Below are 115,343 nucleotides of genomic sequence, written 5' to 3' on the forward strand. Positions count from 1 at the left end.
CGCTACTTTTGAAATCCTTCGGTGGCTACGGCAAAGATGTTCTAGCAATCCGCTTCGATCAACTGCCAACTTCCGGTGTCGGTCTCGACTTTCCAGATATCTGGCATCGCTTCATCGTTCAGCTCCGCCGCCACGAGACTGGCCAGCGGATCTGGGATCACAAACGCGACGACTTGATTGCGGCTTTTTCGCAATACCCGGTTGATCACTTTCATCACGCGTGTGGCCGCGGCGTCGATCGATTCGCCACCGGGCGGGCACACCATTTCCGGATTTTCGGCACCGCTGCGATACAAACGTGGCTGGTTACGACGAATCTCGTCGATCAGCTTTCCGTGCCACAACCCATGGTCCACGTTCCGAAAGCCTTCGATCATCTTGGGCCGCAGATCGCGTCCCTCGACGAGCACAGCCGCGGTTTCACGGGCTGACCCGCACGGGGCATGATAAACCGCGTCGAGGCGAATCCCGGCGAGTTCTTCGGCGAGGTTCTGCACCTGCTCTCTTCCACGCTCACACAAAGGCATGTCGAGCGACCCCTTCATGCGTCCCTGTTCATCGAACGAGGTCGCGCCAGGACGAATCAATATCACGCGAGACCTCGCGGCAGCTCTCAATGAGATCATCGTGCACCCCCATTCGCGGACATCATCGCCTCGGTGAGATCCGAAACGGCGGCGGTGTAGTCGTCGCTCGAGATAATCGCCGAACCGACGACAAATAGGTCACAACCGGCTTCGCGGGCTAGGCCAATGGTGGACGTGTTGATCCCGCCGTCGATTTCGAGCAACAGCTCGGGGCGACGTGAGCGCAATTCCCGGATCCGATCGATTGCGACCGGATTGAACGATTGGCCGCCAAAACCGGCTTCGACGCTCATCACCAGAACCATGTCGACACAGTCCAAACAGACATCGAGATCGCTCAAAGGCGTTCCCGGATTGATCGCAACGCCGACCCCGACGCCGAGATCACTGATTTTGCCGGCCACATCGACCGGATCTTTGACCGCTTCGACGTGGAACGTCAGCAGGTCGGCGCCCGCATCCACCATCGGTTTGGCGTACGCCAACGGATCGCTGATCATGAGATGCACGTCCAGCGGCATGTCCGTGTGTCGCCGCAGCCCTTCAACGATCGGCATGCCGAAAGTGAGATTGGGAACGAAGTGACCGTCCATCACGTCGAGATGCAAGATCTCGGTGCCGGCCTCGCGAAGTCGATCGACTTCAGCCATCAAATTGCCGAAATCGCAATTCAGCACGCTAGGCAGAATTGCCGGTCCGGCATCACGAATCGAATCGAGCTGGGCTCGGTTCATAAGGTCCATTCCAACGAGGATCGAAACCACTGAAACAGCGGGGAAAAACCACAACGGAACGCTTTTCAAGAACCGTGGTCCTTGGTGGGGAACGCGCCGCCTGACGTTTCCTGGTCAGTGTCTTGAGAGTCTTCGGGCACCGCCCTCAGATTCTGAACACCCGTCAACTGATTCGACCGGTACTCACTCTCACCCGACCCCGGCCCATTTGCCAGAGTCGAGATCAAGATTGGGTAGTGATGGCTGGGTTGTCAATCACTTGATTTTTGGCGGAGCGACGACAAATTCGATCTCGATTTGGATCTCGCCGTAATTTCATGACTAACGGAAAAGTGAAAACGCCGATTCGGTAAAAAAAGACGCCCCTAAAATTCTTACATCTTTCGCAGTCCGGATACGTTGGCCGGTGCCCTGGTCGCGCTTCGACGGAATCCTCCCAAGTGGTAACGGGTATGCCGATTACAAGATTCGTTGGGACATTCACCCTTGGGAGATAACGCTTGACAGGGTATACCTACGAGGAAACAACCTCACACAACTGATCGGCGGTGGATTCTCCCGCCGATTCCAATCGGATTTTCTATCCCCATGCCCGATAATTGGAACATTCTCGCCAGCCTGCTGGGTACACCACGTCCCCCAGAGCCGGCAGAAGTTAAGCAGGACGACCCCCAAGTGGAGTCCGAACCCGCGGAAAAAGAAGTCGCTGCTGAAACGACGCCCGACGCCGCCGAAACCGCCAGCCCCGAACAGTCTGAAGCGAGCGACTCCAGTCGCTCCAGCTTGCGATCGGCCCACTCCGCTCCTTCGAGCGAATCGGACTCAAGCGAACCTGACTCTAGCGAATCGGATCTCGATGTTCTCGAAGCATTGACGGCTGTCCAACCGCCGCCGAAGTTGCCTGGATTCGGTATCCCTGACGATGAACCGTCGGTTACTCCGGCAAAAGCAGAAACGGCCAGTTTCGCCTCCGCTGAAGCTGAAATCAAACAACGTGAATCGCAATTGAGTGCGGGGCGAAGCTCCCGCTCGAGCAGCGAGACTCGCCAACACACCGCTTCGGGAGATACCCGCAGCACCGAACGGAGTTCCGGCCGGCCACCACGACGCTCCGGTTTCGCTGACGGGCTCGGAGTCGTTTCCGCTGAGGATGACGATGATCTCTTGGACGAACCGTTCGGCTTCGTTGACGAAGATGACGACGCGGAAGCTGAAGACGACTCACCATCGGCGACGACCAGCAGCCCCGCTTCCCGCGGTGAACGGTCGACCGGTCGTGGCGACGATAAATCCAAAGCCGACTCGCCATCACGCGGCAACCGCGACGACTCGCCTCGTGAAGCACAGCCCCCGCGTGGCCGCGGTCGACGTGGCCAACGTCAACGGATGAGCGAAGACGATCTGGCCGGAATGTCTGTCGGTGAAAGCACCAGCTCAGGCCCGTCTCGCGAACAAGACACAGCCCCCGCCGACAACGACTCGCGATCTCGGTCACGTGGGCGATCCCGTCGTGGCGGTGGACGCGATGAAGAAAATACATCGGAAGAACGCGGACGGGGCGGTCGCGGACGATCACGAGATCGAGACGACGATTTCGGCGTGACGGTTGTCGCCAAGGAATCCTCAGAGACTCCCGAGCGAGACTCCGACACCACTGAGTCACCCCGCCGCTCACGACGAGGACGTGGCCGTGGCCGCGGTGATTCTCGTCGCGGTGAACGCGAAAGCTCCACCCAACCGGCTGCTCGGACCCGTGAACCGGTTCTCGACGACGAGGACGACAGCGATGTCGGGTTCGCCGCTGACCTGTTCGACGACTTGGATTCGGTTGACACGTCCGACGATTTCGGCGTGGAATCGGGTGCCGCTCGATCCTCCTCTCGCGGCGACAGCGATGACGAAGACGGCCCTCGCGCCGGACGACGGTCGCGACGCGGCGGTCGACGTCGCGGACGACGCGGTGCCGGCTCAGCTGAAAGCGGTGACACCGAAACAGCCGCGCGGGCCTCGAAGCCATCCGACGAATTACCACGCTCGGCGTTCGACGATGACCTCGAAGACGATGACGAAATCGAAACGATCCGTCGCGGTCAGACCGCAGCCGAATCGAGCGATCGAGGTCGCAAAGACGACGATAGCGGACAGGACCGACCACGACGTGGCGGCCGAGGCCGTGGACGTGACCGCGATTCCCGAGACCGGGATTCGCGAGACCGCGACTCACGCTCGGACGTATCGGCAGCAGGCCAAGACTTCCCGACTTGGCACACCATCGTCAACGCCATGGTCGATAAAAACCTCAGCGGTCGACGCGGTGGCGGAGGCGGCGGCCCTCGAGGTGGAGGCAGCAGCGGCGGCGGACGTGGAAACACGTCAAACGGTTCACGAGGCCGACGTCGATAAACCATCGGCCTCTTTCCAAAACAATCCAGTAACGATCCATCATCAATTAGCAAGGAACTCTACGACGTGTTTAAGAATTTTTGTCCTCAAGCCCTCGGTATCAACGGCCGCCAAAGCGAACTCATTGAATTGGCACTGACCTATGCCTTCCGTGGCATGGATATCGACATGCACGACATGCTGCGTCGCTCGCAACGGTCATCGTTCGAAGAAGCTTCGAAGTACCTCAAGGCTGCAGACATTCGCATCGGTACGTTTACCCTGGCGCTTAACCTCGACGCAGACGACGATGCGTTCGCCGCGAGCGTCGCAACATTGCATCCGCTCAGCGAAATCGCACAGCAACTCGAAGTGGACCGCGCCCTGATTCGCGTTCCTGCCGCCACGGATCGTCTTCCGTTTAACGAATTCTTCGACGTGCAACGCAGCCGGATCAGCCAAATCGCTGACGTCCTCGGCGCTCGCGACATCAAACTCGGCGTTGGCTTCCGGGCTGGCAAAGAGCACATCGAAGGCAAGCAGTTCCCGTTCATCTCGAAGGTCGAAACCTTCCGCGCACTCGTCGATGCGATTCCGAGCGTCGGATACCTCATCGACACCTGGGACTGGATCGTCGGCGAAGGAGCCATGGATCAATTCAGCGAAATCCCAGGCGAGAAGATTGTCGCCGTTCGCTTGGGCTCGATCCCTGAAGACGTCGAACCGAGTGCGGCAACCACCCACGATCGAATCCTGCCGGAACTGCACGGACCGCTCGATCACGTCAAGGTCGTCAAGCACCTCAACGAAGGCAACTTCGCTGGCCCGATCAGCCCGACGGCTTCGACGCTGCAGTACAAGGGACAAACTCGCGAGTTCCTCGTGCAAAAAGCACAAGAAGCAATCGACGCGATCTGCAAAGAAGCCGGCATGACCGTCGCTCCGTTGCCGATGGACTTGATCGAAGACATCCCTTACGAACCGACCCCGATGATCTAAGTGGCAAACAAAGCTCGCGTACCACTCCGACTTATACTTGGAGTTCCCGCGGCTTGGAAAGCCACAAAGTCTTTCAGTTGTTCGAGTACAGAGCGAAACTCATCATGGGTTTCGCTCACCCGACACCTGAAAGCAGACCAAGCATTTGAACGGTTGGAGCCCTGGCCCCAACTCACTCGGATGAGCGAGCGGAGTTTTTTTGATGCCTGCGTCTTATCCGCTCGGACATGCCCCTACTAGCTGCACTGTTTTGAGATTCATTCGATGAGCGAAGCGGAACCTGATCTTCTGACCCAACTCGGCGGAACCGAGGGACTGCGGCGAGTCGTCGACGAAATGTACGTTCGCGTACTCGCCGACAAAGACCTGAGCCATTTCTTCGAGGGTGTCGAAATGGACAAACTCGTTCGGATGCAGACCGAGTTCATGGCCTCGATCACGTCGGGTGACATCAACTACACGGGTGCCGACCTTACACGCGTCCACCAAGGACGAGGCATCACCAGGCAGCACTTCTCGCAGTTCGTCGGTCATTTCACCGCGGCATTGCAATCGCACGACGTCACCCCGCATGCCATCGACCAAGTGCTCGGAACACTCGCCATGTACAGCGATAAAATCACAGGCACCACCAACGTCGACGGCTGATCGCAGAAACGTACAAACCTGCGACTTGGATCTTGCCGGGTGGTTGATCAATCGCCTCGATCACTGCATAGCCTGACAGCACTCGCTTGCAATACCGACGTGCTCGCAGATTGCGAGTGCGTTGGCGAACCTAGAGATAGGGTTGCCAGAACCGGAGGGCCCGCGCCCAATCGCAAAAAAACTAGCGGTACGGCGTGGACGGACGTGTCTCACTCGACGCATTCATGCTGACAAAGCATGAGCTTGAGCAACAAGCCAATTCTTAACCAAACGTTTCGCTAGCATTCAGCTTTGCGGCGAACGTTGCGTTCGCTGATTGAGGGGCACAGCCCCGTCAATTCGCCCGGCCCTGTCTTGCCGAGCCCTGTCTTGCCGAGCCCTGTCTTGCCGAGCCCTGTCTTGCCGAACTCTGTCCTGCCGTGCCCATCGGGTTGGTTCAGACGTTACAACATAAACACAGGGCCGACGGCCCAGCCGGGTAGCATTGGTCGACGAGCAGCCCGACAACTCGCGAAACCTCACGACGCGTCAACGTGGGACCGGACCAGAGGCCACACTAGTCCACTCGCTCCTTGACAAACCTGGATGCTGTTCGCGTGGCGACGTACCATCGACGCATCCCCCGCTTAGGCACGTCGTTTGCGGATGCATGAGTCTCCTATCTCCCACCGAACCGCTGCAGATTAGCCATGACTTACTCGCCTGTCACCTCTCGTCCGCGGCAAACTGCGGCGGACACCTCGACAACCGCATCCTTTGGTGCCTCCCGACGTAAGAACGCAACCCAGGTCGAATCCCATGAATTCACCGCAGACGTCATTGAAGGGCTTTCACAAACTCCCAAGCGATTGCATTGCAAACACCTGTACGATCGTCGCGGGTCGCAACTGTTTGATCAAATTTGCGAACTGAGTGAGTATTACCCGACCCGCACCGAACTAGCGATCATGAATCGGAATGTGGACGCGATCGCGGACCAAATTGGTTCCAACGCGACACTCGTGGAACTCGGCAGCGGTAGCAGCCAAAAAACTCGCATCCTCCTAGACCATCTTCGCGAGCCAGCCGCTTATCTTCCCGTTGATATCTCGCGGGGACATCTGCTGGAAACGGCGACCAGACTTCGGGTCGAACATCCCGGTCTCGACATTCATCCGCTCGTCGCGGATTTCACCCAACCGATTCAAATCCCTCCCTCGGTACGCGGTGAAAAAGTCTGCGTGTACTTTCCCGGATCGACGATCGGCAACCTTGAATCACAAGACGCGCTGAAACTCTTTCGAAACATCCACGATTTGGTTGGCCCTAAGGGAGGTTTGTTGATCGGTTTCGATTTACAGAAAGACACTGATGTCCTTCACGCTGCCTACAATGACTCGCAAGGCATTACCGCAGCCTTCAACTTGAACCTGCTGCATCGGATCAATCGCGAGGCCTGTGGCGAATTCAATGTTAGCCAATTCGAACACCTCGCCGTTTACGACCAAACACATGGACGCATTGAGATCTCGATTGTCAGCACATGCGATCAAACGACTCATGTCGCCGGACACAAATTCCACTTTATAAAAGGCGAACGAATTCACACCGAATACTCGCACAAGTATACGATTGAGGGTTTCCGTGACATGGCCGCCGCGACCGACTTCACCGCCCGCGAAGTATGGACGGATGAACGGGAATGGTTTGCAGTGATGTACCTGGAATCAAACGATGGCAACTGAGACGCAAACAGCAGAACAAACATCGCAACGGCTAACCGATGCGACCACGAAGGCAAGCAGCGAATCGATAAAGGATCGTTATCGCCGCGTTCGCGAACTGAGCATGCGGATCGCAGCGCCGCTTTCAGCCGAAGACTGCGCCATCCAATCCATGCCCGACGCCAGCCCGACGCGGTGGCATCTGGCGCACACGACTTGGTTCTTTGAAACGTTTTTATTAAAAGAACGCCCAGGGTTTGCCCCCTTCAACCCGAGCTTCGAACGTCTCTTCAACTCGTACTACAACTCCGTCGGTCAGCCATTCCCTCGCAACCGGCGTGGCCAAATTTCACGCCCCGGGCTCAACGAAACGATCGACTACCGCCGGCATGTGGACGATGCCGTAACGGAACTCCTGAGCGAAAGCGAATTGTCCCCATCGCAGTTGTCGGTGCTCGAACTCGGCCTCAACCACGAACAGCAACACCAGGAATTGATGTTCACCGACGTCAAACACGCCCTGGCGTCTAACCCGTTGCACCCGATCTACGCTGAAGACCCGTTCGACTCCACAACCGCACCAAAAGCGTCGCCGCTACGATGGCGGTCCTCTGATGAAACCATCGTCGAAGTCGGACACGACGGTAATGGATTCGCGTACGACAACGAAGGCCCACGGCACCGCGAACTCATTCACCCACATCAAATGGCGTCGCGATGCGTGACCAATCGCGAATACTTGGAATTCATTCACGATGGCGGTTACCGACAACCCGAATACTGGTTGTCGCTGGGTTGGGACGCAGTCAATCAGCACGGTTGGGAGGCCCCGCTGCACTGGATTTCGCAAAACGGCGATTGGCACCAATTCACACTTTCCGGCGTGCGCCCGCTCGTTTTGGACGAACCCGTTTGCCATGTGAGTTACTTCGAAGCCGACGCGTTTGCGCGGTGGAGTGGCAAGCGGTTGCCCACCGAATTCGAATGGGAACACGCCGCGTCCGGTGACACAACAGGCGAAATTTTCTGTGATAAACTGTTGCAGTCGGGCGGCGTTGTTCATCCGCGTGTCACCGGCGACAGCGATTTTCTCGGGAACGTTTGGGAATGGACAGCGAGCCAGTACCTACCCTATCCCGGATATCGTCCAGTCGGCGGCGCCCTCGGTGAATACAACGGAAAGTTCATGTGTAACCAATTCGTGCTCCGGGGCGGGTCCTGCGCGACATCGTCGGACCACATTCGATTGAGCTACCGTAACTTCTTCCCACCCGACGCTCGCTGGCAATTTGCCGGGATCCGTTTGGCTCAGTGATCAAGAGGTGGCGACTCTTTGGTGCAGTCCTAAACGCTTCCACCACGCACATGCCCCTGTTGCTGAGAGCCCGTCATTGTGAAACGAATGAAGTGGATCGTTGGGTCGGCATTGATCGTCGCCTTGTTGTGCGCCAGTTCCGCTTGGATGATTCAATCACGAATCGCCAGTGCCGCGTCAGATCACGAACCATTTGTCTTCCGTTCATTCGCGGTCGCCGACGATGAGCTGGTCGTCCATCCCGCAGACTATTCTTCGCGGTCAAACGAATATCGATTGCATGTCGATCCGTCAAATAAAGACGGCAGCGGCGAGGCGGACTATCGAATGCAGCGCGGCGTCGAGGTGATTTGGTCAGTTCGACTGCCGATGACTCTGGTAGACGTCACGATCACCGACCAAGGTGAAATCATCGGCTATTCCTACAGCAATGGCTTCGAAGGGATGGGGCCAGAGGAAGGCGATGGGGATTTCCGTGTCGTGATTCTCAACGCCGACGGAACGCCCCGCCTCAACGAAAGCACCGTTCGGCGGGGAAGCCGTTTCCTGCACGAGGCCCCGAATCCGAAATGCCTGGCGATGATCGTTGACCAAGACAATGACCGTGTGATCTTTCGCGTCGAAGACCCAGACGTCAATCGTCGCGCAGAGAAATGGTGGATCTATCGCATTTCGAGTGGTGAAAAGCTGCAAGAAGTGTCACCGCGCGAGAAGATGCTGGATTCCGAACACACTCGTTTTCTCATTTCCGCCAAACCAATTGCAGGCACGCCGCTGATACTGCTGCACTGGTGGCGACATGAATATCCCGCACCAAAAACGGAAGACGACTCAATCTCGGGCGCCAAGTTTACAGTCGTCGACGAGGACGCTGAAGTCGTGTGGCAGATCGAGTATCCGCGCGACTACGAAGGTGGCGGGGACGAGACGCTCGCAGACCGCCTTCGTGATCTCATCTTCGAAAACAGTGCCATTCTCGAATCGAAAGACGCGAGGCAGTTCGAACTATTCGTCGCCGCCGATCAACAGGCGGTCACCTATGAAACGCAGCTGAAAGCGGGACGCTGGGAAGTGTCACGCAAGAACAGGCGCCCCATGACGCTAGCGGAAGCATTCCCACGCAACCGTAATGTCGCCAACCCCATGCCGGCCCCTGCGTTCATCATGCAGCCGCTGGAACGTCTCGATCCGATTGAGTTGCAAACGAACGAATCGGCCCCCGCTATTTCACGGGTATTCGACTTTACGGTCGACGAGCAGAATCGAATCGGATGGATGCGCGAAGATGAAAACGGACAAAGCGTTTTCGTACTTGTCGACGAACACGGGAAAAATCACCTCGAAATTCCAGTGGCCACTGAACCTACCACGGCACCGGACCGAGAATTCACTTGGTCATCATGCGTTTGGATCAGCGGAGAACGGTTCGTTGTCACGCGATCGGAATACGGCAGCGAAAGCAAATCGGAGGCGTGGTGGGTGGATATCGCCGACCGCAAAGCGGCCCCAATCGAAGCATTTGATTGTTCCTTTGTGGAACAATTGCGTGCGTTCTCTGACCGCGGTTTCGTCATCCTGGAAAGAACACACTATTCAAGCACGATCACGGATGCACTGGTCGGTTTTGATGCCGACGGAAAACGATCATGGCAAGTCGAATCACATACCGGACAGGATGAGCGAGCCCTTTTCAGCCCGGACGGGATCGCAGTCACCACGAATGACGAAGTCATCGTAATCGACAACGTGCGTCACCAATTACAGTGGTTTGATCGCCAGGGAAAATACCTTCGGCAGGTCAACCTCGATGACGCTTGGGGACGTGAAGCGAACTACCCGACCGATGTGCTTGCATTCGCCGATGGTCGGATTCTGGTACACGACTTTGGCGGCACGCCACCGTACGTCGTTATGGACAACGACGGATCGGTTATCAGCGACCTTCATCCGAAATTCGCCGACGACCGCAAAATCAACGATTATGACGTTGTCATTGCACCCAACCAAGACATTTGGATGAGCGACCACACAGCGATCTACCGCCTCGACAAAACGGGTTTCGTTGACCGTGTTCTCGGGCCGAACCCGCAAGACAATCCACTTACCGAGCTATCCGGCAGCACAGTTGATCGCGACGGACGAATCCATGTGGTGGATGGACGTACCGCAAGCACTCACGTATTTGACGCGAGCGGACGGTTCCTGCAAACACGCGTCGTCCCGAGCGAGTACTACCATGGCGAAATCCATTTCCCGTGCATCAGCGTCAACGATGAAAACGAGTCGGCACTGTGCGTTGAGACAGGGCGGGCGGCTACTGCGCTGATCAGGTTTGACGAAGACGGTCGACCGCTCAATCCTGTGAAACTGCCACGTCACAGTCGACAGGTGCGGTACCAGCCGGGCACGAACAATCAGGTCGAAATGCTGTTTGACGAAGTACAGATCATTGGTAGCGACCATCAGGTTCGACGAATAATCCGACGTCGCCCTGACGGCCGTTGGTTTGATTATCTCGACGAACTTGCGATCGCGAGCGATGGATCCTTCGCGGTTCTGTGCGAGGGCATCGTGTCCATTTACGACCCCGACGGAGAACCGCTGGGGATGGTCCCTTTGCCAACGGCGGTCCGCGGCTACATCACGATCGCACTGAGCACGACTCATGTGGCCGCGATCGGTGACGGGTGTTTCGTCGTTCTTGACCGCCAAGCAAAAACGATTCAACGAGGCGAATTGGATGCACACATCAAGGACGCACAGTGTCATTTCCTACGCGACGGCAGCGAGATTTTAGTGGTTCCACGTCACGGGAAGTCCTTGCCCCGATACCGAATCTCAAAGTAAGTGCGAACCTAGGTCAGTGAGATCCCGTCTCAGGAAAGACTGCTGAGATGAATACTCGACAATTTTCGATCCACCGATCTCATTGACTTCCCCCGTTCACTTGATCGATAGCTAACGACACAAATTGACTCTTTCATGGACACGACTCATCAAATGCTCGACGTCACCGGACCGGCAACGGCTACGTTGCCTGTAGGTGATTCGATGAGCCCGATCACCGTGATCGGAACGGAGTCGATTCGTGAATCGTTTGGGCCGCAAACATACCAACAAGCAATTAACAGCCGACTCGCACCCGGCGTCTCACGCGTCGTACTTAACCCTGACGCACACGTCGGCTACGGTGCGCCGGTGGGCTGCGTGATGGTTTCCCCGTCGCATGTTTACCCGGGACCGGTCGGCGTTGATATCAAGTGTTCGATGAGTCTGCTGCAAACCGATTTGCCCGCTGCGGCGATCGAGGACCATTCGGTTCGCAAGCAGGTGATCAAAGCGATTGCCAAACGTGTTCCGACGGGCGCCGGACGCGGACAACGCCATGCCCCCAAATCTCGCAGCGTCGATGGAGCACTCGGGTTTCGCGTCGCGACCGAAGGAGCATCCAAGACGGTATTGAAAAAACTCGGGATCCCGAAAACATGGGCTGATCGCTGTGAAGACGCTTATCACACGGCAGCCGATGGTACCTCCGACACGCTCGCCGCGCGCTTGGAGTGGATGGGTCGAGACCGCGACAAGCTTGACCGCATCGAGAGCAAGTACCGACAACTCGGCAGTTATGGGGGCGGCAATCACTTTGGTGAAGCCGAGGTGGTGCAGGTATCACAGGATCCGCACGCCCGCAAGATTGCCGAACAGATTGGACTGCGTCATAACCATGTTGCTTTCCTGTCGCACTGTGGCTCGCGTGGGTTCGGTCACGATCTCGCCATGGGGCAATTTCGCGCGATGAAGTCGAGCTTTCAAAAATCCGGCCTCGCGTTTCCCGCGGGCGACCCACAATTGGTTTACGCGGAAGTCGATTCCCCGGCAGGGCAACTATACCTCTGCGACATGGCAATGGGAGCGAACTTTGCCACCGTCAATCACATGCTGATCAATGCGTTGATCTTGGAGTCGTTCCGTGATGTGTTCCCCGGCATTCGCGGCGAACTGATCTACTTCATCAGCCACAACATCGTCCGGCATGAACCGATCGACGGGCAAATGCAATGGGTCCATCGTAAAGGAGCGACGCGAGCGTTGCCGGCGGGACACCCGCAATTGACCGGCACCGAGTTCGAACACACCGGGCATCCGATTCTCTTGCCCGGCAATCCGCGTGACGGGTCGAGCGTGATGGTCGCACGACCGGGGGCGGAATTATCTGCCTTCAGCGTGAACCATGGTGCCGGTCGCCAGATGAGCCGTACCAAAGCGAAGAAGAACTTATCACAAACAAACGTCGACCGAGATTTGCTCGACCACGACATCGTCAGCAATTGTCGGGTCTACCCGAGAGACGAAGCCCCTGACGCGTACAAAGACTTCCAAGAGGTACTCGACAGCGTGATCGGGGCTGACTTGGCGATGGAAGTCGCACGACTCAAGGCCAAGTTTGTGCTCAAAGACGGTGCCCCGGCAGACGACTGACGCGACTGCAACTGGGCACCGATTGATGATAACGATCGTGGATCGCCCGCGGGGCATGCCTGGGAAACGAACCAAATCGGTTCCGTCGGGTATGCCCGCGAATCTTAGACCAGGCGTCGGTTACGACTGTCCTTTATAAGCCCGGTCGACGTATTTGGTGTCGACGCTGCCACCGAGGAACGCTTCGTCTTTGAGGATCCACTGGTGAAAAGGAACCGTGGTCGCAATGCCTTCCACCTGAAGTTCCTTCAATGCCCGCAACATCGTCGCGATCGCCATTTCACGCGTGGGGCGATGGACGATCAATTTGCCGATCATCGAATCGTAGTACGGTGGAACGGTGTACCCGGTCGTTGCGTGGGAATCGAATCGCACCCCCAATCCGCCCGGAGCGAACATCGAATGAATTTTACCCGGGCAGGGCTGGAAGTTCTTGGTCGGGTCTTCCGCGTTGATGCGGCACTCGATCGCCACACCGCTGCACGTCAAGTCCGACTGAGCAAACGACAGCGGCAAGCCAGACGCGACACGGATTTGCTCTTGGATCAAATCGACGCCGGTGACCATTTCTGATACCGGGTGTTCGACTTGGATCCGCGCGTTGACTTCGATGAAGTAGAAGTTGTAGTCCTTGTCGACGATAAACTCGACCGTTCCCGCACCGGAGTAATCGGCGCCGCGAATCATGCGAACGGCGGCATCGCAGATCGCTTCGCGGCGATCCTGCGGCAGGTCGGGGCTCGGAGCCTCTTCGACGAGCTTTTGGTGACGACGTTGGACGCTGCAGTCACGCTCGAAAAGGTGACACACATTGCCGTGAGTATCGGCGATCACCTGGACTTCGATGTGACGTGGCTGCTGGACAAATTTTTCCAGGTACACGCCGCCGTTACCGAACGCCGCGATGGCTTCGTTACGGGCCGCTTCGAGTTGGCTGACCAAGACCTCTTCAGACTCGGCGACTCGCATGCCTTTCCCGCCACCACCCGCGGTGGCTTTGATCAGGACAGGGAATCCGATTTCATGAGCGACTTCGGCGGCTCGAGCGAAATCCGAGATCAACCCGTCACTGCCGGGCACGACAGGGACGTCTTGCGCGACAGCCATCGAGCGGGCGGTGTTCTTGTCGCCCAGCTTCTCCATGGCGGTCGGCGAAGGGCCGATGAATTCAAAACCGCTGCTGCGGCACATCTCGTTGAACTGGGCATTCTCGGCGAGGAACCCGTAGCCGGGATGGATCGCGTCGACGCCAGCGACTTCAGCCGCGGCGATGATCTGGTCAATTTTCAGGTAGCTGTCCGAGCTACGAGTGGTGCCCACGCACAGGGCGCGGTCGGCCAGTTTGACGTGCATCGAATCCGCGTCGGCTTGGCTATACACAGCCACCGACTCGATACCCATCTCACGACAGGCTCGAACGATACGCAGGGCGATTTCGCCTCGGTTGGCGATCAGGATACGTTGAAACATCGTTTAGCCACCGGTTTGGATGCGGAAGAGCGGCTTACCAAAGTCGACGGCCTCTTGATCGCTGGCGAGCACCTCGACGACTTTACCACTGCATTCGGCGGGAATTTCGTTGAACACCTTCATGGCTTCGACGATGCAGACCACGGTGTCTTCGCTTACCGAATCGCCGACTTTGACAAACGCCGGTGCTTCCGGGTTCGCTCGGGCGTAGAAGGTGCCGACCATGGGCGAGTTGATGGTGATCGTTCCGGCGGGCGGGGCCGCGGGACCAGCGGCGGCCGGGGCGGGTGCCGCAGCCGCGGGAGCGGGGGCCGGTGCGGCAGCCGGTGGCGCGTACGCGGGCGGTGCCGCGGCAGGCACCTGGGAACTGCCACGGGTCAATCGGATGCGGTCATCGGATTGCTGCAAATCCACTTCGCTGAGTTCATGTTGCTCCATCAACTCAACGATTTGGCGAATGCGATCGATGTCAAAAACGTCGCCCGAGCGCGAGGCCTGCGAGGATTTCGAGCGATCGCTCTTGGAAGTGGAGCCGCTTTTGGGCGAATCAGCAGTCATGCGAAAGGCCTGATTTACAAACGAGATTATGGGGGGCGGGGATAAGTGACGCGTTGTTTTACATCACGAGAGGGCAATCATCGAGACCCTTGGGCAGGTCGCTGAGCACCTCGCATCCGGTGTCGGTGACGAGAAGGTCGTCCTCGATACGGATTCCGAATTCGTTTTCGAAATAAACCCCCGGCTCGACAGTCAAAACCATGCCGGTGCGGAGCGTTTCGGTCGAGGACGGTCCCATCCGCGGATCCTCGTGAATTTGTAGTCCAAATCCGTGCCCGAGGCCGTGATTGAAGGCATCGCCGAGCCCCGCTTTGGCGAGCACAGCCCGGGCTGCCGCGTCGACCGTCACCGCCTCGACACCATCGCGGATTGCCGCAATTGCCGCCAACTGGGCCTCCAAAACCGCTTCATAAGCGGCTGCAAAGCGATCCGATGTGGCGGATTTGGAACCGGGCCGGTGCAGCGTTCGGGTCAAATCGCTGCAATACCCATCCACCTTCGCCCCCCAGTCCATTAGCAGCGTTCGGCAATCGCCCAACGGGACATTTCCGGGGTGATAGTGGGGCAAGGCTCCATTGGGTTCGGCACCGATGATCGGGTGAAACGAAACCCCCTCGGCACCGAGACTGCGCATTTCGGCTTCGAGTTCGTAGTGGATATCGGCTTCTGTTTTTTTCGCAGAAAAGTTTGCCGTCACGCTTTTGAAAGCTTGCTGAGCGATCGAAATCGAACGACGAATGGTGGCGACCTCGTCGGCGTCTTTAATCGCTCGCAACCGCTCAACACGAGCAGAGGTCTCAACCCAGGTCACGTCGGACAGCTTGCTTTGCAGATCTCGGTACATCGTCATGTGCACGTGATCGGCTTCGAGTCCGATCCGTCGCACGCCGGATAAACCGGAAACGACTTCCGCCAGCAGTTCACCCATTTTCTGACTCGGTGGCCGAATGACAGCCGGCAGGGCTGGGCACTCTTGGGCGAGTTGAATCTTGTAGCGTCCGTCTGAGAGGAGGGTCGCGGAGGCATCCGGACGGACCAGCAACCAGGTGCTGTCGCCGGTAAATCCGCTGAGGTAGCGGACGTTGACTTCGTCGGAAATCAGCAGGGCGTCGACTTCGAGATCGGCGATCGAAGCGGCGAGGCGGGCGATTCGGTTTTGTTGGTTGATACCGGTCATGGATTTCAGTTCTCGTTGGCGGAGGTAACACGCAGACGTGCGAGACGCCTACCAGGCAGACAAGCTAGCAACAAATTGCAAATTGCTCATCGGGCCATACCAACGGAAAAACGAAAAAAACGCCACGGACGCGAGCGGGCAAGCGTCAGTGGCGTTTTTGAGCGAGGCGAGGATGTCGTTGGTATTTAAACCAACTCTTTCTTTGCACCGACGAGAGTTCGCAAACGTTCGGCGAGCAAGTGCGCGTCGAATGGTTTCTTGAACGTTTCGTTGATGCTGCTTCGATCGAAGCTCATCGGTTGGCCGTCATCGGGCAGCAACGCGATCAGGACGATGTCGGTGAAGTCGATGTTCTTCCGCAGATTTTGGCAAATCTGAACCGCTTCGATCTTACCGATCGAAAAGTCCACGATGATGCAGTCCGGGTTGAAGCTCTCGGCTTGAATCCCGGCTTCAAAACCGCTGGCTGCGACTGCAACCTTAAACGATTTTTCAGGGGGAAGTTCTCGCTTCAAGTTTTCGATCAACACCTGATCCTGGGCGACGATCAGGCATTTCGCCATCGCTTCGTCTTCCAGGTCGCCCAGCGGCATGCCGTGCTCTTTCAGGAATTTGATCAGATATTCTCGCGGAATCCGCCGATCTTGCGATCCGGGAATCCGGTAGCCTTTTAAACGCCCCGAGTCAAACCATTTGCTAACAGTTCTCGGAGCAACTTTACAGATCTTTGCGACCTGACCAGTTGTGAAGACCTTCATTCTAGGTTCTCCAAACGCCTCGTTGATTCATCCCTTGAGAAAATGGTGCGTCGGTAACCATTTCCTCGATGGCCCTTGGTCGTTCGTCGAATCGTGTCGGCTGAAATCTTTCATGTTGCGGTGGGTCGCAACGGATTCGACGAAACGATTTTCTAAACGCTGGGTCTGGGCCAGCCGGCTCGCATCCTGCTGAACGCTTTGCCGAAGTGGGATCCTCGCGGTTGATAAATGTAAATATTAGGTGGATCATCCACGCGGGTACGTGAATGTTCGGGGGAAAAAATCAGATGCCGCGTGTCACGTCGTCGCAAAACAATGTCTCGTTTGAGAGTGGGTTTCACCGGCGTCTGTCTCAAGCTCTGGCTCGGCACAAACGTTGGCGAATCATCTACTCTCAATGAAACGGTCTTGTACGATCGCTCATCGACCGTGCTCTTGTTGTCACCGCCGACACGAATTCCCCGAGACTGCGTCTCATCGAACAAGTGGCGGTGGCGATGCACCCGAGCACGTTTCCCAGAATTCCCCCCTGGGTGTCCGTCGACCTTCACCAACCGCTTCGGTACTCTAGCTGCCGTGCAAGTGATGCCTCGGATCGAAATCGCGAGGCACCTCCGCCGGTTTAGAAACCGAAGCAAAAGGGAAAGTGTCCTTCCAAGGCTTAGTGTCGAGAAAAACCGGGGTAACTCTTTAATGTGATTCAGCACGAATAACCACTATCAGCCAATCGAGCCGCCAATCACCGTCAATCGCGAGTCAAGATCAATCGAAACGGACCAAAAAAAATTTTCCGGTACCGTTACGACGATCCCAAACGTGCTTGGGTTCCCCCCGCAAGATTCCTACAACCGTCTTAATTCCTATTTTTTTCACGAAAAGGTTGGATTGCATGAGCCAATCTGATTCCCTGGGCTCCACCCATTTCGATGATGCCGGCAACGCCCACATGGTCGACATCACGGCCAAACCGATTACCGCTCGCGCGGCCACAGCATCGTCAGCGATTCGGATGAATACGACGGCGGCCCAAGCGGTGCGAACGGGCAACAGCTGTAAGGGAGATGTCCTTTCGGTCGCGAGGCTCGCCGCGATCGGGGCGACCAAATGGACCTCGACCCTCATCCCGCTCTGCCACGCCATCCCGATCGAGGGGGTCCATGTCGAGTTTGAGTGGCTCTCACCCAGCGAATCGGCCGCAAACGACCCTGCCGATGGCCACTCAGAAACGCTACGATGCTCCGCGACAGTTCGGACGACGTACAAAACCGGCGTGGAAATGGAAGCGATGACGGCGGCCTCCGTGGCAGCCCTGACGGTCTATGACATGCTCAAAAGCGTCGACCGCTCGATGGTGATCGTCGAAACTAGGCTGGATTCGAAAGAAGGCGGGCGGTCTGGCGTATTTTCCCGACTTTAACCGGCATTCGGTTGCCCCAGACGGCGGGAATTCGGTTTTCAAAAATAGCCGACAGTTTGCCCCCGCAGTCACGAAGTCACCAACCTGCAAGCCTGCTCAAAAGGAGTCGGCTGACATTCAATGATTAATCGCTTTCCTTCCACGGTCAAACGTTTGATGGACCCACTGACTACTGCTTCCGAGTGCTCGTCCGAGGCTGCCCTGGCGGAGTCGACTTCGTCGCCATCAGCCGAGATCGGCCGCAGGGACGAACAAGCGGCTCCGACCGCGGTCCCGTGCCCGAACCGGGCCGCCGAAGCGATGAGACAGGTTTATGGACCGATTGTCGAACATTTGGTGGCTGTCGACGCCCGGCTACACCTCGAGTTGCAATCGCAATACGAAGCACTCGTGCCGGTACTGCGTCACGGCACCCAACTCGGGGGCAAACGACTGCGGCCCGCCCTGTTGCTCTTGTCAGGATTGGCGACCTCCGCAGACCTCACCAAAGCAACTGATTCGCCCCATCATAACGATGCAATCAACGACAACGACGCGGCCCGCAAAAACGAACTGATCAGCGACGACCATATCGTCATGGCCACGGTGGTCGAGATGGTCCACACGGCGACCCTGGTGCACGACGACGTGCTCGACAAAGCTGACACCCGCCGTCACGTGCCGACGATCAACGCCCGTTGGAACGACGACACCAGCATCCTGCTGGGCGATTACCTGTTCGCTCAAAGTTTCTGTCTCGCCGCGACGCTACCCTCGACGCTCGCCTGTCGCTGGGTCGGACAGGCGGCCCAACGAGTTTGTGAAGGTGAACTTCGCCAGATCCTCGGTCGCGACTGGCTCGACATCGACGAGGAAACCTATCTTGAGATCATTCGCGGCAAGACGGCCGAATTGACGAGTGTCTCCTGTCGACTCGGCGCCCAACTCAGCGGTGGCGACGAATCGTTGGTTGCCGCATTGGGAAACTACGGCAACGACCTCGGCATTGCGTTTCAGATCGCGGACGATTACCTCGATTTATGGGGCGACGGCGAGCAAGTCGGCAAGACGCTCGGCACCGATCTGGCCCAGGGCAAAATCACCCTGCCACTGATCCGCTTGCTCCGTCACGAGAACACCAACATCGCTTCGCAGGCGATCGACGCGTTAAGGGCAGAACCCGCCGAGCGGATGCGGCGGATTGGGCCGTTATTGAGGAAAAGCGACGCGGGCGAATACACTCGCGACATCGCCGATCAGTACCGACGCAGTGCCATCGCCGCGATCGACTCATTGGCACCTTCGCCGGCGCTCGAATCGCTCATCCGGATCGCGGACTTTTCAGTTGACCGCCGGTTCTAGTTCCGAGCCATTTCCCCCTTCCCATCTCACTCGCATCCCTCACGTCTCCATGCTCCGTTTCGGCGCCGTCTCCTATCTCAACACGAAACCGCTGGTCGAAACGCTCGACGAGCGGTTGATGAATTGGGGCACCCTGCGATTGGACCTGCCGTCACGGCTCGCCTCGGATCTTGCAAACGGCGAGTTGGACGTGGCGTTGATCCCGAGCGTTGAGTACTTTCGCAATCAAGCCGATTACGAGATCGTGTCCAACGCAGCAATCGCCTGCCGTGGGCCGGTGTGGAGTGTCCGCTTACTCAGCCGGGTGCCGATACCCGAAATCCAAACGGTTGCTCTTGATGAAGGCAGCCGGACCAGCGCCGCGATGGCCCAAGTCCTCCTGTCGGAGATGCATTCGCTACGTCCAAAGACGGTCCCGTTTCCGATCGGTTCGGAGGCTGCCGACCTGGACGCCGACGCGGTGTTGATGATCGGCGATCGAGCGATGCACCCGCCGCACGGAACCTACCAAGAAATTTGGGACCTGGGCGACCGCTGGTGCCGCTGGACCGAATTGCCGTTTGTGTTCGCGATGTGGGTCGCCCGTCGCGAAGTCACCGAAGACCCTAAGCAACTCGAACGAATCAACGAAACGCTCAACGCGAGTCGAGACGACGGCGTGCAGCGTTTTGAATCGATCGCGATCCGCGAAGCCGCCTCGCAAGGTCTCACCAATGAGGACCTGCACCGTTACTTTGCCGAAAACCTGCATTTCTACATGGGTCCCGGCGAACGGTCCGGATTGGCTCTGTTTCGCAAGAAAGCCGAAGCGATCGGATTGGTTCCGCCGCTGTCGGTTGCCCCCGGCCCCAACGCCTGATGACTTTTGATTTTTCCTTTCGTGCCAGAACATCCTGACGCATCATGAACGCTCCTGTTGCCAATTCCTCCTCTGCTTCCGTTCGCTCCATTCTCGACAGCGTCGTAGATGGTCAACGCTTGAGTGACGCCGACGCGATCACGCTGCTGCAATCTCACGACCTCGCCGCCATCGGTGCGGCAGCGGAAACGGTCTCGCGGCAAAAGCACCCAGAGCCGTATCGCACGTATAACATCGACCGGAACATCAACTACACCAACGTCTGCACCGCCGTGTGCGATTTCTGTGCGTTCTATCGTGGCCCCAAGAGCGACGAAGGCTACGTGCTGCCGCGTGAAGTGCTGCTGCAAAAGATTCAGGAAACCGTTGATCTCGGCGGCAACCAGATCTTGCTGCAAGGCGGACTGCACCCCAAGTACAAGCTTGATTGGTACGAAGACATGCTTCGTGAGATCAAAGCGAAATTCCCAGAGATCAACATCCACGGTTTCTCACCACCCGAACTACACCATTTCACCAAAATCAACCGGCTGCCGATTAAGGAAGTCCTCACGCGTTTGAAGGCCGCCGGTTTGGGAAGTATCCCCGGGGGCGGTGCTGAAATTTTGAATGACCGCGTGCGGAGTGAAATCACCCGCGGAAAAGTCATGACGGATGACTGGCTCGGCGTCATGCGTGCTTGGCATGAACTCGGCGGCGTCAGCTCCGCGACGATGATGTTCGGTCACGTCGAAACGCTTGCCGAACGCGTCGAACACTTGCGACGGCTGCGAGAAGTCCAAGACGAAACGGGCGGTTTCACCGCGTTCATCTGCTGGACGTTCCAACCCGACAATACCGAGATGAGCGATTTGCCAAAAATCGGTTCGTTCGAATACCTCAAAATGCTGGCGGTCGCGAGGCTGTATCTCGACAACATCCCGAATCTGCAAAGCAGTTGGGTGACGCAGGGCCTGAAGATCGGCCAGATGGCGTTGATGTTCGGCGCCAACGACATGGGCAGCCTAATGATCGAAGAAAACGTCGTCGCCGAAGCGGGCACGGTTCATTACCTCTCGCTGCAACAGATCCGCGAAGCGATCGAAGAACACGGCTTCGAAGCCCGACAACGCGACGTGTTCTATAACCTCGTCGACGAGAAACTCGAACAAAAGGCGATCACGGCCAACGCCAACGCAAGTGCCCGTGAACTCGTCCAAATGAGTGTCTGAGGATATCGAGAGAGCCGATTTCACGCAGCCGAGTCGCTCCGAGACTCGGTAATTCCATTGTGAATCGGGACGCGAACTTCATTCGCGAATTCTCGGTCTCGGAGAGACCGAGCTACATGTGGCGAACATGCGGCGAGGCGTTTACAACGAATCGTCGTGGCGGCCTTCGAACTTGCGGTTCCAACCACCGTTGACGTTAATGGTCTGCCCGGTGACGAACCCGGCGTTGGGACTCGCTAAGTACGCGACCGCTTCTGCGATATCTTCGGGGCGGCCCCATCGGTTCATCAACGCTTGCGTTTTTGCCCGCTCATTCCAATATGCACTCGTCGTTTCGCCCCACGCGGTTTGAATCCATCCTGGAGCGACCGTGTTGACGCGAACGTGTGGGGCAAGCGTTTGTGCCAGACTGTTAGCAAACGCCATCACGGCGGCCTTCACGGGACCAAACATCATCCCCGCGTCGCCTTCCATGCCCACCGGAGCTTGGTCCCAGCCGATAAATACCATCGACGGGGTGACATCACCCGGCTTTGCCTGATCCGCCATCACGGGTCCGATGATTCGCGACAACGCGATCGTGCCACAGACGTCCACATCGAGCAGCATTCGCAGCTTTTCATCAAACGACCACGATGCCGCCTCGCCGGTCAAAACATCGACGCCCGCGTTATTGACCCATGTCGAAATCACGCCGAGACGCTCGATCGCATCTTTCGCAAAACGATGCACCTCGTCCGGCCGACTCAAATCGGCGGCCATGATTTCGCAGCAAACACCGAGACGTTTGATCTGTTCAGCGGTCTCGACCGCACCGTCACGATTGCGTCGATAGTGTACCAACACCTGCGCCGAATTAGCGGAGTTCTGCCGAGAGGCATCCTCAGCCAACCGGATCGCGATCGCGCGACCGATCCCACTGCTGCCACCCGTTACCACAATGCCTGTCATCAAACTCACCGCTGCGTTCCAAGGTGCCAGACAATAAAATTTGGTTGCGAATCTGGCTACCGATCCACCACTCCAACCATGGGTCGCTCACGGTTTAGCCTAACCCGGTCACATAGCGTATTGCAATCGCGGGTCGTCGAGGCCGAGTCGTTTCATCTTCTTGTACAACGTCGTCCGGTTGATTTCCAACTCATCTGCCGTCGCGGCACGGTTCCAAGCATGTCGACGCAAGGAGTTGAGAATAATCTCGCGTTCAGGAGCTTCGAGGGCTTCTCGCAGGCTCTTTCCGCCGACGGAAGACGCCATTGAGGCTTCTTGTGAAACCGGCGACATCGAGGCGTGATTGGCTGCGGAAAAACTGAAGTCACGGTCGCCACTTTTGGTGACCCCGAGGACCTCTGGCGGCAAATCGTGAATGCCCAGAATGCGATCACTTCCCAGCAGCACGGCTCGTTCGACAACGTTCTCGAGTTGTCGCACGTTGCCCGGCCAATGATACGCTTGCAGCGCCGCCATCGCTTCGCGATCGAACGCTTCCACTTCACGTGTCGCAGCTTCCGCAGCTTCGCGGATGAAGTGGTCTGCCAACAACGGAATGTCGCCCGGGCGTTCTCGGAGCGACGGCAACACGATATTAACGACGTTGATTCGGTAATAGAGATCTTGACGAAACGTTCCGTCGGCCACTCCGCTGACGAGGTCTTGGTTGGTCGCCAAGATCACGCGGGTGTCGACTTTGCGAGTTTCGACTCCACCGAGCGGTTCGAACTCGAACTCTTGAAGCACACGGAGCAGTTTGACCTGCATCGCAGGTGTTGCGGTCCCGATCTCGTCGAGAAACAACGTCCCCCCATCGGCCAATTCAAATTTCCCAGTCCGATCGGTATTGGCACCCGTGTACGCACCCGCCACGTGCCCAAACAATTCGCTCTCAAGCAGCGTGTCGGGAAGTGCCCCGCAAGCGACTTCGACAAACGGGCCGCCGCGGCGAGAGCTGCGGTGATGAATCGCCCGAGCGATCATGCTTTTGCCGGTACCGTTTTCACCCGTGATCAGGATCGACGCCCGCGCGTCAGCCACGCTGTCAATGACGTCGAAGATTTTCATCATCCGGTAGTCGTGACTGAGAATGTTTTCCAACCCACTGCGTCGGTCCAGCTGCTTCCGCAGCGACTCGTTTTCCTGTTCGACTTTGTTGTGGTTGATCGCCCGATCGATCGCAAGCATCAACTCATCGTCAATGACGGGTTTGGTCAACAGATCAAACGCGCCAGCGCGAACCGCTTCGACGGCCGTATCGGGAGTCGCATAACCGGTCATCACCAACACGGCGGTACCCGAGTGGTGCTTGGCCGCATACCGAATCAGATCGAACCCGTCGTCTCCACCCAAACGCAGATCCGTGATGATCAGATCGAACGGACGTCCGGCGAGATACCGGCGAGCTTGCCCCAGATCGTTGGCAACCTCTGCCTCATATCCGACTTCGATCAGCCATTGGCCGAGAGAAGTGGCAAGATGGAAATCGTCGTCAACGAGTAAGATGCGGGGGGTGCTGGTCATGTGGTGTTTCCGAGGCGTCGGTGGCGTTTCGACTACCTAAATACTTAGGTCGAAAAACACGCTCGGTCAAAAATGTCACCACATGTTTCTAAAAATCAACGTCAGCACAATCGGCTGCGAATTCGCGCCGGCAACAACTCCACCATGCGACCGCGTGACGCGGGATCACTCCATTGCGACCACCCGATCGCGGCGGCAAAAACGATCGCGGCCCAAGGGGATGCCAGTAGCATCAGCGGCAAGAACGACAACATCACGGTTTGAGTACTCAGCGGATAGCCAAACACCACCATGGCGATCCATACACCGATCATCATGACAGCATGGGCGAGCAATGTCGCGACCACCGCACCGGTCAACCCGAAACGTGGCAGGAGAATCAGATTGAGCACGAGGTTTGCGATCAACCCCGCAAACATCGCCAATGCGACCGATCGTCCTTTCTCCGCTGTCAATAGATAACACTGCCCCACGATAACGAGCGTCGACCAAGTGCAAAAACAAAGTGCCAGAGGCATGAGCTTTAACCCGTCGCTGTATCGTCCCTGCAACAGGACATCGAACATCCACGGCCCGATCAAGATCGCAAACGCACCGCCAACGGTGAAGACCAATGAAACCGCCATGAGAGCGTCTCCGACCCGCAACCGCACGGCACTGAGTCGTTTGGCTTCCCAATCGGCGGAGAGATACGGCATCAAGACACCTGCGATCATCGTTCCCACGCTCAACAACATCATCGGAATGATCCGGCCGGAATGGTATTGCCCGACCGCAGCCTGGCCAACCGTCTCGCGGATCGCATCAACGGATCCCGACGCCAACGCTTCCGGGGGAAGCGGTAAATAGTGCAAAATCATATAGCGATCGGAAAGCTCAAAGAGATTTCCGATCAGATTCGTCATCCATAACGCCGCCGCATAAGGCGCCAAACGGCGAATCATTGAGCCGAGACTCATTTTCCCATCGGGCTCGGGCGACGTTTCCGCGTCAGCAGGATCGACGGCAATGCTCGTCGCTGCGGCCCAATTCCGAGTGAGCGACCACATGCCCGGCAGGGTCGCGACGAGACATGCGGCGGCAAATAGCCAAACCAAACCGGTAAAACCACCACCGCAGACGAGCCACGTGATACTCAAGACGGTGAAGCCGACTCCGTGGATCAGCTGCATCACGGAAACCACTCGGACTTGCCTTAGTGAGGCGTTCAGATCCGACGCAAAGTTATAGACATTCATGCCAACGACAGCGGCGGCTACCGCATAGATCAACGATGCCGATTGGCTTTGCAAAAAGATGACCCAACCGAACCAGTCGGGGAAGCAAACCATTGCCGCGACAAACACCCCGGTGCAGACAACGGTACCGATCGCGATCCGGCGGACAAAAGGTTGCAACTGCCCTTTCAAACGAAAGTGTTCGGTGAATTTCGGCAGCACACCGGGGATGCCGAGCAACATGACCGGCGTGATCAACGTGACAAAGCCGAATGCCATCGACCAACGACCGACATCCGTATCATCCATCAAGCGGCAGAATGCCACTCCACGAAAAAAGCCGATCCCACGACCGACGATCGTCATCGCAAGCATCACCAACATACCCACCGCGAGCGAATCGACGCGAAATTCGCGTTGCTGCGGCCTCGACTGGATCGTCGGTGCGACTTGTTGTGGTTGGGCGACGGATGACATAACTGGAACGTAGAATAAAGAGATAGCCGCAGATCGAAGACACATGTGCTCCCCTAATCTTGGGACGCGTTCGCCTCCAGACCGTCCCGATCGAGCCAAGGAGCCCCACACTCCTTTCGCTCCGCGTCCGCAAAATCGGGTTGTAACGATCATGCGGTTGATGAGCATCGCGTTTATTGTCGCAACCCCTCCCCCACCCCGGACTCACGCCCGTGGCGATCACATGTCATCGCATCGCGATTGGGGGACTTGAGTAGCGAAGCGACGGCATACGCAAGCCCCGGACGCCAGTCCGGGGAACTACGCCGTCCACCCACGTTCACGGTCGTAACACGACGACACATCGAGGCAATCTCACATATGTCATCGCTTCGCGACTTGGGTAATCATCGTCGAATCCGACCCGAATGCGCGTCCGAGGGCCTTCTTTTGTCAGCGTGTTGCGGCGGGGGCCTTGTTTGATCTCTGAATTGGCCTCGGAAGCAATGGTGTGACGGATTGCGGGGTAGGCTGGTATACTTATTGGCTGGCTTTTTCTGCCACTGCCCTTGTATTGAATGATTTCCCGAGCGTGCTGTCCCCGATTGCCCTATAGGTCGCTTGATGACAATTTCTAATGAGACCGCGTCTGACGGTGTCGTCGATGAAAGCTCATCTGCTGTCATGATCGACATGCGAACGAGCCGATTCGAAAGAGTCTCAAGTTTCTATCTGACGCTGGTCTTGTTCCTTGGCGTGATCGTTTCGGGACTCTTTCTGTTATGGACTCTCAATCGGTGGGCGTCGCAAGAGGAGATCAAACACTCGACTCCAACCCGGACGGCTTGGGTACAAGGAACCGACGAAGGATTGAACAACGAGTTTGACACTCCATCGCAAGATGAATATCAAGCGTTGCAGGAACCGACCCTGGATGCGACTTTGGTGGCCGTGACTGATGCCGCGACACAAACTGCGGCCACATTCGAAGGGGCCATGGGGCTCGGTGATTCAGATTCTCTGGGCAGAGGTGCGCGGCTGGGAGGACCTGATCCCAGCGACGAAAATCGGGTCGACGTCGTTCCCCGGTTCAACCGTTGGCAATTGAACTTCACCGCCACGGATCTGAAAGATTACGCCGCTCAACTTGATTTCTTCGGCATCGAACTCGGTGTGCTCGGAGGCGGCATCCAGGGTGTCGATATCGTCGACCAGCTGTCGACAAAGCCTCGCAACCGTCGAGTCGTCGACACGAGCAACGAAAAACGGTTGTATTTCATGTGGTCGACGCCGAGCCCGCTGATGGAACTCGAAGCCACTCTGATCGAGCAAGCAAACGTCGAATTGACCGATCGACATATGATCCAGTTGATTCCGGCACGGCTAGAACACGAGCTCGCCGAAGCGGAATTGGAGTTTGCCAACATGGCCGGCCACGAATCCGAAGGCGAGATCGCAAGGACCGTGTTCCAATGCGTTGCGACAGACGATGGCTACGAGTTCCGCATCGCTGACCAACGCTACCGCTGATCGTTGCTCCCGATGGCCGCGGAGGTCGCCTGTTGTGCCATCTGTCACGATCATGCGGGCGAACTGAATTTGTGGCGAGTTGCCCGCACCCCGATCCCGATATCTTACCGCAGGCGTCTTTTCTGATAGCGGGAGTGCGGAGCAATGTGGCGAAGTCTATTTTTAGCAATCGGGATCATGGTCATCGTTGTCGGTGTTGAGACGATGTTCATCGACTCGGCAAGTGTGTACGCGGCTGCGGAATCAACCGCGGTTAACTTTGTCGACCCCAGTGCGCCCCCCGCCCCGACAACGACCACGTGGCAACCGGGAGAGAAGTTCCCTTGGGCAATGCTCGCCATCGGAACCATCATCGTCCTCTACGCGATCACGCTGCCGAAGCGTTGGCACAAACACGGCGAAGGTTGAACCGCTTTGTGGCCCCGGGTGAGGCGGTAGGGTAGGCTGTATCGGCAGACCCGCTTCATTCCCACACAGCCCCGACGAGGCTGACGCAGGGCCAACGCCATGAACCCGCCGACTCGCGACGAACCGTCTACACACCGATCGCTGCTCGATCGTGCCCGAGACGGCAACGACGACGGGTGGCGGATGCTGGTACAGGTCTACGGTCCGGTTGTCTACGGATGGATCCGTCGCTGCGGCGTCCAGTCCGCGGACGCGGCAGACATCATGCAGGAGACATTCCTCTCGGCCTCCAAATCGCTCGCCCATTTCGATGCCGAACGTACCGGAGCGACGTTTCGCGGATGGCTGTGGACGATCGCCAAACACAAACTTCGCGACCGCCAGCGAGCCGAAGCACGGGAGCCCGCGCAGGGTAATGAATCGATCGAGAAGCTCGCGGCCGAGCAATGGCATCTCGACGACGCCGATCCCCCCAGTGAGATCGACGATGATCTCCAGTCGGTGCGAATCCGCATGCTCGAGTTGCTGCGGACTTCGATTCAACCGCGCACGTGGCAAATGTTCTGGCGGACGGCCGTCGATGGCTGTGACCCCGGCGACGTGGCCGACGAGATGAACGTCAGCCGGTGGACGGTTTACAAAGCACGGGCTCGGGTGCTGCAGCGGTTACGCGAGGAAATGTGTGGATTTGAGTGATCCCGAACTGTCCAATCTCACCGTTGTGTCATCGGACAACCAGATTTTCTCCACAGGAACCTGTCACCGATGATCGCGACGACCTCCCAATGCTTGAGCACGACCGAACTGAAAAAGCTGCTCGTGGGCGAACTCGATGCCGATGCGTTTGATTCAGCGAGCGAGCACGTCGATAGCTGCGCCCGCTGCCAGGCCTCGATCGAAGAACTCAGCGACGCGTCCGAGCCGCTCCGCGTCCAAAAACGTCCCGATCCGCTCGAAAACGAGTCCGCCTGCCAGTTCGCGATCCATCGATTGCTCGTCACGATGCCCACAGGTAACACGACGACGTCGCAGGGGAGCGAAACGTTGCCACTGCAACAACTCGGTCCCTACCACATTCTCGGCCATCTCGGCCGGGGCGGGATGGGAACCGTTTGTCTCGCCGAACATGTCCGGCTCAAACGCCGCTGCGCCATCAAACTCCTGCCGCCCGCTCGCGTTGCTCAACCCGGCTGGTTAGAACGCTTTGAACGTGAAATGGCTGCGGTCGCTTCGCTCGAACATCCCGGAATCGTTCGCGCCAACGACGCGGGAACGGAGGCGGGATGGCACTATCTCGTGATGGAGCATTTGGACGGACTCGATCTCGCCCGCGTCACGCGTGCAGTCGGCAAGCTGGCGGTTCCGGATGCTTGCGAAGTTATCCGGCAAGCGTCGCTGGCGCTCGCGCACGTCCACGGCTCGGGGCTCGTCCATCGCGACATCAAACCCTCCAACTTCATGCTGACACGCAGCGGCACGGTGAAGTTGCTGGATCTCGGCTTGGTCTTGGCCGGTGACGATCCGCTGTCATGTGACGACCGACTGACGACGGTGGGGCACCTGATGGGCACTTTGCCCGCGATGTCGCCGGAACAGTTAATGGACAGTCGGCGGGTCGACGCCTCTGCCGATATTTATTCACTCGGAGCCACGCTTTACCGGCTGATCAGCGGACGTTGGCCGTTCTCCAGCGATGGCGGGATCGCCACGCGGGTGCTGGCAATCACGAGTGAGTCACCGCCGCCACTGGCGACTGTTCAGCCTGATGTGGACAAACAACTGAGTGCCTTGGTCGATGCGATGATGAGTCGCCATCCCAAACACCGCCCCAGTGCAGACCGTGTGGCTGACGAAATCCAAGCGTGGACCAGCGAAGCAAACTTGACGGCGCTGATTCGCCGCGCCGAAGCGACCAAACCGGCAGTTGACGATGACGTACCAGTACCACGTTCGATCACGGCGATGTCTGCGAACGACAACATCCCACCACGCAGTCGCGGGAGCAAGTCGCTCGCCGGTGGCTTTCGGGCGTTCGGTTTAATAGCCGCAGGAATGCTGCTCGCGACGGTCGTGATTCAAATCCGTGCCGATCACGGCAACGTCGTCGTGACAACTGACGGAAAGGATACTCGAGTCGAAGTCACACCCGACGAGACAACTGAGCCGGACGTCGTCAGCACCAAACCATCGGTTGCGGAAGCTAATCCCGAACGATTGTATCTCGGCAAAAACTTTCAACACTGGATGGATGTCTTCCAGCGGGAACAACAAATCGAAGCGATCGGACAAGCGATGCGAGCGGTCGAGTTGCTTTCCCGAGGTGAACCGCAACGTGCCGACGCAGCCAGAGTGACCTTGCAATTGGGAAATGAGTACGGCACCCGGTATATTGACGAAACTCCCGACAACCGATCGGAAGGTTTCGGCGGATCCTCATCTAATCCGGAACGGTTCATGGGTTACCTCATGGAGGTCTTTCCGTTTTACCTCCCTGAACCTGGACTGGTTGAAATTGACCGTCAATTGGTGGAAGGGACCGACAAAGCGAAAATCGCCGCGATCATGTTGCTGGAGAAATACATGGATGGCGTCTATATCGGGACCTACTACGACGAGCGAAAGGAATCAGCGAACCAACACATTGCTGACTTAGCAAAAACTGACGTAGGTGCACAGCAGCTTCGCAGCCTCTTGGATCATCTCGGTACCGCTTTCGAATCACTGAAAAAGCAGGTCCGCGAGCGTGTCATTGTTGACGCGTCGTTACTTTCGTCAGTCGAAATTAATGCGATGTTGTCGCGAAAAGCAGCTTGGGACACCGCGATTGATTTGGTCGCCGCCTGCAAGAGCAACATCGATCCTCCAGCATGGATCGCGGAATACGTTGTGGACGAAGTGCGAACCGCAGTCGCGGAATACGAAGCGAGACCGGTCGCCCCAGAGACAGGCGAGGACATTGTCTCGCCACCTCAACACACATTCTCAACGATGGGCGGCATGGGCGGATACCCCGCACCGCCGGATTGGGCGATCGCCCCGGATGTCTTGGTGGCGGCATTGGAGATGCGTCGGGAAGGACGCCTCAATTTCCCCAATGAGTTCGTCGTCGACTTAATCACCCATCCGGGTTTCCGTTGGTATTTCGGATTGGAAGAGCAGATCGCGACTCTGGACTCATTGGTCGAAGACGATCCCAACGCACTCAACCTAGTTCTCGCGGCGGTCGATAAGCACCTCCGAAAACTGGACTCAATGCAGAGCGGTAGCGAGCGCAACTCGATCGGATACAGCTATCCAATGCTTGCCTTTACCGGGCGTTTGTACGCCGAACATGTCCTCGACATCGAAACAGCGATCCAACGGTTCGAGAAACTAGAATCCACGTTGAAGGCAACCGGGTACAGCAACTCCGGCGATCTGTTCCAACCATTTATTGAAATCTTGGAGCAGCGACTCAGCGAGACCGAAAAAAGCAGCGACAATTGATTGCTAGAGCATTCTAAAACTGAGATGAGATGAAGGGCGGTTCCTGTAAATCGAGGCGGCCCGGTGGAATCCGAACCTACGTCCTTTATTGAATGCTGACAAAGCACGAAGCAAGCGATGTGCATATGCGTCGAGTGGTACCCACCGCTCAATCCATCCCAAGGTCCTCGATGAACCGTGCGGAGGGAACGATCTCGGATGCGTCGACTCCGAGTGCGTCGACCAAAACCGGGCGTAATTCCGCCAGAACTTCCTCGGCGGTTTTAAGATTCAAGTGCTTGGTCGCGAATTCGGTTTGGGTCGCGTATCGAGCCAGTGCACCAAACGTAGATAGTTCAGCCGGTGGTACTTGCCGAAACCAGACCGTTGCCGAATGCAGAAACCACGTCCCCATGATCGCGAGCAACAGCGTCAAAGGCAATATTTCTGCATTCACGATCGACGCCGACCACACGGCGAAAAGGAACACCAACAACACTGCGACGACCAGTAGCTTCCTCAGCCACGGCGGACGACGCAGCCCGCGTGGCGTTGCGTCTTGACGGTCTCCGAGCCAACTCCAAAGCTGTCTTCGCTGCGATGGATTCAAGACATCAACAACACGAGTGCGGGTCCGAATGCGCAAACAGTCATCGGCGACGATCTCTCGGACACGTCGGCGGAGATTAAGAAACGACGCCAGAGAAGGGCAAACCGCGGTACGCGTTGCATCGATTCTTTTCTGGATTACCGAAACCAGATCGCCGACCGTGCGGACGCCTTCAGACTCGGTGTTGCAGATCGTAATGCCGAAGTGATCTTCGACATCCATCAAAATCTCAACCGCGTCGAGTCCCATGTTTACTCCGTCGATAGCGGATCACTTCGCCTACGAATGGTTGATTTGGTTGATCGCATCGCGAATAAACGCATTGACTTCGTCGGCGTGCGTCAACGAGATCACGTGGCCGCCACCTCGGACGACTGTGTCAGGTTGAGTGTACCGAATCGGCAGCGTCCGATCACGATCGCCGTGGACGTGAAAGACCGGGCAATCCAAAACAGGCGTGTCATGCCAATCGAGAATCCTCGCCAGCGACCATCGAAACACGTCTGGATCGGAACCACGAAATTGACGAACGAGCCCCCAAGAAAACGGAGCGATGCGGCGAACGGCATTTGACGCCAGCGGCGTGGCGAGCCACTGCATCATGCGGATCGGTAACAAGCGAACGAGCCGCTTCAGCGGGCGAGCGATCCGTCCGTACGTAGGCAGTTCATCCGGCGATGCGATACTGCCGATCAAGAGCACCGCGCGAGCATCCAGGTATTTCGCGACATGCAGCGACACGATCCCGCCAAACGACGCACCGCCCACGATGCAAGGGCCGTAATCACGCAGATCCTCCGCAACACGCTGGGCGTAGGAATCGAGGCTCTCATTCGTCTCCGGGCTTGGCCACGGTGGGACGATAAGTTGTGGAAAGGCAATCGCTTGCGGAACGAAGATGTTCGCGTCCGCCGCAAGGCCGGGGAAGAATATGAGCGGAAGCGTGTTTTCATCGGTCATCGATGCGGTGCATTCGATTTCATGAACGCCTCAACGCGGGAGCGAATTGCGGGTAGAAGGGAGTCGCCCCCTTCTACCCGCAAAACAGCGTTTCGCCTAACGGCTAGCGAAATGCGTTTCTTCGACAACAAACGGGTTGGTGCGAATCTTACCCGGTTCGTTCGCCTTCACGGTTTTCGACGTGTCCGACTTCAACCAGTTGTTCTCGACGACAGCACCTGTCTTGACGACGGTCTCATCCGAAGAATCGAAGGTTTCCGAGCGGCAGATGAACGGGTTGCCGACAGGACCTTGGTAGGTCCGTGAACGCATTGAGGAAGCTCCCGATTGACCGTGGTACCCGGCTGGCGCCGAAACTTGGGGAGGTGCCGCGAACGGGCTGATCCCGTAGGGGCGGAAGTGGCGTGTGCCGTAGTAGACCGGTGGGTTCAACGCAAAATAGGGCGGCGTGCCAACCCGCGAGCGATACTGAACGCCATAAGGTTGGTAGAATCCGTAGGCTTGGAACCCGTAGGCACCAAACCCTTGAGCGTGCACGCTACGGTTGTCCATTACTCCGGCGAAGCAAACCGCGGCGACAAGGGCGAGCAATCGCAACATGGTGAAAAATCTGCTTTCCCTCGCTGGCGGCGAGGCATTTTTCCATCCGGGTGTACGTATCGGCGTGTACCGATGTACGCACGAAAATCGGTGGAAGGGGTGGGTTTCAGTTCAAAAACAAGTCTGTGATCGCATGGTTCGACGACGCACCCCCGTGCAAACTCCACGTTAGTCTCGCGTTAAAAACCTTGCAACGAAAACAATTGGTAACTTGAGCAGTTCTTTTGACGAATCGAGCCGGAATTTGGCCGCACCGCGAGAAAACGTCATCTCACCGACAACCAGGCGGCTAAAGATCGCGTGCGTGATCCACTCGCTCGACGGTGGGGGGGCTGAGCGGGTCATGGCGGGACTCGCCTCACGGATGGCATCCCGGCGACACGACGTCGTGCTCATCACGCTCGATGACGGCACGTGTCAACGTCACCCGCTCAGCGACGCGGTGCGGTGGCAACCCTTGAATGTGCTCTCGACTGAAAATCGAAAAGTGTCGCTCGTAACACGGCTGCGAAGATTGCGAGAGGCGATCAGCAGCGGCGGTTTTGACGTCGTGCTGTCGTTTTGTGACTCCACCAATTTGCTCGTCATGTTGGCCACGCGAGCGATGCGACCGCGCGTGCCCATCGTGCTGAGCGAACGCAGCGACCCGGCCCATCAATCGCTCGGACGCGTTCGCGAATGGTTGCGGGATCGCATGTACCCGCAGGCTGACGCGGTAATCGGTTTGAGCGATGACGTTGCGGAGACGTTGAAATCACGAATGCCCATCAGCCCGATCGTCATTGCGTCAGCGGTCGAGTCGCCGCCCGAGAACTACGCCGCGTTGCGAGCTGCATCGCACCGGCCTCAATCGTCCGGCGAGAGTGAATCACCACAGCCGATTCGATTGATAGCGATCGGACGACTCGAACCGGAGAAAGGTCTTGAACGGTTGCTTGGTGCGCTCGCGGTGTTGGACGAGACCGGCGACGGAGCCGACTGGCGTTTGAAAATTCTCGGTGACGGAAGCCAGATGGCCTCGCTACAGAGTTTTGCTCGCGAGCGGGGAATTGAAGCGAGAATCGAATTTTGCGGCTGGGAACAATCAGTATGGCCACATTTGGCCGAATCCGACGTTTTCGTGTTGCCGAGTCATTACGAAGGCTTCCCATCAGCGATGCTCGAAGCCATGGCTGGCGGTCTTGCGGTGTTGGCGGTGGATGCCGGAGGCGGTGTCCGATCGGCAATCCGCCACGGTGAGAATGGGTGGCTGGTCGAAAACGCTGTCGAACCGCTGATCGATGGATTGCGGACGATCCTCTCGGATCCGCATTTACGTACCCGTTTGGCCGCATCGGCACCCGAGGTTTGTGACCGATTCGGCTGGGATGCGATGTTGGATGCGTATGAGCGGGTGCTGATCAACGTGCAAAAAACGATGCCCTCGGATCCCCCCGCATAGTCCAGGCGTCGACCTCAGGCCCGTCCCCCTGCTTAAGCCCATCCCCCTGCTTAAGATTGTGTGACACAATAAGGGCTGCCGCGTTTGCGCTGATGCCCACAAAGGAGTGATTTTCCATGAGCAATCCGAAACTGAATGTCGCCGACGAACTCGGCAATGAACAGTCCGGCATGAAGCCGGAACACAGCCCGGTGGGCGATTTGCAAAAGCCATCGGGCGTCGTTCATGACAAGAACGAAGTTCCGGTCGTCGTTCACAGCCGGGCGAGCGGCCCGATTGCGGAAATGACATTTCTGCAACGTGCGTTGCTGTTCGCCGAACTCGCGATGGTGTCCTACAACGATGAACGCGAAGCCACCGAAGCGGCGAAATTTGTCGGCTTCCCCGACGTCACGTTTTTTGATCATGATGGCTCGCAAGCCTATCGTTTTCGCAACGATCATGACTGCGTGATCGCGTGTCGCGGTACCGAGCCCAACGAGTGGAACGATATCCGCGCCGACGCCAATGCGGCTGCCGTCTTGGCGGAAACTGCAGGCAAGGTGCACCGTGGCTTCAAAACCGAAGTCGACGATTTGTGGCCGATGCTCGAAACCGCTCTGATCGGGAACGAGCAACCGACTTGGTTCTGCGGTCATTCACTCGGCGGCGCGATGGCGACGATTTGTGCGGGACGCTGCTTTCTGTCGCACATCAAAACGACACCGAGTGCTCTGTACACCTATGGCAGCCCACGAGTGGGTGACAAACGCTACATCAACTTTGTCAAACTCGAGCACTTCCGGTTCGTCAACAACAACGACATCGTCACGCGAGTCCCTCCCGCATGGATGGGATACCGGCACTGTGGTACCGAGGTATACATTGACCGCAACGGCAACCTCGGTCACTTGAACATGTTGATGAAACGACGTGACCGTTGGCGTGGATTTTTCAAGAGTTTGCGACGATTTCGAATCGACCATTTTTCCGATCATCCACTGCACCAATACATCGAGCCGATTCTCGAAGCGGCTCGCCAAGAGCAGGCTGAACTGGGGCGTGGCGAAAACGCCGTTGATGCTTCAGACTTAACCCGCTGAACCCGAATGACCCACCCTTCACGGATTCCGAATGAGTTCTCCTGAATCGTCCCCAACGCAATCGCAGGCTGCCGATGACTCGGTCGTGACCATCGAAGGCGTTGAACTGAAACTGGCTCATCCCTACGAGTCCCCCGGCGACTGGATCGGCCAAAGCGAGATTCTCAAACAGCTTCTCGCATGCTGGATCACGGTCGACGACATGGACCTGCCGCTGACACCGAGGCTCCTCGGGTCACCCGGCGTGGGGAAAACGCAGCTCGCGATTGCCGCGGCTAAACAGCAAAAATTGCCCCTGTACATCTACCAATGCACCGCCGACACGCGGCCCGAGGATTTGTTGATCACGCCCGTTCTCAGCCGGGGCGGCGAAATCTCCTACCACGCCTCGCCGTTGGTCAGCGCGATGATTCGCGGTGGGGTATGCGTGCTCGACGAAGGCAACCGGATGAACGAAAAATCCTGGGCCTCGCTCGCGCCGTTGCTGGATAACCGTCGATACGTCGAGTCGATTGTCGCCGGAATCACGATTCCCGCCTCGCGTCAATTCCGCGCCGCGGTGACGATGAACCAGGACGAATCGACGTTTGAGATCCCCGACTACATCCTCAGCCGGTTGCAACCGACGCTGCAGGTTGGGTTCCCGAACAAGCAAGACGAAATGGCGATTCTGCAGTACCACCTGCCTTTCGCCGAGCCAGAAATGCTCGCCTTGACCGTGGATTTCTTGCAGCATTCGCATGAATTGAAACTCGATTTCTCGCCCCGTGACGGCATCAACCTGTTGCGGTTTGCGATTAAGCGGATGGCACAGGATCCCGACCACCCGGTCTCGCACGACGATGCGTGGCAGGAAGCACTCGAAAAATGCTTGGGTGAAGACGCCGTCGATCTCGAGTTGCTGGCCGAACGCCGCAGTCGCACGCTCGGCGGCGATGCCGTCCCACTGGGCCTCGCCGATTTGTTCTTCGATCCCGACGATCCGTTGCATCCCGATCGCGATGACGACGACGACGATGACCTCGACGGAATCTGATCCTGCAGTCGATCCGAATCGCGACAAATCCGCCGCTGCCGCCTGAACGGCGGTTCGGAGGCGTTCTGGGAAATCCCAGCACCTACCGAATTTGGCTTCCCCCGGCTATCTTCATCCACCGACCGAACCGGCCGATGGCCGGACGGCTTTAGCCTTTCACCCCCTTCATTTACTCGTATTTTCCGCGAAATTCATGTCTGATCGCCAGTCATCATTACGTCTAGCTGTCGGGGGGGATCACGCCGGTTTCCCGCTCAAACAAATGGTCACCGAACGATATGCGGGACTGGTGGTCGAATTGATCGACTGCGGCACGCACGACGACAGTCCAAGCGATTACCCGGATTTCGCGGTCGAAGTGGCTGAAAAAATCAACGGCGGCCTGGCCGACCGAGGGCTCCTGATCTGCGGCAGCGGCGTCGGCGTCAGCGTCGCGGCGAATAAAATCGCGGGGATCCGCGCCGCCATTTGCCACGACACGTATTCGGCACACCAAGGTGTCGAGCACGACGACATGAACGTGCTATGCATCGGTGGTCGGATCATCGGCAGCGCACTGGCATTTGAAATTATTGACGCCTTTCTAGCGGCCCGCTACACACCCGAAGAACGTCACGCCCGTCGATTGCAGAAAATCCTGGCTCTCGAAGAAGACTGATTCTTCCCGCCCGTGGGTCACTGAACGACTCGGCGGTTGCGGGACTACTCGATTCCGACCCGCTGCCGTATAAAGTCATTCGTATCGATCGTTTCCTTGAACCTGAGTTCGACAACCATGACCCAAATTCTGGCCGCCCGTGCGGGTGAAATCACTCCTGAAATGGAATTCGTTGCCCAGCGTGAGTCACTCGCGCCGGAATTGATCCGCGATGAAGTCGCCGCTGGTCGGATGGTCATTCCGGCGAACAAAGTTCACGCCGCCGGTGCCCTCGAACCGATGGCCATTGGCATTGCGGCGAAGTGCAAGATCAATGCGAACATCGGCAACAGCGCCGTGACGAGCAACGTCGGTGAAGAACTCGACAAACTGCACACGGCCGTTCACTTCGGCGCCGACACGGTGATGGACCTGTCGACCGGCAAAGACATCGACAACATCCGTCGACAGATCATCGACAAAAGCCCCGTGCCGATCGGAACCGTGCCGATCTATCAAATGCTCGAAGAACTCGGTGGAAACATCGAAGACATGACGGCACAGCACTTCCTCGACATGGTTGAGCATCAAGCCAAACAGGGCGTTGACTACATGACGATCCACGTCGGCGTCAAACTCGAGCACTTGCACCTGACGGTCAACCGCGTGACCGGAATCGTCAGCCGCGGTGGATCGCTGATCGCCAAGTGGATGATGGCTCACAACAAACAAAACCCATTGCTCGAAGCGTTTGATGATCTTTGCGACATCATGCGTGAGTATGACGTGACGTGGTCGCTCGGCGATGGACTCCGGCCGGGCAGTATCGCGGACGCGTCCGATGCAGCCCAATTCGCCGAACTCGATGTGCTCGGCGACTGCACCCGCCGCGGCTGGGAAAAGGGAACACAGGTGATGGTCGAAGGACCTGGCCACATCCCATTGAACCAGATCCAAATGAACATCGAGCGTCAAATCGAAGTTTGCGACGGCGCCCCGTTCTACGTGCTCGGCCCACTCGTGACGGACATCGCACCGGGATACGACCACATCACAAGCTGCATCGGTGCTGCCAACGCGGGCATGCACGGTGCCGCGATGTTGTGCTACGTCACCCCCAAAGAGCACCTCGGATTACCGAACGAAGAAGACGTCAAGCAAGGTGTGATCGCCTACAAGATCGCCGCTCACGCGGCAGACGTTGCCCGCGGTCGCATCGGTGCCCAAGACCGCGACGACGCTCTCTCGCGAGCCCGTTTTGCGTTCGATTGGAAAGAACAATTCCGCTTGGCATTGGATCCCGAAACGGCGCAGCGTTACCACGATGAAACCCTGCCACAGGACACCTTCAAGAGCGCCCACTTCTGCAGCATGTGCGGACCGAAATACTGCTCGATGAAGATTACCGAAGACATTCGGCAAATGGCCAAAGACAAACAACTCGTTGAATTGCCGACTCCTTAGTCTGGCATCTCCGACGATTCTGAAAAATACAAATCAAGCGACCGCCAAATCTGCGGTCGCTTTTTTTGTTTGATCCGACTCCCCATTCCAGACATCCTCGGAAATTGCCGCGTCCCGATCCGACTCCAGCGATACTTGTGAACGGTAGAGAGCGACGATCCCCACCGGCACTCCCTCGCCCCAAAAAACACCATTCCTCACACGCAGTGAAGATAATGAGAAAAAACACCATATGCCTGATTGTCTGGATGCTCCTGCTCGCCACAGCGACAGCAGCACCCGCCGACGAACTCCTGGTTCTCGACAATGGTCAAATCCGAATCGGAATCGATCGCGAGAAAGGGGCGTCGATCACTTGGTTGAGCACACGGGCCTATCCAAAGAACATGGTCAACTTGGCCGATCCTGGTCGGTTGATTCAGCAATCCTACTACGCCGGAGTTCGCTTGGACCGAACCGCCGACGGCCAGCATTCATCGTGGAACCCCTGGTCATGGAATCCGATTCAGGGAGGCGGCGTCGGTTCATGGGCGGTTGCCACGACCTTTGAAAAAAGAGGCGAGGTTCTCTACAGCGAAACAATCCCCAAACTTTGGGACATGCCCAACGAAGCGGCCGCGGCTCGGATGCGACAATGGACCAGCCTTGAGCCTGACATGCCCAATGTCGTCTCGGTTCGATGCGAGTTTCAATCGATGCGTGACGAACACGATCGATGGGGGCCCGCCCGATTGAATCCACAAGAACTGCCTGCGTGCTATTTCACTCGTAACTTTGCCAACGTCAAAAGTTATCTCGGCGAAGGTCAATGGCGAACTGAACAACAACCTCCCGGACCGCCGTGGGGACGCGCCGAACCACCACTCGATGCGATGGCATGTCTCAACGATGCCAACGTGGGAATCGCGGTTTACAGCCCCGCCTCGGACGGGCATTGGAACTTCGGCCCCCACGGCAAAGCCATCAGTAATGACTCGTTTGCGGGGCCGTGCATGCATGTCGCTCCTCTCGGACGCTTGAAACTCGGACCCAAGACGACGTTCCGATATCGATACTGGTTGGTCTTGGGAGACGAATCACTCATTTCGAACTCGCTCGATGCACTCATCCAGAAGTATGCGGATGAAACGATCGAGCTTGAAAATTGAAAACGCGACACCGCCGCTGTGATGATCCACCCACCGAAGCATTTTTCTGGCCCCACTACGCAGCCAAATCCTCCGAAAATTGGTCGTCGGAAAAACGTTTGTTCGCCGAATCGTCACCGGTGATGCGGTCATGCCGCGTCCCGGCATTTGGACGCGACCCATCGAGCAGTTGCTGCAGACGCTCGAGAGTCATCGCCATTTGGTTCCATTCGCCAATGACTTCCATCGTTGGCAATTCACTCGCGTCGTGACGATCGAACCCGCGTTCGTTGACGCGCACGACACCCGACAAAACCGTCATATTTTGAACCGGGGCTTCGTCCCTTTCGTGTTGAGACTGAGCCGCCGGTGTGTTTCCCAGTCGTGAAACAGAACCTTCCTCGGTCGGCAATATCTGCTGCATCACCTCGTGAACAGCCCACAACGCGGCCTTGCGGCTCGAATCGGCTGCGACGACACGACGAAAAGTACCTGATTGAACGTAAAACTTGGCCATCAATTCATTCCTTGAGTGAGTAAGTTGCCGGGACAATCAAACTATCGGACACGCCTTGGACACCTTTGGTCACGAACGGCAAGATCGACCAGTGCACGACTGTGGCGAGTTACCGGGCATGGTAAACTTCCGTTCCCGATATCACAGCCGCATTTCCTTGCACGTGCGTCCTTCGTCTTCTCTTCCCAGTCTTCTCCATGCTCACTCATCACGGCGCATACGACGGTGTCACGGGCTCGTGCCACCAGCTTTCATGGAACAACGGCCGCTCGAGCCTCCTGGTCGACTGCGGCATCTTCCAAGGCAGCGACGCAAAGAAACACCCTAATCCGGAAATCGAATTTTCCTTGAAAGGGATCAGGAGTCTGTTATTGACCCACGTGCATATCGATCACGTCGGAAGGCTACCGTACCTCTTGGCAGCCGGCTTCGACCATCCGATCTACTGCAGCGAACCGACTGCCAAATTGCTTCCCCTGGTAATGGAAGATGCCCTCAAAATCGGATTCACGCGATCCAAACGTTTGATCTCCAAATTCAGCCACACGATCAAAAAACTACTGCGTCCGCTTCCTTATCACATTTGGCAAGACACCCCGGGCGGCCCCAAAGTACGACTGTTGCCCGCGGGCCATGTCCTCGGTTCAGCGATCTTTGAAGTGGAATTGCCCGACGGCAAACGCGTCGTTTTCAGCGGTGACATCGGGGCCGGAACCAACCCCTTGCTCAACCCGCCGGTTAGCCCCGAGAAGGCAGATCTGCTGGTGCTCGAGAGCACGTACGGTGACCGACTGCATCCGCCCAAAATTGACCGTCAAGCGGAATTGGAGAAGATCGTTCGCCACACGCTGGAGGACCGCGGCGTGACCATCATTCCCGCGTTTTCCCTCGGACGGACGCAAGCGTTGCTTTATGAACTCAACGGCATTTTCGAACGCGTCCAAAAGACCGAGTCGCACACGCTGATGAAACGAATCGATGTGATCGTTGATTCTCCTTTGGCGTCCCGATTCACAAGCCTCTACAAAGAGATGAAAGAATATTGGGGTGCGGAAGCGCAGTGCATCTTGCAAACCGATGATCAACCGCTGGTGTTTGAAAACCTCACGACCGTCGGCAGTCACACCGAACACAAAGAAACACTCAACCACGTCGATAAGCACGAACTACCCGCCATCGTGATCGCGGGGAGCGGTATGTGCACGGGCGGACGTGTGATGAACTATCTCAAACGGTTCATCGGCGACCCTCGTACCGACATCATTTTCCCCGGTTACCAAGCCGGCGGAACTCCGGGGCATTACATCTCGCGGGGAAGTGAATGGGTGCGGCTGGATGGGCGAAAGTTTGACATCAAAGCCAAGGTCCACAAGCTTTCCGGCTATTCCGCTCACGGGGATCAGGCCGACCTGATTCGCTTCGTCGAAGAAATGAAAACGCCCGTCGGCGAAATCCGTTTGGTTCACGGTGATTATGGCCCAAAACGAACGTTAGCGGCAGAGTTGACTCGCCGCGGTCATACTGTGATCTGAAGAAACTCACCTTTTCACTACGTTGATTGATCACGCAGATGGAATCTCACAAAACAGTCATCATCGGAGCTGGACTCGCCGGGCTCGCATGTGCCAATCAACTCACGCGTGCCGGCGAATCGTGCTTGGTTATAGAAGCGACCGATCGCGTTGGCGGACGCGTCCGAACCGATCACTCGGATGGATTTACGTTCGATCATGGATTCCAAGTCTTGCTGACGAGTTATCCCGCATGCCGTGAATTGCTCGACTATCCTGCGCTACGTTTGCAACCTTTCGAACCGGGCGCTCTGCTGAGGCAACAAGACCAGTTCTGTCTGCTGAGCGATCCATGGCGGCGGCCGCTCAAAGCCATCGCGACGGCAATTAACCCCGTCGGCAGCCTGAGTGATAAAGTTCGAATCGCCCGCTTGCGGAGGGTCAGCAGCCGCGGCACGTTAGCCGAACTCTACAAGAGACCGCAGGAGACGACGCTTCAAAGGCTGCGGCACGACGGATTCAGCGAAAAGATGATTGATGAATTTTTTCGTCCATTTTTGGGTGGAGTTTTCCTAGACGAAACACTCTCCACGTCGAGCCGAATGCTGGAGTTTGTGTTCCGCATGTTCGCCGCTGGCGACATCGCAATTCCCGCCGATGGGATGGCAGCCATCCCGCGACAGCTCGCCGATTCACTCCCCCGCGGCACGCTCAAACTGAAGTCGTCGGTCGTGCGAATCGAAGCATCTGAGTACACGGGACAAGGATCCCATCCGGTGCACCGCGTGGTACTCAACGACGAAACGATTGAGTGTCAACGGATTGTGGTGGCGACTCCGAGCGATGCGGCGGCTCGCCTGTTGGATCGACCGGAGATGGCGACAGAGTGGTCGGGAACGACCAACCTTTACTTTGCAGCGGAACGGTCACCCGACCCACGTCGCTTGCTGATGCTTCGCGGCGATGAAGACGGGCCGGTCCAATCGGCGGTCGTGCTCAGCGACATCGCCCCTACTTACGCTCCGGCAGGACAGTCACTGATTTCGGTTAGCGTCGACGCCGCGCACGAGCCACCCAACGCGACCGACGATGATGATCTAGAGAATCGTGTGCGCCCCCATCTGACGCGGTGGTTCGGTGACGTGGTTAAGACTTGGCGACTACTTCGAATCTATCGCGTTCCCTACGCCCTACCGGTGTCCACGATGGACGAGATCCTATCGGACGAACGCACCATCGCACCCGGCAAAAATGACAAAGCACCGTCGACGATCTTTGTGGCCGGCGACCACCGCGAGACACCTAGCATCCAAGGTGCGATGAATAGCGGCATTCGCGTCGCGCGGCGGATTTTATCCGGACCGCCGGTTCTATAATGTCCGGACTGGTCGCCCCGGCCAGCGGTTGCTCGCCGGGGTGATCGATTTGCTACGCGGCAATAGAATCAGACTTCTTGAGCCTGCAGCATCCACAGGTGCTTTTCCATCGGCGCAGCGATGCCAATGCACAGGTCTTCGGATACGGGGTCCAAATCCCCGAGTTTTTCGATCGACGCGCGAAGGGTTTCGATGGCGGTCTTGATCGCGTCCGCAACGTTTTTGATCGTTGTGGGAACGTCTTGAAACCCGGTCGGGTACGCAGCCAGATCACTGTCGCTCGAGACGGTTTCCGAGCGCCCGTCTGCGGCAACCCCGAGCGCCGCGATGCGTTCAGCAATCTCGTCGCTCGCGTCGCGCGTCGTTGCAATGATTTCGTCGAGCTGCAGGTGGATGCTGCGGAAGTTGGGCCCGACCACGTTCCAGTGAGCTTGTTTCATCAAAAGCGACAAATCGACGAAATTGACGAGGTTCTGCTGCAGCAAAGCAGTGACCTTTTCATTGGGTTCCGCGGAAAGGATTTCGCGTTTGAACATGGACTGACTCGTGGTAGACATGGAGTTTCCTTCATAAGAGTATCTGTTTCGATCGCCCGCCGTCGCCGATACCGGCTCGCTTACGACTGGGCAACCCAACTCACAGCAAACTTCATGCCGATGCAGCCAAACTCGTTACGCAAAGAAACGATGCTAGCTTCCCGTGTCACCGAGCAAGGCCGTGAATTCGAGCAACCGAGCCGACACTGAGGCGATCGCGATCACCAGGATTGGCAGACTGATCCAGCCCCACGCGGGCAGCCACAATTCCCATCGTTCTTTGCCACGAAGCGTCAACAGGGACAGGTGCCACGTCGAACCGAGCAACGCCAGGAGTGCGATCGCGCCCATGATGGACACAACAGCGAATGTTTCGAATACCTCCGGCAGAGGCGACGCAGCCAGGGCAGCTAAGATCACGCCAAAGTAGGCCACGCCCGGCGCCGCAAAGTAGGCCATCACACCACGTCGCACCCATTGCCCCGTTGAAGCCCCAATGAGAAAGCACAACGTGTATAGCCCCAGCAAGATCATGCCTTTGTAATCCAAGTAGGATGCCTCGAACCGCCAAAGTAACGAAATCAAAATCCAGGCAATCGAGATCGCAAACGCTAAACTCGCCGGGACCAACATCCGCGTCCACCAAACCATTGCCGGGGACACGCCACGATCGGCGAAGAAGTATCGCCGAGGCATCCGGTTGTCACCATGGAAGACACTCACCCCAAGAGTCATCTGCAACAACATAAAGACGGCGAAAGTGAGGAACCCATGCACGTCACCCAAACCATTCGTCATGGCGAGCATCACCATGGAGCCAATTGCCACCAGTACAACTGCATGCAGTAACCAACGGTTTTGCGCCGCGTGCTGCCAGACCATGGCGCGAAAGATCGATGGCCGTTCCGCCCCACACATCTTTAGCGCCACAGGCCGCGCGTCCGGCGCCAACGAGAGCAGCCGCCACGACTCATCACTCGGTGCGACCAAACGTCGTTTAGCCAATCCAAAAACAACACCAATCATTAGCACGTGGAAAAGCAACGGCACGGCGTAAACGACAGCCTGTTGCCAAAAAACACCCAGATCTCCCAACGATCCACCGCGGCTGGCTGTGGGGATGAACCGATCTGCATAAAGACTCACGGCGATTAGCCACACGATAGCGATCGGAAGGATCGCTATCGCTGAGGCGAGCGAGTTTCGAATCGAAAACGCGGTTAGAAAACCGCACGTGAGCACGACCACGTTGGAGTAGGTCAATAGGCAGAAACCAACAAAGCCCACCCATACCACGCTCGTTTGGTTGAGTCGCAACTCTAACTTCAAATCAAGAAAGACGTAACAAAAACAATAAATCGCCCCCACCCAAATGATCGACGTCAGGATCAACAACAGCCCAGCTATCATTTTCGAGATCACAATGAGCCACCATGGCGTCGGCAAGCGGCGAATCCAATCAAAGGTGCGTTCTTCATTCTCGGTACCGACCAACATCGGCGCCGCACCGAGCGTGACGAGCCCTGGTAAAAACCACAGCGCTCCAAATGCACCCTCCTTGCCACGCATGTCGACTCCCCACATCGAGTGATTGACGCTCAGGAGAACGGCCAAAACCAATGGCCCGATCAGCGCCGCCAGCATCAGGGATCGCAGCAATCGCAGGTCTTTCCACAGCAAATGCCACAGCGGGCGGACTGCCGCGATGGGAAACGATGGGGAGGCAATCATGGCGATACCCCCAATTCGTGATCACTGATGAAAGAGACCGCCTGGTCAGGCTTGCGGGGCGTGTTCCCGCAAACGGCGATAAAGATCTCCTCTAGCGACGGGACGACGTCTTCGACGTGTCGAACGCCGCCGTCGGCCCCAAAGTCGGTTCGCCAATCGTCGGGTAAATTGCTGACGACCCAGCGTCTTTGCCGACCGCTGATCGTCTCGCTCAGCACGTCTCCGCGTGGCGGTGGGCAATACACGTGCGCGTCATCCATCGTTGCCGTGACGATGCGCGTCTGATGCTTCAAAACATCAAGCGGTTGGACCAAACGCAGTTTCCCCGCATGAAGAATCGCAACGATGTCAGCAACGCGTTCCACCTCATTGATCTGATGACTGCTCAGCAAAACCGTGCGTCCAGCGGCGGCGCGGTCGACCATCGATTCGAGGAACTGCCGCCGCACCATGGGATCGAGCCCGCTAGTCGGCTCGTCCAGGATCAGCAATTCAGGGTCATGAGCAGTTGCCAACGCGAGTGCGACCTTGGCCCGCTGCCCCTTACTCAGCGCCGAAATTTTGGTGCCGATCGGGACTTGAAACGCATCGATCAATTCGTTGTATCGCTTCGGGAAGGCATCATCATAAAACGCGCTGGCAAACCAGCCGATTTCGGTTGCCGACATCCATTCATACAACGAGGGCGTGTCGGAAACATAACCGATCCGACGTCGGACGGTCTCTGATTGAGCGATACAGTCGTAGCCGAGTACTTGGGCGGTTCCCCGATCGGGACGCAAATAACCCGTCAAAATGCGGATCAATGTAGTTTTCCCCGCACCGTTTTCACCGAGCAACGCAAACACTGTCCCTTTCGGAACGGTCACGTCGATTCGGTCGAGAGCCTGGGTATCGCGATAGCGTTTCGACACGGCGCAAACTTGGATCACAGCTTGATCGCCGTCGACCTTCTCCGGTGCATCACATTGGCTCTCAGGCACATACGCGTTGTTTTCATTCATCAGATGGTTCTCCGCCGGAAGGACGTTGAGACGAGTTGGTATGTGCGGCATTGGGTTCCAGGTCGAGCAATGCCTGTTCAAAGATTTCTCGAAGCTGCCCGCTCGACATGCCACCTGAAAATGCGTCGGCAAGCGCCGCTCGAACGTTAGCAATCACTAACTCATTGCGCGCGTCGAGACATGCATCCAGGGCGTCACGACGGACGATCATTCCTCGACCGCGCAGCGGCTTGAGGATCTGCTGGGACTGCAACTCGCGATAAGCGCGAGCGATCGTGTTGGGATTCAAAGCGATGTCGCGAGAGAGCTGGCGCACGCTCGGCAGCATTTGACCGCCGGCGAGTGTGCCGTCGGCGATCGCGAATTTGACCTGACGAATGATTTGTTCGTAGATCGGAATCGCGCTATTTTGATCGATCGAGAAAAACATCCGCCGCCGTTTCGAAAAGAGGGCACGACACCGCAGGCGGTTCAAGGTGACGGTGCTTCAACGAGCAAAGCCGATCACCCGCCGTCGGCAACTCGGCTGCCCGCACGCCAGCACCCCGAACACAACCAGTGTGCTATCACGATAGCACACCAATCGGGTTCGTCAACAGATCACGGCCGAATTTTCATTCGGCTGGATTTCGTGGCGGGCAATTGGGGCGAGTTAAACCCGCAGCGGGCGATAGAGATCGAGGTCGGAGCGGCCGGCTAACTCGGCATAGATCCGAGCGATCTGCTGCCAACCGGCACGTAACTCTTCAGCCGCATCGGCATGATCCGCCGAGCTGATTCGATAGAAATACTCCGCCGGAGGATCAAATTCGAGACGACAGCATTCCGGCGGCAGATCAGCAATGATCACGCACTCACAACGCAGTTCATTCGACTCATCGTCGCCGATGGCTTCGCCACGAAGTTTCAATAGGAAATCCGGTGGGATGTCGCCATCATCCTCTTCATCCTCCGACGGTTCATCGTCTTCGAGCACCGCCGCGAGCTCGATCGAATCAACGAACGTATTCGCATGAACTCGTCCACGCAGCAGGTCAGTTTCAACGAGCGACTGCAATCCGCTCTCGATCCACTCCTGCATCGTGACCGGAAGGGCTGCGGGAACGTCTTCTCGCTGCGCCGCAATCGCTGAAAGAGCGAGGGGCGACAAACATCGGTCAGGCATCATCGGGATCGGATCGCTCCAACGTTCGTCGATGGATTGCTCACCGAGCCAATGTCGCGCAAACCAGTCGCCACTGAAGGTCGGTCCGATTCGATGCAACGACGTCGCCTGGCTCGAACGTGGCGCCCACGTATCTGCGCCGGCGAGTAGTTTCACGTCGTAGCCTAAGTAGCGACCATAGAGAGCAGTTTCGATTCCGACATGCGTTGTTCCGACAACGGCAATGGTGCCGGGCGGATCGAGCGTTGCAGGTAGAGAATCATCTTGTTGCATGTTCATGAGTTCTGGGGAAGAGGTTGCTGTTGTTTGCCGACTGAGAAGGGCGACATATCCATGAAGGTCGGTTTGTGTTCGATCAAATCCGCCATCGCGGTTGCGGTTGCGGGGGCGAGGTGGATACCGCTGCGATAATGCCCTGAGGCGACATATACGCGTTCGCTGTTGGGCTGGCGTCCGATGATTGGGAAACCGTCAAACGTCATCGGCCGCAAACCCGCCCAACGCTGAATCTCCGGTGCATCGGCAAGATCTTCGCACACGTGTCCGGCGAACTGCCGCAGTTGATCGATCATTTCAGACGTTGTGTGCTGCGCAAATCCCGCCTCTTCTTCGCAGGATCCGACGAGCACATGCCCGTCTCCACGAAAAACCAAATACCGGTTTCCGATATTGAGTACCGACGGGGCGTTAAACCGATCGCTGTGCAAGAGCAGGATTTGGCCACGGACGGGGATCAATGCGTTCTGCAAACGGACCGAAGGAGCGATGTAACCGGTCGCGGCACCGCCACATAAGATCACCCGATCGGCGAGAATGTCTTCGTGTTGCCAGTTGGAGTCGGTGCCGATGACGACCCGCTGGTCGGACTCATCAATCGCGGTCACCAATGTGTCGTAAACGAATCGCACACCATCACGAATGCACGCCGCGAGAAGTGCCTTGAGTACGCGTGAAGGTCGAACTTGATGTTCGTCAGGAACCCACCACGCGGCGAGATCGGGACGCGTCTTCATCCACGGGTTCTCGCTGATCCAGCGGGACAGGCGGGGCAACCGTTCGCCGACTTCCACCCGGGTGAGTGGCTCACACTCGATGTTGAGTTCTTTCCAGTACGTCGTCATGCCTCCCATCGCGGCGGCTTCTCCCACCGTTTCGGCGAGATAGTATCCACCGCACCGCATCAGCCCGACGTCGATACCGGTATCACGAGCAAGCTGCCCCGCCCACTGAGGCCAAATCTGATGGCTGTATCCACGCAGACGGTCGAGTGGATCGGTGGCGTGTTCGAAATTTGCCGGGGGCAGAATCCCGCTGGCCGTCCACGACGTGGGGCGATTGGTTTGCGGGCTATCGGTCGATGACGTATCGTCGCAGGCCGTCCCTCGACGTTCGATCACAGTGACCGAATGGCCGCGGCGAGCAAGCTCCCATGCGGTCGACAAACCGATGATACCTCCACCCACAATCGCGATCTCATGAGAGTCCTGGGGGGAGCGTTGGGGTGTGCCGATGCTGCTGGTTGGGTCGGGGGTCATGATCGTTCTGAGGTGTGGAATGGGGATTCCCTATTTGAATCCCATTTAGGTGAGTTGGATACCTCCCAGATCGTTCAGGAGGCGATGGCCTCTCGCACCGAGGTCTCGAAGTTCATCGACCAACCGTCTCAGATCGTCGGCGGTATCGACGTCGTGCCGGGGTTCGAGAACGGCGACGCGAAACCCCGCTTTCTTGGCCGCAGCGTGCGTTTGCTCGAACACCGAATCGGTACTCCAGGCGATACCATCAAACAAGCTCGCCAGAACCGACGGCGTGACCCTCGTTCCAGGGGTGCGGTGCAATAATCGTTTTCCCGGTCGCAGGCCGATCAGGTAATAACCGCCGTCGAAAGCGGGCCCGATCACCATCTCATGATGCTCCAACCGCAACCACGCCTCTTCAACATCGGACTGTGACAGTAGCGGGCAATCCGCGCCGATCAGCACACACGACTTATCCCAGGTGAGATTTTCTTGGACGCCCTTTTCGCTGTCACACTCTCCTGGTTCGAAAAGCTGCCCCGCGAACCAATTTTTCATACGGTCGCCGAGAGTTCCGGCACCCTGATCGCTTACCTGCCATTGGCCATATGCGCCGTCGGCGACAACGGCGATGAATTGCGCCAAGTGCTGCACCGGAGCCCCGACGATTTGGCGTTCGTCTCCGGCGACCGACATCTCGGTCAGCAGATGTCGAACGAATCGCTCGTGAACCTTTGCCGCCAGGTCCATTGGGCTAGCGTCTTCACCTGATTCAGGCGGCTGTTGATTGCTTTTTTCGCTCTGCCGAGGACGCATCGGTTGTGGCGGCAACGACCCCGCCAGCCGCGTCTTTACCTGACCGGCTTCCCAGTACTTCGCCATGATCCCGAGCACACGTTGATTCAGTTCAGGAGGCATCGATGTTGCAGATATCTGTAGAGGAGGCCACGAGCTACCCTCGCGGTGCAGGGCTGAGCTTACTCACATTGACCTCGCCCACGGTACGGTTGTTGCAACACTGTGCAATCGGGTGTGGTATCCTGCCAATTGCGGTGGAGCACCGAAACCCTGGTTGGGAGGGAATTTACGCGCGGGATCCCCCTCATTCGACTAGAAAGTTGCCTTCAAAACGATTAAAAAAACAGCTCCAGCCTAAATCAGTTTAGCTAGACTGCCTCTATCGGCGGCATCGCAAAATTTCCCGTTGGCTGCCGCAACATTTCTCCGGGCGGGATCACGGTCGGCCTCTCCATGACTTCGATTACTTCAGAACGCTTCGTCTCAATGGTTGCCAAGAGCAATCTGATCGACGAGAAAACGCAAGAGCGGTTTCTGAAGAAGGTCTATGACAAGTGCGGCGGCAAACTGCCGTCGAATCCGCGCAAGCTCGCCACCGCTTTCAAACGGGCCGGGTTACTGACGGATTGGCACATCGAAAAGATTTTCGCGGGTAAGTACCGCGGCTTCTTTTTGGGTAAATACAAACTGCTCGGCCACATCGGCACCGGCGGGATGAGCAGCGTTTATTTGGCCGAGCATGTCGGGCTGCACGACAAACGGGCCATCAAAGTGTTGCCCAAAAAACGAGTCCATGACGCCTCCTATCTGGCCCGCTTCATACTCGAAGCCCGGGCGATCGCGTCGCTCAACCACCCCAACATTGTGCTCGCTCACGATATCGATAACGACGGGGACACTCACTATATCGTGATGGAGTACGTCGACGGCATCGACCTGCAGATGCTCGTCCGCCGCGACGGCCCACTGGACTTTTCGACTGCGGCAGACCTGATTGCGCAAGCCGCCAGGGGCCTCGACCACGCCCACGAACACGGCGTCATTCACCGCGACGTCAAACCGGCGAACCTGTTGATCGATCAAAATGGACGGCTCCGATTGCTCGACATGGGGCTCGCACTGATGGCCTCGGAAGAAGAGCACTCGCTCACCGTTGCCAACAACGAGAACGTCTTGGGCACGGCAGATTACCTTGCCCCCGAGCAAGCACTCAACAGCCACAAGGTCGATCTTCGCGTCGACATCTACGGCCTCGGTTGCACGCTGTATTACCTCTTAACAGGCCGACCGCCATTTTCCGACGGCACGTTGGCTCAACGAATCATCAAACATCAAAACGAGATGCCCCGATCGATTCGCGAACTGCGTCCCGATTGTCCCGGCGAACTCGAGGGCATGTGCGTCAAGATGCTTCAAAAGGATCCGAAGTATCGCTACCAGACCGCCAAGGAAGTTGCTGAAGTCTTCGAACGATTCGCTCAACGGGTGCCCAAAGGTGAACCGGTGCGAGTCGGACTCGGCGACGCGCCGGAACCGATCGCGACGCTATCTTCACTGAGCTTTAACGACAGCAGTTCTGGTGGCACAACCGAGGAAGATGTGCAGCACGACACCGTCACCGGGAAGAACGACGAAACGCTCGCTAGCAGTCGTTCCAAATTGATCCGTGAACAAGAAGAACTCGCCAGCAGCAGCGGACGGTTGGTGAAAGTCCAATCGCTCGGCCTGCCCAACGAGTCGTCAACAGGTAGTTTGATCGACCTCGAAGTCGAATCCGGTTACCAAGACCCCCGTCAGCGCAGACGGGGGGACAACCAAGCGATTATCGACAGCGACACTCAACTGCGCCGGCCGTCAGCAAACCAACGGGAACCGATGGATCCGCTCCTGCTAGGAACGATTATCGCATCGCTGTTCGTCGCGGCCCTCGTGCTCGGATATTTCATCGCACGAGTGACCTCGTAGTTCCCGTCTATCGATTCCTTGTTACGGTTTCGATTTGCGTTTGTTCTTTTTGGGTTTGCCCGCGAACGTTCGCTTGGCTCCGTGAGGACCGCCTTTGGTGTTCTTGGCACGGAACCCGCCGGGTCGATTACCACCACCGCGTTGGAATCCACCACGTGATCCATCATCGCTGTCGGTATCACGAGCGACTTCGAGATTCAAGCGTTTGCCCGAGACCCAAGTCTTGCGGAGCTTTTGATAGATATCAGACGGCATGCCTTCAGGAAGATCGATCGTGCTGAAATCGTCACGGATGTTGATGGGACCGATGTATTGCCCTTCGATACCGGCCTCATTCGCAACAGCACCCACAATGTTGCCGGGCTTCACACCGTCTTGCCAGCCGACTTCGATGCGATAACGAACCATGCCTTCTCGTGGCGGGCCGAGTTGACGCTGTGGTTTACCACTACGCATGTGTGATCCGCCCCGGTCGCCGTCGCCGTAGTGATCTCCCCGATCGAAACGCCCTTCGCGTTCCGAGCGTGCGGTCGCCGGTCGGTCCTTCATCAGGAACGGACGTCCTCGCAGAGAGATCTCAGCCAAGGCGGCAGCGATCATGTCCAGAGGTTTGCCGGATTCTTCGGCGTAGCTGGCGATCAAGTCTTTGAACAGCGTTAGATCCTTTTCTGCGGCCGCTTCGGTGATCTGCTGCCCGAATCGCTTGACCCGCATCGCGTTAATTTCTTTCGCGGTCGGAATTCCAACGATTTCGATCGGCTGTTTCGTAGCACGTTCGATGTGCCGCAGTTTGGTGCGTTGAGCGTTCGTCAAAAAGATGATCGCTTCGCCATCGCGTCCGGCCCGGCCGGTGCGACCGACGCGGTGAATGTACGATTCGCTGTCGTGTGGCAAATCGAAGTTGAAGACGTGGCTGATGCGTGGCACATCGAGTCCACGGGCGGCGACATCGGTCGCGACGAGAATATCGAGTTTGCCATTCTTGAGTTGGCTGATCGTGCGTTCGCGAACCTTCTGCGGCATGTCACCGTTGAGGGCGACGGCCGACAAACCTTCACGCGTGAGACTCTCGGCGACGCTGATCGTCGCGTCCTTTGTTTTGGTGAAGACGATCACGCCGTCGGTTTCTTCGACTTCGAGCAAACGAACCAGAGCGTCAATTTTGTCACGCGGCGAAACGAAAATCGCTCGTTGACGGATCGAGTCCGCTGTCGCCGTTTTCTTTTTGATGGTGATCCGCGCCGGTGACTTCAGGTACTCATCGGCGATGTCACGGATCGGACCAGGCAAGGTCGCCGAGAACAGTGCGACTTGACGAGTCACTGGTGTTTTTTCAAGGACGAACTGAACATCTTCGAGGAAGCCCATGTTGAGCATCTCGTCGGCTTCGTCGAGCACCAAGCAATCGAGCTTGGCCAAATCCAGCGTCCCACGGTTGACGTGATCGATGACGCGGCCGGGCGTCCCCACGACGACTTGAACGCCGCGGCGGAGCTGCTTGAGTTGCGGTTCGTAATCCTGCCCGCCGTAGATCGCGGCAACAGCGAACCCGGGGATCGTCGCACCATAAGTCGAGAACGACCGGGCGACTTGGATCGCGAGTTCGCGAGTCGGCGCGAGCACCAAGACTTGCGGATGGTATTTGCTGGTATCAATCGTCGTCAGGATCGGCAACGCGAACGCGGCCGTTTTCCCGGTGCCCGTCTGCGATTGAGCCAAGACGTCTCGTCCCTCCAACATGTGAGGGATGATCTCGGCTTGGATGGCTGTCGGCGTGTCGTAGCCCGACTTCGCCACCGCGGCAAGAACTTCACTGCGAAGTGGGAAAGCGGCAAAGCCGGCATTCGCTTCGGTTTCGGTTTCCGGATCGATCACGCGTTCGGCTTCGGGTTCCGGCTTCGCTTTGGCTTTTACTTTGGCCGTGACCACTTTGGCTTCGCTGGTAGCGGGCTCGCTGGCAACCGGTTCGCTGGCGGCGGGTTCCGACACCGACGGTTCAACGGCAACAGGTTGACTGTCGACGATTGCTGCGGCGGCTTCTTCAGTTTCGGTCACGTTGGTTTCGGTTGTATCGACAACCGTTTCAACAGCCGAGGCCTCCGCGGTGATGACTTCCGCAGCCACCGCCTCGAGAACCGCAGGTTCTACGACCGCCGGCTCGACAACAACTGGGTCGGCCATAACTGGTTCGGAAACAAATGGTTCCTGGGCAACGGGCTCATTGACCGCCGATTCTTCGACCACCGACTCCGCTTCGACGGTTTCATTTGTGGGCTGGGTGGTGGTTGCGGCGTACTGGGCCGTTTCGTCGTCATTCAGGTCCGCGGTGGGGGCGGAGCAGACGACTTCGTTATCAAGAGCGGCTGGAGTGGCAAGGCATTCGACGATGGTGTCCTGCGTGTAGCAGGCCAATAAAGCATCGTGGGTGGCGGGTGCCACATGAACGGACGATTCTTCGAATTGATCGTGTTCAGCGATGAGGATTGGATCGTTCGATGGATTCTGTTCAGACAAAACGGGATTCTCAGAGTTTGGAAATTGGCTCGACATGGTAGCTTTTAATGCGCAGATCAACCCCAAAAACCGAGTCACGAAACCGGTCGGTTGAGGCGTAGTATGGGTTGGAAGGATGGCGTGGCGAACGAACGCACCGGATACAAGACCGATGCGACGCAACACAGATCGCGACGCTGCTTTCTCTTCCTGGGCAGCTGACTAGAAAATCAGGCCCGTTGGATGGTTCTTCCACTCGCAAACAGGGTTGCGAGACGAGAACGGTTCAAGACTTGTCGCGTTATAGAGCCCGTGAATCAAGGAATTTCCCGCGTGTCGCCGATGGCTCACCCACGGGGTAAGCTGACCGAGGCCAACAACATACGGAAGGTTCCGATCGAAGTTCTGTGGACCTTCGATGGCTCTTTCGTGGCGGGAGTCTAACCGAAAGGCTCAGTTTGCAACAGGAGAAATCTCGGAAGACTTCTGAGTTTGGACATGTCACGGCGGAAAACGGGCGAAGTATCGCCCCAAATTCATTATGGAAACGAGGTCCATTTCACCGCCGGTCACGCGATGTCGGGTCGACATCCACCCCTAATCAGAGCGTTAGGATTCGTCTGAGAACAATGCGTCCAGGCAGAGCTGGCTCCAAGTTTCGAGGCGATCGTAGCTCTCACGAAGTTCAGCAATCGTGAGAAATTCCCCTTCGGCGAGCTCAGGTTCGTTACTCGTCACATGGGGGTGCTCCAGTGTGAAGCGGTGAATCACGCCCAGATGCACCTGACCGACTTCATTGCTCGGGTCGTACAACAAGCCTTCGCGATCGTCGGTGTAGTCGCACAGAATCGTCACTTCTTCGTCGAGTTCACGCCGCATTCCGGTCACGTAGGGATCTTCGTCGCCATCGGCGTCCTCACGGCTGATGTGTCCACCGACGCCAATACTCCGCTTGGCATGCAATCTTGTTTCGCCCGAACCACCGCCCCGCGTGTAAGTGAACACACGCACCAAACCGTCCTCCGGATTCGTCCATTGCATGACGACATAAGGAATCAATTGCTTGAAGCTGGGGTCGGATTCCATCGCGGCACGGGGACGATACGAGAGCTGATCGCTCGCCAAAATTGGGACGAGAAAGCGGTCCACATCCACCTCGAACCCTTCCAGGTGTCCGATCGATGCAATTAGGTCAGCGGGCACGACCAGAACGTGTTCTTCAGGCATGGTTTGTCGTCGAGGGCTTGGCGGGTTCGGGTGAATCTTGCGAGGACGATTGGGCGGGTGACGTCTCGACCTCGTCCGCCGAGAGCGTACGGCGTGACGTGAGATACGTGTACCCGGCTAAAGCCCGCTCGTACGCGGCTACGGTATTGCCCGCCTGTTGGTGGTTGATCATGCCGCTGCCGACCGCGTGCTCGACCGCATCCTGAATCGCTTCGACCAACTCTCGGTCTTCGTATTGGACGTAACCCAGCACCTCGGAAACGGTGTCACCTTTGACGATCGAACGGATCTTGGTCGCGTCACCATCCACTTCGATGTGCACGGCGTGCGTGTCGCCGAACAAATTGTGAAGGTCTCCCAAAATCTCTTGATAGGCACCGACCATGAACACACCGAGTTGATATGGCTCGCCGGCGCGGAGTGGGTGCAACATCAACGTCTCGGTTCGTTGGCCGTCCCCGACGAACGAATCGATCTTCCCGTCGCTGTCGCAGGTGATGTCACCGAGAACCGCGTGCCGGGTCGGCCGTTCTTCGAGCCGATGAATCGGCATGATCGGAAACAACTGGTCGATCGCCCACGAGTCCGGCATGGACTGGAACAGCGAGAAGTTCGCAAAGTAGATATCCGACAACATGCAATCGAGCCCGGCCAAATCTTCGGGGATTTCTTCGAGTGCCATGGCGAAGTCGCGAGCCCGATGGCAGATCGCGAAATACAGAGTCTCCGCCGCCACCCGTTGTTCCAAAGGCAAGTAGCCACCGCTGAACAAGTTCATGCACAAATCCAAGGCGACTTGCGCGTCGTGAAACGTCTCGAGCATGTTTGCCGGAGACATGAGTTTGTACTGTTCCCAAAGGTCGTGAACCGGTTGCTCGAAATCGTCGGGCGGTCCCGCCGGCGCTTCATTGCGGAGCTGGCGACTGCGGACCTCTTCGCTGAGTCGTCCTGCACCGAGATCGTTGTCGTCACCAAAATCGCCGTCGTCGTCTGGCGCCGAGGCGAGATCTTCTTCCGCAGGCACGCGTGCCCAATCGGGAAGAATCGATTCCCCCTGAGAGGTCACTCCGAGCGTCTCCATGACCAGCACGCTGTGCTGCGCCGTGACCGCCCGGCCGCTTTCGGAAATCAACTGAGGATGCGGCACTTCGGCTTCATCACACACCGTCTGCACGTGATAGACGACGTCGTTAGCGTATTCCTGCATCGTGTAGTTCATGCTCGATTCGTTGTCGGACTGCGAACCGTCGTAGTCGACACCGAGGCCGCCGCCGACATCGAGATACCCCATCGCGGCGCCGCGTTTTTTTAGATCGGCGTAAATGCGTGCCGCTTCCAAAATCGCGGACTTCAATTGGCGGATGTTTCCGATTTGGCTACCGACGTGAAAGTGCAGCAACTGGAAACAATCGCCCATGTCGATCTCGATCAACCGATCGAGCTGCGCGAGCACTTCGGCCACGGTCAATCCGAACTTGCTGCGATACCCACCGCTGGCTTGCCAACGGCCGCTGCCTCGGGTCGCGAGTTTGACACGAATACCGAAGGTGGGTCGCACGCCGACTTCCTTGGCCACGCGAAGAATCAGATCGAGTTCGCTGACCTTCTCGACAACCGGCAAAACGGTTCGCCCGAGCCGCTGGGCATGCAGAGCCAAGCGGATGAACTCTTCGTCTTTGAAACCGTTGCAGATGATTGGAAGGCCGTTATTGCCCATCGCGACGGCGGCAACTAATTCTGGCTTGCTGCCCGCTTCAATCCCAAAACCGAGCTCCGAACCTTCACTGACGATCTGTTGCACCACCTCACGCTGCTGGTTCACCTTGATCGGGAACACACATCGATATCGGTTTTCGTAATTGTGGTCCGAAATCGCGGTGCGGAAACACTTGTCGATTCGCCGCAAGCGGTCGCGAAGTATGCCGTTGAAACGGAGCAGAATTGGAAGTTCCAGTCCCCGATCAATCAGCCGATCCACCAGCAATTTCAGATCGACCGAATGAGGTAAGTCCGGTTGCGGGGTGACGAGCACGGTTCCGTCCGGCGATATGGAAAAGTAACCGTCTCCCCAACGTTCGATGCCGTATTGGGATGCAGCGTCGTCGAGCGTCCAGTTTTTTTCCATCGCGCAGTGTTTTCTGTTGGTTTCCAATCCGGGGTGCCTCTCTTGCAGGTGGGGCGTGGACGAAATGCCTCATTGGCAAAAATTGCGCCGACCTCGGGCCAAACACAACGCGTCCATGTTTGCCTGAATGCGAGACTCTGTCGAGGACCAACGAAAAAACAAAAAAAGCCCGGTCTTCCCCCCGAAAGACCGAGCTTATTTTCGCGATGCGGCGATTGTTTTTCGCTCACGCCGCATTCTCACCGAACATCCCGGGCCCCCCGACCCATTTCGTCCACGATTCGCGTGCTTCACCGGCTCCCGAGCGAATCGTCAACGAATGAGATGTTCGTCGAATGGTCAGTGCATCACAGGATGCACAGTTTGTAGCTCATGTATGGAACAAGAGCGAAATTGTTGTCAGCGACCGCTGTGGGCGACGAACCGCCCACCGTGATGCTGATCGTGTCACCCGAATCCGCGGGTGTCGCGCCGGTTCCGTCTTGCTCGAGCCCGTCGAGGTAGAACGACGGTATATCGAGACGTTGAACCTGGTAATCACCTGCAATCAATCCGTCGAACTCATAGAACCCGTCTTCATCCGTCCTCGTGCGACGTCCTGCGGTTCCGAGGTCACCGCCGGTCAGCAGCAACTCGATTCCCTCGAGTCCGTTGTCCACACCATTCTGGAGGCCATCGTTGTTGAAGTCGCGGAAAATCGTTCCCGACAGTTCATTAATGGCTTGATCAATAGCGGTCGTTGCCGTCGCTGTATTCGATTTGTCGTTGGAAATTTCCTGGGTGGTCGTCGAGACGGTCACCGAGTTGACTTGGTCAGCCGTCGCACCGGCATTGATGGTGGCAATGATGGTGAATTGGAACGATGCCCCAGCTGCCATGGGGTCGTTATTGAGCGGCGTCACGGTCACGACACCGCTCGAGGCAGTGAGCGCCCCGTTGGGTCCGGTACCGCTGACGAAGGTGACTCCCGATGGAAGCGTGTCGACGACAGTGACCCCTTCGGCAGGTGACGGTCCGTCGTTGAAGACGGTGACCGTGTAGGTAAGCTCGCCGCCCGCCTGAGCGGTTGCCGCGCTAACCGTCTTGGTCAAGTAAACGTCCGCCTCAGGAACCACCGTCACATTCACACTCGCCGAGTTATTGTCGGTTTGTGTCTCGCCGGTATCGGTTACCAAACTCACATTGTTGGTCAACGTTCCAGACGAATCGTCATCGACTGCGGCAAGGATCGTCAGCGTCCGCGTCGATCCAGGAGCCAGGTCGAATGACGGGAACACAATAGTCCCGTTGGTGGTACTCGTCGGGGTCACGCTGCTGCCACCGGAGGTTGCCGACTGAAACGTCAATCCGGAAGGCAATACGTCCGTGACCACAATGCCCCGAGCCAACGAAGGGCTCAGCCCGTTGTCGCTCTCGGTGCCGTCGTCGTTCGTATCGTGGGAAACGACCAAGGTGTACGTCACCGTGTCGAGCGGACCGACGGTACCGGTTCCGTTGACGGATTTGCTGATCGTGATATCAAACTCGGGCGTCGTCGTGATCGTGACGCTATCCGAGTTATTGGTGGTATCGAGTTCCGTCACGCCTGGAACCGAGACTTGGGCGGTGTTCACGATATCGCCGGTGGCCGAATTGTCGACATCCGCGGTGACGGTGAAGGTGCGTGTTTCACCTACCGGGATCGATGCGTATTCGACCAGGATCTGACGGGTCGTGGTGTTGTAGAAGTTCGTGTTGCTGGCCCCCGCGGCAACGACGCTCACCCCGGTCAAGTTCGCAGGCAACGTGTCAGTAACGTCGACATTGACCGCATCGGAGATGCTATCGTCGTCGTGGGTGATGGTGAATGTGTAGATCACTTGATCCCTACCCGGCACTACCGTTGTCAGGTTCACGCTCTTGTCCAGAATCAAATCCACTCGTGGAGAAGGATCGATTTGGACGGTAGCGGTGTTGGCGGCGTGTCCCGTCGGTTCGGTATCGGTCGTCGCGATGACCACGTCGTTGTCGAGCGGATCAAACTGATCGCTCGCGATGGCCGCTTCGAAGGTGAATGTACGCGACTCGCCCGGTGCCAAGTTTGGCACATTAAAGACGATCGTTTGACCCGAGTTGGATGCGATCGTCGCACCGCTGGTCAGGGCATCAAAGCTACCTGTCACGAAGGACAATCCGGTGTCGAGCGTATCGGTGACCGTCACGCCCCGAGCTTCCGAAGTCCCCGAGTTCGTGGCAACGATTTGGTAAGTGACAAAACCGCCGGCGAACACATCAAACGGTGCTGACGTGTCAATGATGTCGTCGGAGTCATCGCCATCGGTGCGGTCGTCAGGCGTGCGAGTCTCGATGACTGTTTTTGCAACCGTGACGTCGACTTCACGAGCAACCGGGGTGTCATCCGTCGCGGTCACGTCGGGCGCGTTGTCGGCACCAACGGTGATCGAGTTGGACAACGGGGAATCGGCATCCAAGAACGCCGCATCCACTAAGACACGGAACGTGACCACTTCGACTTCAGACGCAGGCATGTTGCCAAACGTGATACGAAGTTTTCCGTCGTCGGCACCACCACTGACGAGTTCAACGAGACCGCTGCCCGTCGTGAACGTTCCTGAACTGGCGACGTAAGTCACGCCGGTTGGCAGGGTGTCCAATGCGACCACGTTGGCCGCCGCATCGGTGCTGACATTGGTCACCGTGATGGTGTACGTCAGTTCGTCACCGGCGATCACGGTGTCGGGTGAATCGATACCGTCGGTCTTGGTGATCGTCAGTTCCGCCAGAGGCACGTCGACGGTTTCAATCGCAATGTTGTTTTCGAGTGCTCCGTCGAGCGGATCGCCGACACCGCGGTCGGCCGCGTTGGAATCGGCATCAACTTCGACTTGGTATCCCGTCACGCTGATTTCGTTGACCGGATCGGCCGTCAGACTTGAATCGATCGTCGTGTTGACCGTGTACGTGACGCTCGCTCCCGAGGCGAGGTTCCCGACGGTAAAGGTGTGAACGGGACGGCCGCTTCCATTGGTGGTCGTGGTTGTCGTTACAGGGCTCGATCCGCTGTCGACCACGCTGACGAACGTTAGCCCTTCCGGAATCGTGTCGCTCACCGTGACGTCGGTCGCGTCGGTTCCACCAAGGTTTGTCACGGTGACGGTGAAGATGGCCGTGCCGCCGAGTGACAGGTCGCTCGTGCCACTGATCGTCTTGTCAATTCGCAAGTCGGTTGTCGGTAAGACGCCGAAGTCGACCGTTGTGTTTTCATTGCCGCCAGTCGGTTCTCCACCGATGGTAAGCGTGATCGCACCGCTGATGAATCCGACACCGGCAACAAAGACGCCGTCGTTATCGTCATCGGCATCGTCGTCGGTGTCACCGGCGGGTGTATCCACGTCACTTCCCTTGTATCCTTCGAGCGGTTGTCCGGTTCCGAACTCGCTTGAGGGAATCATGACGTAGTAGGTGCCAGGGCCGAGATCGTCACCGCTGGTCAGTGTCGTGAACGAATAGGATCCGATATTCGATCCGCCGAGCGGATTGACGGTCGTGGTCGCGATCGGAGTCTGCAGTCCGTCACTCGGATCGGTGTCATAGAGTTCGATCGCAATCGGGTTACCCGACGGAGCTTGGAAGAGCCCCTCACCGGGGTCCTGCAAGCCGTTGTTTTGTTCGGTTTGATCGCTGCCGCCACCGTTGTCAACGAAGACTTCACCACCGAGCGTGAGTGGCACCGTTGCAACGGAATTGGCCGTCACCTCGGTGCTCATCTGCGAATCCCAGATGGATAGGAAGAAGTCCAGGCCGGGGGCTCCGGCACCGCCGTTGGAATTCACGCCATCGACGAAAGCCTCGACTGCACCGACATTGGTGAAGTCCGCACCCGTACCACCCCCGACGGAGAAATCGTCAAAAGCAACAAAAACGAGCAGCGGCGTGCCCGATGCGATATTGTCGGGCAAGTCGATCGTTGTCGTCGAAAAATTGGTTGCATCGGTGTAAATCGTGACTACGAGACCACCAGTGACCACGGTGTCACTACGCAAAGCAACCTGCAATCCGCTCTTGTCGTCCCCACCGGTGAGATCGATACCGCCAAGCCCCGTGTGATCGAGTGCTAAACCGGCGCCGTCGGCATCCACACCGTCGTATTGCACCAACAATGTCGCCTCAACGTCGCCACCGTTTGAGAACACCAATTGATTGGACCCGGTCACCACCTCGAAGCTGCTCGAACCACTCGTCGCGTTGTCGATCGTGATTTCGACGTCGCGTTCGTCGCCGAGAATACCGCCACCTGAACTCATTGCTCCGGGGCTGCTCGTCGTCGTTGAACCAACGACGGTTTCAGTGATGGGTTGCGAAGGTTGGGCGGTCAAGAAATTATCAATCGTGACTGCCGTGACGCCGTCGTCATCGGTGATTTGAACGCTCACATCATCCGACAACACGACCCCCGTGAGCGGCGTGCCGCTGGAATCTTGCACACCACCGGTGCCGGCAATGAATTCAAGGACGTACATTCCGTCGGTGGTCACAAACGGATTCGCTAAACCCGCGTCTTCCGTCGCGTCATCGTTGGCGACGGTGTCTTCCCCGTCGAGGTTCGTGAAACGATAGGCACCGTCCGCTCCCGTGGTGAGCGTCCCCACCAACGTGTCTCCACCATCGACTTCGCCAGGGGTGGTGCCGTCATCGAGGTAAAGGTTGACATCGACGTTCTGCAAGAGTGTTTCACCCACGTCGACGGTGCCGTCACCATCGGCATCGATGAACGCGACCCCGCTGATCGCACCCAAATCGCTGGCGAGTAGTTCGCGTTTTTGCAACGATTCGAGTCGGAGACGACGAGCATTTTTGCCACGTCGCGTGACCGAACGTTCATTGCGTCGGGTGGTTTGACCGGTCAAACGGTCGATCATGCGTTGCCAAATCATCGTTTCACTACCTTCGTGGGCTAGTGGTTTTTCTGTGGGGGGTGTCGCCCGCGCGTTGATCGCAGGAGAACACCAATCGCGGTTTCATGTCGGCAGGGGAAAAGGCTCGCCCTAGCAAACCTTCACGCTTGGACGCTGCCTTGGACGTCTAAGTTTCAAAACAGAACCCAGGTAGCCTTCGATGCCCCAAATCGATTGGTGTCGATGCAGAACCTGCACATTCGGTTTAATCGGCTGTTTCGTTCTGTCCGCGACAGCCGTTAGGCTTTCCCGCAGACGATTCATCCTGATCGTTACGCCTTACCAGCGATAATCGAGGCCAAAGCTAAGCCCTTGGGCCCAGTAGTCGGTGTTGTCAAACGCGAAGCGTGGGAACACGCCCGTTGGAGTAGCCACGTTCGAGTTAGGAACTTGAGCCTGGTCAATGATCCGCTCGATTTGGTCGCCGGGCCGAACCACGTTGGACATGTAAAGGAACGTGTATCCGAACGTCGCACGCAGTTGATCGGTGAGTTGGTAGCCGAGTTTCATGTTCAGTTCTGGCAAGACCGCGAACTCGTTCCGCTCGTAAGATCCGATATTGGAGTTCAGAGCGAGCAGGCCGCCCGACACAGCTGGAGCGGTGCTGTTGATCACGGTTTGTCCAGTGATATCGACGTGTTGCTTCACGTTTCCGACCGCCAATCGCAGGCCGATGTCAAAGTTCCAGTAGTCGATCGAGCGAGTGTGAAACCATCCGAAGTCGATCCCGTTAAATTGGTTCCGGGTCCGGAACGATTCGTTCAGTGCGAATGTCAACGGCGTGTTGGTGCCTTGATCAATCAGGATGTTGCTATCAATTCCGATACCTTCATCGAGTTCGACCGAACGAAAACCGAGCCGGTGTTCCGAACGTGAGCACCAACGGGTTGGGCAGGAGCACGGCCCGACGTGTGTGCAACCTTGGCTGGCGATTCGGAAGTGACGCAGATAGATGTCCCATCCGCTCAACTCACTATCGACGTCGATGTTCAACGTCCCGGTGTGTCCGCGGGTCGGGTCATGTACCAACGCAACCGCTTCAGTCAATTCGTCGAGTTGCGGATCCGGATTGTCTAATACAGTGATGATCGGGCGAACGAGTGTTCCGTTCTGGGCACCCCCGGCGAAACTTTCCGTTTCACGATCCAAACCAAACGCACCGGCTCCGATGCCCCAGGTATGGCAGTTGTCGAACCAGAAACCGAAGTCGAACCGCATGCCGTCAAAGTGATCTGTCAGGACGTCGTTGTTTCCATAGAGCACGGTTCCGTTTGCCAACGGGTCGCGGTCGGATAATCGTCCGGTCGACGCCAGTGGCGGGAGAGCCATGCCGTCTTGCCACCACATCAGGTACTCCGCTGAGAACCAACCGTCTTGCGGCCAGCACAACGTGATGCAGGGACGCAGACTGTCACAGTCACGGTATTCACCACACATCGGGTCGCCGTTGCAGCATTGACCGCTCGCACAGCCGATGCCGTCGCAGCCGCCCACGGAAATCCCGCAGATGCCGTCACAGCCGACATCACCACAACCGCACGATCCCATGGGGATCGAATCGCAGCCGTAATCGTGCAAAGGTTCCAGGTAAACCTGGCCGTCCATCGGCACGCTCTCGTGCGTGATCACCGGTTCCAGCACCGAGGTGCTCGACACAGGCCGCACACGTGGCTTGTTCATTTGCGAAGGTTTGACTTTTCGAGGCGTGACTTGGTCAGCTTCGTAGTCAACCAACTGCACTTCCGTCGCCGTCGCCCGTTGCTTGGGCGCTCGCTGCGACAGATCTCGAACGGGTTGCCAAGATGCACGAGCTGACTGCTCGACCCCACCGGATTGGGCCTGGAGGGGACTGCTCAGGCACACGACCGCCAGCAAGGCGATCGCTACGAGAGAAATTCGGCATGGAGTTTGAAGACGTTGCGACACTTTCGTCACCCATCAAGATGGAAATTGGGGGGCAAAGGGTAAATCTCGATGAAGCCGTCGGTGTCTTGGAAAAAGACGCCCGTCGGCCGAGATTTACCGGCTCACGAGTGATATCGTCGAATTCGTGGGAGATAGTTAAAGCAAAACCGGTAAAACCCGGAGAATCGTCAAACCCGGATCAATCCAAACAGGCTACCGGACGCAAAAAGCCAACGAAAAACGCAAAAACAGCCCAACACAAAAAACCCACGGAACGCAAAAAGCCGCCCCAATCGGCAAACTTTGACACCGATCCAGGCGTTCATGTTCCCCGACCGTCCGGGTACACGGCCGCATCCTTCGCCGCCCGTCAAAAACCGATTACTCGTGGCCAGCTCACCGGTCGCGGGCACGCGGCGAACTCACGGGTAGCCAGCGTGCAGAGAAATGGAACAATGGGGGTCACAGGATCACCGTGGTATCCGAACCGGCGGACGCCGGGCTGTCAGTCAAGGCCGATTGGCGAGCGCGACCGCCGCTTCGAGTTTGCGGCCTGCCGTCGCGTCCCGATACGGCGATCGAGAAACCGAACGCCAAGTTGATCCCCACCCTCTCGGTTTCCCCCATCTCTTTTTGACATTCCCACAACGCATGCTCACCACGTCTTCGTCTGCCGCCGAAACCCATCCCCTCAGCCACGCCGCGTTCGAGCGGGCAACCCGGTTGATGCCCGGCGGCGTCAATTCGCCCGCCCGTGCGTTTGGCGCCGTCGGCGGCTCGCCTTTGTTCATCGATCACGCCGAGGGCCCGTACCTGTATGACATCGATGGCAAACGCTACGTCGATTACATCGGATCGTGGGGACCGATGATCCTCGGCCACGCCCAACCCGAGGTCATCGAAGCGATCACAACCGCGGCATCGCGAGGCACCAGTTACGGAGCCCCAACCGAAGCCGAATCCAAACTGGCCGAACAAATCATCGAAGCGGTTCCGAGCATCGAAAAGGTCCGCTTGGTCAACAGCGGCACCGAAGCGACGATGAGCGCGTTGCGAGTCGCCCGGGGCGTCACCGGACGGAACAAAGTCATCAAGTTTGCTGGCAATTACCACGGGCACGTCGACGCGTTGCTCGTCGCCGCAGGCAGCGCCGCGGCCACTCTCGGTGCGCCCGATTCGCCGGGTGTGACCCCCGGCGCCGCATCCGACACGATCGTCCTTTCTTACAACGACGTCGAGGGACTCGAAAACGCATTCACGGAGTTCGGCAAAGAGATCGCCGCCGTGATCCTGGAACCGGTGGTCGGCAACATGGGATGCGTCATCCCGACGATGGCATTCCTGCAGGCGATGCGGGACCTCACCACTCGACACGGTTCGATCTTGATCTTTGACGAAGTCATGACGGGATTCCGCGTCGCATTTGGCGGTGCTCAAGAACGCTTCGGGATCACCCCCGACATGACCACACTCGGCAAGATCGTCGGCGGTGGCATGCCGCTGGGAGCCTACGGAGGTCGCCGTGACATCATGGATCAAGTCCTACCAGCCGGCAAAATTTTCCAAGCCGGAACCCTCAGCGGCAATCCCGTCGCGGTTGCTGCCGGATCCGCGACGCTGCGAATCCTCAAAAACGATCCACCTTACGAACAACTCGAACGCATGGGCGAACGACTCGCCACCGGGCTCGACTCAGCGGCTACCGAGGCGGGGATTCCGCACACCGTCGCCCGAGTGGGCAGCATGATGACGCTGTTCTTCAATCCCGATCCGGTCACCTGTTGGGACGACGCCGATCGATGCGACCGTGACGCGTTCGGACGCTATTTCTGGGGTCTGATCGGCCAAGGCATCTACATGCCGTGCAGCCAATTCGAAGCGTTGTTCTTCAGCCGTCTGCACGACGAAGCGATCATTGACGAAACGATCGACGCCGCCCGCAAAACGCTTGCCGCACTTTAGGCCATTCTGGTGCAGGAATTGCGTGCACCTTGAGATTGCACCTTCCCAGGCAACGAAGCGGCGTGTGTCGAGCGACATCCTCTTCACCGCCTGCTGCGCAATCTGGGGTATCGACGAATAATCCAACTCGTCGCCGCAATCTTGTTAACGAAATGCCAAAAGGCCTAGTGAAGTGACACGTCCGGAACTGAGCGACATCGATTTCGTCAAAATACTCAATGAAGATCCCGACATTGGTGTCGCGATCGCATCCGCTGACGGAGAAATCATTGATTACAACGTGAACACTCCCCACGTTTTCGGGGCCGATCCGTCACACGATTATCGAGGCAAACGTCTCGATGAAATCTTCGAGTTTGAATTCGCCGAAGAACGTTTGCAATGGATTCGCGAAGTGCTCGAAACGCGGCAACCGCTTCGCGTCGAACACTTCTATCAAGGGCACCGGATGATTTCGACCATGGTGCCGATGATCGGGGAAGATCAACAGGCCTATGTCGCCATCATGACCAAACGCGACTGCCAAACACCGGCCGAATCTTCCGCGAACCGTGTGATGAGCCAGTATCTCGACCTCGGGCCTCTCTCTTCGTTGACCAAGCGAGAATTCGAAGTCCTCGTGCTACTCGGGCATGGGTACAGCGTCCCGGAGGCGGCCAAACGACTCTATCGCAGCCCCCGGACGATCGAACAACACAAAGCGTCGATTGGGCGAAAACTCGGCGTATCGGCGATCGCCGATATCGCGAGAATCGTTGCCGTACACGGGATCAAACTCGAGGATCTCGAACTCGAGCGATTCTTGGCACTCCGCCCCGAGTTTCGCCACGAGCAAGAAAAAGTCGCCGAAAGCGAATAGTTTGTCCGCCGAGTCGCTGCATTCTCCTTATCCTGTGGAGAGGGCAGATGCGCGGGATGCGGTACCGTGATATCGGCCTACCCGTGAAAACCTTCGCCGCTCCCGGACCACGAATCACCCCACTTGGTCCACGATCCTCTTCAGTGCAGACCGATGGCAACCACCCTTTCACGACGAACCGTTCTTCGCAGTCTGGGAACCGCAATCGCCCTTCCCATGCTCGACGTCATGCAACCGGGTCGGTTGCTCGCCGCATCCGGCGGCCCGAGCACACCTCCGATCAGGATGGGATTTTTCTACGTCCCCAACGGCATGCACATGCCCGACTGGACTCCTCAATCCGAGGGTACCTCGTACCAGATGCCCGAAACGCTGGCCCGGCTTTCCGCACACCGCAAGCATCTCAATGTCCTCTCAGGATTGACGCTCGACGGTGCCCGTGCCCATGGTGACGGCGGCGGCGACCATGCCCGCAGCGTGGCCGCGTTCCTGACCGGTGCCCACCCCCGAAAAACCAACGGGGCCGATATCCAAAATGGAGTCTCGGTCGATCAAGCCACCGCAACCCAGATTGGTGCCGCGACCCGGTTCGCTTCGCTCGAATTGGGACTCGAAACGAGCAGCCAAGCGGGAAACTGCGACTCCGGATACAGCTGCGCGTATGCATCGAATATGTCCTGGCGTGGCCCCACCAATCCGATGGCCAAAGAGAACGATCCCCGCGCCGTGTTTGATCGCCTGTTTGCCGGACAAACCGAAAAAGAAACTCGCCGCGCCCGCAGCGAACGTGAAAAGCATCGTAAATCGATTCTCGACTTCGTCGAAGAAGATGCGAAGCGTTTGCACGCGCATCTCCCCATCGTCGATCGGCGAAAACTCGATGAGTACCTCTACTCCATCCGCGATATCGAGAAACGGATCGCCGGTGCCGAAAAACTGGGAATCACCGAAGAAGGCGTCCCCGATTATCCACGACCACTCGGTGTGCCCCGCGAGCTAAGCAAACACAGCGAACTGATGATGGACATGATTGCGTTGGCCTATCAAACCGATAGCACGCGAATCCTGTCCTTCATGTTCACCAACGCGGGCAGCAACCGTTCGTACAAAGAAATCGACGTCAACGAAGGCCACCACGAGCTTTCTCATCATGGCAAGAGTGCCGACAAGCAACGTGGGATCGCGAAAATCAATCGGTTCCATCTGGATCGGTTCGAATATCTCCTCGCCAAACTCAAACAAATCCCCGAAGGCGAGGGCACGCTGTTGGACCACTGCATGATCGTTTACGGTAGCGGAATCAGTGACGGAGACCGACATAACCACGATAATCTGCCGATCTTATTGGCGGGCGGTGGCGGCGGGCGAATCCGCTCCGGACGGCACATCAGCTACAAAAACGGCACGCCGCTCTGTAATCTTTATTTGTGGATGATGCACCAAATGGGAGCACCGGCGAGTGCGTTCGGCGACAGCACCGGACAACTCGACAAACTAGGATGAGCATCATGTTTCGGCAGCGACGGCGGTTGATACCGCTGGCAATCTTGTTAGCCGCGCTGACGTGGTTGGCAACTGGAAATTCGCTGGCAACGGCCCGGCAAATCCTCGAATCCTCTCACGCCGCCGGACCGATCGGGTTTGTGATTTTGGGCACGGGACTGATGTGCTTCTTCGTTCCCAAAACATTCATCTCATTAGCCGCCGGCGGTTTGTTTGGGATGTTCGACGGCGCGTGGATCTTGACGACAACCGCGTTGGTATCCGCGATGGTGAACTATCACATCGGTCGCTGGACCCTGCCGAGTCGACCCGGGGAAGCGGATCTCAGTGAACTCAGCGATCTCGCTAAACTCGATGCTGCCTTTTCTCGCGACGCATTGGAAAACCTTGACCGATTGGACGAGCGAGACAGCGAAGCCGAAAACGTGCGGCAACGTTTACTTAGACAAATCGCCAACATGGCCCGCGAATCGGGGTGGGGTTTTCATTTAGCCATTCGTCTAACACCTATCCCGACAACCATCATCAGCTACACGATGGGCGCCGCATCGGCCAGGAAAATGCCCTATGCGGGTGCAGCGATCGCTGCGTCGATTCCACAATGGCTATGGGTCTATTGCGGTGCCGCTGCGGCCAGCGACGATCAACTCGGACTGGCAAAAATCGTTGGCGTCGGATGTACCTTCGCCGCCGCGATCGTGCTGTCGATCTGGGTTCCTCGCCGGATCGTTCGCGCGTTCGCCGCTGAATCAGCCAGCCGCGAATCGGATCCACCGGAAATGGCTCGCCCGGCGTGCGAATCTTGACGCCAATGGGATCGACCGAGGCGATTCGGTAAGAGTCCGCTTGTCGATTCAGTACCGGTCTATCGATCGAGAACCATGTCGATGAAGCTTTCCATGCCGACGCGTGTATCTTTGGCCACCACCAAACGGTCACCTGGGCGAAGTGCGTAATCGGACTCAGGCCGGATTTGCTCGGGGGCACGATTGACAAACAGCACGTCCATTCGCACACCTTCGAAACTGTCGGGCGAAGGGCGATACAACGCCGCTTGAACTTTGCCGAGTTTTTTGAGAACTCCGGTTTGCTGCAATAACGTACTCACGAAAACGCTTTGACCTCCGGGTACGGACCCATCTCCCGACGCCGCGTCCGGTGTCGGCAGCGGCAGCACTCGGATCGGCACGTCGTCATCGAGAATCTGTAACACGACGGAGTTGTTGGCTTTGGCGTTTCGGACGCTCTGATAAACCTCTTGGGTGAACGTGCTCGAAGGGAGCGAGGCCCCAGCACCCACGGGCACGTAATTGGCCTGCTGCGCCGCAGCGTCGACCGAGGGCGCCGCGGTCAGGGCGGTAATCGCCGGCATCTTAAAGGACGCTCCTGGAAACAGTGAACATCCAGCCAGTGAGAAGGGCAGCGTTGCGAGCCCGGCCCAAATCAACCGGAGCATGATCGTCGTTGTAACGTTTTTTCGACAGCGATCTTTCACGATTACACTCGGTTGGGCCGCGCCCGACGATTTGGCAAGTTGCATGAATCGGACTTTGCTAGCGACGGGGATATCATCAGAGGGAGGTAATGCCGGTTGCCCAGACATGGAGACTTGGGCAAACTTTAACGACACCAGTTGCATCGACGCATCGCCGCTACTTTCTTGACGAAATTCCAAGATTTTGCTCATCTCCCATGTGGGGGCCCATGGATTCGGGTTGCCCGTCGCATCTCTTGATTGATAAAAGTCCCTCCATGGCTCACACACCCTTTTCCTCGTCCACGCGCCGCCGAAACCGCAAACGCGGTGTGATTGGGGTGATGTTCCGCGATGACCGGCTGTTGATCATCCGGCGGTCAATGACCGTCAATGCGCCCGGAAAACTGTGTCTTCCGGGCGGCGGCATTGAGGCCGGCGAGTCCGAAGAAGAGGCATTGGTTCGGGAGATGCAGGAAGAGATCCTCGTGGACGTCGAACCCGTCCGTCTGTGCCACCGCAGCGTCACGCCGTGGGGCACCCAATTGGCCTGGTGGATCGCCCACATCACGAACGAGGCCGAACCGGTACCGAATCCCGAGGAAGTCGCCGAAATTCACTGGATGACTCCGGTCGAGATCTCGCGGGCCAGGAACGTGCTGCCGAGCCTGCCCGAATTCATTTCACAGTGGCAGTCCGGCCAAATCGATTTGCCTTGGAACGCAACCTGCGACTAATTCGAACGCAATCTTCGAACCGCTCGCCCCCAACCTCTTTGTCCGGCGTTGCTTTCCACCTTGCCTGAAAAACGTGTTCTGCTACGCTTACGTGCCTTGCATGCAGGGGAGGCCGTAACTCCTCGCAATCCAAAATACAGAAGAATCGTCGAGGAGAATGAACTAGGTGGGTACTAAGAGAACTGGAAAAGGCCGACGCAAAGTGGGAAGAAAGAAACGACGGATGCGGGCAAAGATTCGTCACCGCAAGAAATAAATCTGCGAATGGCCACTGAGATGCGTCGATTCGATTAAATTCGGGTCTCTTGTTCAACCTTACGAATCGACGCTTCCGAGTTTTATCGCAATGCCCGGTCCTTCCGTCCACGAACTTCTGGGATTGCCTGCCGACGTCTCCCAGCCCAATGCCTACCAGGTCTTCGGGCTCGAACTCGGTGAGACGGACGATCAAGTCATTCGGTCGGCAATCGAAGATCGCATTCGCGCTCTCAAGCAGGCTAAACCGTCAGCCTCTCCCGAGACATGGGCGAGGGCCGCTCGAGCGGTCCAAGCGGCTCAAAAGATTCTGTTCGATCCAGAGCAAAAAGCGGCTCTCGACGCCCAATACGGAATCATCAACGATCCCGAGCCCGCTCCGTCGGCGCCCGTTGACCCGCTCGCTGCGCTCCTACCGAGCGCCCAAGCCACCCCACCGGTTCCCGCATCTCAGCCCCCGGCAACGCCGTCTGCGATAACCCCGCCTGCGGCTCCCCAGGCCGAACCGCCATCCACACCTCCCGCAGTGACGCCGCCCGCAGTGACGCCGCCACCCACGCCGGCGACGCAACAAGCCGTGACCGCGGCTCCGGTAGGATCACCGCCGCAAACCGGTGCCGGAATTCAAACGGCGGCCCCCAAAATCACCGCCCAACGCTCGGTTCGACGCCGTCGCCGCTCACCCGGTGTTCTGATCTTTGGATCTCTCATCTTGTTGCTGCTTTCGGCCATCGTGGGTGGATTCGCCTTCGTGTTCATGAGCGGCGGCGGTATCGTCGTGGTCAAAAGCGACGACGGATTTGAGATCAAATCCGGCACGGGCAGCACACAACGCAAATCCCCACAAAGCGCCCCGCCAAGCCCGGTCAATCAAGACTCCGGCGGCGATGGAATCATGAAACCGGCGCCCCGGATTCGCCCCGACGCACCTAACTTGGATCCGGGTTCGGAAATGGAGATACCGAACCTCCCGGGTAGGAACGACGACATGACCGGTGCGATGCCGAACATGCCAATGCCGAACAACCCGGTATCAAACCCACCGATGAATGACGGCCCCATGGATGACGTCCCGGAGCCCCAACCGGATCCTCCGGTGACATCGCCACCCATGACTCAAACACCGCCGATGGACACACCGCCTGAATCCGGAACGCCGGATCCGGCTCCGCCCACCGCCGAGAAGATCGCCGCCGGTGACGCTGCCATTGCGTCGGCACTCGACGCGATCAAGACGAGAAAATGGGAAACCATGAAATCGCTCGCCGAAGCTGCCGAAGCCCGGGCGATGACAGACGCTCAGAAGCAGACCGCCGAGACGCTTTTCCAATTCGCGGATCTCGCCACCTTTTACCGGGGCGCCATCCATCGAGCGATGGCAGACCTTGTCGCCGGCAATGAAATCAAACTGACCGAATCGATGACGTTCTTGGTCAAGCAATCCAGCGCCGAGCAAATCACGCTCTACCGCAACAAACGCGAATACCCATACACGTTTGACGATCTCCCTCTCAGCGTCGCGCACGCACTCGCGCCGTTTCAACTCAACGTCTCGTCGCCCGAAGGCCAAGCCGCCAAAGCCGCGTTCCAAGCCATCTCCGATAAAGCGACCCCTGGCCACCGCGCAGAATCAATCGAAATCCTGCGCAGCCTAGACAAAGTCGAAGGCGCCGACCCCAAACGTCTCGCCGACTTCATTCAATCCCTCGAATCGTAAGCCTTCCGCAAAGATGCGGCGAAGAAATACGATCACGACTCGCTCTCCCGTCCGCCGAGCGTGCGAGTCACCGGGTATTGATTCTTGACGTCCCCATCGATCGCGAGTGATCGCGTTTGTTTTCGAAAGCAACTGTGAATGTCCACCATTGATTTGACGCAAACTCCCTCCTCCGACCCCGCCGTTATTCTGCGATACCGTGATCGTCAGTATGCCGCTGACCTGATCGGGGCCGCGATTCTCGAGTTCGATCTGTTCAGCTTTCTGAATCAAAACGGAGGCATCTCCTTCGACGCCGTGTGCACCCATTTTAGCTGGCAACACCGACCGGCCGATGTGCTGATCACGTTGTGCCGGGCCAGTGGTTTCGTCACCAGCAATTCGGACGGTGGAATCGAGCTGACCCCGGTGGGTCGTGAATTCCTGACCGCGGACAGCCAGTGGTATCTCGGTCCGTATTACCAACCGATCGCGGACTCGCCCGTGCGAAAGGATTTCGTCTCGATTTTGAAGACTGGCAAACCGGCCAATTGGCAGGCAAAATCCGACGGCGCCGATTGGCACGAATCGATGAAGGATCCTGACTTCGCGCGGAGCTTCACCGACCTGATGAATTGCCGGGGCATCACGTTCGGACAAAAGCTCGCCGCCGCAGTCAGTGAACAAGTCGCCGGCTATTCTCACATGCTCGACGTCGGCGGCGGTTCGGGGATCTACAGTTCCACGATGGTCGCGCGGCACCCGCACCTCCGCGCCACGGTGCTCGAACAGCCTCCGGTCGATACGATCGCGCGGCGAGAAATCGCCAATCTGGGACTGGGCGACCAAGTCGCTGTGCATTCCGGCGACATGTTTCGCGATCCGTGGCCGGGGGACGTGGATATCGTCTTGCTGTCCAACGTGCTACACGATTGGGACATCGCTGAAGCACAACAAATCGTCGATCGGGCGAGCGACGCGCTCCCCACCGGCGGGTTACTCATCATCCACGGAGCGATCATCAACGCTAAAAAAACGGGCCCCCTGCCCGTGGCAGAGTATTCCGCCCTCCTGATGAATATCACTCAGGGGAAATGTTATAGCGTTGCCGAATATGGCGATTTTCTCCGTCCCCACGGCTTCGAATTGCAGCCCTACCAGGCCACAACCGGCGACCGGGGTTTCCTAACTGCGACAAAACGTTAATTCGATAAGGCGTTCTAGATTCAGGAAGCCGGAGTACGATAAGTCAAAATACGGTTCCTAATACCTGCGAACGGAATTTTGAAGCATGCGTATACGCACATCGATGCTCGTCGCAACCTTTACCACGGTCATCTCAACGGCATGCATGGTTCTGGTGAGCGCGAACGAGGATGCAGCTTCCCCGTTCTCGATCACCGTCCGTCACGTCGACGACTCGATCAAGGTGCAATCCGAGGACGAACGGACGATCTTTTCGATCCGTAGTCCTCGAGGAATCGGGCAGGCCGAAATCCGACGAGAGACCGATTCGTGGCCTCAGCATGTCGTCCTTCGCTTGCACCTGAAGGGGCTCGAGGGGTTCCGAATCAGCAACGGTGCGGTGACGCTGCACGCGTCCGTATCCAGCCATGGAGCGAATCCGACAATTCGCTCGTGGAAAGATAACGACGAAACCGTGACGCTCGATTCGGAGAGTCCCTATTGGATGAATCTGAAATTGCTCGATCAAAACGGAGAGCCGACTCGCGACATTCCGCAAGGTAAGGGGGTCATCGAAATCCAGTTGCCCACTGCGATACTTGATGGTAAACCCGAGAAGTTAACGATTCATTGGATTGATTTTTATCGAGGTTAAATAAACGACGATCACATCACCGGCTCAAGGGTGTCGGGACGGGAAAGATTCGAAATGAAGAAGGTATTGATCACAGGTGCGAGTGGGTTCATCGGGCAACATCTTGCCCGCTACGTTCGCGGCATCGGATGGGACGTACGATGCTTGGTACGTCCGACCTCTAACACCTCGGCATTCGCTTCGGATGATTTCGAATTGGCCGAAGGAACGCTTTCGGATCCCGAGTCGCTACGCAAAGCCGTCGAGGGTGTCGACATCGTCTTTCATCTTGCAGGTGTGACGAAGGCGTTACGCAAGAAAACATTGTGGGACGTCAACGAGTCCGGTTCCAAGATGCTCGCCCAAGCGTGTGCCGAGTCAGCGAACCCGCCCACCTTGGTCGCGGTTTCATCACTCGCTGCCGGCGGCCCGCTCGTCAACCTACAACCCGGCGAAGACGTTCCCCAACGTTACAAGATCGGCCGGTATCGGGTTCGCCGGGAGTCCGACCGTAACGCACCGGTATCCAACTACGGTCGTAGCAAGCTAGCCGGCGAACAAGCCATCACCGCATTCGCAGATCAATTGCCGATTAGCATCGTCCGTCCGCCGATCGTGATCGGCCCCGGCGACCGCGACGGGTTTGAAATGTTCCGCGTGATCGCCTCGATGAGCGTTCACCTGGTCCCCGGTTGGTGGCCGTCGTTGTTCTCGGTCATCCACGTCGAAGATCTCGTGCAAACCCTCACCACGGTGGCCTGCCATGGTGAACGCTGCTCACCTCAAACCGGTTGTCTCGACAACGCCAACGACGTTCCGTCCGACCAATACGGGCAGGGCGTGTACTTTGTCAGTGATCCCACCGCAGTCACCTACGCGGAACTCGGCAAGATGGTCGGTCAGGCCATTGGCAAGACAAAAGTGCGATGCATCCAAGTGCCGCCTCGGATCGTTCGCGCGACCGCTTTGGTCAATCAAGGCATCAGCTATCTCCGTCGTCGACCACATATTTTGGGGATCGATAAATCGAGAGAAGCAACCGCGACCGGATGGGCATGCGATCCGGGCAAACTGATCCGGGCCGGAGACCTTCGTTTGTCCAACGATCTACAAACCCGTCTCAACCAAACGGCACTTTGGTATCGCGAACACGGGTGGCTTTAGGACGTGCATCGTCGCGGTGGTGTCGCCTCGCCGTACCGTTGATTTCCATCCGCGCAACATCGAAAAACCTATTGCATGTCTGAATTCTGCATCATCGGAGGCGGTATCGTAGGTCTCGCGACGGCGTACGCTCTTAGCCAAAAGGCGCCCGACACGAAGCTCACCGTCGTCGAAAAAGAATCCGGAACGGCTCGACATCAGTCCGGACGCAATTCGGGCGTTTTGCACACCGGCATCTACTACAAGCCCGGCTCGCTCAAGGCGGAAACGTGCCGGGCGGGCAAATTGGCGATGGAGCAATTTTGCCAGGAACACGAGGTGCCGTTCGAACGCTGCGGAAAAGTCATCGTCGCGACCGACGAATCAGAACTGCCACGTCTGGATAACATCATCGAGCGGGGCAACGCCAACGGAGTCGTCTGCCACCAGATCGATGCCCGTCAACTCAACGACATTGAACCGCACGCCCGCGGCGTCGCCGCCATCCACGTCCCTGAAGCGGGAATCGTGGACTACCCCGCGGTCTGTCAACGTCTCGTGGATCGGCTGCGTGCATCAGGTCACGAGGTGCGATTCGATTTTCGAGTACGCGAGATCAACAGGCACACCCACCAAGTCGGCATCAGGAGCGACAAAGACCAAATCACCGCCAATCGCCTGATCAACTGCGCGGGACTGTACAGCGACCGCGTCGTCAGCATGGCGGGCGGCAAGCCGAACGCCAGAATCGTGCCATTTCGTGGAGAGTACTACGAACTCCGCAGCGAGCATCGACACCTTTGCCGGAATCTCATCTACCCGGTCCCCGATCCTGAGTTCCCGTTTCTGGGCGTTCATTTCACTCGCATGATCGATGGCGGTGTGGAGTGTGGTCCCAACGCGGTGCTGGCGCTCGCCAGAGAAGGTTACGACTGGAAAACGATTCGCGGGGGTGAGTTATGGAAATCGCTGACTTATCGAGGCTTTCAACGTCTGGCGATCAAGCACTGGAGAATGGGCTTGAGCGAAATTTGGCGTTCGATTTCAAAAGCGGCCTTCGTGGACGCGTTGCAAAAACTGGTTCCCGAAATTCGCGCCGAACACGTCTCACCGTGTCGGGCGGGCGTTCGTGCCCAAGCGGTCGGCTCCGACGGTCGCCTCGTCGATGACTTTCAGATGCAATTCGACGGGCGGGTCACGCACGTGTTGAACGCGCCGAGTCCCGCCGCAACGGCATCGCTGCAAATCGGGCGGCACATCGCCGACCGCATCCTCCAGGCGTGAGGTCATGCGGACCGAGCATGATTGCGTGGTGAGTACCCGCGAGTAGTCCTATCGACGTCAGTTTCACAGTGCGAAAGACCGCGCCGCTTTAGCCGGAGACGCCGTTTTGGATTCATGATGGTGGTCGTAGATGCCGATCACAACGACTGGAGCGCATCTACTCGCGCGCTGCGTGACATTGGATCCGGGGGGACGTCATGAAACACAAATCAAATATCATCCTGAGACGCCGTAGTGCGTTGGCGCTGGGGGTTGCCGTCTTGGCAAGCACCTCAGGCGTCGTCAGGCATGCCGCGGCGGAAACTCCATCGTCCGCCGTGCGAACGGCGGGGGGCACCGAATTCGATGCTGCTCCCATTGTTTCACGGGTTTATCGTCTACAACCCGTCGATAGTCAGGTGGAACGGGTCGTCGTCACAGCGATCGCGGTCGATCCGCGCGGCGACTTTCTCGCAGTTGCCGGCGATGACCACGTCATTCGAATTCTGAACGCGGAAACAATGAGCGTTGCCTACGTGTTAGGCGAAGGCGGATCCGAAAAATCATCCAACCCCGGTCACTTTGACTGGATCCGCACGATGGCGTTTGATTCGTCCGGCGCGAGACTGGTATCGGCGGGCAATGACGGACAAATGATTCTGTGGGACCGTCGCCGTGACTTCACGGTCCTGCAAGAGATCGCATCCGCACCCGCGTTAGCGTGTGTGCGATTCGCGGGATCAGGACAACAGATTGCTGCAGTCGGTTTCGACTCACAAGTTTTCCTGATCGGCAAAGCGGCATCGACCTTGCCAAAACTGACATGCGACTGCGTCGATTTGCGTTGTTGTGCCTATCGCGACGATGGCAGGATGCTCGCGGTAGCGGGACGAAACGGCCATTTGCATCTCTTTGATCCGGCCACAGGTAACACGATTGCGGAAAAAGAACTTCATTCGGCACGCGTCCGTGACGTGGCGTTCATGCCCAACTCGGGAGTGCTCGTTAGTGTCTCCGAAGACGGGGAGATGGTTCGGTTCGACACCGATCGTCAGACCCTGTTGTCGCGACAGAGAATCACTTCCGGGCGGTTGTTCTCGCTCGCCATCGTGGACAGCCACACGTTGGCAACCGCGGGCAGCGACGATGAAATTCACTTGGTGCGGGTTGGAGAAGACAATCAACGTCTCTCGACGCACGCCACGTTGATCGGCCACGTCGGATCCATTTCGACGTTGGTCGTTAGCAACGGAACCCTGATCTCTGGCGGATTTGATGCGACGCTGAGGCGTTGGGATTTGGCAAGGATAGCCGGTCCCGAGAATAAGATTGCCCTCGGAAATGATTCGGATAACGGCGGTCTGATCCAAGCTCCTCGGTAGAGAAATCTGCGGCACAGGGAGGTGCCCAGCGTGATTTGGAAACATATCGAAAACTTTTGTAGCGGTTTGGGATTCACGGGCAGTGAATCGTCGCGTTTTCGTGGTCAAACACCACGGACACCGAAGGTGCGCGGACGTCGTGGACATCTCAGCAACCTGATCGCATCGACGACGCCGCGGGTCGGAGTTCACTCCCGAAACATGCGCGTCGAGTCGCTCGAGGACCGTCGCATGATGGCGGCCGACCCGATTCACGTCGGTGTGGTCTATCTCGAAACTGACTACCTCGAAACGGACGTCGGCAGCGACTCAGCGGGTGACCGGTTTATTGTCACGTTCACCGGTGGTGCACCGGGAACGAAATTGACGGAATTGCGCATCAACACCGACAAAGATGGCGACGGCATTAGTGTTGGTGACCCGATCTTCGATACCGCCGCCGGTGGCCGTGGGAAGAATGGGTTCCACGCCTTCCAACTCTCGCCGGGACAGTCCGAACTCGTCGAAGTCGAAGTTGTCGACGGCGGACAGGAACTGATCCTTCGGCCCACCGACTTTCAGGCCGGCGATCGTCTAATTTTCACGATCGACGTCGACGAGGTGCTGCGGAACCTCGCCGATCTCGAACAGTTTAACCAGCGTCTCGACGTGATCACCTCGGGTCAGGAATTCCAGGATTCAATCCTCGAAGCGACTTTCGACGCGCCGAATTACTATCAATCGTCAGTCGACGCGATCTTCCTGAACGACTACGGAGACCCCAAGGCTGATTTCGGATTGAATCTGCCACCGGACGAGAGCGACGATGCAGAAAGTCTGCCGAACCGCTCCGCCGCCGCCGTGGGAAGCGTGACGCAAACACCCCAGCCCGCCTCGATCGGCGGTTTTGTCTATCGCGACGATAACGACTCGGGCACGAAAGATCCCGGTGAAATCGGACTCGGGGGCGTCACAGTTCGTCTCGAACCGATCGACACGATCGCGCCGCAAACCGCGTTGACGATAAAAACGAACGCGGATGGTTCGTATCAGTTCAACAACGTGATGCCGGGTACCTACCGCATCGTCGAAGTCGATCAACCGGCTGACCTGGACGACGGAACCGATGCCGCCGGTACCGTTTCAGGACGCGTCGTCGGATCGGCGGTCAACCCAGGGGATCAAATTGTCGGCGTCGTGCTCGGTGGCGGTGACGCCGGTGTGAATTACAACTTTGGCGAACTGCCCCTCGGTTCGATCGGCGGTTTCGTTTATCTCGCCGCACCCGGTGAAGATTGCGACGGCGACCATGACGAAGAGGACAGCCAACCGTTGTCCGGTGTGGAAGTTCGGCTGATCGGTGCTGACGGCAAAACAGTCGCGACAACTCGCACCGGCGCCGACGGCAGCTACCTCTTCGATAACCTGCACGCGGGTACCTATACCGTTGTCGAAATCACGCCCGCCGGTTTGATCGACGGCGGCGCCCACACCGGCGACATCCGCACGCTCGGATCGAACATCCTCGTCGGTATCGGATCGGCTGTGGACGGTGGGCAAATCACCCATATCGAACTGCCGTCCGGTGGTCACGGGGAATCTTACAATTTCTGCGAAGCCGCACCGGGCTCGATCTCCGGTCAGGTCTACCACGACCGTGACAACGACGGCGTGCGAGACACCGGTGAAGAAGCGATCGCGAACGTGTCTTTGGACTTGGTCGATTCCACCGGCAGCGTGATTGCGACGACGCAAACGAATTCGCAAGGCCAATACCTTTTCGACAACATCGCACCGGACACGTACACAATCGTCGAAACACAGCCCGCGGGATACATCGACGGGAAAGACACGGTTGGTACGATCAACGGCAGCCGGGTCGGACGCGTCGGCACCGATGGCGACTCGCTGACCCAAGTCGTTCTGCTGCAAGGATTGCACGGGGTTAACTACGATTTCGGCGAGCGACAAGTCGCCTCGATCACGGGCCGCGTTCACGTCGATATCGACGACGACTGCGTTTACGATCCGGGAGAAATGACACTCGCCGGGGTCGTGATCGAACTCAAGGATTCGACCGGAAAAACAGTCGCCACGACGCAAACCGATGCCGAAGGAAACTACCGCTTCGACAATCTGTTGCCGGGGACGTACAGCGTCGTCGAACAGCAACCGAGCGGCTATTTCGAAGGCGGTGCGACCCCCGGTTCCGTCGGCGGTGTCGCCAACGGCACGAACCTGATTGAAAACATCACACTCACCTCCGGCGTCAACGCAGTCAACTATGACTTTTGTGAACGCCCACCCGCTGAAATTTCAGGTGTCGTCTACGTCGATCGCGATGCCGACTGCGTCCGCGACAGTGGCGAAGAAGGCTTGCAAGGCGTCCTCATCGAACTGATCAACAGTTCGGGTACCGTGGTTGCGACCACGACCACCGATGCCAACGGCAACTACTCGTTTACGAACCTGCAAGCGGGCGAATACATCGTTCGCGAGACTCAGCCCGTTGGGTATTTCCATGGCGGTCAGGTCGCCGGCAGCAAAGGCGGCAATGATTCCGTCGCTGACCGCATCTCGGCCATTCCGGTCGGATGGGGCGAGACGCTGACCAACTACAACTTCTGCGAAGTATTGCCCGCTGAGATCTCGGGTGTCGTTTACGTCGACCGCGACAACGATTGTGTTCGTGACAGCGGGGAAGAAGGGCTCGCGGGTGTCCTGATCGAGCTGATCGATAACACCGGAAAAGTGGTCGCAACAACGACGACGGACTCGCTGGGCAATTACTCGTTCACCAACTTGCAAGCCGGTGAATACACCGTTCGCGAAACACAGCCGCAAGGATACTTCCACGGCGGGCAAGTCGCGGGCAGCAAGGGCGGCAACGATTCGGTCGCCGATCGCATCTCCGCGATCCCGGTCGGATGGGGTGAGACGCTGACTAACTATAACTTCTGCGAAGTATTGCCTGCCGAAATTTCAGGTGTCGTGTACGTCGACCGCGATGAAGACTGCGTTCGCGACAGCGGCGAAGAAGGCCTCGCGGGCGTGTTGATCGAATTGCTGGATTCGTCTGGCAATGTCGTCGCCACGACGACCACCGACGCCACCGGAAACTACTCCTTCACCAACCTGAAGGCCGGCGAGTATCTCGTTCGCGAGACTCAGCCAGACGGATATTTTCATGGCGGCCAAGTCGCTGGTAACAAAGGTGGCGATGACTCGCTCGCCGATCGAATCTCAGCGATTCCGGTTGGATGGGGTGAGACGCTAACCGACTACGACTTCTGCGAACTGCTGCCCTCCGAAATCTCGGGCGTCGTTTACGTCGACAACGACGGCGATTGCGTCCAAGACCCGAACGAAATCGGTCTCCAAGGCGTTCGCGTCGAACTCTACGACGAGTCGGGACGGTTCATTGCGTTCACGACAACCGCGAGCGACGGCAGCTACAGTTTTGGGAATCTGCCCAAGGGCGTTTATACCGTTCGCGAAACGCAGCCCGATGGTTACTTCCACGGCGGCCAGGTTGCCGGTAGCGGCGGAGGCGATGACTCGGTCGCCGATGTGATCTCGCAAATCGCACTCGCATCCGGCCAATCGCTGACGCGTTATGACTTCTGCGAACTCCCGCCTGGGTCCATTTCCGGAAAGGTTTGGAGCAACCTCGACCTCGATCAAGAATTTGATGACAACGAAAAGCCAATCCCCGGCGTTGTCATCGAACTCCTCGATGAGTCCGGAAACGTCATTGCGACAACGCAAACCGACGCCAACGGTTGCTACGAATTCACCGGTCTGCGTCCGGGACGATATCAAGTCAAAGAGTATCAACCCGACGGCTATTTCCACGGCGGTCAAACGATCGGAACCTTGGGCGGCCGATTGATTCAGTTCGACCTGATCGGAGAGATCGACCTCGCCGGCGGTGAGCACGGTGAAGACTACAACTTCCCCGAAGTCCCACCGGTCACGATCTCGGGATACGTGTTCCAAGACGGCGACGCGCTCGTACTCAGCGAAGAACCTGATCCGGCTGACCTGCGTGATTATCGCGACGGCGAACTAACCGACGACGACACGCCACTCGCTGGCGTCACGCTCGAATTGCGAGACGTCTTCGGTGTGCCGATTGACCCCGCCAACGATCAGCTCGGCGGCTCTTCGTCGGGCGTGATCCGCGTGACCACTGACGAGAACGGTTACTACGAATTCGTCGGACTGCGACCTCGGATCGTGTATTCGGTTTATCAAACCCAACCCAACGGGTTCATCGACTCACTCGACACTGCCGGCACAACAGGCGGTCTGGCGATCAACCTCGCCGACTTCAGTGATCCGAGCAGCCTCAACACATTCATCTCGAACTTGGCTGCCGGCGGTGACCCAAGGTTCGACGCGATTTTCAATATCCAAGTCAATCCCGGTGGGACGAGCACGAGCAACAACTTCAGCGAAATCGTGATCGAAGATCCACCAGAGCTTCCACCTTGGTCGTACGAAAATCCGTCCAACCCCGCAGCACCGTTAACCCCGATCGAAACCTTCGACCCAATCGTTCCGATCGCGGCATACGGTCAGTACTACGACATCGCGCCACCGATGCTGGCGGATGACGAATGGGAAGTCAGTTGGCACCTGAGTGTGATCAACGGCGGTTTCCCTCGTGGTCAAGGAGCCGAGTCCGCGATGGTGACTTCGGTTGATGGACGTTTGCAAGTTCAACAGGCGACCTATCGCAACGCGAAAGATTCCGGCAACGCCAAAGTGGGTCAGTTGCCCGATTCCCTGGTACAGGTGGAACTTTCGAAAGGTCGCTGGCAGATCCTGCCGAGCGGCACCGCAACGTTGTCGAAATCAACGAACGATCGCGCGATCAAACTCGGCCACGCCGATGCGACCGCGCTGACGGGTGACTTCGATGGTGACGGTGTCGACGAAGCCGTCCTGTTCATCAACGGCCAGTGGTTCGTTGACCTCAATGGTGACGGTCAATGGGACGCGGGTGACTTGTGGGTGCGATTGGGAACGGAACTCGATCGCCCCGTCGTCGGTGACTGGGACGGTGACGGTAAAGACGACGTCGGGATTTTCGGACGCCGTTGGCAAAACGACGCCGAACGCATCCGCCAAGATCCCGGATTGCCTGACCCCGCTAACCAACGGCGACGCCAACTCCGGCGCGAAGACTTGGTACACCGTGAATTGACCGAAGAAGAGAAACAGCAACGCGTGTTGCTGCGGGGTGAAGACGGTGAATGGCTTGCCGATGCGGTTGATCACGTCTTCCAGTACGGCGAACAAGTCGACACGCCGATCGCGGGGGACTGGAACGGCGATGGCATCGATCAGATCGGTGTCTTCCGGGGCGGCCAGTGGATGCTCGACGAAGACGGTGATGGTCGTTGGACGAGCAAGGATCGACCGAAGAATTTTGGACAGCCCGGCGATGAACCGATCGTGGGCGACTTCAATGGCGACGGGATCGACGAAATCGGTGTCGTGCGAGGTGACCTGTGGATCATCGACACCGATGGCGACCACCGGATCACGGGCAACGACAAACAAATTCGCGTGCCTCGGCCGAGCGGCGTTTCTCAACCGATCGTCGGCGACTTCGATGGCGACGACGTGGACGATCCTGGGTATTACCAAGCCGCCAGCTGAACGACCCGATGTTCAGTCTGCATCACGTCATCGCGGACCACGTCGGCTCGGTCAGCTACCGCGATGACGTCTGCGGTACTCTGACGGCGACGTGCTCATGATTCGCCGGAAACTCCGACTGAAATGCGCGTGGTCGAAAAAACCGCACGCCAATGCGATCTGCGAAATCGTTTGTTCGGTCTCGATCAACAAACGTGACGAGTTCTCGATCCGCACACGCAATAAGTATTGCCGCGGTGAAGATCCAAAGGCGTGACGAAAGCGACGTTCGAATTGACTACTCGACAATCCTGCCATCTTGGCGAGCTGGGTCGTTGTCAACGCGTCGGCGTAATATCGGTGTAAATGATCGACCACTAAAGAAAACGCATCGGCATCCGCGGACTGCTCCCGGAGCTGTTCAATCTGACGTGAAAACCCGGCAATACCGACCACAGCGCCGCGGCGATTTCGCAGCGGGATCTTGCTCGTCATGACCAGTCTCGGCGACCCCGCCGATTCCGGCGCGCTCTCGATCCGGTTAACCAGCGGTTCCCCCGACCGCATCACCGCTTCGTCATCGGCACGATACTCTTCCGCCCGTTGGTGCGGGAAAAAGTCGTGATCGGTGCGACCGATCGCCTGCTCTTCACTCGAAACGCCGCAGTATTCGCATCCCCGGCGATTCAACGCGATGAACCGCCCCCGCCGGTCTTTGACGAAGAATGAAACGCCCGGCAAGAACTCGAACAGACGAGCCATCTGCTCAAATCCATCGAGTTGCTCAAAAAACCGCTTTTGCGTTTCGGCATGTTTCATGCGTCTAATATACACAAGCAGGTAGCATTGATGCAAGACAATGCAATCCCCCGCGACAATAATGACCATCACAGTCAACGAACGGCGGGACGTCGATTTAATTACCGCGGGATTTCAAAAGTAGCGGAACGGCGCGAGCCGTCCGTTAACAAGAGCACTAAAACAATCGACGTCCCCACGTTCGCTTGCATCGAACGAATGGTTATTCCGTGGAGTATAGATTTTGAAAAAACGTCATCCATCCTTTCCCGCCGCACTCGGTTTCGCCGTGATGCTGTTCGGATACGTTGCCGTTACGGCCGCAGAAGTCGATTTCAATCGTGATGTGCGTCCAATCCTGTCCGACAAATGCTATTTCTGTCACGGGCCTGATGAGGAAAATCGCGAATCAGGACTCCGCCTTGATCTGCGTGACGAAGCGATCGACGCGATCGAATCGGGCGACGTCCTCGACCGAATCACCAGTGACGACGCGGACGTGTTGATGCCGCCACCGCACTCGAACTTGGCCCTCACTGACGAGGACAAGCAAACCATCGCGAAATGGATTGACTCGGGTGCGGAGTATGACGAACACTGGGCATTTAAGCCGTTGCCTGAGTCCGTCGAGGTTCCCGAACCGAGCCAGCCACAGTGGTGTCGGCAACCGCTCGATTGCTTCATCGCCGAGAAAATGGATGAGGCCGGACTTCACCCTGCCCCCGAAACCAATCCGCTGCTTTGGCTCCGCCGTGTCGCTCTCGACCTAACCGGTCTACCACCCACACCGGATCAGATTTCACGATTCGAAAAGGGCGTTGCCCAACTCGGGGAGCGAGCCTATGAGTCCGCCGTTGCTGAACTACTCGATTCGCCCGCGTTTGGAGAACACATGGCGGTCGCGTGGCTCGACGCTGCTCGATACGCAGACTCGTACGGTTATCAATCAGACAAATTAAACACACAGTGGCCGTACCGAGACTGGGTCGTCCGGGCCTTCAACGACAACCTGCCGTACAACGATTTCCTGACATGGCAATTGGCGGGCGATTTGTTGGAAAATCCGACACGAGACCAAAAGCTCGCCACGGCGTTTAACCGCATTCATCGCCTTAACAACGAGGGCGGTGCGGTATTTGAAGAATGGCGATTGGAAAACGTTGCCGACCGAGTCCATACCTTCGGCACCGCGGTACTGGGGCTGACGCTGGAGTGCTGCCGTTGCCACGATCACAAGTACGATCCCATTCCGACGAAAGACTTCTACGCGTTATCGGGATACTTCAATTCGATCGACGAGAGCGGCGTGTATGACCGCACCGAGAAGGTTCCCTGCCCCTCATTGCTGCTGCCGACGGACGAACAACAAGCTGAGTTGGATCAAGCGTTTCAGAATCTCCGAGACGCCGAACAGCGATACGCGAAAGAATGCGAGCGTGCCAAAGCCCGTTACGCGACCTGGAAGGAACAACAAACGCCACCGCCGGCTTCGATCCCCGACCTCCGGCTCGCATTGTCCTTTGATCGCGGCTTCGACAATACACTGAAGAAGATCTACCACCCATCGGAGTCGGACCGGGCTTGGACAACCATGCCTGAACTGGTCCCAGTCACCGACTCAACGATTGCACGCCTCGATCCGACTTCGGCTGACGACCGTCCCGAGAGCGAAGGTGGCACGGACAATACCGTTGAGCTTCCGCGTCGCGCCCTGTCACTCGATGGCGAGCGTGGCGTCACGACCTCGGGGATTGAGCCGTTGGACCGATGGACGCCGTTTTCCGTCGTGGTGACGCTACGCGAGACACGACGTGTCGCCGATCGCAGTTTGATCGCGCACCACACACGTGGAACCGATTGTGGTTACAACGGCTGGGACCTAACCCTGGTCGATGGCTATCTCGAATCGCGGATGTATCGCGTTTGGCCAGGCAACGCCATCGGCGTTCGTTCGAAGGATCCGATTCCCGTCGATCAATGGCACCAGATCACCGCAACCTACGATGGTTCGTCACAGGCGTCTGGATTGCAACTGTTCCTCAACGGAAAACCGCTCCAAACAACCATTCTGCGGGACAAGATCAAGAAGTCCGCCAATGTGAAAGTGGACCATGGTGGCGAGTTTGTCGTCGGGCAACGCTTTCGAGCCCGTGGTTTGGCTGGCGGCCTGATCGACGACATCCGTTTATTCACGCGAGCATTAACCACCGGCGAACTGCGGCAGCTCGCGACCGGCGAGGTCGAACCGGTTTCCGAGGCGACCTACATCTCCGCGATCGATCAACCCGCCCGTGCCGCTTGGGATGCGCTGAACGAAGCACGCCACGCGTTTGTGATGGCCGAGGAAGTCATGGATGAAGTCCCCATCATGGAGGAAACCGAACAACCTCGCGAAACGCACGTGCTGGCCCGCGGCCAATACGATGCACCACAAAACGACAAAACACGGATCGATCGCGGCGTGTTGTCCGGCCTATCGCTCCCGCTTCCTGAAGACGCTCCAAACAACCGGTTGGGGCTCGCGATGTGGGTCACCGATTCGCGACATCCGCTCACCGGACGCGTCGCGGTAAACCGGTTTTGGGCAAACTTCTTCGCCGAACCACTAGTTCACACCCCCGAAAATTTTGGTTTACAAGGCGACCTTCCAACGCACCCTGAATTGCTCGACTGGCTAGCCCGCGACTTCATCGACAGCGGATGGAACGTCAAGCGACTGTGCCGCAACATCGTCTTATCGGCAACCTATCGACAAAGCTCCGCGATCACACCTAAGAGCCAGCAGATCGATCCGACAAACCTGCTTCTCGCCCGCGGGCCGGCTCATCGTTTGACAGCGGAGCAAATTCGCGACATCGCCTTGGCCGGCTCGGGACTCATTAACTTGACCCGTGGTGGGCCGCCGGTTTCGCCGTATCAACCCGGCGAAGACTTGTGGCGTGAATCCAATGGCATGTCACCACCTTACCAACAATCGGTTGGCAAGGCGTTGTATCGCCGATCGTTGTATTCGGTTTGGAAACGTACCGCGCCGCTTCCCAACATGCTCACCTTTGACGCGATGTCACGTGAAGTCTGTGCGGTCAAACGCTCTCGCACCAACACACCTTTGCAGGCACTCGTGCTGCTCAACGATGTTCAATTTGTCGAAGCCGCTCGGTCGTTGGCTGCCGAGGTGCTACCGGCCAGCGATGACGGAGTACGCATCGACGAAGCGTTCGTCCGTTTGACCGGTCGACATCCCGACGACAACGAACTGCAAATACTTTTGGATCAGATGGCCAGCGAACGAGACTACTTCACCCAAAACCGATCCGCTGCGTCTGCCTTCATCAAGATCGGCGAATCCGAACCAGACGCTGACCTCGATTCGGTCGAACTCGCGGCGATGACGGCGGTTTGCCAGACGATACTCAACCTCGACGCAACCATTTGGAAACGATAAAGGCGGCAAGACATGACCATGAATCCTCAAACAAAACGAGATAACCCGCTGGCTGCCAATCGCCGCGTTTTCATCCGCAACGGATGCACGACGCTGGGCGGTGCCGCATTGGCATCGCTGATGATGCGTGACGCGGCCGCAGCACCGACGCCTGCGGCGAATCCTTCGACCGCGACGCCACTTCCACACTTCCCGCCCAAGGCCAAACGGGTGATCTACCTGTTTCAATCCGGCGGCCCGGCGCAACAAGACCTGTTCGATTACAAACCTGTTCTCAACAAAATGAACGGACAGGAATTGCCTCCCGCCGTCCGAGGCGAACAACGACTAACCGGCATGTCGGTCAACCAGTCGTCGCTACCGCTCGCGGGATCGCACTTCAAATTTTCGCAACATGGTCAATCGGGTGCTTGGCTGAGTGACCTGCTGCCCTATCACCGCGACATCGTGGACGATGTTTGCTTCATCAAGTCGATGAACACCGAGGCGATCAACCACGATCCCGCCATCACGATGTTCCAAACCGGCTCGCAAATCGCCGGCCGACCATCGCTCGGATCGTGGTTGTCATACGGCCTGGGCAGCGAAAACGAAGACCTCCCCGCGTTTATCGTGCTCGTCTCGGCGGGACAGGGCGGTCAACCGCTGTACTCACGACTGTGGGGTAACGGCTTCCTTGATTCCAAATATCAAGGCGTCCAATTTCGTGGCGGCAGCGATCCGGTGCTGTATCTCTCGAATCCGTCCGGAATCACCCGGCCTCATCGCCGATCCCAGCTCGACGCGATCAATCGGCTAAACCAACACCAGTATCAGAACGAACTCGACCCCGAAATCGAATCGCGGATCGCCCAATATGAGATGGCGTTCCGGATGCAGGCGAGCGTTCCGAGCGTGACCGATTTTTCGGACGAGCCCGAGTCGACCTTCGAAGCCTACGGTGACGATGCCCGCACACCGGGAACCTTCGCTGCCAACTGTCTGTTAGCTCGACGCTTGGCCGAAAAGGACGTGCGGTTCATCCAGTTGTATCACCAAGGTTGGGACCAACACTCGAACCTGCCCAAAGGAATCCGCGAACAAGCCAAAGAAACCGACCAGGCATCAGCCGCGTTGATCAAAGATCTCAAGCAACGCGGGATGCTCGACGACACGCTGGTCATTTGGGGCGGGGAGTTCGGAAGGACGTCCTACTCCCAGGGCGTGCTCACCGCGGACAACTATGGACGTGACCACCACCCGCGATGCTTCACCACTTGGATGGCCGGTGGCGGCGTGAAGCCGGGCATGACCTACGGAGCGACGGATGAATTCGGATACAACGTCGTTGAAAACGGGGTACACGTTCATGACTTCAATGCCACGATCCTGCACCAGCTAGGCATCGATCACGAACGATTGACCTACAAATACCAAGGGCGGCGGTTCCGCCTAACCGATGTCCATGGTGAAGTCATCCATCCGATCCTCGGCTAACGCTTTACGCGTCCTCCGAGTTGCCATAGCGAAAGCCGGCAAGACTTTTGGCCCGCGGCTCGGCGTCCACGGACTCTGATGCGATTTCATCCCACGGTGCCCGTTCCATCGAAGCACCGCGGGGATATAAAATTCGCTGAGTTTTAGAAGTCCGAATCAACCACTTCTTTGGCAGCGCGAGTACCGAGGGCTCCCCAGAGCCCGAACGGTGACACCCGACCTGCGGCGAGCCCGCCAGTTGCGTTGGAAACTTGAGCGCTGTTGCTGTTACCCGCTTCGATCGAATCGGTGATGAACTTGACCGCACCATCGCCCATGAGAACGTGGCAACCGCCCTGGTGACGACTGCTCGGAGGACAGACACCGGCCGAGCTGTGGTCTCCGGCCATACACACTTCACGATTAGGCGGCAGGATCGTGTTCATGCCGCTGTAGGCGATTCGACCGAACGCCCATTTGTACCCGCGGCGACGATCGCTTTCGGTTTCGTTGACGGTGACTTGCGTCCCCCAGAACTGAGGTCGAGTTGGATCTGTACCGTTGCATGCCAAGGCACCATTCGCACTAACCATATCGCGACCGTCATCATTCGTGCTTCCTGAAGCACCCCACAAAGTACGCTTGTCGCGGTCTCCTAAATCTGTCGTGATTTCACCCGCGGCGATGGTGTTGGACAATCCATCCAAGATATCGCGGAAGGAGAGGGTGGTACGAGGGACGAAGAAGCCACGCTGGGCATGGCGGACAGCGATCGCACGAGTGCTGTTGACGTTCTCATTGTTGTCGAGTGACCCCCAGTCACCCATGTGCACCGAATCGCCGGCACAATAGGCGTAGTTGGTGCGTCCATCTGATGGCAAACCGACACCAGGATCGCTGGGGCAGCGAAGCGACGGGATGTTAGTCAACCAAGGCTGATACGGAGTGCTTCCATAGGTGTTTTGCGAACGCTTAGGATTGGGTCCCATCGACTGGAAGACGCCCGCAGTAATCGTCAACGGATTGCTAATCTGCTCCCAAACGGCCTGCTGTTCCATGAACGGTGTGAGCCCAACCAGCCAATTCAAATCAGACCGATTAAATCCGGTGTTGACCGCCTGACTTTCCGCATCGGTTTTGTTCGGATGGGCAGTTCCGCCCTGTGATCGGGGGCATTGGTTGTAAGCGGAATGATAATTATGCAACGCCAAACCGACCTGCTTGAAATTGTTACTGCAACTCATGCGGCGGGCCGCCTCACGAGCCGCTTGAACGGCCGGCAGTAGCAAGCCAACGAGAACGCCAATGATTGCAATCACAACGAGAAGCTCCACTAACGTGAAGCCCGAATTCTGCCGTTTAGGCAAGGGCTTTGAAGCCATACCAGGTGTACTCCGATAAGAACAAAAAGAAGGTCACAATGTCCAATTTCACAACTGAACCGCCATATCTTACCAAACATTGTAGTGGAGACGCGTACTTTTTCCTCGTCAGCCGTTTAGATGACGGCAAAAATCACCCCCGCTGCAGCGAGTGGACAATCGATGGCGGTCCGCCCCCGCCCTGCCCATCCGTCCAAATGCGATTCTTGAGCATTAAACGATGTCCTTGACCGCGTTGTGGAACTCGAGAGGACCTTCGCGAAACACAGCTCACCAGGAGCTCCAACAGACTCGGCAGCTCAAGCCCCCGAGCCCCTTAGACGCACCAACCCGCAACCGCATCCTGTCCTCGCCGACTCAGTGCTGGGGCAATGAAAAAACGACCATCCGCTCCAATAACGTCACACACTTATCAACTACATAGACGTCTTGTCCGTGACATGATTTCGTTGCCAGTTAGCATCCACCGGATCGAGACGACGATTGCCGAAGTCCGTTCGGCTCTCCTCAACTAAATAGCATTTGCACTGCGACTCGATCGACTAAGATACCGGCTTCACGCCGGTATCGGCGATCTGATCAACGAGTCAAAACACAAGGGACAAATTGAATGTATGCAATGCGAACGCTTGGTAGCGTGGTCGGCACTTTGACACTCGCTGTGATCGTAGCGACGCAGGCGAGTGGAAACGAATCAACAACCACAGCGATCGATCAACCGATCATGATCGAAGCGGAGAGTTTTACGGCACAGCGGAACGATGATCTGCGACGCTGGACCGTGATCCCCAACAACGAAAGCTCGTCGAAAATTCCAGAAAACGATCAGCGAAAACAGGCTGCCGAAGGGGCGAGTAACGGAGCCTACATTAGACTGCTTCCTGACACCCGCGTGACGCATGCCGACAAACTCATTCGGGGCGAAAACTTCAGTCCCGAAGCGGGCAAGATGGCCGTAATCAGCTATCCAGTTGAAATCCCCAAAGCCGGCCGATACTACGTCTGGGTACGTGCCTTCTCTACCGGCAGCGAAGACAACGGCATCCATGTCGGAATCGATGGCGAGTGGCCCGAACATGGCCAACGGATGCAGTGGTGCGAAGGCAAAAACACCTGGCGTTGGCAGTGTGCCCAGCGCACCGAAAAACAGCACTGCGGAGTGCCGATGGAGATCTACCTCGACATCGATGCTCCCGGCAAGAAGACAATCGAATTTTCGATGCGAGAGGACGGGTTCACGATGGATCAGTTTCTGCTGACCACCGACAAAAACTATCGCCCTGAATGAACGCGGATCAGCCAACCCGGCTTTCCATTCCCCCATCGTCACGCTCCCGGTGAAGTCACCACTTCGCCGGGCTGAATGAACCGCATCGGATCAAACGCAGCAGGCGGTTTGATCGTGACGTGACGACCTACCGCGAGCTTCTCTTTCATCCATCTCGTTCCTTGGTCATCAAGCAGTCTCGTCTCAGGGCCCGATTGAACACACGAACAATCATGGTTTCATCAGGCCCCAAACGTCGGCCCGCATCTAAAATCGTTGGAGCACGACCCCAGAATGCTGTGGCATAGTCACCAACACGAAAGGCGGCTTTGAAGGAAAGTCTCACGCCGACGGCATTGCGTCTGGGCCCCGAATTTGTGAAGCTTTGCCACCCGCTGTTCGAAATCAGACGCTCACTGATAAAGGAGTTGCGTGAGGGCGTGATCGATAGTCGTGTATCGCTCTTCCTTCTCATTCTCGTCTTCGCTGTCAACGAGCGAATCGACCTTGATACGAGTTGCTTGTTCCCGTTGACCTAAGACAACGCTTGAGCGAGGCATTTCGGGATCGAAGTCTTGCAAGGTCACGACGGGCGCGAATGTTTCGTCATCATTTTCGGCGGGAGCGAACTTGGTCTGTGAACTGAGTTCATCCGTGTTAAACAACGTCTGCTCGGCACCGAATTCATTCGATGCAACACGCAAATTCATATGATTGATGATACGCAGTGCATCCAGCGCGGACAAAATTCCCTCACCGGTTACATCCACAAAACTCATAGGAAAATCGCTGCCCAACGAAGCCGGATCTATCAAAGCTTCCGACCCCGATTCAAACAAGACACCATCGTTGAGGCGGTTGATAATCACCAGCGCGTCGACTGCGTCGATGTTTCCCGAAGCGTTGACATCCAAACGTTCGAGTGGGTTGGTCCAGTTGAGCCCCGTGAGCTGAACGGTCGCACTGTCGGACGTTGCCATAATGACGAACTGGCCGTTGTCGACCAATGCCTCCGATACTCGGAACGCGTTGTTTGCGTTGACGCTGGTGTCGGCACTTAATTCCAAGGCGTCATCCGCGTCCATGATCACCCGGAGTGTCTGCCCACCATCGGGTAATGTGGCAACTTGCGTCTCGGTCATGGTCAGCACGTTGGCCCCCGTGCCGGTGATGTCAATCGTTTCCAATCCCGAAAAGGCATGCGTGGAACCAGGTCGCAAGTGCTGGTTTTCTCCGGAGACAACCAGTCGATCGTTACCCGCACCGCCATTCAATCCGACGCCGCCGCTGAACGTAGTGAACGAGGTCGAAAACTCGAGAGTATCGTCGCCACTGGAACCGGTGAAATCGAACTCCGCCAGGTCGGCGGCGGGACCTTGGAATAGGATCGTGCTGCCATCGCGAACGATCACATCGGTGCCGATGGTTTCAATCGTGACGGTACCCGGCGTGATCGAGGTCACGTTGACGTCGTTGTTTCCACCAGACTGCAGTGTGACGATGTAGTCTTCGACTTCCCCATCTGCTGCGGCGCCGGTGACTTCGAGATCGCCCGCCGTGCTGAGTCGGAACCGCGCTGCAGCGTCAGAAGAAAATGATCCGGCAGGGATCAGGTAGCTCAACGTGTTGGCACCAGCGATCACTTCCACGCTGTCGAATATCTGTTCCGATCCAGACCAGTTGCCGCTGCCGTCGAAGTCAATCCAAGCATCCAGCTTTCCGGCTGCCGAAGCGACAATAGCAAAGCTGGATCTGGTCGCAGACGTCGTGCTGGCGATCGCGGTTGCAAGCGAGGTGACTCCATCATCGTCGGCGCCGTCGGAGTCGGCAGCGGCCGATGCCACTCCATCTGCTTCGGGATCGATCGCGTTGCCGAGCCGGAGGGTGCCGACGGTGTGCCGTGCACCGTCTTGGGCCAAAGTCACGGGATAGCCGGCCGGGGCGTCGCCAAAATCCAGCGTCGCCGCGGCTGCCATGATCGTGATGAGAAACTGATCGCTAGCCGCGACATCACTCGCGTCGCTGGCAGTCACCCGTACAGTCACCGAGCCCACATCCGTACGGCTTGGCACGCCACTAAAAGCACGCGTCGTTGCCGAGAACGACAGCCAAGACGGCAAAGCCCCACCATCGGCGAGCGTGGCCGTGTAGGTCAGTGCATCCCCATCCGGATCCTGAAACGCATCGTCTGCCAATTGGAAGGAAAATTCTGCACCTTCCGTAGCGTCCTGATCGGCAATGGGGTTCGCCAATTCAGGAGCGTCGTTCGTCACGATGACAACTCGATGATCCTCGACTTCACCGTCATAGGCCGCCCCCGTCACACTCAGATTACCGGCCGTGCTGACGCGAAAACGCGCATACGTTTCCCCCTCTTTCACGTTCGTCCCCGTATGCTGCGGTACGGTGAAGCTAAGCGTCTGGGTTCCGTTGGCGGTCCCGAGGTCAAAGCTATTAAAGATCTGTTCACCATCATCGAGCCAATCGCCGTCGTGATTAAAATCGACCCAGGCATCGAGCCGATTCGAGGTTGGATCGGCATTCATCAACTCCACGTCCACCTTTGCGGTTCGAGCCGCAACAGACGTTGCGTTGATGGCGGTTGCGAAGGTAACACCGTCTTCATCATCTGAACCACTTAAGTCATCCGCCAAGCTGTCGGCGGAGTTGGAACCATCGGCTTCGGCATCGGCGAGCGATCCGAGCGTCGGGCCGCCACCCGTATGACGAGGCCCGTCATCGGCAAGCGTAACGGGATACGGGTCCGGCGCGTCCCCGAAATCACTGTGAATGGCAGCCTCATACGGCTTGACGAACCACCAGTCGGTGCTGTCCATGGAAGCGGCAGTCGCTGGTGTGACCACGTCCAGTGTTTGCGAAGTCGGTGCTCCGCTGGCGTCATTGACACGGTCTAATCGCAGGTAGTTGCCGCTACCGGAGTGAACAACATTCTGCCATCCGTAAACATCTTGTTGAATCTTCCACCGCACTCCCCATCCGGTGGCACCCGGCTCGGACATCACGATGTTCCCGGATTCCAATTTGACGCGTCGGCCATCGACGGCCGAAGTGATAAAGACTTCGTCGTTGCCCGCATCCTGAACAATCCACTGCACCGAATCGTCCTCGACGCGAATCGTCGCTTTCTCCACCGCGGCCCCACCATCGTTCTGCAAGCGATGAAATGCGGCCCGGTTGTGGAGCAGGTAAAGCGTTTCATTTTCGACATTGGTCTCACCGTCCCAAGCCGCGTAAGCCTTTCCGAATGGTGTCAATGCTTTGTTACTATTTGAAATGAAAAAGTTCGATCGAGGATTCGATTTTTCCCACGGCGTGTCCGGCTCCGCACCGGTCCACAGAAACAGAGCGTACTTGTCCAAATTTGCTTTCGATTCGGCACGATACATAAACTCCAAAATGAAGTTGTAGTTCGTCTCTTCAGACCAATTGCCGCTTCCTCCGCTCCAATCCACCACGGCGAACTCGGTCAACCAAACATCCCTTCCATTGGACTTCGCTTGCGTCGAATTAACCCAATTAAGAACGTTGTTCACATTCGGCGAGCTATACCAGTGCGTAGCGGCATAGTCGGTTCGGTACCCGAACGCGTCGGTTTGATCTGAAAAATCTTCCAACCATGATTGTCCTGCGGCCCCATGAGCGTTGGCGGGAGATACCAGCGGCACATCCATCGCCAGCAATTGTGGCCACAAACCGACCGCGGTGGCAACGGTCATGTTCGCCTGGTCTGCGCGGTCGGGTTCGTTGAACCCGAGCAGGTACGATGGCTTGAGTTCATCGTTCCAATCATCGTACTTTTGGTGCAGATTCGTCAAACTTGGCCATCCCTCCCGAAACTGCATCGGTGCATAAAACTGATCATGAGGCAGCGAATCGAAATTCCCCCGGTTCCAGTCATACGACCAACTGCTGCCAAACGACCCCACGGTTGCACTCGCCGTTCCCTTCTTGAAGTAATCGTCGATGAACGTCAGTTTCCATTCTTGATTATTGGCCGGATCGGCTGCCGAATCAAAAGGTTGCTGCGTGACAGTATTGGGGTATGCCCCGCCGGTGTGCAGCACCATTCCCGACCAGACATTCACGAACTGAAAATAACCTCCATCGGTTGGCTCCAGACGCCAAAGTTGATGCGGCGCGGCGGAGTAGTTACCTTCGATAATGGCAGCGCCCGCTTCCAACGAAGCGTCCGCAACCTGCAACGCTTGACCGGTATCCTCGGAACGAATGCGATAGGCATCCAAAGCATACGAGTACAAGACTTGATATTGCCGATCAACTTGTGGTGTTGCCCCGGTGGTCTGAGTTGCCCCCGTTTCGTCAGCGACCAATGCACGATTGTTCTGCCTCGAAACGATTCGATACCAAGCGTCACCGAAGTCGTCAAATGTGGTCTGCGGCGGTGACTCGAATTTGACAGAAGTCCCGATCGGGTAACCCGAACCGCTGGCAGACGTGTTCGCCGGAAACGCAACCATCTCACGCACCGAACCGTTGGCCTGATTAAAAGAGATGCGAATGCGGTTGGCGAGCACCGGCGTCGAGAAATTGATGACCAACTCGCCCGAGCTGTTTCCTGTAATCGAATTCCCGGACATGCTTCCCGACGAAACAGTGCCACCTGGAACCGGTGTGTAGGAACTCCCAAAATTGTTCGAGTAATGAATCGTAAAATCGCTGATCGGATTGACGATCGTTCCGCCCGGCCCGGCCTCGCCGGAATAGAGATGGACGGACCCGACTTCGTGACTGGTCGGGATGCGAACCGCCAATCGGTGTGTTCCCGAGGAACTGTCTGAGCTCCAACGCGAGTCATCGGCAACGTAACCATCGACCGCTTGGATCGCGTAGTGATCTCCCGCGACGGAAGTGGTCCCCGGCGCGAGCATCGAACCCAAATTCAGGTTGACTGCGGTCCCCAGCGGATAACCTGCCGGACCATTCGGCGGCAACAGCACAAACTCCTTGACTTGCAGTTGATTCGCATTGGTGTGAATGCGAAATCGAGTGGCAGTGACAGTCGCTGGGAAGATGAGGTTGTGGTCAGTTGAGTTGTCCCCCACAACGCTGGTGATCGTTTGCCACGACGAACCGTCGTGATACTGAAGGTCGAATGACGAAACTTTGTTGGTGTCGTCGAGACCAAGATAGACGTGTGCCGAACCAATCGGATAGGGAGCTTGCAATCGAACTTCGACCCAGTGGGGATTCGTGTTATTTTGGAAAATCCACCGTGAGTCGTTTGAGACAATTCCATCGGTCGCTTCATTGAGACTGCCCGAGCCTACCGAATCGACAACCGTGGGTTGGAATTGAGCCAGATTCACCGTTAGTAGCTGCCTGGGCTCGAGACGCTCCATCGACAGACGCCTACGTGCGAAGTCCTTCAACCTCAACTTGCTTCGCATTGACATACTCAACCTTTTGGGTCTTGAAGACCCGTCGGTGTTCTCGCCCACGAACTTCTGTCTAGAAAAAGCGCAGATCGATTGAATGGGAACTGACGCCCTCTGCGTTCCGAACGTGGAACCAACAACGCAAGTCCTTTAGATAGCGACAAGCATTGTAAACTCGCCTCCCCGAATAAGCACCCGATAAAATAAGTACCCAATAAGTTGTCCAATCCGTTTCTCGACAACGAATCGACCGGGAATGTCCATGCCGAGAATGGACAAAGCGCCGCGGATTAGACCCACACTGCAACCCCAGAGGTACTACACCCCCCACGACACACCCTGATCCAACCGACGCCGGCATGGCCCGTCGACTTGGGTCGTCGAATCCTGCAACGCCCCTGAGTTGCATTCATCTCCTTTCGATTTCTCCGACGCAAACACACGTCAATCACATCGAGCGAGGCCCGCAAACAACGACACCATCAAACGTTCCATTCTTGGCTTCCTCGCCAGAATCGCATTGCTCAACGATTCCTGGCGATATCCCCTACAGCGTTTCATTTCCACGCTTTACCAAGCGTTCGCTACTCAAACTCCCAGCGTTTAAGAGACTTCTTTGTCTTGGCATCACGGTAATCGAGGGATTGGATTTCAACGTGTCCATTCTCTAATGGAAGATACAGACGAATGATCTGCGTCGTGTTCTCAATCGGCAATTCGATCCTCAGATCCTGCCACTCGTTTCCCGGGGCGAGCTGGAAATTCACGACCTGTCCCTGATCAGGAAAATTCTCCTGGTTCGCAGATTTCCACTGCACCCTCCCGGCTCCTCCCGCCTGGCTGCGAGCCTGCAGGAGCAGAGTCAACGGCGATCTCGTTTTGACCTGAGCGGTGCCGAGGAAAGGATTCTGTTTCCCCGGCTCTTTGGTCACTACCAAAGCTCCATTCTTCACCTCAACCGTGCACATCTTCGGTACAAGGCCGGCTTCAGGTGCCCGAGCGGCCTTTGCGGCGTGCGGTTGGTAAGCCGGATTTGGAATCGGCATCAATGCCCCCGTGTCTGCTATGAATCCGTCTATCAACGCATCGAGTTCCCGCACCTTGTCCGGCATGGCTGGGGCAAGGTTGTTCGTCTCGCTGATATCCGCAGTCAAGTTGTAAAGCTCGCGCACCTCGGGGTAATCACGATGCGGCTCGAAACGCCGGATCAGCTTCCACTCACCTTTCCGCACCGACACCGCCGGAACGATATGGGGAAACCAAGTGAAGTAGGCTTCTCGATCAACGCCACCGGTTTGCGTGAGAACAGGCAGAAACGATAGTCCATCGACAATGTGATCGGCAGGCAAATCGACGTTCAGCGCATCGAGCACGGTGGGATAAAGATCAATCGCTCCCACCACAGTGCCGTTGGTTGTTCCAGGCTGAATTATCCCCGGCCAACGCACCATCAATGGCACACGTTGACCGCCCTCATAAATACGTGCTTTGCCCTCGCGCAGCGGCGCATTGTTGGTGGGTCCTTCGCCCCCGGCCCACTTCCGCCAATCCCGAATCGCGGCCAACTTTGGATGGTTCTCTCGCAGGTTGGCGATCTTACGATCGTCCTCACGGTTGCTGTGCACGTTGCCGCCATTATCCGAATAGAAAATGAACAGCGTGTTTTCGGTCAGGCCTAATTCATCCAATTTCGCCATCACTCGTCCGAGGCTTTCATCAACACTTTTGAGCATGGAAGCCATGATCGGGTTACGTTGCTCACCGCGTGGATCCGTCTTCTTTGCAAACTCAGCCGTGTACTCCTCCTTATGTCCCCATGGCCCGTGCACACCGTACTGCCACAAATTCAAAAAAAACGGTTCGTCCCTGTGTGTTTCAACAAATTGCAGTGCCTCGTCCGTCAGGCGATCGGTGATGTATTCTCCATCGGGTCCATCGGTAATATTGCCCACGTGATGCTGGCCGGTCGGTCGTCCTTGGGCCGAAACGCCATAGGGTGAAAAATAGCTCGGCGGGCCTGGATCGGGGGCGCACTCCCACGTCGTTTCAAATCCGTTCTGGTCAGGACGATTTTCAGGCATCAATCCTAAATGCCATTTCCCAAAATGCCCCGTCCGATAGCCGGCGTCCCGCAACACTTCAGCCAATGTCACGATTGCCGGATCGATGAAGTTTTTACTGTTTGGGTAGATGAACTTCGCCACTGGCGAGGCCTTCTCCGCATAGGGCGAAGCGTCAGGCAATGCGGGCGGTTGGTGCCCGCTTGCCGAGGTAACGCGATGGCGAGCTGAGTGTTGCCCCGAGAGAATGGAGCACCGCGTCGGCGAGCACAGCGGTACGGCATACGCATCCGTGAATCGCATCGACTGCTCCGCCAGTCGTTCCATGTTCGGCGTCTCGTAATACTGCGAACCATACGCGGTGCTATCCATCCAGCCCATATCGTCGACGACAAAGAGCACAACGTTGGGTTGATCCTGAGCCGCCACAGGAACGACTCCAACCAACAACAATACAGTCACAGCGGGCCAAAGCAGTTTCATCGGAATCCTCATCGTCAAGGAAGCGGGGCGAGCAATCACCACCTTACTTTTCGCCAACTCAGTTATCTATCCATGGAAGACCGTAAGTCCAAGAATTTCGAGTAGCCAATCCCGTGGCTGAAACCGAACAAACAAATGGCTCAGCTCCTACCTCTTGGACAAACACAGCAATTGAAAGGCTGCTTGACGTCCGTCCGTGGCTCGGCAAACTCGAACCCACGATCGTATTCCAACCGAGGACTCCCGATTGCGATATCATGTTGACCTCACTGGACAGCGTCATCTTCTAGCGGACACGTTAGGTTTTTTGCCTCTCACGTAGACAAGCCTCTCGGGACGTTGATTGTTTAGTGCTTTTTTAGCGGAACGGCGCAAGCCGTCTGGTCCCGAGTCACCGGACGGCTCGCGCCGTTCCGCTACATTTGAAATCCCGCAGTAATGAAATCAATGTTCCCCGAAGCTCGCAGAGCGGGTGACACCCGCGATTATCGGGCTCGGAGAGACCGAGCTACGTGACACGTGGCATTGTCGAGCTGTCCCATCCCTTCCATTGCCCAGCCGAGACATCGCATGCGATCTTTCCTTCCACGAAGTATTCTCGTTCTCATCACGTGGGGATGCTGCACTTGCACTGACGCGGATTGGCCACAGTTCTTGGGCGAGAATCGCGACGGAACGTCCACCGAAGCCGGGTTGCTCGATGCGTTCCCCGAAAGTGGTCCCAAAGTCGTGTGGCGTGTCCCTGGTGGTGTTGGAATGTCGGCGGTAACGGTTGCGGACAACCTCGCAATCACCACGTTCAATGAAGCGGGCAAGCAAGTCCTGGTGGCGTTTGATGCGGTCAATGGCGAGCGTGTTTGGCAAACCTCGCTGGCGAGCGAGTACAAAAACGGCCAGGGCGACGGGCCGCGCGCGACGGCCACCGTTGCCGATGGTGTCGTTTACGCTTTCACCGGTGACGGAATTTTGTCCGCGGTGAAATTAAAAACCGGCCAATTGATTTGGCGGACCGATGCACTGCAGGTATGCGAAGCGACTGAATCGGAATACGGAATGTCGTCTTCTCCACTGGTGGCAGGAGATTCGGTCATCGTACACGTCGGTGGACGCGACACCGCCGTGGCCGCGTTTGACTCGGCGACCGGACAACTCAAATGGTCGTCGGGAAACGGCCCGGCAGGCTATTCATCACCAACGCTCATTAACGTTGCCGGGAAACGACAGATTGTCAGCGTGACAGGAGTCGAAGCGTTGGGCCTCGACCCGAACACCGGAGCCGTGTTGTGGACCTATCCCTTCAAAACGCCCTATGCGTGCAACACGGCCAACCCCGTTGCGGTCAACGACGACGTCTTCATTTCAGCCGGCGAAAACCATGGCTGCGTTTTGATCGATGTTCAACAAACCGGCGGAAAGTTCGAGGCCGAAGAGCATTGGGCAAGCGTTGACACCAAAAGCGTCATGCGAAACGAATGGCAGACATCGATTTTGGTCGATGGTCATCTTTACGGGTTCGACAATGTCGGAGCAGCTGGACCGACAACGCACCTGACGTGCTTAAACGCCACCACCGGCGAACCGGTATGGCGAAAGACACGTTTTGGCAAAGGCAACTTGGTGTTGGCCGACGGCAAACTCTGGATCACGACGATGGGTGGGGAACTGGTGCTGGTGAAAGTCACGCCGGAGGGTTATCGGGAACTCGGTCGAGCCCAATTGTTTGGCAAAACACGTCAGTCGCTGTCGATCGCGAACGGACTTGGGTACATCCGTGACGATCGAGAAGTGGTGTGCATCAACCTGCGTGCGGGTTAAGCAAGTTGAGGTGGCGACCAGATCCCGGGCGCGCTTGTGGCTTAAGCTGTAGGCAGGAATGATTGGGTAAAATCCTAGGAGCCATTTGGACGTGAGCCTGGGATCAATCATTGCGAAGACATGGAAAGACAAGGCCGCGGCAGTATTGTTTCCATTCCTAGTCGCGATAGCGACGGCAGCCGAAAGCCCCGGACGCGAGTCCGGGGTCGACGTCGCCCCCGGATACGCCAAGTCGCGAAGCGATGACAGATGCCGCTCTCGGTGGTTTATTCGTGCGCACACCCGTGTCTTGTGTCGTCGCGTTGCAACTTGCTGCGTCTTGTTTTCCCAAACCAAGGACTCACGTCCGTGGCTTTTGCCTGTCGTCACGATCGTGACTAAGCAGGTACATAGAAGTGATTTGGTATAGCGACAATTCCGCTGATCATGATCGGTTCGGCGTAGGCCGNNGCCGGAACTCGCAAAGCCTCGGTCCGGCCTACAGTTCGCGGCAGTTTCGCCAGATGATTCCTGCAGACCTGCTTGGAATGGCCAATCAAGGAGATTGCCCTGCCCAGCGTGTGTGGCCTGACGTCGATCAACCGGCCTTTAAAACAATTGCATGCGGACGACGTCGTCGACGTCGATACTCCGGACTTTTTGAAACGGATCACATTGGTTTGTTCGTTCGCTCCACAGGGAACGTGTACACCCATCTCGGCTTTCCGATGCACATCTCTTAAGGCCCGCCCCAAGCCCCGTAGAACCTCTATAGAGGTCTTCCAGTTCGACGACTTCAGTTGTTTTGGTAATCGGTCAGCGAAGCAAAACATCAGCTTCCTTGGTGCCGCGACGAATCACCACGTCGACGCGGCCCTTAAAACGATCTGAACAACAGACCACGTGGCAACTCGACAAGACACAAGTCGAGACCGGGCGCTCTACCAAAACCTTACGTAGTCCTGCGATTGCCGCCGTTGCCAGACACGAAACACCGCGAGATGCAACGTGAACACGGGCAAAAAACGCAACTCTCGAAGTTCTCTCGCGTATTTCCGTCTGCACACGTAACGATGCATTCACGAACCGTTTTTCGCTGAGATTGAACTCGCGCACTTTGTTAGTCGACTGCGACGAAAAGCTCGCTATTTTGGCGAACTTCGAAAGTCCATAGAAATCGTTGCCACCCGCCGACCGAATTCCGTCGAAAATAAAAACATTTAATGTTTAGCTCCTCCCCGTTGTCCCCATATTGCGGTTGGCATATGGCGCAAACGCCATTGTTTTCTTAGAAAGCGGTGTGTGTCCGTTGTACTTGTTTACCCAGCGAAAAACTGGTGTTGGTGAATTTGGCCTGAATCGACCACAATTGGCGGGTCATGGATGTGCCCAAGATCACCACCGATTGCCCGGATTGCAAGCCGCTGCTTGAGAAGCAGCAGGCGATCATCGACATGCTGGTCAAGCAAGTTGAGTTGCTCACGGCACGTCTTGAGAAAGTTGAACGCGAAGGCAAACGCCAAGCGGCTCCGTTTCGCAAGAAACGCAAAGCCGATCCGAAAAAGCCAGGGCGTAAAAGCGGTGAAGATCACGGCAAGCACCATCGCCGAGCCGTGCCCGAACAGATCGATGAAACGTACGACGTTCCCCTACCAGCGTGCTGCCCCGACTGCGGCCATGGCGAACTGACCAAGACCGAAACGCTCGTGCAGTTCCAAACCGATATCCCTCGCGTCGTCATCAACCGGCAATTCAACATCGACGCTGGAACTTGCTGTGGCTGTGGATCTCATGTTCAGGGGCGGCATGAACTGCAAACGTCCGACGCGGTCGGAGCCGCCGCGGCTCAACTCGGACCGAACGTTCACGCCGCGATGGCGCTTTTGAACAAAGAACTTGGGCTCAGTCACGGCAAGGTTAAACGTCTGCTGAAAATGCTTTTTGAGATTCGGGTCAGTCGCAGCACCAGTTGCCGAAGCATGCTTCGCACCGCTGATCGACTGGAGGACGCCTACGCTCAGGTCCGAAGGGCCGTGCGAGGTTCGCCTCAGGTGGTCGGAGATGAAACGGGTTGGCGAGTCGATGGACGTGGGGCTTGGCTTCATGCGTTCGTCGGACTGACCGCGACGTGTTACGAAGTGGATGCGACGAGAAGCATCGGGCCAGCGGAAAGACTGCTGGGCATCGACTGGTCGGGAATCTTTGGACACGACGGCTGGGCGGTCTATGACAAGTTCACTGCAGCGACTCATCAACAATGCTTTGCGCACCTGCTTCGGCGATGTGAATCGTTAATCGAAAGCGGGACCGGTGGTGCGTTGGCGTTTCCGCGTGGAGTGAAAGACTTGCTGCTCGCAGGCTTCGAGTATCGCTACCGTTTTCGGTCCGATGAGATGACGGCACATGGGATGAAGGTGATGGCGGGCCGATTGACGATGAAGATGTGGAAATTGGTTCGTCACCCAAAGAAGCATGCTGCCAATGAACGCTTCGCGAAGTTTTTGGAAAATCATCTCGATGATCTATTCACGTTCCTGCATCGTCCCGGTGCCGACGCAACGAACTGGCGAGGCGAGCAGGCGATCCGTCCGGCGGTCGTGAATCGAAAAGTATGGGGCGGCAACCGCACCAAAGCCGGAGCGTTGGCCCAGTCACGAATCATGAGCGTGATGCAAACGTGCAAGCAAAGACTGGCCGACCCTTTCGACTTCATCCGCTGTCAATTGACCACGACGAGCCCGCTTGCCCTGCCTCTGCCCATCGCGGCACGGTAAACAAGTACTGTCCGTTTTCATTCAAATTGGCTACCGGTCCAAGCCCTCCGTCACAACATTCAACGGGTGATTTGCATCCTGACCTTGTTGACTCCGCTTTTGTCCAATCTTGGTTGCGGTGGTTCGAAGGAACCCATCGTTACGACAGAAGGCCTGAGCGATACCGAGTTGCAGGACCTCCAAGCTGAAATCGACGCATGACATTCACGTGGACCTGAAACAGATGAGGGTGGCCCAGACGAGTGAACTTGGCGTTGTCCGACCTCGAGCGAAACAGAGGAAGGACACGGTCGTTTTGATGAGAAAGTTTCGTGGCAGTCGTGGTTGGTTCGCCCACCAGGCTGCGTCAGATTTGACTGCGTGTTTTAAATACTTCCTTTGGTTTTACTTTTAGGTTACGAAATGAACAGAATTCGCATTAAGCGAGTAAGTCGCAAACCGAGTGGTTTCACGTTGGTGGAATTGCTCGTCGTCATCGCAATTATCGGCGTCTTGGTGGGACTGTTGCTTCCCGCGGTACAGGCGGCACGTGAAGCCGCTCGCCGAATGAGCTGCAGCAACAATTTCAAGCAGATCGGCTTGGCAATGCACAACTATCACTCTGCTTACAACCAGTTGCCAATGCAGATGGGTGGAACTGGAATGCCCGGTATCGGTACCCCTGTAACAAATTCGATCAATTCAGGAAGCAATTCGACATTTAGCGATTATGCCAACCTAAGCCGACTTAGCTTTTTAGTAGGTCTGACACCATTCTTCGAGCAACAAGCGCTGTGGGAACAGATCACGAACCCCAGTCAGGTGATTTTGGGGTCGACAACGTTAAAGAGTCCGCCATGGCCAGCAATGGGACCATCGCCGAACACCACAATCGATACCTACACGCCATGGATGACTGAAATAAACTCTCTACGCTGTCCAAGTGATCCGGGTGTAGGATTGCCAGGACAAGGCCGGACGAATTATGCCTGTTGCACCGGAGAATCGAACTATTACCAAAACGCCGGCCCGTTTAATGCCGTTTTGCAGCCTGATTCAACAATGGCACAGAGGTTCAGAGACGCGGATCGCGGAATGTTCGGCGCTCGCTCTGCCAGGAGCTTCCGGGATGTGCTCGATGGTCTCTCCAACACGATCGCAGCAGGAGAAATTGCAACAGATCTAGGTGACAGGGATGTTCGAACGCGTTTGCGGAGAGACAATCAGTTCCAGAATAATGGCGCAGGTCCTGCCGCCGTTAGGACATTGCATACCGACCCTCAACGACCGTTGTTTTGGGCTTCCACCGCTGCAAATGTCTCAGGCGGTGCATCAGAAGGACGCGGATACATGTGGGCCAGCGGTTTTGAGTCGTATACAGCAATGAAGACGATTGCGCCACCGAACACACCGTTTGTGATGGAGAATTGGCAGTACGCGCCAGGGATTTCGCCAGCAAGCAGTCGCCACCAGGGTGGCGTGCATGTACTCATGGGCGACGGCGCAGTGAAGTTTGTTACTGACTCAATTGAATCAGGAGATCAGACGCGCGGAGTTGTACGGAATGGCGGAACAGGCACCCAAGCACCAGGATCACCAAGTCCGTATGGCTTGTGGGGTGCACTGGGCACCAGAGCCAGCAAGGAAGTCATCAGTTCGGAGTTCTAATCTGAGCCTCGTCGGCTGCAGCTGTTCTGCCCAGTCCACCTGAGCCGTTTGTTGCGTGATCGCTGATAAAGAAGTGAATAGACATCGTCGCTCAAGACGGTGTCTATTCTGATTTCGCCTATGTATTTACCGACCTTTTTCTCTTAGTCTGGTTTACGAAAGTTACCCAATGAAAATTCTAAGCCTGTTCGCCTCAGCGTTACTCGTGGTGGCCCTATCGTCATTTTCAGGTTGCGGTAGTGATGATGGTAGCACAGTAATTCAACCCGATCCCGCACGAGTCGATTGGACACCGCCAGAGGATGATCCATCGCTGCCGTACGGCGCTCCAACGCCACAGTAAAGAAGCGGTCGTAACAGAGCAGAGCGTTGTCGCAGTGCGATAACGCTCTATTTTTGCGCTGCGATTGCTCCGGACCGCGTCATTTGCGCCTTCATCCATTTGCCTGCTGCACCTGAAACGATGGACCAGAACTAGTCCTTGAACAAGCGTTTGCGGAGTCGGTTTTCGGTGGTTTCTGCGGCTCAGTTCAGGTTTTGCTGCGTGGGCATAAAGTGATTCTGGTGGTCGTGGGCTACCTTGGTCGCTTCAGTTGGTACATGACGCAAGTCCGACGGTTCGACTTGCGCGTTCAACGCCCGCTGGCGTAGTGTGTCATCGCGTTGCGACTTGCTTCGCTTTGCTTTCCCAAACCACGGACTCACGTCCGTGGCTTTAGGATGTCGTCACGATCGTGACTAAACATTCGCGTAACTCTGGATCCAGCTAAACGAAAAAGGGATAGCGACACATCTTGTCCATAACGAATTTTTTGGCAGCCCAGCAATTGCTTTGGTTGGACGCAGGTACCACGGTTAGCATCAAATGACAGATATACTGAAAGTCTCCAGCCTACGTGCTGAGCATACAGAGCTTGAGTGTCTTGCACGGCTTGCAAAGGACATCCAAAGCGTTTTCGTGCTCAACACCAATTCGTTTTATGGGTTCAACGTTGGCGTCCGTAGGCGACTACGTATTGAGTGCGTAAAAAAGGTTCATTGAATGGACCAGACTGCTCATCTTCCTGATGTCATCCGAAACTGTTTGGGTGTTGTACCGACGTGTTGCTTGAAGATTCGACAAAGGTTGTGGGGTGTTTGGAAGCCGGTGAGCTGAGCAATCACGTTGACCTTTTTGTCCGTTTCGAGAAGCATTTTTTTAGCAAGCGTCAGACGGTAATGCCGGAGCTCTTCGGCGGGGGCGCGAATGTAGTGTTCACGAAACGCCTTCTCCAAACCGCTTCGAGACATCCCCACAGCCTTGAATAGTTGGTTCATGCTGATCGGCTTGGCTGCGTTTTCATGCAGATACCTGATCGCGTCGACGACTTTGGGATGATCGACAGCATGGCTGTCCGTGCTCCGACGCTCGACCACAAACGACGGAGGCACATAGATCGGTTCGCGCGGCACGGACTCGCCGCGGAGGAGCCGCTCGAGCAACGCCGCGCCCTCGTATCCGACCTGTTCCCAATTATTCTCGATGCTTGACAGCGGGACACGCAAGCATTCGCAAATGATCTCGGTATTGTCGACACCGAGCACGGCCACCTCGCCGGGAATTTCAATCTGCGCCGCCAAGCAGGCCTCGATCACCTCGACCGCTTCAACGTCCCGTGATGTGAAGACGGCAAGTGGTTTTGGCAACGAAGTCAGCCTGCGGATCAACCAGCGATGTCGTTGATCGAGTGTGTCGTTTCGCTTCCCGCGTTCCTGGTGCCAGTTGAGAATCTCGCATCGATGTCCCGCCGACTCGACGGAGCTTTGAAAGGCTTCGCGTCGTCGGCTACTGACACCCAACCCACGACGTTGGACATAGGCGAAGTGATGGTAGCCTCGATCGAGGAAATGGCCGGCCGCCATTTTTCCGATCGCAACGTTATCCGTTGTCACTCGTGGCAGCGCAATGTTGGGTCGGCTCTCAGCGAAATCGACAATCGGAACCTTGCAGTGACGCAGTCGTTTCCAGAGGTCCGGCCCGCCTCCGAGCAATGTCAAAACGCCGTCACCATTCCAGTGACTGGGCACGAGGTCTTCAAAGTCGGCGGTGATGTGCCAACCATGATCTCGCGCGAATCGAGCCACGCCATGATGGATTTTCGGGTAATACCACGTCAAAGCTAACAAGATGTTGCGTCCCGGCGTGACGGTGGTCTTGTTGCGCTGAATTCTCTTGGTGGTGTTCGTCAAAACAGCAGATCCTCGGAAGACGCAGTGGTGAAGATGACAATGATTTTACTCGAAATGTCAATTTGTGTTCGCTCGCTACACAGTTATCGTTCTATTGGCACGAGTAATTCTCGTTGTTGCCCACGTGATCGCAGTGAGGCTGTCTCCTGTCTCCTGGACGCACTTGGGTGCCCGCACGCTTTCCCCACCAATCCTTTTCGACGAAAGAGTCCATCTGCAGATGATTAGTCAGTCGTCTTCCTCCAGCCCCGATCGACTGCAAGGACTCATTGCAGCGACCTTTACACCCATGAATCTAGACGGTTCGCTGCGTCTGGATGGTATCGATGAGATTGTGGCACACCTGATCGATCATGACATCGATGGGATGTACGTTCTCGGTAGCACTGGCGAGGGTCTTTCACTCACATTCGAAGAACGATGTGTGGTCGCCGAACGTTTCGTCGAGAGCGCGAACGGCCGTATCCCCGTGATCGTTCAGTGCGGTAGTGAAAGTTTGCGTCAATCGAATCGCCTCGCCGCACACGCTCAAACGGTTGGTGCCGATGCGGTGTCCGCCGTCAGTCCGGTGTACTTCAAGCCTGACTGCATGCAAACATTGGTGGCGAGCATGGACGAGATCGCGTCCGGGGCACCGGACCTGCCATTTTATTACTACCACATCCCGGCGGCCACGGGAGTCAATTTGCCAATGGTCGAGTTTCTGCAGCACGGCGGTGATCGGATTGCAAACTTGCGGGGAATCAAATTCACATCTCCAAACGTGCATGAACTGCAAACCTGCATTGATTACGCGGGTGATCGATTCGAGATTTTGTGGGGCCAAGACGAAAGTCTGTACTGCGGGATGATCGCCGGGGTACAAGCGGCCGTTGGCAGCACTTACAATTTCGCCGCGGTGATTTATCAGCAATTGATGCGAGCGTTTTCCAACGGCGACTTAGACAGGGTCCGAAACCTGCAGTCGCGTTCACAAGCCATCGTGAATACGTTTGTTCCCTACGGTCCCAGGGCCGCTCAAAAGGCGATGATGTCGATGGTCGGAATCGATTGTGGGCCGAGCCGATTGCCGATCGCCCCGTTGTCGTCGAACCGGTTTGAGGAACTCCGCTGCGACCTCGAAGCGATCGGTTTCTTTGATTGGATTCAAGAGTCCTTGCCTGTTGAAAGCGTTGGTTGATTTGAATATTCGCGATCGGTTGACGACATCTATTGTTTTGGTCGTTGGACTGACGTTATGCAGCGTCGTCACATCGTCGGTTCACGGCGAAACACCCACTGTGACGGAATCTGCGGTCGGTGATTTCAATTGGAACGCGTTGCCCGACCTACCGAATGAACTGGGAGTGGCCGGACCGTTCGTCGGAATCAGCAACAACGCGCTGATCGTTGCTGGCGGGGCAAATTTCCCTCGCCCGGTTTGGGACAACGAGAAGGTATGGCACGACCGCATTGACGTGTTGACGCGTCACGCCGATGGTTTCGAGTGGGTGAGCGGCGGGACCTTGCCGCGACGTTGCGGGTATGGGGCCTCAGTGACAACGTCCGACGGTGTCCTTTGCATGGGCGGCAACGACGGGGTGGAAACATTCGATGACGTGTTTCTGCTTCGGTGGAACGCGGCATCGAAAAAAATCGAGACGGTTGAATTTCCTGCATTGCCTGAACCCTGTTCCTTTGGACAAGCGACGATTGTCGACGGCGTTGTCTACTTCGCCGGCGGACAGAACGCAGACGGCGAGTCGCTCCATAACTTTTGGACACTTGACCTCAAGGAATCAGCGGACAGGGATCGGGCGAACTGGCAATCGCTCTCGGCTTGGCCAGGCGAGCCTCGTGCGTTCAACCTCACCGTCCATCAGCACAACGGTTACGAGGATTGTGTTTATGTGATGAGCGGTCGCAACGGGTCCGGCGATAAGCAACAGTTCCTGACCGACGTGTGGGAATATCGCCCGAGCACCGAGACATGGAAGCGCCGAGCAGATGTGCCTCGGCCCGTGATGGGAGCCTCCGCAATCGGGATCGGCCAAAGCCATCTCTATGTTCTCAGTGGAGATGACGGGACGCTGTTCAACCAAGCCGATGAGTTGAAAGATTCCCACCCCGGATTTCCCAAACAAGCACTGCGTTATCACACGATTACCGACACCTGGACTTCTGCGGGAGCGATACCGCAGAACCAAGTCACCACCACCGCGGTGATGTGGGACGGGCGGATCATCTTGCCAAGTGGTGAAGTTCGGCCACGGGTGCGGACGGCGTCGGTTTGGAGCATCACATCGAGCGATACCCGATCAGGCTTTGCCGTACTCGATTATGTCGTCTTGTTTGGTTATTTGCTGGCCATGGTCGGCGTCGGGATTTACTTCGCGAAGCGAAACCGAAACACCGACGACTACTTTCGCGGCGGAAGCCGAATGCCGTGGTGGGCCGTCGGATGCAGCATCTTCGCTACCATGCTCAGTTCGGTAACGTTCACCGGCATCCCCTCCAAAGCGTTCGCGCAGGACTGGGTTTATGCGATCGGAAATTTGATGATTCCGGTGATCGCATTCGTCGGAGTCTATGTCGCCCTGCCGTTTTATCGCCGTATCGACGTGACAAGTGCGTACGAATACCTCGAGAAACGATTCAGCCGAAACGTGCGATTATTCGGCAGTGCCAGCTTCACGCTCTTTCACATCTTCCGGATGGCCGTCGTGATGTCCTTGACCGGATTGGCGTTGGCCGTGGCAACGCCCTTATCGCCGGCTGAATCGGTCATGTTGATGGGGTTGCTCAGTGTTGCGTACAGCACCATGGGCGGGATCGAAGCGGTGGTTTGGACGGACACGATCCAGACAGTCGTGCTGCTCGGTGGTGCGTTGTTGGCGTTGGTACTGATGGTGCTAGGCACGGATGGCGGATGGAGCGGGACGCTAGAAAACGCGTTCGCCTATGACAAATTGCGGGTCGCCAATTTTCACGGAGGCATCGCCAGTTCCCAACTCGTGTTGTGGGTGGTGATACTCGGAGCAGCAGGACAGAATCTGTCTTCGTACACGGCCGACCAAGCGGTCGTGCAGCGTTACATGGCGACTTCTGATCAAAAACTCGCGGCGCGGTCGATCTGGACCAATGCCTTCATGGCGATTCCAGCAACGTTGCTGTTCTTTGGTGTCGGCACCGCGCTGTTTGGGTTTTATCGCTCGCATCCCGAACGCCTCGATCCGAACATCACTACCGATCAGATTTTTCCGCTGTTCATCGCCAACGAGATGCCCATCGGGATCGCTGGGCTGATTGTTGCCGGCATCTTTTCTGCCGCACAATCGACCGTTTCGACCAGCATGAATTCGACATCGACGACGATCATCACGGACTTTCTGCGTCCGATGAACGTCTGCCAAACCGAGACCGGATATCTGCGTGCGGCGCGGTTGGTGACGTTTGTTGTCGGCGTCCTCGGCACGCTGCTGGGAGTCACGTTTGTGGATCCCAATATCCAATCCTTGTTCGATAGTTCGATTATGGTGATTGGGATGTTCATGGGCGTTCTCGGGGGGCTCTTCGTACTCGGATTCACGACCCGTCGGGCGTCGGCCAAAGGAGCGATGATTGGTGCGTTCGCGGGCACCGGAACGCTCGTCTACCTTTGGCAATTCAGCAATATCACCGGGTATCTCTACACCGTGATTGGGATCACAGGCTGTTTTATCGTCGGCTACCTGGCCAGCATTCTGCTCGGCCCAGAGACTCGTGACCTCCGCGGGTTAACGATCTTCACGAGCTCCGTCCGTCGAAAAGCCGCCACTGCGAGTGAGGGCGTTCGGCCCGTCGAGCAACTGCCCTGCTAACACTCTGCAACTCCGACCGCATCCATCACACCCGCCAACCAACCGGTACGGGTGAACAGTAAACATGCAGCAGTCGGCAAATAGGGTCAGACACCACTCGCGTTACGTTCCTGTTGAATCACACACTTTCGCCTATAAGAAACGCGACGTTTTCATTGGGGTCAGGCAACATTCCTTGCACACTTTCGCCGGTAGTGAGAATGCCAATATTTTTGTTCTATGTGACAATTGCAGCTACAGGATGGCTACTTATCATGAGGGAGCCATGTGTCACCTTGCCGAGACTTACAGGGGCGATCACCTGCGTTACCTGCCGCACATGCATTCAATCTTAATATTTTAGCCAGCCAGGATCAGATTCATGAAAGCCTTACTCTTTACTGCGTCACTTCTACTTCTCTTTGGCATCAATGTTGGTTGTCAGCCATCGGGTCCGCAGGTGATCGAGCCGCCTGCAATGACCGCTGAAGAAGCCGCCGCGGCGGAGGCGGAGTATGAGCGATCGATGACGCAGGACGCTTGATCGGACGCAAATCGCTCGAGTCGGCTTTGATGCGAGGCGTAGATCGCGTGCTTCCAAACGCGACGAATTGATACCTCTTACGACGTTTGCATTTCTTACTTTTTCCTCCTTCGGAGTCTTTCACGTGTTCAGCACCAAACGACGTTCCTATCAGGGATTTACACTGGTCGAGCTTTTGGTTGTGATCGCAATCATTGGCGTCCTTGTCGGTCTCTTATTGCCAGCCGTTCAGGCTGCTCGCGAAGCTGCGCGACGGATGAGTTGCAGCAATAATTTCAAGCAAATCGGCTTGGCCCTTCACAACTATCACTCCGCCTACAATCAGTTACCACGAAACCTCGGAGGCACCTCCCCCGATCCGTCGACGACCATCAGCAACAACAAATCGAACCGCCTATTCCTGAGCTGGATGGTGGGGGTGACTCCGTTTATCGAACAACAAGCGATCTGGGAATCGATCGCCGCTGGGGTCGACTCGGCCGGCAATCGCTACGTCCCGATGGGTCCAACGCCATGGACAAACTTCGTACCTTGGAACACCGATCTTCCGGCATTTCGTTGCCCGAGTGATCCGGGGATGGGGCTGCCTTCAAAAGGTCGCACCAACTACGCGGCATGTGTCGGCGATCACGCTCACCTGACGAACTCAGGTGGGCGAAATCAGTTCGGGTACTATCAAGTCGCTGACGACGATAACGCCGAAGTCGCCGGAACGAACAAGTCCGACGACAGCACGGCCGCGATTGACGCAAGAGCGACGAACCGTGGATGTTTCTGGTCACGCCACACGACTCGCTTCCGAGATATTACCGACGGCACGTCCAATACGATCATGTGTGGAGAGATCTGCACGTCACTTGGTAACAAAGAGGTCAACGCGGACAACGCGTATTACACCAACGATGCCCTTGTCACGCATTCAGCGATGGACCTGCAGCGTTGTCTCGATCGCGTCGATCCGGATCGCCCGCAGTTCCTGCGATCCAGCACCGACACTCGAAACGGCACGAGCGAAGCACGCGGGTATCGGTGGGCAACCGGAATGTTGCAATACAGCACCTTTCAAACCATCCTGCCCCCGAATAGCCCGAGTTGCTTCCGGGGTCGCGACGTTTCGCAGGGAGTATCTTCCGCAGGCAGTCGCCACCAGGGCGGTGCACATGTTCTCACCGTAGATGGCGCGGTCAAATTCATCACCGATAGCATCGAGGCCGGAGACGTGACCGCGACTCCCAGCTTAGGTGCGAAAAGTCCGTATGGCTTGTGGGGTGCGTTAGGCACTCGCGGCATGCGAGAAACCGACAGCCTGGACCTATAACGTCATCCGTACCGCGACGGCAATGCGAGCGATCCGCGACATGCTGCTCTCGGTGCTCGTCGACAGGATCGCGAGCAGGTCGTTGCCTGCTCGCGCCGTCGAATTCGCCCTCCAATCTGAGATTGTTCCGCGGCGATCGTCTCACGACGCTGGCCGCGAATCGCTCTACCGACCGCCCCGT

Annotated in this window: 77 protein-coding genes; 46 read left to right on the plus strand and 31 right to left on the minus strand. The window is 57.1% G+C overall.

All coding sequences use genetic code 11. The features are described from left to right. Positions 1-41 precede the first annotated feature (41 nt). Both NB063_RS07465 and rpe read right to left on the minus strand, forming a co-directional pair. A complete protein-coding gene (locus NB063_RS07465; protein ID WP_250928136.1) occupies positions 42-626 on the minus strand; it encodes a histidine phosphatase family protein in 585 nt (194 codons plus the stop codon). Beyond that, entirely contained in the window at positions 623-1,321 is a 699-nt protein-coding gene (rpe, locus tag NB063_RS07470; protein ID WP_250928137.1) for a ribulose-phosphate 3-epimerase, read from the minus strand. The genes NB063_RS07465 and rpe overlap by 4 nt, the downstream gene beginning before the upstream one ends. 588 nt (positions 1,322-1,909) lie before the next feature. Here rpe and NB063_RS07475 point away from each other — a divergent pair. From NB063_RS07475 to NB063_RS07505, 7 genes are all read left to right on the plus strand, one after another. Further along, entirely contained in the window at positions 1,910-3,724 is a 1,815-nt protein-coding gene (locus NB063_RS07475) for a hypothetical protein (protein WP_250928138.1), read from the plus strand. A 66-nt stretch (positions 3,725-3,790) separates the two neighbouring features. Beyond that, positions 3,791-4,702 carry a TIM barrel protein gene (locus NB063_RS07480; protein ID WP_250928139.1) on the plus strand — a complete coding sequence of 304 codons (912 nt, stop codon included), beginning with the start codon at positions 3,791-3,793 and terminating at the stop codon, positions 4,700-4,702. Between the two features lie 264 nt (positions 4,703-4,966). Beyond that, positions 4,967-5,350, plus strand: coding sequence for a group I truncated hemoglobin (locus NB063_RS07485; protein WP_250928140.1), 384 nt, complete (start codon positions 4,967-4,969; stop codon positions 5,348-5,350). 689 nt (positions 5,351-6,039) lie between these two features. Next, a complete protein-coding gene (gene egtD, locus NB063_RS07490; RefSeq protein WP_250928141.1) occupies positions 6,040-7,074 on the plus strand; it encodes an L-histidine N(alpha)-methyltransferase in 1,035 nt (344 codons plus the stop codon). Next, complete coding sequence (gene egtB / locus NB063_RS07495) at positions 7,064-8,368, plus strand: ergothioneine biosynthesis protein EgtB (RefSeq protein ID WP_250928142.1); 1,305 nt, start codon at positions 7,064-7,066, stop codon at positions 8,366-8,368. Before egtD ends, egtB begins: the two co-directional genes overlap by 11 nt. Positions 8,369-8,455: 87 nt before the next feature. Beyond that, positions 8,456-11,215, plus strand: a complete 2,760-nt coding sequence (locus NB063_RS07500; protein ID WP_250928143.1) for an NHL repeat-containing protein — start codon at positions 8,456-8,458, stop codon at positions 11,213-11,215. 135 nt (positions 11,216-11,350) lie between these two features. After that, entirely contained in the window at positions 11,351-12,847 is a 1,497-nt protein-coding gene (locus tag NB063_RS07505) for an RtcB family protein (RefSeq protein WP_250928144.1), read from the plus strand. A 120-nt stretch (positions 12,848-12,967) separates the two neighbouring features. Here the strand turns inward: NB063_RS07505 and accC are convergent, their stop codons facing one another. From accC to NB063_RS07525, 4 genes are all read right to left on the minus strand, one after another. Then, positions 12,968-14,317: an acetyl-CoA carboxylase biotin carboxylase subunit gene (accC, locus tag NB063_RS07510; RefSeq protein WP_250928145.1), complete on the minus strand. Its 1,350-nt coding sequence runs from the start codon at positions 14,315-14,317 to the stop codon at positions 12,968-12,970. A gap of 3 nt (positions 14,318-14,320) precedes the next feature. Continuing rightward, positions 14,321-14,875 carry an acetyl-CoA carboxylase biotin carboxyl carrier protein gene (gene accB / locus NB063_RS07515; protein WP_250928146.1) on the minus strand — a complete coding sequence of 185 codons (555 nt, stop codon included), beginning with the start codon at positions 14,873-14,875 and terminating at the stop codon, positions 14,321-14,323. Between the two features lie 58 nt (positions 14,876-14,933). Further along, positions 14,934-16,052 (minus strand): M24 family metallopeptidase, encoded by a 1,119-nt coding sequence (locus tag NB063_RS07520; RefSeq protein WP_250928147.1) that lies wholly within the window; start codon positions 16,050-16,052, stop codon positions 14,934-14,936. 185 nt (positions 16,053-16,237) lie between these two features. Further along, positions 16,238-16,810 (minus strand): helix-turn-helix domain-containing protein, encoded by a 573-nt coding sequence (locus NB063_RS07525; RefSeq protein WP_007329551.1) that lies wholly within the window; start codon positions 16,808-16,810, stop codon positions 16,238-16,240. Positions 16,811-17,699: 889 nt separating this feature from the next. On the opposite strand from NB063_RS07525, the gene moaC reads away from it, so the two are divergent. The 4 genes from moaC to mqnC all read left to right on the plus strand — a co-directional run bounded on the left by moaC (position 17,700) and on the right by mqnC (position 21,638). After that, the gene (gene moaC, locus NB063_RS07530; protein ID WP_250928148.1) at positions 17,700-18,227 is read left to right on the plus strand and encodes a cyclic pyranopterin monophosphate synthase MoaC; all 528 of its coding nucleotides are present in this window, start codon (positions 17,700-17,702) and stop codon (positions 18,225-18,227) included. A gap of 300 nt (positions 18,228-18,527) precedes the next feature. Next, on the plus strand, positions 18,528-19,568 hold the full coding sequence (locus NB063_RS07535) for a polyprenyl synthetase family protein (RefSeq protein WP_407652570.1): 1,041 nt from the start codon (positions 18,528-18,530) through the stop codon (positions 19,566-19,568). 49 nt (positions 19,569-19,617) lie between these two features. Beyond that, on the plus strand, positions 19,618-20,427 hold the full coding sequence (locus tag NB063_RS07540) for a menaquinone biosynthetic enzyme MqnA/MqnD family protein (RefSeq protein WP_250928149.1): 810 nt from the start codon (positions 19,618-19,620) through the stop codon (positions 20,425-20,427). Between the two features lie 44 nt (positions 20,428-20,471). Continuing rightward, positions 20,472-21,638, plus strand: coding sequence for a cyclic dehypoxanthinyl futalosine synthase (gene mqnC, locus NB063_RS07545; RefSeq protein WP_250928150.1), 1,167 nt, complete (start codon positions 20,472-20,474; stop codon positions 21,636-21,638). Positions 21,639-21,779: 141 nt separating this feature from the next. Here mqnC and NB063_RS07550 read toward each other — a convergent pair whose 3' ends face one another. The 3 genes from NB063_RS07550 to NB063_RS07560 form a co-directional block, all read right to left on the minus strand. Then, entirely contained in the window at positions 21,780-22,589 is an 810-nt protein-coding gene (locus tag NB063_RS07550; protein ID WP_250928266.1) for an SDR family NAD(P)-dependent oxidoreductase, read from the minus strand. 108 nt (positions 22,590-22,697) lie between these two features. Further along, entirely contained in the window at positions 22,698-24,152 is a 1,455-nt protein-coding gene (locus NB063_RS07555; RefSeq protein WP_250928151.1) for a sigma-54-dependent transcriptional regulator, read from the minus strand. Between the two features lie 101 nt (positions 24,153-24,253). After that, positions 24,254-25,846 (minus strand): lipopolysaccharide biosynthesis protein, encoded by a 1,593-nt coding sequence (locus NB063_RS07560; protein WP_250928152.1) that lies wholly within the window; start codon positions 25,844-25,846, stop codon positions 24,254-24,256. Positions 25,847-26,449: 603 nt separating this feature from the next. On the opposite strand from NB063_RS07560, the gene NB063_RS07565 reads away from it, so the two are divergent. The 4 genes from NB063_RS07565 (at position 26,450) to NB063_RS07580 (ending at position 31,249) form a co-directional block, all read left to right on the plus strand. After that, a complete protein-coding gene (locus tag NB063_RS07565; protein WP_250928153.1) occupies positions 26,450-27,355 on the plus strand; it encodes a hypothetical protein in 906 nt (301 codons plus the stop codon). Positions 27,356-27,499: 144 nt separating this feature from the next. Then, positions 27,500-27,763, plus strand: coding sequence for a hypothetical protein (locus NB063_RS07570; RefSeq protein WP_250928154.1), 264 nt, complete (start codon positions 27,500-27,502; stop codon positions 27,761-27,763). A gap of 99 nt (positions 27,764-27,862) precedes the next feature. Continuing rightward, complete coding sequence (locus tag NB063_RS07575; protein WP_250928155.1) at positions 27,863-28,459, plus strand: RNA polymerase sigma factor; 597 nt, start codon at positions 27,863-27,865, stop codon at positions 28,457-28,459. 69 nt (positions 28,460-28,528) lie between these two features. Next, positions 28,529-31,249: a serine/threonine protein kinase gene (locus NB063_RS07580; protein WP_250928156.1), complete on the plus strand. Its 2,721-nt coding sequence runs from the start codon at positions 28,529-28,531 to the stop codon at positions 31,247-31,249. Positions 31,250-31,397: 148 nt separating this feature from the next. Here the strand turns inward: NB063_RS07580 and NB063_RS07585 are convergent, their stop codons facing one another. From NB063_RS07585 to NB063_RS07595, 3 genes are all read right to left on the minus strand, one after another. Next, positions 31,398-32,087, minus strand: coding sequence for an acyl carrier protein (locus tag NB063_RS07585; RefSeq protein WP_250928157.1), 690 nt, complete (start codon positions 32,085-32,087; stop codon positions 31,398-31,400). A 30-nt stretch (positions 32,088-32,117) separates the two neighbouring features. Then, complete coding sequence (locus NB063_RS07590) at positions 32,118-32,798, minus strand: alpha/beta fold hydrolase (protein ID WP_250928158.1); 681 nt, start codon at positions 32,796-32,798, stop codon at positions 32,118-32,120. A gap of 96 nt (positions 32,799-32,894) precedes the next feature. Further along, complete coding sequence (locus NB063_RS07595; RefSeq protein ID WP_250928159.1) at positions 32,895-33,398, minus strand: hypothetical protein; 504 nt, start codon at positions 33,396-33,398, stop codon at positions 32,895-32,897. 211 nt (positions 33,399-33,609) lie between these two features. Here NB063_RS07595 and NB063_RS07600 point away from each other — a divergent pair, with 211 nt between their 5' ends. The 6 genes from NB063_RS07600 to NB063_RS07625 all read left to right on the plus strand — a co-directional run bounded on the left by NB063_RS07600 (position 33,610) and on the right by NB063_RS07625 (position 40,206). After that, positions 33,610-34,839 (plus strand): glycosyltransferase, encoded by a 1,230-nt coding sequence (locus NB063_RS07600; RefSeq protein ID WP_250928160.1) that lies wholly within the window; start codon positions 33,610-33,612, stop codon positions 34,837-34,839. 170 nt (positions 34,840-35,009) lie between these two features. Beyond that, positions 35,010-35,921 (plus strand): lipase family protein, encoded by a 912-nt coding sequence (locus NB063_RS07605; RefSeq protein WP_322975091.1) that lies wholly within the window; start codon positions 35,010-35,012, stop codon positions 35,919-35,921. 31 nt (positions 35,922-35,952) lie between these two features. Then, positions 35,953-36,957: an AAA family ATPase gene (locus NB063_RS07610; RefSeq protein WP_250928162.1), complete on the plus strand. Its 1,005-nt coding sequence runs from the start codon at positions 35,953-35,955 to the stop codon at positions 36,955-36,957. A gap of 193 nt (positions 36,958-37,150) precedes the next feature. After that, positions 37,151-37,615: a ribose 5-phosphate isomerase B gene (gene rpiB, locus NB063_RS07615; protein WP_250928163.1), complete on the plus strand. Its 465-nt coding sequence runs from the start codon at positions 37,151-37,153 to the stop codon at positions 37,613-37,615. 117 nt (positions 37,616-37,732) lie between these two features. Then, on the plus strand, positions 37,733-39,058 hold the full coding sequence (thiC, locus tag NB063_RS07620) for a phosphomethylpyrimidine synthase ThiC (protein ID WP_250928164.1): 1,326 nt from the start codon (positions 37,733-37,735) through the stop codon (positions 39,056-39,058). Between the two features lie 215 nt (positions 39,059-39,273). After that, positions 39,274-40,206 carry a hypothetical protein gene (locus NB063_RS07625; RefSeq protein ID WP_250928165.1) on the plus strand — a complete coding sequence of 311 codons (933 nt, stop codon included), beginning with the start codon at positions 39,274-39,276 and terminating at the stop codon, positions 40,204-40,206. 55 nt (positions 40,207-40,261) lie between these two features. Here the strand turns inward: NB063_RS07625 and NB063_RS07630 are convergent, their stop codons facing one another. Continuing rightward, positions 40,262-40,702, minus strand: coding sequence for a hypothetical protein (locus tag NB063_RS07630; protein WP_250928166.1), 441 nt, complete (start codon positions 40,700-40,702; stop codon positions 40,262-40,264). A gap of 197 nt (positions 40,703-40,899) precedes the next feature. Between NB063_RS07630 and NB063_RS07635 the strand changes: the two genes are divergently transcribed. After that, positions 40,900-42,234 carry an MBL fold metallo-hydrolase gene (locus tag NB063_RS07635; protein WP_250928167.1) on the plus strand — a complete coding sequence of 445 codons (1,335 nt, stop codon included), beginning with the start codon at positions 40,900-40,902 and terminating at the stop codon, positions 42,232-42,234. A 38-nt stretch (positions 42,235-42,272) separates the two neighbouring features. Beyond that, positions 42,273-43,589 carry an NAD(P)/FAD-dependent oxidoreductase gene (locus NB063_RS07640; protein ID WP_250928168.1) on the plus strand — a complete coding sequence of 439 codons (1,317 nt, stop codon included), beginning with the start codon at positions 42,273-42,275 and terminating at the stop codon, positions 43,587-43,589. 68 nt (positions 43,590-43,657) lie between these two features. Here NB063_RS07640 and dps read toward each other — a convergent pair whose 3' ends face one another. From dps to NB063_RS07675, 7 genes are all read right to left on the minus strand, one after another. Next, complete coding sequence (dps, locus tag NB063_RS07645; protein ID WP_250928169.1) at positions 43,658-44,146, minus strand: DNA starvation/stationary phase protection protein Dps; 489 nt, start codon at positions 44,144-44,146, stop codon at positions 43,658-43,660. A gap of 132 nt (positions 44,147-44,278) precedes the next feature. After that, a complete protein-coding gene (locus tag NB063_RS07650; protein ID WP_250928170.1) occupies positions 44,279-45,856 on the minus strand; it encodes a hypothetical protein in 1,578 nt (525 codons plus the stop codon). Further along, positions 45,853-46,860, minus strand: a complete 1,008-nt coding sequence (locus tag NB063_RS07655; RefSeq protein ID WP_250928171.1) for an ABC transporter ATP-binding protein — start codon at positions 46,858-46,860, stop codon at positions 45,853-45,855. The genes NB063_RS07650 and NB063_RS07655 overlap by 4 nt, the downstream gene beginning before the upstream one ends. Further along, positions 46,853-47,290, minus strand: a complete 438-nt coding sequence (locus NB063_RS07660) for a GntR family transcriptional regulator (protein ID WP_250928172.1) — start codon at positions 47,288-47,290, stop codon at positions 46,853-46,855. The genes NB063_RS07655 and NB063_RS07660 overlap by 8 nt, the downstream gene beginning before the upstream one ends. A gap of 222 nt (positions 47,291-47,512) precedes the next feature. Then, positions 47,513-48,304, minus strand: a complete 792-nt coding sequence (locus tag NB063_RS07665; protein WP_250928173.1) for a hypothetical protein — start codon at positions 48,302-48,304, stop codon at positions 47,513-47,515. After that, entirely contained in the window at positions 48,301-49,560 is a 1,260-nt protein-coding gene (locus NB063_RS07670) for an NAD(P)/FAD-dependent oxidoreductase (RefSeq protein WP_250928174.1), read from the minus strand. The genes NB063_RS07665 and NB063_RS07670 overlap by 4 nt, the downstream gene beginning before the upstream one ends. Positions 49,561-49,605: 45 nt before the next feature. After that, positions 49,606-50,460: a TIGR04282 family arsenosugar biosynthesis glycosyltransferase gene (locus NB063_RS07675; protein ID WP_250928175.1), complete on the minus strand. Its 855-nt coding sequence runs from the start codon at positions 50,458-50,460 to the stop codon at positions 49,606-49,608. Between the two features lie 333 nt (positions 50,461-50,793). Here NB063_RS07675 and NB063_RS07680 point away from each other — a divergent pair, with 333 nt between their 5' ends. Then, the gene (locus tag NB063_RS07680) at positions 50,794-52,305 is read left to right on the plus strand and encodes a serine/threonine protein kinase (RefSeq protein WP_250928176.1); all 1,512 of its coding nucleotides are present in this window, start codon (positions 50,794-50,796) and stop codon (positions 52,303-52,305) included. A gap of 21 nt (positions 52,306-52,326) precedes the next feature. Here NB063_RS07680 and NB063_RS07685 read toward each other — a convergent pair whose 3' ends face one another. The 5 genes from NB063_RS07685 to NB063_RS07705 form a co-directional block, all read right to left on the minus strand. Continuing rightward, a complete protein-coding gene (locus NB063_RS07685; protein WP_250928177.1) occupies positions 52,327-54,855 on the minus strand; it encodes a DEAD/DEAH box helicase in 2,529 nt (842 codons plus the stop codon). Positions 54,856-55,407: 552 nt separating this feature from the next. After that, the gene (locus tag NB063_RS07690; protein ID WP_250928178.1) at positions 55,408-56,025 is read right to left on the minus strand and encodes a phosphoesterase; all 618 of its coding nucleotides are present in this window, start codon (positions 56,023-56,025) and stop codon (positions 55,408-55,410) included. Further along, positions 56,018-58,150, minus strand: coding sequence for a biosynthetic arginine decarboxylase (speA, locus tag NB063_RS07695; RefSeq protein WP_250928179.1), 2,133 nt, complete (start codon positions 58,148-58,150; stop codon positions 56,018-56,020). The genes NB063_RS07690 and speA overlap by 8 nt, the downstream gene beginning before the upstream one ends. A 347-nt stretch (positions 58,151-58,497) precedes the next feature. Then, positions 58,498-63,084 (minus strand): SdrD B-like domain-containing protein, encoded by a 4,587-nt coding sequence (locus NB063_RS07700; protein ID WP_250928180.1) that lies wholly within the window; start codon positions 63,082-63,084, stop codon positions 58,498-58,500. A 300-nt stretch (positions 63,085-63,384) separates the two neighbouring features. Continuing rightward, complete coding sequence (locus NB063_RS07705; RefSeq protein ID WP_250928181.1) at positions 63,385-65,031, minus strand: BBP7 family outer membrane beta-barrel protein; 1,647 nt, start codon at positions 65,029-65,031, stop codon at positions 63,385-63,387. 630 nt (positions 65,032-65,661) lie between these two features. Here NB063_RS07705 and hemL point away from each other — a divergent pair. The 4 genes from hemL (at position 65,662) to NB063_RS07725 (ending at position 70,140) form a co-directional block, all read left to right on the plus strand. After that, a complete protein-coding gene (hemL, locus tag NB063_RS07710; protein ID WP_250928267.1) occupies positions 65,662-66,972 on the plus strand; it encodes a glutamate-1-semialdehyde 2,1-aminomutase in 1,311 nt (436 codons plus the stop codon). Between the two features lie 172 nt (positions 66,973-67,144). After that, positions 67,145-67,831, plus strand: a complete 687-nt coding sequence (locus NB063_RS07715; RefSeq protein ID WP_250928182.1) for a helix-turn-helix domain-containing protein — start codon at positions 67,145-67,147, stop codon at positions 67,829-67,831. Between the two features lie 153 nt (positions 67,832-67,984). Further along, complete coding sequence (locus tag NB063_RS07720) at positions 67,985-69,334, plus strand: DUF1552 domain-containing protein (RefSeq protein WP_250928183.1); 1,350 nt, start codon at positions 67,985-67,987, stop codon at positions 69,332-69,334. A 5-nt stretch (positions 69,335-69,339) separates the two neighbouring features. Next, positions 69,340-70,140: a TVP38/TMEM64 family protein gene (locus NB063_RS07725; RefSeq protein WP_250928184.1), complete on the plus strand. Its 801-nt coding sequence runs from the start codon at positions 69,340-69,342 to the stop codon at positions 70,138-70,140. Positions 70,141-70,199: 59 nt separating this feature from the next. On the opposite strand, the gene NB063_RS07730 is transcribed toward NB063_RS07725, so the two are convergent. Next, positions 70,200-71,021, minus strand: a complete 822-nt coding sequence (locus NB063_RS07730; RefSeq protein WP_250928185.1) for a hypothetical protein — start codon at positions 71,019-71,021, stop codon at positions 70,200-70,202. A 65-nt stretch (positions 71,022-71,086) separates the two neighbouring features. Here NB063_RS07730 and NB063_RS07735 point away from each other — a divergent pair, with 65 nt between their 5' ends. From NB063_RS07735 to NB063_RS07770, 8 genes are all read left to right on the plus strand, one after another. Then, positions 71,087-71,545: an NUDIX hydrolase gene (locus NB063_RS07735; protein WP_250928186.1), complete on the plus strand. Its 459-nt coding sequence runs from the start codon at positions 71,087-71,089 to the stop codon at positions 71,543-71,545. Between the two features lie 346 nt (positions 71,546-71,891). Then, positions 71,892-73,517 carry a hypothetical protein gene (locus NB063_RS07740; RefSeq protein WP_250928187.1) on the plus strand — a complete coding sequence of 542 codons (1,626 nt, stop codon included), beginning with the start codon at positions 71,892-71,894 and terminating at the stop codon, positions 73,515-73,517. Between the two features lie 138 nt (positions 73,518-73,655). Beyond that, the gene (locus NB063_RS07745) at positions 73,656-74,702 is read left to right on the plus strand and encodes a methyltransferase (protein ID WP_250928188.1); all 1,047 of its coding nucleotides are present in this window, start codon (positions 73,656-73,658) and stop codon (positions 74,700-74,702) included. Between the two features lie 85 nt (positions 74,703-74,787). After that, entirely contained in the window at positions 74,788-75,336 is a 549-nt protein-coding gene (locus NB063_RS07750; RefSeq protein ID WP_250928189.1) for a hypothetical protein, read from the plus strand. A gap of 54 nt (positions 75,337-75,390) precedes the next feature. Next, positions 75,391-76,479 (plus strand): NAD-dependent epimerase/dehydratase family protein, encoded by a 1,089-nt coding sequence (locus NB063_RS07755; RefSeq protein ID WP_250928190.1) that lies wholly within the window; start codon positions 75,391-75,393, stop codon positions 76,477-76,479. A gap of 75 nt (positions 76,480-76,554) precedes the next feature. Continuing rightward, positions 76,555-77,742 (plus strand): L-2-hydroxyglutarate oxidase, encoded by a 1,188-nt coding sequence (gene lhgO, locus NB063_RS07760; protein ID WP_250928191.1) that lies wholly within the window; start codon positions 76,555-76,557, stop codon positions 77,740-77,742. A 197-nt stretch (positions 77,743-77,939) separates the two neighbouring features. Beyond that, the gene (locus NB063_RS07765; RefSeq protein WP_250928192.1) at positions 77,940-79,103 is read left to right on the plus strand and encodes a WD40 repeat domain-containing protein; all 1,164 of its coding nucleotides are present in this window, start codon (positions 77,940-77,942) and stop codon (positions 79,101-79,103) included. A 201-nt stretch (positions 79,104-79,304) separates the two neighbouring features. Beyond that, the gene (locus NB063_RS07770) at positions 79,305-84,752 is read left to right on the plus strand and encodes an MSCRAMM family protein (protein WP_407652571.1); all 5,448 of its coding nucleotides are present in this window, start codon (positions 79,305-79,307) and stop codon (positions 84,750-84,752) included. Between the two features lie 51 nt (positions 84,753-84,803). Here NB063_RS07770 and NB063_RS07775 read toward each other — a convergent pair whose 3' ends face one another. Further along, entirely contained in the window at positions 84,804-85,550 is a 747-nt protein-coding gene (locus NB063_RS07775; protein WP_250928194.1) for an AraC family transcriptional regulator, read from the minus strand. Positions 85,551-85,773: 223 nt separating this feature from the next. On the opposite strand from NB063_RS07775, the gene NB063_RS07780 reads away from it, so the two are divergent. Continuing rightward, the gene (locus NB063_RS07780; protein WP_250928195.1) at positions 85,774-88,974 is read left to right on the plus strand and encodes a DUF1553 domain-containing protein; all 3,201 of its coding nucleotides are present in this window, start codon (positions 85,774-85,776) and stop codon (positions 88,972-88,974) included. A 12-nt stretch (positions 88,975-88,986) separates the two neighbouring features. Beyond that, complete coding sequence (locus NB063_RS07785) at positions 88,987-90,450, plus strand: DUF1501 domain-containing protein (protein WP_250928196.1); 1,464 nt, start codon at positions 88,987-88,989, stop codon at positions 90,448-90,450. Between the two features lie 143 nt (positions 90,451-90,593). On the opposite strand, the gene NB063_RS07790 is transcribed toward NB063_RS07785, so the two are convergent. Continuing rightward, positions 90,594-91,811, minus strand: a complete 1,218-nt coding sequence (locus NB063_RS07790) for a DUF1559 domain-containing protein (RefSeq protein ID WP_250928197.1) — start codon at positions 91,809-91,811, stop codon at positions 90,594-90,596. Positions 91,812-92,421: 610 nt separating this feature from the next. Here NB063_RS07790 and NB063_RS07795 point away from each other — a divergent pair. Then, entirely contained in the window at positions 92,422-93,099 is a 678-nt protein-coding gene (locus NB063_RS07795; protein ID WP_250928198.1) for a hypothetical protein, read from the plus strand. Positions 93,100-93,491: 392 nt separating this feature from the next. On the opposite strand, the gene NB063_RS07800 is transcribed toward NB063_RS07795, so the two are convergent. Together NB063_RS07800 and NB063_RS07805 are read right to left on the minus strand one after the other, a co-directional pair. Further along, a complete protein-coding gene (locus NB063_RS07800; protein WP_250928199.1) occupies positions 93,492-98,507 on the minus strand; it encodes a glycosyl hydrolase in 5,016 nt (1,671 codons plus the stop codon). Between the two features lie 572 nt (positions 98,508-99,079). Continuing rightward, the gene (locus NB063_RS07805; RefSeq protein ID WP_250928200.1) at positions 99,080-101,038 is read right to left on the minus strand and encodes a sulfatase; all 1,959 of its coding nucleotides are present in this window, start codon (positions 101,036-101,038) and stop codon (positions 99,080-99,082) included. A 570-nt stretch (positions 101,039-101,608) separates the two neighbouring features. Between NB063_RS07805 and NB063_RS07810 the strand changes: the two genes are divergently transcribed. The 3 genes from NB063_RS07810 (at position 101,609) to NB063_RS07820 (ending at position 107,253) form a co-directional block, all read left to right on the plus strand. After that, entirely contained in the window at positions 101,609-102,853 is a 1,245-nt protein-coding gene (locus tag NB063_RS07810) for a PQQ-binding-like beta-propeller repeat protein (RefSeq protein ID WP_250928201.1), read from the plus strand. A 1,358-nt stretch (positions 102,854-104,211) separates the two neighbouring features. Then, a complete protein-coding gene (gene tnpC, locus NB063_RS07815) occupies positions 104,212-105,606 on the plus strand; it encodes an IS66 family transposase (RefSeq protein ID WP_250928202.1) in 1,395 nt (464 codons plus the stop codon). 402 nt (positions 105,607-106,008) lie between these two features. Then, a complete protein-coding gene (locus tag NB063_RS07820) occupies positions 106,009-107,253 on the plus strand; it encodes a DUF1559 domain-containing protein (RefSeq protein ID WP_250928203.1) in 1,245 nt (414 codons plus the stop codon). Between the two features lie 1,056 nt (positions 107,254-108,309). On the opposite strand, the gene NB063_RS07825 is transcribed toward NB063_RS07820, so the two are convergent. Beyond that, positions 108,310-109,482, minus strand: a complete 1,173-nt coding sequence (locus NB063_RS07825; RefSeq protein ID WP_250928204.1) for a XylR family transcriptional regulator — start codon at positions 109,480-109,482, stop codon at positions 108,310-108,312. Positions 109,483-109,702: 220 nt separating this feature from the next. On the opposite strand from NB063_RS07825, the gene NB063_RS07830 reads away from it, so the two are divergent. The 4 genes from NB063_RS07830 to NB063_RS07845 all read left to right on the plus strand — a co-directional run bounded on the left by NB063_RS07830 (position 109,703) and on the right by NB063_RS07845 (position 115,162). Next, positions 109,703-110,662, plus strand: coding sequence for a dihydrodipicolinate synthase family protein (locus NB063_RS07830; RefSeq protein ID WP_250928205.1), 960 nt, complete (start codon positions 109,703-109,705; stop codon positions 110,660-110,662). After that, positions 110,646-113,321 carry a sodium:solute symporter family transporter gene (locus tag NB063_RS07835; protein WP_456061987.1) on the plus strand — a complete coding sequence of 892 codons (2,676 nt, stop codon included), beginning with the start codon at positions 110,646-110,648 and terminating at the stop codon, positions 113,319-113,321. The genes NB063_RS07830 and NB063_RS07835 overlap by 17 nt, the downstream gene beginning before the upstream one ends. A 361-nt stretch (positions 113,322-113,682) precedes the next feature. Continuing rightward, positions 113,683-113,844 carry a hypothetical protein gene (locus tag NB063_RS07840; RefSeq protein WP_250928206.1) on the plus strand — a complete coding sequence of 54 codons (162 nt, stop codon included), beginning with the start codon at positions 113,683-113,685 and terminating at the stop codon, positions 113,842-113,844. Positions 113,845-113,968: 124 nt separating this feature from the next. Beyond that, positions 113,969-115,162, plus strand: a complete 1,194-nt coding sequence (locus NB063_RS07845; RefSeq protein ID WP_250928207.1) for a DUF1559 family PulG-like putative transporter — start codon at positions 113,969-113,971, stop codon at positions 115,160-115,162. Positions 115,163-115,343: the final 181 nt, after the last annotated feature.

The sequence above is a fragment of the Aporhodopirellula aestuarii genome (assembly GCF_023701485.1).
Classification (GTDB): Bacteria; Planctomycetota; Planctomycetia; order Pirellulales; family Pirellulaceae; genus Rhodopirellula; species Rhodopirellula aestuarii.

Excerpts from the sequence above, each read along its gene's own strand:
- NB063_RS07475 (WP_250928138.1), top strand. The coding sequence starts at position 1,910 with ATGCCCGATAATTGGAACATTCTCGCCAGCCTGCTGGGTACACCACGT.
- lhgO (WP_250928191.1), top strand. The coding sequence starts at position 76,555 with ATGTCTGAATTCTGCATCATCGGAGGCGGTATCGTAGGTCTCGCGACG.
- rpe (WP_250928137.1), bottom strand. The coding sequence starts at position 1,321 with ATGAACCGAGCCCAGCTCGATTCGATTCGTGATGCCGGACCGGCAATT.
- NB063_RS07500 (WP_250928143.1), top strand. The coding sequence starts at position 8,456 with ATGAAGTGGATCGTTGGGTCGGCATTGATCGTCGCCTTGTTGTGCGCC.
- speA (WP_250928179.1), bottom strand. The coding sequence starts at position 58,150 with ATGGAAAAAAACTGGACGCTCGACGACGCTGCATCCCAATACGGCATC.
- NB063_RS07650 (WP_250928170.1), bottom strand. The coding sequence starts at position 45,856 with ATGATTGCCTCCCCATCGTTTCCCATCGCGGCAGTCCGCCCGCTGTGG.
- NB063_RS07680 (WP_250928176.1), top strand. The coding sequence starts at position 50,794 with ATGACTTCGATTACTTCAGAACGCTTCGTCTCAATGGTTGCCAAGAGC.
- NB063_RS07640 (WP_250928168.1), top strand. The coding sequence starts at position 42,273 with ATGGAATCTCACAAAACAGTCATCATCGGAGCTGGACTCGCCGGGCTC.
- NB063_RS07685 (WP_250928177.1), bottom strand. The coding sequence starts at position 54,855 with ATGTCGAGCCAATTTCCAAACTCTGAGAATCCCGTTTTGTCTGAACAG.
- NB063_RS07505 (WP_250928144.1), top strand. The coding sequence starts at position 11,351 with ATGGACACGACTCATCAAATGCTCGACGTCACCGGACCGGCAACGGCT.
- NB063_RS07785 (WP_250928196.1), top strand. The coding sequence starts at position 88,987 with ATGACCATGAATCCTCAAACAAAACGAGATAACCCGCTGGCTGCCAAT.
- NB063_RS07700 (WP_250928180.1), bottom strand. The coding sequence starts at position 63,084 with ATGATTTGGCAACGCATGATCGACCGTTTGACCGGTCAAACCACCCGA.
- NB063_RS07540 (WP_250928149.1), top strand. The coding sequence starts at position 19,618 with ATGCTCCGTTTCGGCGCCGTCTCCTATCTCAACACGAAACCGCTGGTC.
- NB063_RS07585 (WP_250928157.1), bottom strand. The coding sequence starts at position 32,087 with ATGGGACTCGACGCGGTTGAGATTTTGATGGATGTCGAAGATCACTTC.
- NB063_RS07750 (WP_250928189.1), top strand. The coding sequence starts at position 74,788 with ATGCGTATACGCACATCGATGCTCGTCGCAACCTTTACCACGGTCATC.
- NB063_RS07755 (WP_250928190.1), top strand. The coding sequence starts at position 75,391 with ATGAAGAAGGTATTGATCACAGGTGCGAGTGGGTTCATCGGGCAACAT.
- dps (WP_250928169.1), bottom strand. The coding sequence starts at position 44,146 with ATGTCTACCACGAGTCAGTCCATGTTCAAACGCGAAATCCTTTCCGCG.
- hemL (WP_250928267.1), top strand. The coding sequence starts at position 65,662 with ATGCTCACCACGTCTTCGTCTGCCGCCGAAACCCATCCCCTCAGCCAC.
- NB063_RS07630 (WP_250928166.1), bottom strand. The coding sequence starts at position 40,702 with ATGGCCAAGTTTTACGTTCAATCAGGTACTTTTCGTCGTGTCGTCGCA.
- NB063_RS07580 (WP_250928156.1), top strand. The coding sequence starts at position 28,529 with ATGATCGCGACGACCTCCCAATGCTTGAGCACGACCGAACTGAAAAAG.
- NB063_RS07665 (WP_250928173.1), bottom strand. The coding sequence starts at position 48,304 with ATGAACATGCAACAAGATGATTCTCTACCTGCAACGCTCGATCCGCCC.
- egtB (WP_250928142.1), top strand. The coding sequence starts at position 7,064 with ATGGCAACTGAGACGCAAACAGCAGAACAAACATCGCAACGGCTAACC.
- egtD (WP_250928141.1), top strand. The coding sequence starts at position 6,040 with ATGACTTACTCGCCTGTCACCTCTCGTCCGCGGCAAACTGCGGCGGAC.
- NB063_RS07625 (WP_250928165.1), top strand. The coding sequence starts at position 39,274 with ATGAGAAAAAACACCATATGCCTGATTGTCTGGATGCTCCTGCTCGCC.
- NB063_RS07590 (WP_250928158.1), bottom strand. The coding sequence starts at position 32,798 with ATGACCGATGAAAACACGCTTCCGCTCATATTCTTCCCCGGCCTTGCG.
- NB063_RS07525 (WP_007329551.1), bottom strand. The coding sequence starts at position 16,810 with ATGAAGGTCTTCACAACTGGTCAGGTCGCAAAGATCTGTAAAGTTGCT.
- NB063_RS07555 (WP_250928151.1), bottom strand. The coding sequence starts at position 24,152 with ATGACCAGCACCCCCCGCATCTTACTCGTTGACGACGATTTCCATCTT.
- NB063_RS07730 (WP_250928185.1), bottom strand. The coding sequence starts at position 71,021 with ATGAGCAAAATCTTGGAATTTCGTCAAGAAAGTAGCGGCGATGCGTCG.
- NB063_RS07675 (WP_250928175.1), bottom strand. The coding sequence starts at position 50,460 with ATGCCTCCTGAACTGAATCAACGTGTGCTCGGGATCATGGCGAAGTAC.
- thiC (WP_250928164.1), top strand. The coding sequence starts at position 37,733 with ATGACCCAAATTCTGGCCGCCCGTGCGGGTGAAATCACTCCTGAAATG.
- NB063_RS07560 (WP_250928152.1), bottom strand. The coding sequence starts at position 25,846 with ATGTCATCCGTCGCCCAACCACAACAAGTCGCACCGACGATCCAGTCG.
- NB063_RS07830 (WP_250928205.1), top strand. The coding sequence starts at position 109,703 with ATGATTAGTCAGTCGTCTTCCTCCAGCCCCGATCGACTGCAAGGACTC.
- NB063_RS07655 (WP_250928171.1), bottom strand. The coding sequence starts at position 46,860 with ATGAATGAAAACAACGCGTATGTGCCTGAGAGCCAATGTGATGCACCG.
- NB063_RS07805 (WP_250928200.1), bottom strand. The coding sequence starts at position 101,038 with ATGAAACTGCTTTGGCCCGCTGTGACTGTATTGTTGTTGGTTGGAGTC.
- rpiB (WP_250928163.1), top strand. The coding sequence starts at position 37,151 with ATGTCTGATCGCCAGTCATCATTACGTCTAGCTGTCGGGGGGGATCAC.
- NB063_RS07690 (WP_250928178.1), bottom strand. The coding sequence starts at position 56,025 with ATGCCTGAAGAACACGTTCTGGTCGTGCCCGCTGACCTAATTGCATCG.
- mqnC (WP_250928150.1), top strand. The coding sequence starts at position 20,472 with ATGAACGCTCCTGTTGCCAATTCCTCCTCTGCTTCCGTTCGCTCCATT.
- NB063_RS07570 (WP_250928154.1), top strand. The coding sequence starts at position 27,500 with ATGTGGCGAAGTCTATTTTTAGCAATCGGGATCATGGTCATCGTTGTC.
- NB063_RS07520 (WP_250928147.1), bottom strand. The coding sequence starts at position 16,052 with ATGACCGGTATCAACCAACAAAACCGAATCGCCCGCCTCGCCGCTTCG.
- tnpC (WP_250928202.1), top strand. The coding sequence starts at position 104,212 with ATGGATGTGCCCAAGATCACCACCGATTGCCCGGATTGCAAGCCGCTG.
- NB063_RS07565 (WP_250928153.1), top strand. The coding sequence starts at position 26,450 with ATGACAATTTCTAATGAGACCGCGTCTGACGGTGTCGTCGATGAAAGC.
- NB063_RS07595 (WP_250928159.1), bottom strand. The coding sequence starts at position 33,398 with ATGTTGCGATTGCTCGCCCTTGTCGCCGCGGTTTGCTTCGCCGGAGTA.
- accC (WP_250928145.1), bottom strand. The coding sequence starts at position 14,317 with ATGTTTCAACGTATCCTGATCGCCAACCGAGGCGAAATCGCCCTGCGT.
- NB063_RS07610 (WP_250928162.1), top strand. The coding sequence starts at position 35,953 with ATGAGTTCTCCTGAATCGTCCCCAACGCAATCGCAGGCTGCCGATGAC.
- NB063_RS07660 (WP_250928172.1), bottom strand. The coding sequence starts at position 47,290 with ATGTTTTTCTCGATCGATCAAAATAGCGCGATTCCGATCTACGAACAA.
- accB (WP_250928146.1), bottom strand. The coding sequence starts at position 14,875 with ATGACTGCTGATTCGCCCAAAAGCGGCTCCACTTCCAAGAGCGATCGC.
- NB063_RS07725 (WP_250928184.1), top strand. The coding sequence starts at position 69,340 with ATGTTTCGGCAGCGACGGCGGTTGATACCGCTGGCAATCTTGTTAGCC.
- NB063_RS07810 (WP_250928201.1), top strand. The coding sequence starts at position 101,609 with ATGCGATCTTTCCTTCCACGAAGTATTCTCGTTCTCATCACGTGGGGA.
- NB063_RS07765 (WP_250928192.1), top strand. The coding sequence starts at position 77,940 with ATGAAACACAAATCAAATATCATCCTGAGACGCCGTAGTGCGTTGGCG.
- NB063_RS07800 (WP_250928199.1), bottom strand. The coding sequence starts at position 98,507 with ATGCGAAGCAAGTTGAGGTTGAAGGACTTCGCACGTAGGCGTCTGTCG.
- NB063_RS07485 (WP_250928140.1), top strand. The coding sequence starts at position 4,967 with ATGAGCGAAGCGGAACCTGATCTTCTGACCCAACTCGGCGGAACCGAG.
- NB063_RS07575 (WP_250928155.1), top strand. The coding sequence starts at position 27,863 with ATGAACCCGCCGACTCGCGACGAACCGTCTACACACCGATCGCTGCTC.
- NB063_RS07740 (WP_250928187.1), top strand. The coding sequence starts at position 71,892 with ATGCCCGGTCCTTCCGTCCACGAACTTCTGGGATTGCCTGCCGACGTC.
- NB063_RS07735 (WP_250928186.1), top strand. The coding sequence starts at position 71,087 with ATGGCTCACACACCCTTTTCCTCGTCCACGCGCCGCCGAAACCGCAAA.
- NB063_RS07720 (WP_250928183.1), top strand. The coding sequence starts at position 67,985 with ATGGCAACCACCCTTTCACGACGAACCGTTCTTCGCAGTCTGGGAACC.
- NB063_RS07840 (WP_250928206.1), top strand. The coding sequence starts at position 113,683 with ATGAAAGCCTTACTCTTTACTGCGTCACTTCTACTTCTCTTTGGCATC.
- NB063_RS07605 (WP_322975091.1), top strand. The coding sequence starts at position 35,010 with ATGAAGCCGGAACACAGCCCGGTGGGCGATTTGCAAAAGCCATCGGGC.
- NB063_RS07670 (WP_250928174.1), bottom strand. The coding sequence starts at position 49,560 with ATGACCCCCGACCCAACCAGCAGCATCGGCACACCCCAACGCTCCCCC.
- moaC (WP_250928148.1), top strand. The coding sequence starts at position 17,700 with ATGAGCCAATCTGATTCCCTGGGCTCCACCCATTTCGATGATGCCGGC.
- NB063_RS07795 (WP_250928198.1), top strand. The coding sequence starts at position 92,422 with ATGTATGCAATGCGAACGCTTGGTAGCGTGGTCGGCACTTTGACACTC.
- NB063_RS07550 (WP_250928266.1), bottom strand. The coding sequence starts at position 22,589 with ATGACAGGCATTGTGGTAACGGGTGGCAGCAGTGGGATCGGTCGCGCG.
- NB063_RS07820 (WP_250928203.1), top strand. The coding sequence starts at position 106,009 with ATGAACAGAATTCGCATTAAGCGAGTAAGTCGCAAACCGAGTGGTTTC.
- NB063_RS07775 (WP_250928194.1), bottom strand. The coding sequence starts at position 85,550 with ATGAAACATGCCGAAACGCAAAAGCGGTTTTTTGAGCAACTCGATGGA.
- NB063_RS07635 (WP_250928167.1), top strand. The coding sequence starts at position 40,900 with ATGCTCACTCATCACGGCGCATACGACGGTGTCACGGGCTCGTGCCAC.
- NB063_RS07790 (WP_250928197.1), bottom strand. The coding sequence starts at position 91,811 with ATGGCTTCAAAGCCCTTGCCTAAACGGCAGAATTCGGGCTTCACGTTA.
- NB063_RS07745 (WP_250928188.1), top strand. The coding sequence starts at position 73,656 with ATGTCCACCATTGATTTGACGCAAACTCCCTCCTCCGACCCCGCCGTT.
- NB063_RS07535 (WP_407652570.1), top strand. The coding sequence starts at position 18,528 with ATGAGACAGGTTTATGGACCGATTGTCGAACATTTGGTGGCTGTCGAC.
- NB063_RS07770 (WP_407652571.1), top strand. The coding sequence starts at position 79,305 with ATGCGCGTCGAGTCGCTCGAGGACCGTCGCATGATGGCGGCCGACCCG.
- NB063_RS07465 (WP_250928136.1), bottom strand. The coding sequence starts at position 626 with ATGATCTCATTGAGAGCTGCCGCGAGGTCTCGCGTGATATTGATTCGT.